The organism is Chryseobacterium sp. MYb264 (assembly GCF_035974275.1).
Classification (GTDB): domain Bacteria; phylum Bacteroidota; class Bacteroidia; order Flavobacteriales; family Weeksellaceae; genus Chryseobacterium.
Genome location: NZ_CP142422.1, coordinates 1,902,562 through 2,017,904 on the forward strand (window position 1 = coordinate 1,902,562; position 115,343 = coordinate 2,017,904).

The 115,343-nt window shown below is 35.9% G+C and carries 86 protein-coding genes (2 of these 86 only partly in view); 31 read left to right on the forward strand and 55 right to left on the reverse strand.

The annotated features are described in order from the left end of the window. From VUJ46_RS08155 to VUJ46_RS08170, 4 genes are all read right to left on the reverse strand, one after another. On the reverse strand, positions 1-2,736 hold the 5' portion of the coding sequence (locus VUJ46_RS08155; RefSeq protein ID WP_326984493.1) for an efflux RND transporter permease subunit. Its footprint begins 405 nt before the window's first position; the window shows 2,736 of its 3,141 coding nt (coding positions 1-2,736); its start codon is at positions 2,734-2,736; its stop codon lies off the left edge, out of view. A gap of 9 nt (positions 2,737-2,745) precedes the next feature. Next, positions 2,746-3,891, reverse strand: a complete 1,146-nt coding sequence (locus VUJ46_RS08160; RefSeq protein WP_326984494.1) for an efflux RND transporter periplasmic adaptor subunit — start codon at positions 3,889-3,891, stop codon at positions 2,746-2,748. An 871-nt stretch (positions 3,892-4,762) separates the two neighbouring features. Continuing rightward, positions 4,763-5,680 carry a helix-turn-helix domain-containing protein gene (locus VUJ46_RS08165; protein WP_326984495.1) on the reverse strand — a complete coding sequence of 306 codons (918 nt, stop codon included), beginning with the start codon at positions 5,678-5,680 and terminating at the stop codon, positions 4,763-4,765. A 47-nt stretch (positions 5,681-5,727) separates the two neighbouring features. Then, the gene (locus VUJ46_RS08170) at positions 5,728-6,783 is read right to left on the reverse strand and encodes a saccharopine dehydrogenase NADP-binding domain-containing protein (RefSeq protein WP_326984496.1); all 1,056 of its coding nucleotides are present in this window, start codon (positions 6,781-6,783) and stop codon (positions 5,728-5,730) included. Between the two features lie 227 nt (positions 6,784-7,010). Here VUJ46_RS08170 and VUJ46_RS08175 point away from each other — a divergent pair, with 227 nt between their 5' ends. Together VUJ46_RS08175 and VUJ46_RS08180 are read left to right on the forward strand one after the other, a co-directional pair. Then, entirely contained in the window at positions 7,011-9,080 is a 2,070-nt protein-coding gene (locus tag VUJ46_RS08175; protein WP_326984497.1) for a phospholipase D-like domain-containing protein, read from the forward strand. A gap of 10 nt (positions 9,081-9,090) precedes the next feature. Beyond that, positions 9,091-10,065, forward strand: coding sequence for a hypothetical protein (locus VUJ46_RS08180; RefSeq protein ID WP_326984498.1), 975 nt, complete (start codon positions 9,091-9,093; stop codon positions 10,063-10,065). Here the strand turns inward: VUJ46_RS08180 and VUJ46_RS08185 are convergent. Both VUJ46_RS08185 and VUJ46_RS08190 read right to left on the reverse strand, forming a co-directional pair. Continuing rightward, a complete protein-coding gene (locus tag VUJ46_RS08185) occupies positions 10,062-10,808 on the reverse strand; it encodes a metallophosphoesterase (RefSeq protein ID WP_326984499.1) in 747 nt (248 codons plus the stop codon). The genes VUJ46_RS08180 and VUJ46_RS08185 overlap by 4 nt on opposite strands. A 140-nt stretch (positions 10,809-10,948) precedes the next feature. Next, on the reverse strand, positions 10,949-12,337 hold the full coding sequence (locus tag VUJ46_RS08190; protein WP_326984500.1) for an MFS transporter: 1,389 nt from the start codon (positions 12,335-12,337) through the stop codon (positions 10,949-10,951). Between the two features lie 143 nt (positions 12,338-12,480). On the opposite strand from VUJ46_RS08190, the gene VUJ46_RS08195 reads away from it, so the two are divergent. Beyond that, positions 12,481-12,951: an Lrp/AsnC family transcriptional regulator gene (locus VUJ46_RS08195; RefSeq protein ID WP_326984501.1), complete on the forward strand. Its 471-nt coding sequence runs from the start codon at positions 12,481-12,483 to the stop codon at positions 12,949-12,951. A 307-nt stretch (positions 12,952-13,258) separates the two neighbouring features. Here the strand turns inward: VUJ46_RS08195 and VUJ46_RS08200 are convergent, their stop codons facing one another. Beyond that, positions 13,259-14,599 (reverse strand): IS5 family transposase, encoded by a 1,341-nt coding sequence (locus tag VUJ46_RS08200; protein ID WP_326981209.1) that lies wholly within the window; start codon positions 14,597-14,599, stop codon positions 13,259-13,261. A 132-nt stretch (positions 14,600-14,731) separates the two neighbouring features. Between VUJ46_RS08200 and VUJ46_RS08205 the strand changes: the two genes are divergently transcribed. Beyond that, positions 14,732-15,499, forward strand: a complete 768-nt coding sequence (locus VUJ46_RS08205; RefSeq protein ID WP_326984502.1) for a methyltransferase domain-containing protein — start codon at positions 14,732-14,734, stop codon at positions 15,497-15,499. Positions 15,500-15,546: 47 nt separating this feature from the next. Here VUJ46_RS08205 and VUJ46_RS08210 read toward each other — a convergent pair whose 3' ends face one another. Further along, positions 15,547-16,269, reverse strand: coding sequence for an FAD-binding oxidoreductase (locus VUJ46_RS08210; RefSeq protein ID WP_326984503.1), 723 nt, complete (start codon positions 16,267-16,269; stop codon positions 15,547-15,549). 325 nt (positions 16,270-16,594) lie between these two features. After that, complete coding sequence (locus VUJ46_RS08215) at positions 16,595-17,455, reverse strand: helix-turn-helix domain-containing protein (RefSeq protein WP_326984504.1); 861 nt, start codon at positions 17,453-17,455, stop codon at positions 16,595-16,597. A gap of 480 nt (positions 17,456-17,935) precedes the next feature. Here VUJ46_RS08215 and VUJ46_RS08220 point away from each other — a divergent pair, with 480 nt between their 5' ends. Both VUJ46_RS08220 and VUJ46_RS08225 read left to right on the forward strand, forming a co-directional pair. Further along, complete coding sequence (locus VUJ46_RS08220; protein ID WP_326984505.1) at positions 17,936-18,145, forward strand: hypothetical protein; 210 nt, start codon at positions 17,936-17,938, stop codon at positions 18,143-18,145. A gap of 144 nt (positions 18,146-18,289) precedes the next feature. Continuing rightward, the gene (locus tag VUJ46_RS08225; protein ID WP_326984506.1) at positions 18,290-18,988 is read left to right on the forward strand and encodes a DUF1826 domain-containing protein; all 699 of its coding nucleotides are present in this window, start codon (positions 18,290-18,292) and stop codon (positions 18,986-18,988) included. A 631-nt stretch (positions 18,989-19,619) separates the two neighbouring features. Here the strand turns inward: VUJ46_RS08225 and VUJ46_RS08230 are convergent. Beyond that, a complete protein-coding gene (locus tag VUJ46_RS08230) occupies positions 19,620-24,053 on the reverse strand; it encodes an AAA domain-containing protein (protein ID WP_326984507.1) in 4,434 nt (1,477 codons plus the stop codon). An 842-nt stretch (positions 24,054-24,895) separates the two neighbouring features. Here VUJ46_RS08230 and VUJ46_RS08235 point away from each other — a divergent pair. Continuing rightward, positions 24,896-25,402 carry a hypothetical protein gene (locus VUJ46_RS08235; RefSeq protein ID WP_326984508.1) on the forward strand — a complete coding sequence of 169 codons (507 nt, stop codon included), beginning with the start codon at positions 24,896-24,898 and terminating at the stop codon, positions 25,400-25,402. A 504-nt stretch (positions 25,403-25,906) separates the two neighbouring features. Here VUJ46_RS08235 and VUJ46_RS08240 read toward each other — a convergent pair. The 12 genes from VUJ46_RS08240 to rpsA form a co-directional block, all read right to left on the reverse strand. Then, a complete protein-coding gene (locus tag VUJ46_RS08240) occupies positions 25,907-27,136 on the reverse strand; it encodes a type II toxin-antitoxin system HipA family toxin (RefSeq protein ID WP_326984509.1) in 1,230 nt (409 codons plus the stop codon). Further along, positions 27,133-27,438 carry a helix-turn-helix domain-containing protein gene (locus tag VUJ46_RS08245; RefSeq protein WP_326984510.1) on the reverse strand — a complete coding sequence of 102 codons (306 nt, stop codon included), beginning with the start codon at positions 27,436-27,438 and terminating at the stop codon, positions 27,133-27,135. Before VUJ46_RS08245 ends, VUJ46_RS08240 begins: the two co-directional genes overlap by 4 nt. A 321-nt stretch (positions 27,439-27,759) precedes the next feature. Next, positions 27,760-27,894 carry an excisionase family DNA-binding protein gene (locus VUJ46_RS22985; protein ID WP_442784951.1) on the reverse strand — a complete coding sequence of 45 codons (135 nt, stop codon included), beginning with the start codon at positions 27,892-27,894 and terminating at the stop codon, positions 27,760-27,762. Between the two features lie 246 nt (positions 27,895-28,140). Continuing rightward, entirely contained in the window at positions 28,141-29,526 is a 1,386-nt protein-coding gene (gene mnmE, locus VUJ46_RS08250) for a tRNA uridine-5-carboxymethylaminomethyl(34) synthesis GTPase MnmE (protein ID WP_326984511.1), read from the reverse strand. Positions 29,527-29,794: 268 nt separating this feature from the next. After that, entirely contained in the window at positions 29,795-30,373 is a 579-nt protein-coding gene (locus VUJ46_RS08255; RefSeq protein WP_326984512.1) for an NAD(P)H-dependent oxidoreductase, read from the reverse strand. Then, on the reverse strand, positions 30,370-31,395 hold the full coding sequence (locus VUJ46_RS08260) for a saccharopine dehydrogenase (protein WP_326984513.1): 1,026 nt from the start codon (positions 31,393-31,395) through the stop codon (positions 30,370-30,372). The genes VUJ46_RS08255 and VUJ46_RS08260 overlap by 4 nt, the downstream gene beginning before the upstream one ends. 53 nt (positions 31,396-31,448) lie before the next feature. Next, on the reverse strand, positions 31,449-32,015 hold the full coding sequence (locus VUJ46_RS08265) for a Crp/Fnr family transcriptional regulator (protein WP_326984514.1): 567 nt from the start codon (positions 32,013-32,015) through the stop codon (positions 31,449-31,451). A 326-nt stretch (positions 32,016-32,341) separates the two neighbouring features. Then, positions 32,342-34,111, reverse strand: coding sequence for an aminopeptidase P family protein (locus VUJ46_RS08270; RefSeq protein WP_326984515.1), 1,770 nt, complete (start codon positions 34,109-34,111; stop codon positions 32,342-32,344). 262 nt (positions 34,112-34,373) lie between these two features. Further along, positions 34,374-35,369: an alpha/beta fold hydrolase gene (locus VUJ46_RS08275; RefSeq protein ID WP_326984516.1), complete on the reverse strand. Its 996-nt coding sequence runs from the start codon at positions 35,367-35,369 to the stop codon at positions 34,374-34,376. A gap of 74 nt (positions 35,370-35,443) precedes the next feature. Then, entirely contained in the window at positions 35,444-36,421 is a 978-nt protein-coding gene (locus VUJ46_RS08280) for an EamA family transporter (protein ID WP_326984517.1), read from the reverse strand. Positions 36,422-36,551: 130 nt separating this feature from the next. Further along, complete coding sequence (locus VUJ46_RS08285) at positions 36,552-39,251, reverse strand: T9SS-dependent M36 family metallopeptidase (RefSeq protein ID WP_326984518.1); 2,700 nt, start codon at positions 39,249-39,251, stop codon at positions 36,552-36,554. A 1,020-nt stretch (positions 39,252-40,271) separates the two neighbouring features. Beyond that, a complete protein-coding gene (gene rpsA, locus VUJ46_RS08290; protein ID WP_326984519.1) occupies positions 40,272-42,062 on the reverse strand; it encodes a 30S ribosomal protein S1 in 1,791 nt (596 codons plus the stop codon). 544 nt (positions 42,063-42,606) lie between these two features. On the opposite strand from rpsA, the gene VUJ46_RS08295 reads away from it, so the two are divergent. Continuing rightward, on the forward strand, positions 42,607-43,914 hold the full coding sequence (locus VUJ46_RS08295) for a DEAD/DEAH box helicase (protein WP_326984520.1): 1,308 nt from the start codon (positions 42,607-42,609) through the stop codon (positions 43,912-43,914). Between the two features lie 174 nt (positions 43,915-44,088). On the opposite strand, the gene VUJ46_RS08300 is transcribed toward VUJ46_RS08295, so the two are convergent. Then, the gene (locus VUJ46_RS08300) at positions 44,089-44,982 is read right to left on the reverse strand and encodes an SMP-30/gluconolactonase/LRE family protein (protein ID WP_326984521.1); all 894 of its coding nucleotides are present in this window, start codon (positions 44,980-44,982) and stop codon (positions 44,089-44,091) included. A 266-nt stretch (positions 44,983-45,248) separates the two neighbouring features. On the opposite strand from VUJ46_RS08300, the gene ccoG reads away from it, so the two are divergent. Then, the gene (gene ccoG, locus VUJ46_RS08305) at positions 45,249-46,691 is read left to right on the forward strand and encodes a cytochrome c oxidase accessory protein CcoG (RefSeq protein WP_326984522.1); all 1,443 of its coding nucleotides are present in this window, start codon (positions 45,249-45,251) and stop codon (positions 46,689-46,691) included. A gap of 155 nt (positions 46,692-46,846) precedes the next feature. Here the strand turns inward: ccoG and VUJ46_RS08310 are convergent, their stop codons facing one another. Both VUJ46_RS08310 and VUJ46_RS08315 read right to left on the reverse strand, forming a co-directional pair. Next, positions 46,847-47,728, reverse strand: coding sequence for an AraC family transcriptional regulator (locus tag VUJ46_RS08310; RefSeq protein ID WP_326984523.1), 882 nt, complete (start codon positions 47,726-47,728; stop codon positions 46,847-46,849). Positions 47,729-48,020: 292 nt separating this feature from the next. Beyond that, positions 48,021-50,684: a reprolysin-like metallopeptidase gene (locus VUJ46_RS08315; RefSeq protein WP_326984524.1), complete on the reverse strand. Its 2,664-nt coding sequence runs from the start codon at positions 50,682-50,684 to the stop codon at positions 48,021-48,023. 284 nt (positions 50,685-50,968) lie between these two features. On the opposite strand from VUJ46_RS08315, the gene VUJ46_RS08320 reads away from it, so the two are divergent. Both VUJ46_RS08320 and VUJ46_RS08325 read left to right on the forward strand, forming a co-directional pair. Next, on the forward strand, positions 50,969-51,307 hold the full coding sequence (locus VUJ46_RS08320; RefSeq protein WP_326984525.1) for a MerR family transcriptional regulator: 339 nt from the start codon (positions 50,969-50,971) through the stop codon (positions 51,305-51,307). 184 nt (positions 51,308-51,491) lie between these two features. Continuing rightward, complete coding sequence (locus VUJ46_RS08325) at positions 51,492-51,962, forward strand: hypothetical protein (RefSeq protein ID WP_326984526.1); 471 nt, start codon at positions 51,492-51,494, stop codon at positions 51,960-51,962. Between the two features lie 124 nt (positions 51,963-52,086). On the opposite strand, the gene VUJ46_RS08330 is transcribed toward VUJ46_RS08325, so the two are convergent. The 7 genes from VUJ46_RS08330 to VUJ46_RS08360 form a co-directional block, all read right to left on the reverse strand. Continuing rightward, positions 52,087-52,524 carry a hypothetical protein gene (locus VUJ46_RS08330; protein ID WP_326984527.1) on the reverse strand — a complete coding sequence of 146 codons (438 nt, stop codon included), beginning with the start codon at positions 52,522-52,524 and terminating at the stop codon, positions 52,087-52,089. Positions 52,525-52,656: 132 nt separating this feature from the next. Continuing rightward, on the reverse strand, positions 52,657-52,947 hold the full coding sequence (locus tag VUJ46_RS08335) for a putative quinol monooxygenase (protein WP_267406104.1): 291 nt from the start codon (positions 52,945-52,947) through the stop codon (positions 52,657-52,659). Between the two features lie 91 nt (positions 52,948-53,038). Beyond that, positions 53,039-53,926 carry a sulfite exporter TauE/SafE family protein gene (locus VUJ46_RS08340; protein ID WP_326984528.1) on the reverse strand — a complete coding sequence of 296 codons (888 nt, stop codon included), beginning with the start codon at positions 53,924-53,926 and terminating at the stop codon, positions 53,039-53,041. Continuing rightward, positions 53,923-55,167 (reverse strand): sulfate adenylyltransferase subunit 1, encoded by a 1,245-nt coding sequence (locus VUJ46_RS08345; protein WP_326984529.1) that lies wholly within the window; start codon positions 55,165-55,167, stop codon positions 53,923-53,925. The genes VUJ46_RS08340 and VUJ46_RS08345 overlap by 4 nt, the downstream gene beginning before the upstream one ends. A gap of 140 nt (positions 55,168-55,307) precedes the next feature. Beyond that, the gene (cysD, locus tag VUJ46_RS08350) at positions 55,308-56,216 is read right to left on the reverse strand and encodes a sulfate adenylyltransferase subunit CysD (RefSeq protein ID WP_326984530.1); all 909 of its coding nucleotides are present in this window, start codon (positions 56,214-56,216) and stop codon (positions 55,308-55,310) included. Positions 56,217-56,238: 22 nt separating this feature from the next. Beyond that, positions 56,239-56,931 carry a phosphoadenylyl-sulfate reductase gene (locus VUJ46_RS08355; RefSeq protein ID WP_326984531.1) on the reverse strand — a complete coding sequence of 231 codons (693 nt, stop codon included), beginning with the start codon at positions 56,929-56,931 and terminating at the stop codon, positions 56,239-56,241. Positions 56,932-57,020: 89 nt separating this feature from the next. Beyond that, positions 57,021-57,428, reverse strand: a complete 408-nt coding sequence (locus tag VUJ46_RS08360; protein WP_267406099.1) for an RrF2 family transcriptional regulator — start codon at positions 57,426-57,428, stop codon at positions 57,021-57,023. Positions 57,429-57,591: 163 nt separating this feature from the next. Here VUJ46_RS08360 and VUJ46_RS08365 point away from each other — a divergent pair, with 163 nt between their 5' ends. The 5 genes from VUJ46_RS08365 (at position 57,592) to VUJ46_RS08385 (ending at position 61,791) form a co-directional block, all read left to right on the forward strand. After that, positions 57,592-58,020 (forward strand): DUF4268 domain-containing protein, encoded by a 429-nt coding sequence (locus VUJ46_RS08365; RefSeq protein ID WP_326984532.1) that lies wholly within the window; start codon positions 57,592-57,594, stop codon positions 58,018-58,020. A gap of 398 nt (positions 58,021-58,418) precedes the next feature. After that, positions 58,419-59,240 (forward strand): DUF2314 domain-containing protein, encoded by an 822-nt coding sequence (locus VUJ46_RS08370; protein WP_326984533.1) that lies wholly within the window; start codon positions 58,419-58,421, stop codon positions 59,238-59,240. A gap of 185 nt (positions 59,241-59,425) precedes the next feature. Beyond that, positions 59,426-60,184: a T9SS type A sorting domain-containing protein gene (locus VUJ46_RS08375; RefSeq protein ID WP_326984534.1), complete on the forward strand. Its 759-nt coding sequence runs from the start codon at positions 59,426-59,428 to the stop codon at positions 60,182-60,184. Positions 60,185-60,307: 123 nt separating this feature from the next. Then, positions 60,308-60,880 (forward strand): Crp/Fnr family transcriptional regulator, encoded by a 573-nt coding sequence (locus VUJ46_RS08380; protein WP_326984535.1) that lies wholly within the window; start codon positions 60,308-60,310, stop codon positions 60,878-60,880. A gap of 173 nt (positions 60,881-61,053) precedes the next feature. Beyond that, the gene (locus tag VUJ46_RS08385; protein ID WP_326984536.1) at positions 61,054-61,791 is read left to right on the forward strand and encodes an SDR family oxidoreductase; all 738 of its coding nucleotides are present in this window, start codon (positions 61,054-61,056) and stop codon (positions 61,789-61,791) included. Positions 61,792-61,970: 179 nt separating this feature from the next. Here the strand turns inward: VUJ46_RS08385 and VUJ46_RS08390 are convergent, their stop codons facing one another. Together VUJ46_RS08390 and VUJ46_RS08395 are read right to left on the reverse strand one after the other, a co-directional pair. Further along, positions 61,971-63,479 carry a RagB/SusD family nutrient uptake outer membrane protein gene (locus VUJ46_RS08390; protein ID WP_326984537.1) on the reverse strand — a complete coding sequence of 503 codons (1,509 nt, stop codon included), beginning with the start codon at positions 63,477-63,479 and terminating at the stop codon, positions 61,971-61,973. A 10-nt stretch (positions 63,480-63,489) separates the two neighbouring features. Beyond that, on the reverse strand, positions 63,490-66,456 hold the full coding sequence (locus tag VUJ46_RS08395; RefSeq protein ID WP_326984538.1) for a SusC/RagA family TonB-linked outer membrane protein: 2,967 nt from the start codon (positions 66,454-66,456) through the stop codon (positions 63,490-63,492). A gap of 325 nt (positions 66,457-66,781) precedes the next feature. Between VUJ46_RS08395 and VUJ46_RS08400 the strand changes: the two genes are divergently transcribed. The 4 genes from VUJ46_RS08400 (at position 66,782) to VUJ46_RS08415 (ending at position 69,333) form a co-directional block, all read left to right on the forward strand. Beyond that, positions 66,782-67,621, forward strand: a complete 840-nt coding sequence (locus tag VUJ46_RS08400; protein ID WP_326984539.1) for an SDR family NAD(P)-dependent oxidoreductase — start codon at positions 66,782-66,784, stop codon at positions 67,619-67,621. Between the two features lie 184 nt (positions 67,622-67,805). Next, complete coding sequence (locus tag VUJ46_RS08405; protein WP_326984540.1) at positions 67,806-68,720, forward strand: helix-turn-helix domain-containing protein; 915 nt, start codon at positions 67,806-67,808, stop codon at positions 68,718-68,720. 49 nt (positions 68,721-68,769) lie between these two features. Next, the gene (locus tag VUJ46_RS08410) at positions 68,770-69,009 is read left to right on the forward strand and encodes a hypothetical protein (RefSeq protein ID WP_326984541.1); all 240 of its coding nucleotides are present in this window, start codon (positions 68,770-68,772) and stop codon (positions 69,007-69,009) included. 3 nt (positions 69,010-69,012) lie between these two features. Beyond that, positions 69,013-69,333 carry a type II toxin-antitoxin system RelE/ParE family toxin gene (locus VUJ46_RS08415; protein ID WP_326984542.1) on the forward strand — a complete coding sequence of 107 codons (321 nt, stop codon included), beginning with the start codon at positions 69,013-69,015 and terminating at the stop codon, positions 69,331-69,333. A gap of 718 nt (positions 69,334-70,051) precedes the next feature. On the opposite strand, the gene VUJ46_RS08420 is transcribed toward VUJ46_RS08415, so the two are convergent. The 6 genes from VUJ46_RS08420 to kbl all read right to left on the reverse strand — a co-directional run bounded on the left by VUJ46_RS08420 (position 70,052) and on the right by kbl (position 76,699). After that, the gene (locus tag VUJ46_RS08420) at positions 70,052-71,392 is read right to left on the reverse strand and encodes an IS5 family transposase (RefSeq protein ID WP_326981209.1); all 1,341 of its coding nucleotides are present in this window, start codon (positions 71,390-71,392) and stop codon (positions 70,052-70,054) included. A 256-nt stretch (positions 71,393-71,648) separates the two neighbouring features. Then, a complete protein-coding gene (gene gldG / locus VUJ46_RS08425) occupies positions 71,649-73,319 on the reverse strand; it encodes a gliding motility-associated ABC transporter substrate-binding protein GldG (RefSeq protein WP_326984543.1) in 1,671 nt (556 codons plus the stop codon). A gap of 4 nt (positions 73,320-73,323) precedes the next feature. Beyond that, a complete protein-coding gene (locus tag VUJ46_RS08430) occupies positions 73,324-74,052 on the reverse strand; it encodes an ABC transporter permease subunit (protein WP_326985084.1) in 729 nt (242 codons plus the stop codon). 90 nt (positions 74,053-74,142) lie between these two features. Beyond that, positions 74,143-74,691 carry a CopD family protein gene (locus VUJ46_RS08435; RefSeq protein WP_326984544.1) on the reverse strand — a complete coding sequence of 183 codons (549 nt, stop codon included), beginning with the start codon at positions 74,689-74,691 and terminating at the stop codon, positions 74,143-74,145. Positions 74,692-74,999: 308 nt separating this feature from the next. After that, positions 75,000-75,377 carry a hypothetical protein gene (locus tag VUJ46_RS08440; protein ID WP_326984545.1) on the reverse strand — a complete coding sequence of 126 codons (378 nt, stop codon included), beginning with the start codon at positions 75,375-75,377 and terminating at the stop codon, positions 75,000-75,002. 125 nt (positions 75,378-75,502) lie between these two features. Next, positions 75,503-76,699 (reverse strand): glycine C-acetyltransferase, encoded by a 1,197-nt coding sequence (gene kbl / locus VUJ46_RS08445; RefSeq protein ID WP_326984546.1) that lies wholly within the window; start codon positions 76,697-76,699, stop codon positions 75,503-75,505. A gap of 420 nt (positions 76,700-77,119) precedes the next feature. Between kbl and VUJ46_RS08450 the strand changes: the two genes are divergently transcribed. After that, positions 77,120-77,998, forward strand: coding sequence for a cupin-like domain-containing protein (locus VUJ46_RS08450; RefSeq protein WP_326984547.1), 879 nt, complete (start codon positions 77,120-77,122; stop codon positions 77,996-77,998). A gap of 143 nt (positions 77,999-78,141) precedes the next feature. Here VUJ46_RS08450 and VUJ46_RS08455 read toward each other — a convergent pair whose 3' ends face one another. From VUJ46_RS08455 to priA, 3 genes are all read right to left on the reverse strand, one after another. Further along, positions 78,142-80,073 (reverse strand): M1 family metallopeptidase, encoded by a 1,932-nt coding sequence (locus tag VUJ46_RS08455; protein ID WP_326984548.1) that lies wholly within the window; start codon positions 80,071-80,073, stop codon positions 78,142-78,144. Between the two features lie 80 nt (positions 80,074-80,153). Continuing rightward, the gene (gene dacB, locus VUJ46_RS08460) at positions 80,154-81,623 is read right to left on the reverse strand and encodes a D-alanyl-D-alanine carboxypeptidase/D-alanyl-D-alanine endopeptidase (protein ID WP_326984549.1); all 1,470 of its coding nucleotides are present in this window, start codon (positions 81,621-81,623) and stop codon (positions 80,154-80,156) included. A gap of 160 nt (positions 81,624-81,783) precedes the next feature. Continuing rightward, positions 81,784-84,231, reverse strand: a complete 2,448-nt coding sequence (gene priA, locus VUJ46_RS08465) for a replication restart helicase PriA (RefSeq protein WP_326984550.1) — start codon at positions 84,229-84,231, stop codon at positions 81,784-81,786. 94 nt (positions 84,232-84,325) lie between these two features. Between priA and VUJ46_RS08470 the strand changes: the two genes are divergently transcribed. Then, positions 84,326-84,799, forward strand: coding sequence for a hypothetical protein (locus VUJ46_RS08470; RefSeq protein WP_326984551.1), 474 nt, complete (start codon positions 84,326-84,328; stop codon positions 84,797-84,799). On the opposite strand, the gene VUJ46_RS08475 is transcribed toward VUJ46_RS08470, so the two are convergent. The 7 genes from VUJ46_RS08475 to VUJ46_RS08505 form a co-directional block, all read right to left on the reverse strand. Beyond that, positions 84,788-85,696: an AEC family transporter gene (locus tag VUJ46_RS08475; RefSeq protein WP_326984552.1), complete on the reverse strand. Its 909-nt coding sequence runs from the start codon at positions 85,694-85,696 to the stop codon at positions 84,788-84,790. The genes VUJ46_RS08470 and VUJ46_RS08475 overlap by 12 nt on opposite strands. Positions 85,697-85,795: 99 nt before the next feature. Further along, positions 85,796-88,279: a beta-mannosidase gene (locus VUJ46_RS08480; protein ID WP_326984553.1), complete on the reverse strand. Its 2,484-nt coding sequence runs from the start codon at positions 88,277-88,279 to the stop codon at positions 85,796-85,798. Next, positions 88,279-88,656 (reverse strand): GxxExxY protein, encoded by a 378-nt coding sequence (locus VUJ46_RS08485; RefSeq protein ID WP_326984554.1) that lies wholly within the window; start codon positions 88,654-88,656, stop codon positions 88,279-88,281. The genes VUJ46_RS08480 and VUJ46_RS08485 overlap by 1 nt, the downstream gene beginning before the upstream one ends. A gap of 384 nt (positions 88,657-89,040) precedes the next feature. Next, the gene (locus VUJ46_RS08490; RefSeq protein ID WP_326984555.1) at positions 89,041-89,703 is read right to left on the reverse strand and encodes a copper homeostasis protein CutC; all 663 of its coding nucleotides are present in this window, start codon (positions 89,701-89,703) and stop codon (positions 89,041-89,043) included. A gap of 85 nt (positions 89,704-89,788) precedes the next feature. Next, positions 89,789-90,310: a hypothetical protein gene (locus VUJ46_RS08495; RefSeq protein ID WP_326984556.1), complete on the reverse strand. Its 522-nt coding sequence runs from the start codon at positions 90,308-90,310 to the stop codon at positions 89,789-89,791. A gap of 29 nt (positions 90,311-90,339) precedes the next feature. After that, positions 90,340-91,335, reverse strand: a complete 996-nt coding sequence (locus VUJ46_RS08500) for an isoaspartyl peptidase/L-asparaginase family protein (RefSeq protein ID WP_326984557.1) — start codon at positions 91,333-91,335, stop codon at positions 90,340-90,342. 81 nt (positions 91,336-91,416) lie between these two features. Then, the gene (locus VUJ46_RS08505; RefSeq protein WP_326984558.1) at positions 91,417-93,672 is read right to left on the reverse strand and encodes a beta-N-acetylhexosaminidase; all 2,256 of its coding nucleotides are present in this window, start codon (positions 93,670-93,672) and stop codon (positions 91,417-91,419) included. A 1,027-nt stretch (positions 93,673-94,699) separates the two neighbouring features. Here VUJ46_RS08505 and VUJ46_RS08510 point away from each other — a divergent pair. From VUJ46_RS08510 to VUJ46_RS08520, 3 genes are all read left to right on the forward strand, one after another. Then, entirely contained in the window at positions 94,700-95,503 is an 804-nt protein-coding gene (locus VUJ46_RS08510) for a DUF4197 domain-containing protein (RefSeq protein ID WP_326984559.1), read from the forward strand. 594 nt (positions 95,504-96,097) lie between these two features. Next, the gene (locus tag VUJ46_RS08515) at positions 96,098-99,211 is read left to right on the forward strand and encodes a SusC/RagA family TonB-linked outer membrane protein (RefSeq protein ID WP_326984560.1); all 3,114 of its coding nucleotides are present in this window, start codon (positions 96,098-96,100) and stop codon (positions 99,209-99,211) included. 11 nt (positions 99,212-99,222) lie between these two features. Further along, positions 99,223-100,869 carry a RagB/SusD family nutrient uptake outer membrane protein gene (locus tag VUJ46_RS08520; protein ID WP_326984561.1) on the forward strand — a complete coding sequence of 549 codons (1,647 nt, stop codon included), beginning with the start codon at positions 99,223-99,225 and terminating at the stop codon, positions 100,867-100,869. Between the two features lie 220 nt (positions 100,870-101,089). Here the strand turns inward: VUJ46_RS08520 and VUJ46_RS08525 are convergent, their stop codons facing one another. Beyond that, a complete protein-coding gene (locus VUJ46_RS08525) occupies positions 101,090-101,743 on the reverse strand; it encodes a CoA transferase subunit B (protein ID WP_326984562.1) in 654 nt (217 codons plus the stop codon). Positions 101,744-101,865: 122 nt separating this feature from the next. On the opposite strand from VUJ46_RS08525, the gene VUJ46_RS08530 reads away from it, so the two are divergent. Then, complete coding sequence (locus tag VUJ46_RS08530; RefSeq protein WP_326984563.1) at positions 101,866-103,668, forward strand: ABC transporter ATP-binding protein; 1,803 nt, start codon at positions 101,866-101,868, stop codon at positions 103,666-103,668. Between the two features lie 106 nt (positions 103,669-103,774). On the opposite strand, the gene VUJ46_RS08535 is transcribed toward VUJ46_RS08530, so the two are convergent. Continuing rightward, positions 103,775-104,476, reverse strand: a complete 702-nt coding sequence (locus VUJ46_RS08535) for a CoA transferase subunit A (RefSeq protein ID WP_312398243.1) — start codon at positions 104,474-104,476, stop codon at positions 103,775-103,777. Between the two features lie 340 nt (positions 104,477-104,816). Between VUJ46_RS08535 and VUJ46_RS08540 the strand changes: the two genes are divergently transcribed. Then, positions 104,817-105,308 carry a DoxX family protein gene (locus VUJ46_RS08540; protein WP_326984564.1) on the forward strand — a complete coding sequence of 164 codons (492 nt, stop codon included), beginning with the start codon at positions 104,817-104,819 and terminating at the stop codon, positions 105,306-105,308. Positions 105,309-105,424: 116 nt separating this feature from the next. Beyond that, positions 105,425-105,802, forward strand: a complete 378-nt coding sequence (locus tag VUJ46_RS08545) for a DoxX family protein (protein ID WP_326984565.1) — start codon at positions 105,425-105,427, stop codon at positions 105,800-105,802. A gap of 64 nt (positions 105,803-105,866) precedes the next feature. Here VUJ46_RS08545 and VUJ46_RS08550 read toward each other — a convergent pair whose 3' ends face one another. Beyond that, positions 105,867-108,608 carry a fibronectin type III domain-containing protein gene (locus VUJ46_RS08550; protein ID WP_326984566.1) on the reverse strand — a complete coding sequence of 914 codons (2,742 nt, stop codon included), beginning with the start codon at positions 108,606-108,608 and terminating at the stop codon, positions 105,867-105,869. Positions 108,609-108,893: 285 nt separating this feature from the next. Here VUJ46_RS08550 and rplS point away from each other — a divergent pair, with 285 nt between their 5' ends. The 3 genes from rplS (at position 108,894) to VUJ46_RS08565 (ending at position 111,850) form a co-directional block, all read left to right on the forward strand. Beyond that, on the forward strand, positions 108,894-109,250 hold the full coding sequence (gene rplS / locus VUJ46_RS08555; RefSeq protein ID WP_034709455.1) for a 50S ribosomal protein L19: 357 nt from the start codon (positions 108,894-108,896) through the stop codon (positions 109,248-109,250). An 853-nt stretch (positions 109,251-110,103) separates the two neighbouring features. Next, positions 110,104-110,541: a DUF6526 family protein gene (locus tag VUJ46_RS08560; RefSeq protein WP_326984567.1), complete on the forward strand. Its 438-nt coding sequence runs from the start codon at positions 110,104-110,106 to the stop codon at positions 110,539-110,541. Positions 110,542-110,746: 205 nt separating this feature from the next. Next, positions 110,747-111,850: a DNA topoisomerase IB gene (locus VUJ46_RS08565; RefSeq protein ID WP_326984568.1), complete on the forward strand. Its 1,104-nt coding sequence runs from the start codon at positions 110,747-110,749 to the stop codon at positions 111,848-111,850. Between the two features lie 85 nt (positions 111,851-111,935). On the opposite strand, the gene VUJ46_RS08570 is transcribed toward VUJ46_RS08565, so the two are convergent. Both VUJ46_RS08570 and VUJ46_RS08575 read right to left on the reverse strand, forming a co-directional pair. Next, positions 111,936-112,823 (reverse strand): helix-turn-helix domain-containing protein, encoded by an 888-nt coding sequence (locus tag VUJ46_RS08570; RefSeq protein ID WP_326984569.1) that lies wholly within the window; start codon positions 112,821-112,823, stop codon positions 111,936-111,938. A gap of 320 nt (positions 112,824-113,143) precedes the next feature. Then, positions 113,144-115,343, reverse strand: the 3' portion of a protein-coding gene (locus VUJ46_RS08575) for a TonB-dependent receptor (protein WP_326984570.1). The gene runs 47 nt beyond the window's last position; 2,200 of the gene's 2,247 nt are visible here — the last part of the coding sequence; the start codon falls outside the window, past its right edge; the stop codon is at positions 113,144-113,146.

The following is a 115,343-nucleotide window of genomic DNA, read 5'->3' on the forward strand; positions in this document are numbered from 1 at the left end:
AAATACACCTGATAAACCAACAGGAATTGCGATTAATACTGCAAAAGGAAGAATATAGCTTTCATACTGCGCCGATAAAAGAAAGAATACGAATACGATACACAATCCGAAGATCATTACTGATTGTGAGCTTGAACCTGCTTCTTCACGGCTCATTCCTTTATAATCATAGGTATATCCCGGAGGAAGAACCTGCTTGCTCACTTCTTCAATCGCTGCCATAGCTTGTCCCGTACTGAATCCAGGAGCCGGCATCACGGTTAAGTTAGATGAGTTAAACAAGTTGAAACGGTCTACCACTTCCGCACCGGTAACCTGTTTTAGGCTTACCAAAGTGTTTACAGGAACCATTTCGCCTGAACTGTTTTTCACGAAAATTCCGTTCAATGATTCTTTATCTTGTCTGGTTTCCGGAGTCGACTGTACTAAAACTCTGTAATATTTCCCGAATCTGTTGAAATCCGAAGACTGAATACTTCCGTAATAGCCCTGCATCACGCCTAAAACATCAGAAACACTTACGCCCAACTGTGCTGCTTTCACTTCATCTACCAATACTTCATATTGAGGATAGGTCACATCAAAAGTGGTAAATGCCACCGCAACTTCAGGTCTCTGCATCAAAGCGCCCATCATGCCGTAAGAGATATTTCCTAAATTCTGAAGCTCACCGTTTGTTCTGTCCTGAAGAACCAGCTCCATTCCACTCGTGTTTCCGAAACCATCAACGGTTGGTGTATTAATAACCAAGAAATTCGCTCTTTTATCCTGAGAAAGCATTCCCTGAACCTGACCGATAATATCGTTGATATTGCTTACCTGACCTCTTTCTTTACCATTTTTCAGTTTAACGAAAATTGAAGCTGCCGAAGAAGACATCGAACCACTGAAAAGATTCAGTCCGTCTACCGAAATGACTTTGTCTACCGCAGGATTTTTCATTAATTTATCTTCCGTATCCGAAACTACTTTCGACGTTCTGTCTTTTGAAGCTCCCGGAGCCAGATTGGCTGTTACAATGATGAAACTCTGATCTTCATCAGGAATAAATCCTTTTGGTGTTGTCATCGACATCCAAGCGAACAATCCGCCGAATACCAAAACAATAGCTAAAGCGATCCATTTTCTTTTCAATAAGAATAAAACAGCTTTTCCGTAACGGAAGGTCAGTTTGTTGAAACTCGCATTAAACCCGGCGAAGAAACGATCTTTGAAATTCATTTTTTCATGAGAATCCGGATGATGCTGTTTTAAGAAAATCGCACACAAAGCCGGACTTAAAGTCAAGGCATTAATCGCAGAAATTACAATGGCAATTGCTAATGTTAAGGCAAACTGCTGATAAAATAATCCTGTAGAGCCACTCATAAACGCCACCGGAACGAATACTGCAGACATAATTAAAGTAATCGAAACAATTGCTCCCGTGATCTCACTCATCGCCGACATGGTTGCGGCCCGCGGGTTCAGTTTTTTATGTTCCATTTTAGCATGAACCGCTTCCACGACGACAATGGCGTCATCCACCACAATACCAATGGCCAGTACGAGGGCAAACAACGTTAATATATTGATAGAGAACCCGAAAACTTTCATAAAGAAGAACGTTCCCACAATAGAAACCGGAACTGCAATCGCCGGAATCAGGGTTGAACGGAAATCCTGAAGGAAGATATACACTACGATGAATACAAGGATAAACGCCTCAATCAACGTATGAATTACCTGCTCGATCGACTGATCTAAGGCATCTTTTGTCGCATACGGAATTTCATACGCCATGCCTTCAGGGAAGGATTTTTCAAGTTCTTTCATTCTTTCTTGAAGGGCAATCTGCACTTCATTCGCATTAGAACCAGCCATCTGGAAGATCGCCATCGTTACGGATGCCTTTTTATTGTATTTCGAAGCAACAGTATAGCTGTACGCGCCGAACTCTACTTTCGCAACATCTTTTAATTTTAAAACAGAACCATCGTTCAATGCTTTAATCGTAATATTTTCATATTGTTCGGGCTCGGTGAATTTTCCTTTGTAACGAAGGACATATTCCATCGCTTCTTTAGTTCTTTCTCCGAATCTTCCCGGCGCTGCTTCTAAGTTTTGAGTTTGAATGGCTCTTGAAACATCTGAAGGTGTTAAGTTATAAGAGGTCAGTTTATTCGGATCCAGCCATATTCTCATTGAATAATCCTTGTTTCCGTACACCATCGCATCTCCTACTCCTTTTACCCTTTTCAGTTCCGGAACAATATTAATTTTCGCATAGTTTTCAAGGAAAAGATCATCCATAGAACCATCTTTACTCGTTAACGAAACCATGGCAATCATACTGTTCTGCCTTTTCACGGTCGTAATTCCCGCCTGAACTACTTCAGAAGGAAGCTGATTAGTCACCTGAGCTACCCTGTTCTGAACGTTGATCGCTGCCTGATCGGGATCTGTTCCCAGTTTAAAAATAACAGTAATGGACAATGAACCATCGTTACTCGCCGTCGAAGTAATATAATCCATATTTTCCACCCCGTTGATGGCATTTTCCAACGGTGGAGCTACCGATCTGGCAATCGTTTCAGCATTGGCTCCGGGATAGGCTGCCGTTACCATCACAGTAGGCGGTGCGATATCCGGAAATTTCGTAATCGGCAGGCTTACCATACCGACAACCCCCAAAATAACAAGCAATACGGAGATAACCGTCGCCAGTACGGGTCTTTTTATAATTTTCTTTAACATGATTTTTTCTTACGATTTTTTCGGTTGAGCAGTTTTCTTTTGTGCTACGACAGGAGTTCCCGGCTGTAGTCTATCGAAACCGGTAGCGATGTACTGATCTCCGCCTTTCAACCCTTTTGAAACGATGAAATTGTCACCTGCTTTTCCGCTCACTTCAATCGGAAGCATTACTGCTTTTCCGTCTTTAATGGTGAATACAAATGTTTTATCCTGAATGGTTCTCGTAGAAGCAATCGGCAATAAAATAACATTGCTGTAAAACTGATCTAATACAATTTTTCCTGTATTTCCGCTTCTTAAAAGATTTTTAGGATTGGTAAATTTTGCTCTTAACGTGATAGAACCTGTCGTTTTGTTGAACTGTCCTTCCACCGCATCAATTTTTCCTTTTTCATCATACTTTTCACCACCGGAAAGCAATAAAGAAACCATCGGCGTATTTTTAATAATCTCGTTGATGCTGCTTCCTTCCGTCTGTCTCTGGAAATTATTAAAATCATTTTCACTCATGCTGAAATACGTATACACCTCATGAATATCCGACAATAACGTGATCGCTTCCTGATTAGAAGGCGTCATTAAACTTCCCAAACGGTAATTGAATCTTCCAATATAACCGCTAACGGGTGCTTTAATGGTTGAAAAATTAAGGTTGATTTTTGCCGATTCAATGGTTGACATCGATTGACTTACCGCTCCTCTCGCCGCATTATAAGCCGCTTCTGCTTCTTTCACCTGAATATCCGAAACCATTTTATTTCTGAATAATTCTTTTTTTCGGTCTAAATCTATTTTAGAAGTTGAAAGATTCGCCTGAGCAGTAATTAAGGCTGCCTGAGCGCTTTTTAACTGTTCCTGAAAAACACGGTCTTCAATTTTGAACAAAGGTTGTCCAGCTCTTACGAAATCACCTTCGTCCACGAAAATTTTGCTTAAATAACCTGTTACCTGAGGACGGATTTCAACATTGGAAACCCCTTCAATAGAAGCAGCATATTCTCTAGAAACGGAAGCATCTCCCTGCTTCACTATTTCTACCGGAAGTTCCGGAGCCTGCTGCTGATAGGCTTGATTTTGATTATCTTTTTTACACCCGGTAAATACCAATAAGGTTACTCCAAGTATAATCGATTTCTGAATAGAAAATCTCTGCATAACACTTTTTCCTTTAAATTTTACGGGGCAAAATTCGGATGAAAAAAGTTGGCTGGAAATACTCTAAAAACACCTAAATTTGTCAAAAAGACTTCTAATTTAGAGAATTTATGAGAAATATCATGTGGTTGTAATTTGGCTGTTTGTGAATTTTATATGAGTGGGATAAGACTGTTTGCCACGAATGCACGAATTTTTTTGTTTCCCGCAGATGAGGGAGATTTTCACAGAGGATGCTGTTTTTGTTGGTTTTTCGCAAAGACGCAAAGATTGGTTTAATCCCGTATGTTTTTAAGACGCAAGGATTTTATCTAAGATAAAATTGTGGAGTGTATTTTTGTCACGAATGCACGATTTTTTTTGTTGGTTTTTCGCAAAGACGCGAAGATTGGTTTAATGCCGTATGTTTTTTAAGGCGCAAGGATTTTATCTAAGATAAAATTGTGGAGTGTATTTTTGTCACGAATGCACGATTTTTTTGTTGGTTTTTCGCAAAGGCGCGAAGATTGGTTTAATGCCGTATGTTTTTTAAGGCGCAAGGATTTTATCTAAAATAAAATTGTGGAGTGTATTTTTGCCAAGAGCGCACGGATTTTTTTGAGATTGCTTCATCTTTGGTTTGCAGTGACAAAGATTTATAAAAAGGGAGGAAACCCTAGCCCTGATAGGAACGACATCCTTTTTGGTGGCGGCTGGAGCAAAGCGGAAGCCGTCACCAAAAGGATATAGTGGATAGCAGGAAAAAGCTTCAAATAAAAATTTTAAACTGACCGATTAGCTTACTCTATCAGCTAACAACTTCCATTGCTTCAAAAAGAAGCATTTTTCCAAAAGACATCATAGAAAATTATCCAGAATCTTTTTACTTTTATCAAAACAAATCATCCTTTTTATATTCCAGAGGAGATTTTCCGGTGTGCTTCTTGAAAAACTTACTGAAAGCAGCCTGATCGGAGAATTTTAACTGAGAAGCGACTTCACTCACGTTGGCATTAGAGTCTTTCAGCAAAATTTTCGCTTCAATCACCAAAATATGATGAATGATCTCGCGGGGTGACTTATAAATGGTTTTGTTGATGACCTTGGTCAAATATTTTCGACTGATAAACAGTTGGTCCGCATAAAACTGAACATTATGCTCCTCTTTGAAATGCTGCCTCACAAGAATGAAAAAACTTGTGGTAATCTCGTCTTCACGATAGCTTACCTTATTGATCTTCTCCGTTTTTTTCATGTAATTATCCATCTCATAGATCACGAGCGAAAAGTGATGCCAGATCATTTCATTGAAATAATAATTCTCCTTTTCGGTATCGTTTAAAGATTTAAGTTCATCCAAATGAAAATGGATTCTCTTATATATTTCCGGCTCGTTGCGGATGATATTGGTGGGATCTTCCGAAAGGCTTTTCAGAACATCATTTGACTTATAATTGAACCCTGCATTAGAAATAAAATCCAGTGAAAAGAAAATATATTTCGCATTATAATCATCGGAAATCTCTTCCACCCAAAATGTTTCCGCAATCGGGCAAAAGATGATATCTCCGGCCTTCACTTCATAGCTTTTTTCGGATAAACGAAAACGGATATTGCCTTTTTCAATCAGAAAAACAGTAAAATAATCGGAGCGGTACGGAATGTTGAGCTTAACCGCGTAACTTGCCTTTTCGATGTTCATGACTACAAATTCTTTGATTCTTAAATCGAATTCAACCTGATTCAGCAGTTCTTCGAAAGTAAAATGCGAGATGAAACTTTCTATTTTCGGATTGGATTTTTTAGACATGAACGGTAAAAATTTGAGCGAAATTAATAAATAAAAACTCTTACAACTTAAATTTTCAATTGATAAGATTTATCATACTTTTTGAGATTATTTAAAAACTCAGGGATATTTTCAGCAATTTGATGACTGTGAAAAACACCATGCGGAATATTGCCATTTAGAACAATCATTGCCATTTCTGTAGCGACAATAGCCGTAATTTTTCCTTCATTATTTCCATTAATGCTTAATTCTTTTATATTTCCGGATGTGTCTTTGGCTACAATTTTAACGGCATAAACATCGGTGCCCATGGTAAAATTATTAAAGCTTTTAATCGCAAGATCCTGAACTTTTTCGTTTTTAAATAGTCTGGTAATTCCCAATTTACGAAGAATGGCAGTGAGCTTCGTAAACCATTTAACATCAAAAGCCATCCTGGTTTCAATTCTTGGAACTGCTAAAGTATCTGATAAAACATGCTGATCTGAAAAATCAAAAAGGTAAAATTGTCTTTTGCCTAAAAGCTCTGTCTGAATAGGTTTTGTAAAACTTTTCATGTTTTTCTTAGTCCCGTTTTCAGAAATCTGATATTCGGAATCGATATTATTGAAAGTCCATTTATAGGCAAATTCGCCATGTTTCTCACCCAAACCAAGGAGAATAAATATATCAATAGATTCTGTATTGGGGAGCAGATGAACAGCATGCTGAGCGAGAAGATTGGTAATTCCCGGCGCCAAACCGACACTTAAAACAACGCTGGATTGATTTTCTGCAGCAAATGAATTGAGGCCTTCAATACTTTTTAACGCCTTGTATTGCGCTGAAATATCGATATAATGAATTCCTTTTGAGATACAATATTCCACAAAATCGGTATTGGTTTGGTCTAAACACATGATGACCAATTGAACATCATCAAAAATTGAAAAATCAGAAATAGAATTGATATCCAATTGATAAGGAATGACTTGCTGATGAAGATTTACTGCTAATTTTTGAGCTTTTGAAAGACTTCGCCCAGCTACCATTACTTTTTCAGGATAAACCTTCGATAAATTTTCAGCGATAATGCTTCCTACCGCTCCATAACCGCCAATAATAAGTATTTTCTCTTTCATAGTCTTAATCTTTATGCAAAGATTATGATAAGCCAGATGAAAGTGTTATAAAATTCAGGGAGGTTGTTGTGCAATTGTGGAAAATATTCTGATACTCTAAATTTTCAAATTACGGAAACCCGTAAAAAACACCTATCTACTATTTCTAATTTTGAATTCGAAATAAATTTCACAATAAAAATCAAAGTAAAGATTTTTTTTCATAATAAAAACTTTATAACCTATTTATGAACAACATGCTACAAGATTCCATTTCTAATACTGATGAAATTCTGGAAAGAATAAAATCGGAATTAAAGAGTGCCAGATCGGAAATATTGATCGCTATGGCTTGGTTTACCAACTATGAACTGTACAACATTATTCAGGAAAAACTTTCTGAAAATATTAAAGTTTCCCTGATCTTATCTGATCAGCCGGATAATGAAAAATTAGATTTTGATGTACTTGTACATCAAGGACTTAACTTCACCCGCATCAAAAATATAGGATACGGTATGATGAATCTGAAATTCTGCATTATTGATCGAAATATAGCTATTTCAGGTTCCTACAACTGGTCTAACAATGCAAAAAACAACCATGAGCAGGTTTTGGTTACTAACTTCCCCAAAACGGTTAATGAACTGACTGACAGCTTTTTTAAAATAAAAGACCGCGTAGAAAAACTTAATAACGGTTACAGCATTGAGGAAATTGAAAGAGAAGAGAGCGCTTTTGTAAGTCCCATTGTTCATGAAAAAAATGAAGGGGAAGCTCAGCCGCTCAATTTTCAGGAGCAATCTCTGAAAGATTTTAAAGATGTTCTCGATAACATCATCGCAACAGAAGTAGGCTCTTTCGATAAAAACTTATTGAAAGAAAATGCTTACCAGAGGGCATTTGAAAATCAAGGAGATCATCAGGTGCTTCCTCAGGCAATGGACAGCCTTTATTCAAACTTCATCAACGAAATTGAAGTTATTGCCGAGAAAAAGACACGACTGAAAAACAGGATCGAAGAGCAGCTGAAGGTGAGCATCGGAAACGTAGAGATGAAAACTCAAAATGAGATTGATACTCTGAACTATAATCTGACAGCAGATCTTCAAAACATTGAAAACAATATTCAGCATAATGAAAAAAATATTGAGGACAAAAAACAAAACATAGAGTCGGTAAGCTCTATTAAAATTCCTTTTATAAAGGACAAAATAGATGTTTTACTTAAAAAGATCAATGAACTGAAGATAGATTTTGTGAAACCGCCTGTAAACTGGCCTTTGACATCCGCATTAATTTTCTTAGGATTTATATTGTTATCCTATATTTTTGTATTCTATTCGTCTGTTGCTTATATATTCATATTTTCAAAAAATGAAACAATAGCTGCTATTGATGCCGGAAGAATCCCTGAAACCGCTGAGGTTTTTGATCCTGAAGCTATATCAAAAATATGGAGCAAGGGAATCGGAGGAATTCTGTTCCTTTTTCTTTTCGTCGGAATCCCACTGGCATTAGGTTTAATGAAACTGATTCTTTCTGTTAAAGATCACACCAATGATCATCTAAACACAAATAACACCAACAATATGTTCTATAGATTTTTCAAAAATTATGGTGGGATTTTATTGATTTTGGTAGTCGATGGATTTATAGCCTACAGGGTAGCTAAAAATATTAATTTTATTGATTATGAATCTAACCGTACCAATACCATATTGAGTTTTATGGAAATCATCATCACTGAAAACTTTTGGTTAGTCTTTATTTTAGGAACGTTAGGAGTATATTTATTTGGACTGACTATTGAAAAACTTTATTATTCTCATCAAAAAAGAACGCAAACCCATCATCAGGAAAAGACAAAATTTATTGTCAGCAAACATGAAGAGGAAATGCTTGCCCATCAGATACAGATCAATGAACTGAAAGAGGAAAACAACAGGTTAAATGGTGAAATCGTGATTTTACAAAAACACAATGCCGTCCTCACCAAACAATTGCAGGAACTTCCGATACAGATTAATACAAAAATCAATCATCTTAAGCAGCTTCTCTTGTCATTTATAGAAAAAGTAGACAATCTTGCCCATATTTATCAGAGTCAGGTGGATAATGATAAACTTCCTGTATCCAGGACCGAAATGGAAAACCGAGTTAATATTTTTATGGAAGGCTGGAGTAAATATTTGTACAAAATTTATTCTGTGGAAAAAGCAGAAGCTAAAACGACAGAAGCCATAAGAGAGTGTGAAAACTGGCTGAATATTGTCACGGTTCAAAAAAATTTCAATTCAGAATTTGCTCAAAACTAATGCATAAGCTATGAAAAATTTATTCTACTTTTTATCATCCTTCATCATTTTTATTCTTTGCACAGGCTGTTCTAAAACCAATGACCGTAATGGATCAGTGACTACAAAAGTTTACGATTTCAATGTTCTACTTGTTCCCGACCTATCCAACAGAATCAATCCTGAAATTCATCCAAAGCCCGTTCTTGACACTTTTTTACTCAATACGGCTATTGATAGTATCGGGGATCTTCTTACGGTAAATAACAGGCGAATGAATCAGCTTGATGTTTATAAATTTGATTTTATCAACCGTGGAATCCTTAATAATCCACAGATAGCAGATGCGAAATGGCTTCAGATTAATTTCAGACAGTTTAAAGGAAAAACCAAAGATGCATCCAACTTTAAAAGGTATGAAATGAAATCTGCTATTTCTGCATTCAAAAAAAATATCTCAAAAGTTTATCAGTATTCCTTTGAAAATCCTGCCGGATCTGATGTCTGGAATTATTTTAACCAAACCATCACTTCATCATTGATCAATGATCCTGATGTAAGTCTTCCCAATGGTAAAAATACTCTTATTAAAAGTACAAAAAATGTTGTAGTTCTCTTTACAGACGGTTATATAGAAAGTACTAATAGCAGCGCAGGGTATAATTTTGATCAGCAGTCTATCAAAAAAATAAGACAGGACTTCATCAGCAGTAAATCGGTAGATCTTCAAAAATTTATTCAGTCAAAACCGGAATACCTGATTAAAAAAACGACCAATAATTTGAAAAACGTAAATATTCTGGTTTTGGAAATGGTTGACCGGTCGCTTGATGATAATGGCTCAACCACCGTACAACCTACCGATTTTGAAATTATGAAAATAATCTGGACACAGTGGCTGAAAAGTTCCGGCGCAGCTCATGTAGAAATATATCCTGCTTTCTCCAAAAGAATTGATGCTTATGATGCCATCAAAAAATTCATGGAAGAAATCAGCAAAAACTAGACCTCAATAATCAATTCTTTGTTGTAACCATTGTACTTTTCATCGATATAGCCGTGGGGATTGCAGATGATTTCGGTATTGCCGATTTTGTATTGCGAGGGCGTATGAATATGTCCGTGAATCCAAAATAATGGTTGATGTTCATTGATGAAATCTTCTAAATTTGAAGCATAGGCTGAAGTGATAGGATCTTCTTTATATTCTTCCGGAACTGACTGAATACTTGGTGCATGATGGGTAACCACAATATTTTTTAAATCTTTTGAATTTTCCAGACTTTCCTGTAACCAAATTTTTGAAAACTGATGAATTTTAAACGTATCAACGGTCCTCATCTTTGAATAAGACGGATCCCGCGTAATCTTTTTATAATCATTCATTTTCGATTGACATATCATTCCGTAATATCTTGGGTCTCCGAAAATGGAAAAATCAGTCCATAAAGTTGCGCCATGAAAACGAATATCTTCAATATCTACAAAAGAATTTTCCAGCACATGAATATTTGAATCCTGTGCGGAGGCTTTTATTTTATTCAGCGTTTTTGGATAAGAACCTTTATAATATTCATGATTGCCGAGAATATAAATCACAGGTTTGTTGGGAATATTAGTTTTTACCCATTCAATTCCTTTGATTCCTAAATTGGTATCTCCCGCCAAAACAACTACATCTGCTTTATCGAAAGATAAATCTGTGATACCGAATTCCTGATGGAGATCGCTGATGATTTGAATTTTCATGTTTATAATATGAACAAATTAAAGGAAAAATATTTTTAAAGCAAAAGAATGCTAAATAAACCTGAAAAATTAAGACCATAAATTAATCCGGAGATATCATTTCAATATCTCCGGATAATTATTAACAATATATCGATGAATTATGAAACAGCCATAGCGGCTTTTTTTATTTTAGTTTCTTTTACAATCAGATAGGCTAAAATTCCCAATGCGATAACGGCATATCCGATCAGGATTTCCAGACTTAGGCTTCCTACAGCAAATTCTGAAGGGAAGATCTGACTCATTAATGTCATAAAAGACAATCCAATTCCTGCTCCTAAAAAGTAGCTTGTGGTACTTAAACTTGATGCGACTCCGTAATGGGAAGGCTGAATGTCCTGAATTCCTAAAATTGATAAACCCGTGAAACAGAACGTCATTCCGATTCCTGAAATACAGGCAGCTCCCAATAAAACAATTGCTAATGGATGCCCTGTGTACACAGAAATGAACAGTAATGATGAGCCCAACAACATGAATGACCAGCCCAAAATACCAAGCTTTGTAGGATTTAGTCTTTTGGAAATATGCGGCAATACAAACTTTGAAACCAACGCCGATAAAATACTAAATGGAACCAAGAGTAAGCCCGCCGATGCCGAACTGTGATGCATATCTTTCTGCAACATCAGGGAAATCAGGAATAAAAATCCGATAAAAAATGCTCCCAACGTGAAGAAAACAATATTGGCAACCATCAACGATCTTTGTTTTACCAATTGAAGATCAATCAAGGGTTGGGAAATTGTTTTTAATCGATAGAAAACCAATCCTAACAAAAGAACAGATAATGCTAAAGATCCGATAATCAAGAACGGATGTTCTTTGATCTGAATCAATTCGTGTGTTCCGTAAGTTAAACTCAATAATCCCAATACTAATAAGATTCCTGAGACGAAATCGGTATTCTGAGGTTTTTCATTTCTTTCGTCTTTCGGTAAAAACTGATAAGACAAAATCAGGGTAAAGAAAAGAATGGGAACATTGATGAGAAATACCCAGTGCCAGCTTAAATACGTGGTAATAATTCCGCCAATTGACAATCCGCTTCCCGAACCGATCGCCGCAAAAGAACTGAAAATCCCCACTGCTTTATTCCTCTCCTGCTCTTCTCTGAAAGTATTGGTGACAATCGACATCGCAGACGGCATGATGAAAGCTGCGCCCAATCCCTGTAACGCTCTGAAAATAGCTAAAGTTTCAAAACTGGTAGATAATCCGGCTCCCAGTGAGGTCAGCATAAAGATCAATCCGCCAATCAGGAAAATCTTTTTTCGTCCGATTTGATCAGACAGTTTACCGCCAATAATCAAAAAACCTCCAAAAAACAATACATACAAGGTCTGTAACCATTGTACGGTAGAAGCATTGATGTTGAACTGTTCCTGAATGGAAGGAATCGTTAAATTAATAATGGCAATATCCAAAGCCTCCACAAATGTCCCAATTGATGCCAGTATTAAAATGATATTTTTCCTTGAGTTCATACAGTTCAAATTTTCTGCAAAATTAAAATTAACAGAACATTTATAAAAATTATATGGTAAATTTGGAACATATTTATTTCAATCATCCAACGAAAAGAACATTTATCCTATTTAATATTGTTTAACCATTAAAAACAGAACAAATGGCTACAGAAAATTATACGCTTGACGAAAAAGATCTTTCAATCCTGAGGCTTTTACAGAAAGATGCCAAACTGAGTGTACGGGATATTTCAGCAAGAATCAATCTTAGTCCGACACCTACACACGAACGTATTAAACGAATGGAAAAAGCCGGAATTATTAAAGAATATACGACTGTTCTCGACCGTAAAAAGGTAAATAAAGGCATGATGGTAATCTGTATGATTGCATTAAATGTTCACAATAAAAAAATGGCGGGACAGTTCATTGAAGAAGTCAGCAAACTGAAGGAAGTGGTTGAATTTTATAATATCAGTGGGGATTTTGATTTTATGCTAAAAATTCTGGCTCCGAATATGGATGAATTTCATGAGTTTTTCGTGAATAAACTTTCTGAAATTGAAGGAATCGGACAAACGAAGAGTATTTTTGTGATGAACAGCATTAAGGAAAGCGTGCAAATTTTGTAGAATGTTTTTCATTAAACTTTTTTACCACAAAAGAAACAAAAGATTTTAGCACTTTAGTTATTTTAAGTTTAATACCTAAATAAAAAAAGATCACATAAGTTAAAAAAATCTTTGATTTTTTCTTTTTGCAGACTTTTGAAATACTTTAAATAAATCCAATAAGATCTTTTGCTTATTTTGCGGCTAAATTTAAAATTAGTTTAAACAAACTTATTATTAAATTACGCATTTAAGGGATTTTTAAGCATATTTGTTTTAATTTCAATTCGAAATTTTGTAAATTGAAGCATCATTAAATAGTCGCTCCTTAAAAAGCTGTTTTTTGACTTTGAAAATTATATTTGCCTAAAAAGATTCGGAGAACAAGTTCGAGCCAAAGAAGAATTTGTTGTTTGATTTGATTCAATCTCATCTTCAAATTGTATCCAATCCCTGCTAATAATGCATTATTAATATCTCCAGCCACTCCTTTCAGGAAGTTTAATCCTAAGGAGTGGTTTCTTTTTAAATGAGAGATACAAGGTTCTATGGCTGCTCTTGCCCGGAATCTTAATCTGGCTACTTGTTGCCCATATTTTGTTTTTTCTTTTTTTGCGGGAAGCAAAATTGCTGTTCCTTCCACTTCTTTGATTCCTTTAAATCCTCTGTCTGTAGTGGCTTTCGTAGGTCTTGTTCCGCCAACGGATTTTCTTACCCTCTCACTCTGTGCCAATGATTCTTCAAGAGTTTTACTATCGTGAGGATTGCCAGAAAATCTCTTTACCGAGCTGATGATCCCTGTTTTCCGACCTCTTACTACTGCTACTTTTGTCCCAAACTCGTATGCTTTTCCCGATTTTCCTTTCGCAATACACGCAACTTGTGGCTCGTGAAGACTGTAAATTTTATCTTTCGTGGTACGTTCTTGGGTGAGTGCTTTAAGGTAAATTTTAAAAACGTCTTCGTAGCCTTTCAAAACATCTTTAGGAAGTTTTCTTTCCAATTCCCGAAGAACTCTTTTACCAATCGTCCTGAGCTTTTTCCTCGCCATTTTTGCCTTCTTCTGTCTTCTGGGATGATGTCCAAAAAAAGCGTCCCGCAATAATTGTTTGCTCACTCTTCTGTAGCTTTGTCTTTGTACAACGCTCTCTTTTTCTGCTATTTTTCTACAATTGTCGATTACTTTTTTTGCTAATTTGGCATCGGTAGGAAAGGTAATGTTCTTCTCCTGAACCGTCGTATCTACCTGAACTTCATCTTCTGTTTTGGCTTTGGGATGGAGAGAAACGCTTTGTCCCAAAAGAAATTCCAAACCCTTATCTCCAATTCTTTTTCTGAAGTGTACAAAATTGCTCGGATCGAAAGGCTGCTCTGTCTGGAAAAAGGTTTCTCCGGTAAAATATTGCCAATACGCATTCTCAATCCATCTCTCTATTACACTTTCATCACTTTCTTTAAACATTTCCTTGAGCAAAAGCATTCCTGCTATTTTACGGATAGCAATAGAAGGTCTTCCGTTTTCTGAAAATAATTTCTCAAACTCTGACTCCATTTTATCCCAGGAAATCTCCCCAGCTAATTTTACCACCGGATGCTCCATATTAATAAGCTCCGTAAGCCTGGTCTTGAATAAATTCTGCTGTAAATCCTCTCTTATTTTGCCTAACATTTTGCCACTTTTTATATCCTAAAAATACAATTTATTGCAATTTTTTACAACGATTTTTTACGAAATATAAGTGCATAAAACTGATAATCAAAATATTACTTGGTTTTTAAGGAATGACTAAATATACAAATTATGCCTTGGAATCCTGATGTTTACAATCAATTTAAAAATATTCGTTTTAAACCTTTTTTTGACCTTTCAGATCTGATTCAGAATAAAGGCAATATGAAAGCCATTGATTTGGGTTGCGGAACAGGCGAACAAACCGCCATTCTTGCAGAACGATTTGAGCAGGCTCATTTTATAGGAATTGATTCTTCTGCAGAAATGCTGGAAAAATCAAAAACGCTGGAAGCCGAAAATCTACATTTCAGACAGGCAACAACGGAAGAAATTCTCGACAGTAACGAAAACTGGGATTTAATATTCAGTAACGCAGCATTACAATGGTCGGACGATCATGAAACATTGTTTCCAAAGTTGATTTCCAAACTGAATAAAAGCGGACAATTAGCAATACAAATGCCTTATCAGCCTGGAAATATTCTGAATAAAATTTTACTTGAAATGGGCAATGAAGAGCCTTTCAAAACCCAACTGAACCATTGGAACCGCGCTTCGACTGTGCTTACTCTGGATGAATATGCGCAGATTTTATTTGATAATGACATTGAAGATATAAATATTTCACAAAAAGTCTATCCAGTTATCGCAGAAGATCATGAAACATTGTTTAATTTCATTTCCGGATCGGCTCTTATTCCTTATCTGGAAAGGCTGAGTGAAGAAAATCAGCAGACATTTATTGCTGAATTTAAGAAAAGAATTGCTATTAATTTCCCAAAACTTCCTGCAATCTATTCTTTTAAAAGAATTTTGATGTACGGAAGAAAAAAATAAATTAAAAAACGCGGCTTAAACATAATAAGCCGCTTTTTAATTAAATTTTACAGTCCTTTTTTCCCTTCTATCCAGTATGCTTGGGATTTTATACATTTTGGTGAAACACCTTTCAATTTTAAAAATTTCCTTACGATATTCATGGTTTGTCCGTTTCCTGTAAGGTAAAATACCACCTCATCGTTTTGAACGGCTTGCTTTTCTTCCTGTAAAAATTCAGTTAAAGCTTCAATAATTTTCATTGAATCATTTTTATCCGCGTGATACCCATATAAACCGAGGGTTTCCAATGATTCAGGATTTTCCAGTTCATGGAGACAGACAAAAACCGATTCGCTCTCTTCCGCTGCTTCTTTAATGGAAAGAGAAGTTCCCAACGATGTTTCATCCCCAATTGAAAAATGAATTTTAGCTTCATGATTGAAAAACTTTTTTCCTCTGGGAATCAAAATTTTCAATGTATTATTTTCTGATAACTGACTGATGAAAGAACTTCCCGCCGCCGTTTCGTTATGCACATGAAAAACAACTTCAAAGCAACCGTCTTTTTCGTTAAAATTAAATGGCGAGTAATTACGGAAATCCCTTTCATTAATTCGGATCCCGATGGCATAAGCCGGCTCAAAATAAATACCTTCCAAATCTGTTTTAAACTGAATTTTCCTTAAATTTTCTGATATATTTTCAACCTTTGTAATGATGCATTCTCTGAACTTGGATGACAAAACATTTTCCACCGCATCATTAATCCATTTTGGTAAACTAGCCATATTTTTTATTGCAAAGGAAGCCGTAAAACCCATATGCGAAAATAGATTTTTCAGGGTAAAAGTTGGACTATTCGTGGTTTATGTCAAATCCTATAAAATTGTTATGATTGATTTTTACCGCAAAAGGAATTTAAAAGCTTTACGCTAAAGGCTGACAAAAGCAAACAAAACAAATCGTTTTAAACATCCACAGAAAATCAAAGATTTTCAAGAAACTTAGGTGCTCTTTTATACAGAAAGAAAGTAAACTTAAACTTCTAAAGTGTCAAAAATTTTTGTGGCTTTTGTGGTTAAAAATTTCAAAGTTTCCCTTAGTAATGTTAAATTACTTTTTATTCTTATCCCGAAATTCTGACGGTGACAGGTTTTCCAGTTTAGAAAATAAACGGCTGAAATACGTATGATCGCTGTAACCAATTTCGTATGCTATTTCCTTTATAGTAAGACTGGTAAAGACCAGCAATCTTTTAGCTTCCATTAAAATTTCCTGATGAATCCAGTGCTGTGTGGACTTCCCGGTTATTTCATGTACCGCTTCCGTTAAATAACCCCGGGAAATATTTAAAAATTCAGCGTAGGCTGATGGACTTTTCACTGATTTAAAATTTTTGCGCACCAGTATTCTGAAATCTCTGGTAAGTTCCCACATTCTGCCTTTAGAAGATACTTCTGCGGAATTTTCATGAGAATACCATTGCGCAAATGTTCCCATAAAAGAATTGAGTAACGACTGGGCGGTAAAAAAGCCTTCCTTAGATTCAAGCATCTCATCCGTATACACATCACGAAGTAGCTCCGCGATGACGGCTACTTTTTTAACCTGATCCTTATGTAAAGACAATGGTTTTATTTCCATTAATGATTCTTCAAAAACCTGGCGAATAAGATCAGGAACCAGATCTGTCTTTACGGCAACAAACCATCCCGAAACTTCCTTCATAAAAAGCCCTTGATGCACCTGTCCCGGCAAAACACAGAACACCACAGCATCCTGTGCTTCAATGATATTAAAATCAACCATCATTTTCACATGGCCACTTTCCATGATCGTGAAAATATAATGACTGTCACGATGAATTCCCTTATCAATTAAATGATCTTCGGTACTGTTAAGGGTTATTTTTTCCACCACAAACTGGTGTCGTGAAATATCACTTAGATCATAAGTCGGGATACTTTTTCTCATTAAACAAGTTGAAAATAATATAACGAAGATAGCAATACGTATTTATACCCAGCCCATGATTTACCGATTTATATGGCAAAATAGCCGGCCGCTTCTTCGTTACTTTGAAATACCATTGAATTTTAAATATTTTAAAACCTGAGTTCGATTAAAACAAATAATTTAAAATGTTGATTTTGAAATAGTTACTATACACCAATAGCATAACTTCAGCCCAATGATAAAATCACAAATCAAATAGGGGGCTTTAGTACAAATTGATTATAAATTTCGGCTAAAGCCTCCAGGAGTCTCATCTTTTTTAGACGGGCTGAAGCCCGTCCCTATTAATCTGATAGAATATTTTATGGATTGAGCTCAGGTTTAAACTAAAAATCATGAATAAAAACACTTCCTTAAATGCCGGAATGAGTTCCGGTTAAAAAACAAAAGTTATCATTATCGGAGCCGGAACTTGCGGACTATATACCGCCTTATCGTTTGGTAAAGGATAAAAAATTCAGTGCCGGCGATATGCTGATCTTTGATATGAATACTACCCTTGGCGGACGGTTAGAATCTGTCATCATGCCCCGAATGGACTTCTGGGAAGAATTAAGAGGCATGCGTTATCTGACTTCACAGGAAATTGTTACCACTCTGACCGAAGATTACCCTTCCCTTGAAAATCCAAAAAACGAATTCCTGTGAAGTCAGATAAAAAGTACTATTCAGAATGGTAGATCAATAAAAACGAAACCGATCTGACATTTCAAGATTGGTTTCATTGTTTTATTGTTTATTTCTTCGTTACTTTTGCATTGGGTTTACCCTATTCGGTGCGCCTTCAATTTTATGGATCATCAATTTTCTGATAACAGCCAAATCGGTATCGTTTCCTCTTTTTCTGACCTTGTGATTTCTCATTTTAAAGGTGAAATGAATGCGCTTTGCTGGAATAGAAATCTTGAAGGAGATTTTAAAGAAATTGTTTCTCAACTTCAACTGAAAGACAATATTACCGAAGTTTCTGCTGAAGATCTTTTAGCATTAACACTATCTGAAAAAGGCGATATCGCGAGACAAACTATTTTAAATGATCTGCAGTTATTGAGTGACTTTGGAGCTTCACCATCCCTTAATTTGCTTAAAAATTATGAAAGAGATGATGAATTTGATTTCATTTCCACCGATGTCTACTCATTTCATGTTGACCGCTCACCCATCGGAACCGATACTTTTTTATGTACTTATTACGGTGCAGCAAGTGACATTATTCCAAATCATCAGGTAACACAAAAAATTCTCATTCCTGAAATCCGCGAAAAGCTTAAAGAGCTGCATCAGGATTCTGAAGGAGATTTTGAGACTTTTCTGACAGAGTATTTTTTCGATCTTCATTATGAACCTCACCATGGTGCCAAACCTCTCAATTTAGGATTGGGGCATCTTTGGAGACTGGCTGTAGATCATCCTGAACAAAAAGTTTTGCCGTGCGTACACAGAGCGCCCGCAGAAAACGACGGAGAATACAGGCTGCTTCTTATTTGTTAAAAACGGAGACTAGACTGTTGATTATATTTTTGTCTCTCGCTGATTTTGCAGATGACGCAGATTTTAAAATTTCAAAAATGAAAACTGTCAAAGATTTAAAAAACAGCATCCTTCGTGCATCCTTGCCAAAAAGCAGCTGCATATGCGTTCCGTAATTTTATCTTTGATAAAATCTCTGCGTCTTAAAAACATAAAGTATTAAAATAATCTTTGCGACTTTGCGATAAACCAACAAAAAAAAATTCGTGCATTCGGGGCAAAAAGACAATCCACAATTTTATCTTTGATAAAATCTTTGCGTCTTAAAAACATAAAGTATTAAAATAATCTTTGCGACTTTGCGATAAACCAACAAAAAAAAAGATTCGTGCATTCGTGACAAAAAGACACTCCACAATTTTATCTTTGATAAAATCCTTGCGACTTAAAAACATAAAGTATTAAAATAATCTTTGCGACTTTGCGATAAACCAACAAAAAAAAATTCGTGCATTCGGGGCAAAAAGACACTCCACAATTTTATCTTTGATAAAATCCTTGCGACTTAAAAACATAAAGTATTAAAATAATCTTTGGGACTTTGCGATAAACCAACAAAAAAAATTCGTGCATTCGGGGCTACAAAAACAAATCAGTTAGAAACCACTTCGTACATCAGATGTTCATTTTTAGCATATCCGTCCAGATCATTGTCTTTGTAGTAGATTCCTGCCTTTCCGGAAAATACACTCCTGTTCAGCAGTTTGATCTTAGCCAGCAGTTTTCTCATTTGCTGATCCCTGTTTACCGGATTTTGAAATACTAACATATATTTATTGAATGAATACTCTATCATAAACCTGGTTATCTGTTCAGCCAAAGAAGCTATTGCTTTGCTATCAAGTCCTGAAAGCACATAAGAACAGTTGAAAACAACTACTGAAGGAGAAGAAAAACGGTTTTCAAGACGCTTTTTATTGATCTGGCTAAAATCTTTAACAAAATCAAAAGTATCATGCAGCCTGAAACATTCGGAGCGGGAGAATGTCATTGCCTTTTCCAGCATCGCAGTTGAAGAATCCACACCAATGTAATGAATACTATCCTGAACCTCATCTTTAAAAAGTGTACTAAAGGCGAGTGCAGCCGTCAATGGACCACATCCAAAATCAATAAACACAACTTTATTCCCCAATTTTTTTATTTCAGCTGAAAAATAATCAAAATGAGTCCTGAAAACGTATTGAGAAGACGCATAATGTTTCCGCATATTCCAGTAACAGTATAACTGCACTTTATCCTGCGGCGTATACTCGAGAAACAGCTGATCCAGAGAACCACCATACTTAAAATTCTGATGAACATCCAGATTTAAGGTTTCGTCAAAATCAGCCAAACCATAGCAAATAATATTGTTACGCGTAAAATCTTTCCCGGCACCCAGAATTTTTTCCGGCCACTCCGTTCTTCGGTCAGCCATTATTTTATCGAGAACCAAGGCTTTAAAAGCAGAATCAAAAGAATGATCCCACTGTATTTCCACATCTTCTTCAAGAGGTTTCCCGTTGGTTGGAAGACCAAGAAGATCTTCCGCTAAAATTTCCTTCACCGGAATATCAATATATCCCTCTTTTGATTTACAATATTCTATTAAACGCAGATAAATAATATTAGCAGAGAGAATACTGTCATTCCCAATCAGGATCAATTGCTCTTTAGATCGCGTTAAGGCCACATTCAGCTTTCGGTCGACATCTCCTTCATCGTTTAAACTTACCATTCCATTAAGCTGGAAAGGATTATTAATTGAAAAAGAATAAATAATAATATCCCGCTGGCTTCCCTGAAAACGTTCAACAGAATCTACCGTGATCTCTTCATAGCCCGGAATCTCTGCCTCTTCCAATTTTTGTTTGATAATCGCAATCTGATTACGGAAAGGCGCAATAATCCCCAATGACTCTTTAGGGCTGAACACCTTCTGATTTGACTGATACAAAGCCTGAACCTCTTTTACGATCTTCACAACGAGGTCAGCTTCATATTCATTAAATTTAGCATAAAGATCATCCGACTGTTTATTATTAAAGAATATCAGTCTTTTATTCGCGAGTAGATTTCTCAGCGAAGCGCCTGAATTTTCAGTAAAATTCATGGTGTTTACCTGACGGAAAAGTGCGTTTTTAACATTTGGATCAAGATTCGGTGTGTGATACGCTTCCACCAGCTTCCCCCCGTAAAAGGCAAAATTGGGAAATAAAGCAATCTCCTGATGCATCCTTCCCTGATAGGATAAAGAATCAATCGCATGCAGAAGCTTGTGATTCTCACAAAACCTGAATAAACGTTCGAACAAAGAATTCTTACGGTTCTGCAACCCCATATTTTCAAGATCAGAATCATTCGTCAGAGAACGGTCTGAGTTCTGGAGTGAAATGGCTGGAAGCTGTTTATGATCGCCGATTAAAATAAACTTGGGAACTTTAGAAAGTGTACCAATGATTTGGGGCTCCAAGATCTGGGAAGCTTCATCTACAATAATATAATCAAAATCCTTTATTTTAAAGATCTGATCTCGTGAACTGATCGAAGCCACCGTGGAAATGTAAATCATATTTTCGGCGAGCAGCTTTTCAATTTCAAGGCGGGATAATCTCTTTCCATCTGATTTTAGCTTCTCTTCCCGGCGATTAATTACCTCTGACAACAGATTTTTATGATGTTCCGGTGAGGAAGAAAGTCTTGATCCGAAACGGATGAAATTGATACGCTCCGGGCTTCCTGCAGCCGCATTCACAGCTTCACAAAGCTCATCCACTGCACGGTTGGTATAAGCCAGTACCAGCACATTTTTTTCTGTCTCCATCAATTCTTTCACCAGATTTTTGATGACGATAGACGTTTTACCCGTTCCCGGCGGGCCATTCAGCAGGAAATAATGGTCTGCCGACAGAGCTTTGTTGATCACACGCTCCTGCTCGAAAGAAATACCTTTATTTTTATAGCCATAATCCCTTGACGCCGCGGGAAACTTCTGCAATAAAAGTAAATCGGCAAATATTTTTTTAGCGTTTAAAAATTCATACAGATTTTTATACATGGAATTGAAAGAAGATTCCATAAAATCTCTTTCAACAGCCCATTTCCCTTCTTCCCCGAAGGATTCAAAATAGCTTTTATTCCTCTGTCGGTATCGAAAATAGACAGTGACATATTCTTTAGTGATCGACTGAATAGTACATTTAAACAACCGGTTTTTAGAGACAATATCGGTTTCCTTATTTCTCGGATACAAAACACAGATATCGCCTGTACGGAAATTAGCGTGTTTATTACCTGGATTCGTTCTTTTAAACCTGATGATCTGCTCCTCCTCATCAATTTTATTTTCCTCAATGGTCAGGTCATAAAGAATTTCAAACTTCTTATCTTTTTCCTCAAAACTATTGAGCCAAAGGCCTGCAAGTCCGTTATTACTGTTTTCTTTTTCCCTTTCGTTACTTCCCACTTTACTCAGATAGTGCTCATACGCCACATAATTAACAAACGACCTGAAATATTTCTGAGCCAATGCCGAAGACTGCAAGTATGGATTTAAAAAAGCATGAATCTGAGGCTCTATCCTGATTCTGAAATTTTTATGAATTTCCTTATTAATGATATTCACAGGATTTACCATGCTGAGAATCTGACCTGTTTTTTCCAGATTATCTTCTGCCAGCAAATGTTCCAGAATAATGATCCTGTTGCGAACCTCAAGAATCTGCTGAAAACCTCTTTCATAAGGTGCCTGACCACGAAGGTTCCCCTGATCCGCTTTTGAATAAAGAATATATCCCTGAAGGAAATTATTCAGCTTGCTAATATCAATATTTTCAGCCTGAGAAATTAAAAGATAATATAAAAAGAGCTGGGACTGATGGTTATTTTTAATGCTTTTGCCATCATCCGGAAAAACAGTTCCTCCCGATTTCAGTTCAATGATCTTAGAAATGGCTTCCGTTTTATTTCTTCGGTCCAATATATCCAATCGCCCCTGAATACCATATTTCTCGGAGATAAAAGAGGGTTCGAGAGAGGCATTTTCAATATCAATGTTCAACTCAGGAAAATCATTGTGAATGACTTGTTTTATTGTATTGAAATGTCTCTGACAATCCTGCTGAAACAGCGTAAAATCAGAAGCTGAGGCAATATCTTCACAGGTGGTATATTCAAATGGATTCGACTTAAAATGCTTGATAAATGTTGTTTTAAAACTCACATTTTCTTCAGCACCGGAAAAAAGTTCATCCACAACGAGATTGGCAAAATTTCCCAAAAGGATGTGTTTTGAATTAGCAACCTTTTCAAATTTAGACTTTAAATACAGTAATTCTGAATGACCATAATCCTGCAGACATTCTGAAATGGCAGAAACATCCACCAGATAATCAGGCTCGAGAATGAGGTATTTAGGATGAAATATTTGGTCAGCATCAATCATAATATTCAGCAGATACAATGTTGCACCCACCCAGAAATTCGCTACGGAGGCAAATTCATCATTAAAGCCCAAAGCATTGATCTGAACAACAATCAGTTGATCTTCCGGAATTTTCATATCCAGAGCGATGCTGTTTTGATCAAGTTGGCAAATCAAAATATTTTCCTTTATTTCAACAACAGAAACACGGGCTTCAGGAAACAGCAGCTCAGAGGGTGAACGGTAAGTTTCGGCAGGCCTCTCCGCTTCAAGCAGGTCAGCAGGTACCGCAATTCCATATGTATCTTGTAAAAATTTTGCAAACACCGCCACGTGATACCGATACGTTTCTTCCGATGGAATGATCTGGTGATGCAGCAACTGATTGGCGGCTGTTCTTAAACCATGAATATTTCTAGAAGTCTTAAATCCGGTACAGATGTATGATAAACGTGAAAATAAATCGGCAAAATTGATCGTTTCATGACTTGTCAAATCCTTAGACACCTTTTCCAAAAGCTGCCTAAGCAATGGATATTTTGTTTTTACGCTAAGGCTGGAATCGGTATGAATAGAAATCAACTCATCCAAATAATCTAATGCTGCAATTTTCTCTGACACGGCTGACAATGCTAAAAAGTAATCTTATATGATCAATAAAAAAGGATTGGGAATTTGTGGTAAAACCAAAAATCCAATCCCTTGTACAATGTACGGTGTAAAGATACAACAGAATCGGGAATTATTTGTTTTAAGCTGTTTTTTCTTTCTTTTGTTAGATATTTATCCATTTTTTCAGAGTAATCGAAAACTCTGCTTTTCGGTAAAATTCTCTAATAAAATGGTAGCGAAAATTATTTTATCCTCTCCCAAACACGCTTAGGGATTTTCTTGACGTCTTTATTTTGGGATTTCATCAGGATTCTGACGATTAATCAGCAGTTATTTTCTGTCGATTTTTACAATCAGTCTTTTAGGCTCCGTGTTAGTCTGTACGTGATGAATATACGTGAAATCAAATGACAAACGTTTCTCGGAAAAACATGTTTTTCTACAATACTGGTAATCCTATTCCCGTTGTAGTATCTGAAAAGCCGGAAGATGTAAAAAAGGAGGAATTATTTTTTTCATCGAATGTCGTTTTTTGTATACTGTCAAATATATAAAAAACACAAACTCACAATAAACACATTTTCAGTTAATTAATAATCATTTAAGCTAAAAAAAAGAATTTATTTAAATTTATTACATAAGATTTTTTAAAATGATCTTTTTTTTAATATAATTATTCTTTTTATCAAAATTTCAATAGGTGCCCACAGGGCAAAAAAACATCTCATTCCTCTTCCTAAGACTGATAGGGGTAATCTGTTGATTAAAAAAAAGATTTTCACTTTTGATTATACAGAGCAAAGCTAATTCCTATTAACCTGTTATATTTGCATGAACTAAAATTAATATAAATGACCAAATTAAAGCTTTTAATCCCGGTACTCTTTTTTATAACGATACTTTCCTGTAAAAAAGAACAAAATACTACGAAGCTGATCGAAAAAACACCCACACAAAAAATTCTCACAGTCGATTCTTTTCCGGATTCTCTTGTTCTGAATAAATTTGATGTCGGTTGTTTAGTTTCTTATGCTAAAAAAGGAACTTCTCATAATGAGAATATTTTGATGCAAGGTGCCGGAATTCCAGCTGAAATAGGTAGATCTCTTTTTGTTATGAAAATTGACGGAACATTACAACTGTTTCATTCCAATGATGAAAGAGATGTGAAGACTGTTAATGAAAATCTAATTGAGGCAAAAGTAAGCAACAAAGATTATGAAGTGGAAGTAATTACCCATATCGGAAAATCCGTTGAAGAATCTGATTCAACAGAACATTTCGGAACCATAAAAATCACTAGAAAAAAGGATAATTCTGTAGTCTCTATTGATTTTGTAGGAGGCGTGGCGTGCTAAAAAGTGATTTTAATTAAATTTTCCAAGAAAATGAATTTATAGATTTCCAAGCACTAGCAAATATACGAAAACACCTTTAAATTACATGTTTAAAGGGTTTTTTGTATTATTGTAATTGTAATCTATAGACAATATAAAACACCATCTATTTCCCCTACACAGTATCTATAGAAGTTTTTATTAATGGTGATTTACATAGATTGAGGTGTACAAAAGTGGAACACGATTAAGATGCTGCAACATCTTTTTTTCTACTTTTTCGCACGAATCACATTAAATTAAACACTTGTAAACCAACACTTTAAAACATTTTAAAATAAATTTAAAAATACATTTGTACTGCTTTCGCATACCTCAAACCTCATAAATCATTGTAAATTAAACAATTAACACTTCCCGAATGTGACAGTGATAATTGATACATTTCGCCTGTACACCTTAATTTTCATCTATTTTTAGAACGAAAATAATTTAAAATTTAACAAGTATAGCTCAAATTTTCTATTAAAATGTTTTAATTAATCTACTTATCAATTCTCTGTTGGATTTACTAACTCCAAAATCTTCTGATAAATTTGACCATTTACGAAGTGCAGAAGTTGTTTGCTGGATAACTTTCTCAATGAATTCTTTCGAGAGCTTCGCTTCGCTTCCTAATTTAGTAAGATGTTTGACGGTAATATTTCGTCCTTCTCCCATTACCATAGTGCTTTGTTCTCCACCTGGTCCAGATGAGAAAGTAAGGTCGTAAGCGGGTGATAATTTCCATTCTCCAAATTCATTCATCAGAAACGAAAAATTCTTAGCATGGTCGTCTCTATTGTGCGCCATAACATTGAAAACTGCTAATCGAAACATTTTTTCTACTTCTCGAATGTCTTTGGTTAAAACACCCGTCAATGATAATAAATCTTCATAATCAAGAGACGGAAACCTAAAATTACTATGAACGAGTCCACTCACCGTATGCATATGGAGACGCTTATTTCCTTCTCTATCAAAACGCTTTACAGCAAAATAGCCATTCCCTTTCTGTGACGGAAACAAATGGACTTCAGGCATTTCAATTCCAGCATCTACAGCCATTAAAGCGTAAATGTATTCTATTGCGCCCGCATCTTTTCCATCTAATGAGTTTGGAAATTTCACCATCCAAGGTTCAAAATTATCGCTTAACAAATTCGCTCCGTAGGATATATTTTTTCTCTCTGCATCAACGCCGATCAATGCTTTTGGCCGTGCTCCGGCAGAGGATCCGTTCAAAGCTAAAAGTTCTGCGATCACTTCTTCTGAATCACCTCGCAAAACGTCTTCTGTTTGAGTAGCCAACACGTCCAAATCAATCATCTCATTACTACTATCTGGACTTTGATCCGGCTCATAAACCAACGCACCCATACCGTGCAATCCAACATATCCTAGACGATCTAGTGGTGAAATATCCGATGAAGAAATCCCTTCCGAGCGAAGCATACGATCAAAGAGCAATCTTCCCCAACCGTCGGGCAAACTATCATTGAAAACACCAGCCAAACCTTCGAAAGGATCTCTTGGAAGCTCTATCACGTCTCGTTGTAAAGGAAGTTTTATAGGTGAAATTTCTAAATTGCTCTGCAGAAATTCTTCATCATATTGAAAATAGATGATAAAATCACGAATTGCCAAACGTCCAACGGGTTGAATTCCAGAACCAAAATCCAATCCTACTTTTATTTCTTTGATAGCTATTTTCATCTCCTGCGTCCTCTTTTTTTAATGGGCTTTTCCTCTGATTTCAGAACATCATCGATAGATTTAAAACTCTGTTCCTTCGGTTTTAAAGCATCAACCATTTCTTCTAATCCACCAACAACTGAAAGCAATTTTAAAAATGAATCCAGGGAAATCAAGCCTTTTTGCTCAAATTTCCTCAGAGTTGGTAAAGGAACACCTGATCTTTCAGCCAGACCTTCCTGTGTTAGATTCATTTGCAATCGTCTTTCCCGGATATTATCAATCAGTTTTTTTTGAACTTTTGAAAAAGAAATAAATAACATAATAGTAGTATTTAATGTTATAATTTAGCAATAAATAATATTATTGTATTACAAATATACGTAATTTCCAGACATTTATATTGTAAATAAAAATAGAGATTTAATTAGTAAGTAGATTAGATATTAATCAAATTCACCTAGGTGATAATATATTTGAATGGAGTAGCAACAACATTTATCTAAAACAGCATTTTTTTTATTAGATATAAACGACTTACACTGAATTTGGATATTTAGGATTTCATACTTTTATTTGGCACATTCAAATACATAGTTGCCTAAAATTATTGTAACTGAAAACAAACGGTATTCTACAAAGATTTAAAGGAATTCTTCCAGCAGAGATTTTGGAATGATATCTTTCTTACCAAACCGTAGAGTTTTGATTTTGTCCTGTTTAATCAATTTCCTAAAAGTAGAATCGCACAAATTCAAAAGGACACATACCTCTGAAATACTGAGGTAAGATTTTGTTTAGTAGTTCAAAATCAGAAGTAGTATTTTTTAGTTTACTGATTTTCTTGAATCAATATTAAATTCTTTTCTCCGAGTGTCATAAAATTCAAAAAAAGTAATACGATTTTACAAAGTAGTGTGACGATTAGTAACAAAAATAATGTCAATTAATGGTATTAAATATCACTCATCATTTTTACAAAACATTGATTAAACGAAGTATTCATGGGGTTTTATAGAGATAGGCTACTTTCCGATACAAAACTTAGAAAAAATATTCCCCAACACTTCATCATTAGTCACCTCACCCGAAATTTCGCCAAGATGTTCCAAAGCATTTCTAAGCTCATAAGCTAACAATTCTGTAGAAATTTGAAAAGAAATAGCCTCCTTTACTTTATTTACGGCATCCAATGATTTCCCTAATGCTTCAAAATGACGTTGATTGGTGATCACCACATTATTTTCAGCGGACTTCAACTGCTCCACGTAAGAAGACAGTTCGTTTTTAAGATCCTGAATATTTTGGTTTTCAACAGCAGAAATTTTAATAAAATCAAATTCATGAGCAATTTTATTTCGGAAAATATCTTCAACTTTCTCATACGCTGCAGGAGAAACTTCGTCAATTTTAGTTGCACAGATAATTAACTTTAGATCATCTCGCAACAAAGATTGGATCATCTCAATATCTTCAGAAAAATCTGCCGTGGCAGCATCCGCCAAATACACAAGGATATTAGCGTTTTCTACTTTCTCTTTGGCTTTTTTCACGCCGATGGCCTCAATTTCGTCCACTGTTTCACGCAAGCCAGCCGTGTCGATCAAACGGAAAGCATGACCTTTAATATGAAGCACCTCTTCAATAGTATCTCTCGTGGTTCCGGCAATATTACTCACAATGGCTCTTTCTTCTTTTAATAAAGCATTCAGCAAAGTCGATTTTCCGGCATTCGGCTTTCCGATAATGGCCACCGCAGTTCCGTTTTTAATCGCATTTCCATATTGGAAACTCTCAATTAAAGAATTAAGTTTAAGCTCTATTTTATTAAGAAGCTGTACCAATGCAGAGCGGTCCGCAAACTCCACATCTTCCTCCGCAAAATCAAGTTCAAGCTCGATTAACGAAACAAAATTCAGTAAATCTGTTCTCAAAAAAGAAATTTCATTGGTAATTCCTCCTTTTAGCTGATTGATAGCTACTTTCCTCGAAGCTTCATTTTCAGAAGCAATCACATCAGCAATCGCTTCCGCCTGAGAAAGGTCAATTCTTCCGTTGATGAAGGCACGAAGGGTAAACTCTCCTGCCTTTGCCATTCTTGCTCCGTTTTTAATTAAAGTTTCAAGAATACGTTTTCCAATATGTGGCGAACCGTGAAAAGCAATTTCCACAGAGTTTTCAGTTGTAAAACTTTTCGGAGCCAGGAAAATAGAAAGCATCACCTCATCAATCGCCTCTTCGCCATCCACAAAATAACCGTAATGAATGGTATGAGATTTCTGCTTTGCAAGATTTTTTGCCGGAAAAGATTTCTGAACCACGCCTAAAGCATCGTCCCCCGAAACTCTGATAATGCCTAAAGCACCTACTCCATTGGCCGTAGCCAGCGCACAAATGGTATCGTTATTCATGGCGCAAATTTACGGATTTTAATCTCAAAGCACCATACCGTTTATCTATTGTCCCGATTTTGAGTATACATTACAGAAAAACCAGTAACAACCTCTTTTATTTTTTGAAGCTGATTCCCGCTTTCCGCTCATACTCCTCACCCCAAAGCTTGCCAACACCTAAACCCTACAACACTCCAACCCAGTTCCGGGGTAACCGCTGCAATCGGGGCTAAGGGATTTGTCAGTAATTCACTTTTAGTGCTTACTTTACACGGTAAAACATTCATTAGTATGCTCTTTTTCCCAATATCCCAATCTTTTCCAGCCATTTCTTTCGCATCATTTCATCAGAAGTTTTTACAATCCCTATAAAAGTCACTTTCACAGGCTTAATTCCACAAAACTCTAAAACAGATTTTTTAAGCTGATTCACACTGGGTCGCCCATACAATAGTCTGTAATACCAACCCGGCTGATCCAGTGTTGTGATAATATGAGCAGACTTTCCTTTCAGCAGTTTGTCCCACCAAACTGAGTTTTCACGGTATCTAAAAGCCATTCCCGGAAGAAAAAGCCGATCGATGAAGCCTTTTGTGATCGCTGGAAGTCCGCCCCACCAAACAGGATGAATCCAAACCAGGTGATTCGCCCATTGTATTTTCTCCCATGCTTCAACCAAATCAGGTTCCAGCTCCATTCGTTTTTGATAACCAAATTGCAAATTAGGATTAAAATTCAAATCTGCGATGATAATTTCCTTCACTTCTGCTCCTGATTCCAAAGCTCCTTTTTTATAAGCTTCTGCAATCCCAAAATTAAATGATTCTTTGTTGGGATGACCATTAATAATTGCGATTTTCTTCATGATTCAATCTGAATGAAAATGGATGGATAATCCATTAATGATTCTAATAAAGATGTTGATTCATGAAGCTGGTGACTGAAATACACTTTATTTTCAACATCAGTTTTCAACAGTTTTTCGGCATGTAAAATGGCAGATAAAGCTGTCAGTTCTGCTTGTCCTTCTCTACTTTGAAGACTGATTTTCTTCGTTTCCTCTTGATTTTTAATGATAATTTCAAAGACAGTCTGATCACCATTTCCACTGGCTGCAAAGATCATTTTTCTTTCTTTAAAAGACAGGATATTATACAGTTTTATTTTCTGAAAAGCACCTAAAATCCAGGTTACCCATTTTGAACTGTAGGTCATTTTTACATTGACCGTCGGAATTTTTTCAACCTGATTTAAAATATACAGATCAGGAACATCAAAATTATAAACCTGTCGTTTTCCAATTCCAAAAGAGAAGTTATAATATTCTGCATTCAGAAAATGTTTGATAGAAATGGGTTGATTATTCCTGTAATTCACAAAAGGTTTAGCCACATTTTCTGCCATAAAATGAGCCGAACTTTCGCCCGCTTTATCTTTAATAGAATAATAAACGAAAAGCTGTACTTCATCAATAATTTTCATTTTCAACGCAGCAGTATTCACCAAACCTGCGACAATTCCGCCCATCCAGCCTGAACTGAAAACAATTCTGCTGGTTATTGATTGATTCTTCGCTAATTGATACGATTTCATCAAATCAGGAGTCGGTTTTGTGATATCCAAATAATCAATTGTATGGTCGATAGCAAAACGAAGCACATGATCTTCTTTATCATTCACAGAAAGAATAATCAGGTGAATATTTTTCTCCAATATGGTTTTAAAGGTCGAAACTTTGGTTACATCGATAAATAAATTATTTTCACTGTTTCCACCCTTTCTGCCACCGATAAAAATAGTTAGTTCCGGATTTCTTGAATGTAAAATTCGGGCGATGGTTTTTCCCACCAATCCGGTTCCCCCGATAATTAAAATATTTGACTGCATTTTATTTTTTCACAAAACTATTCAGTCAACATCTCAATCTGCAGGACAAATGTCTAAAAAGAAATCTCTTTTCGGATTCGGCTTAAATGTCTTTGTGTAATTCCCAAATACGAAGCCAGATATTGCAACGGAATATCCTGAATATAATTAGGTTGATTTTCAAGCAAAGCTTCATAACGCTTTGCTGCATTATCTCTTTGAAGTTGGAAAAATCGTTTTTCCAGTTCTAAATATTCCTGTTCGGCAATTGTTTTTAAAAATAAAATCCAATTCGGATTTTCATTAGCAAAAGCTTCAATTTTATCTTTTTTGATGATTAAGATCTCGGCATCTGAAATAGCCTGCATATTTTCCATGCTTGGTTTTTCAGAAATAAAGGAAGAATAAGAAGCAATCAGATCATTTGGAAACCTGAAACAGTACGTTATATCTTTTCCGTCTTCCGCAATATAATAAGATCTGAAAATACCGGATTTTATAAAAGCTATCTCTCTACATTTTTCACCTTCCCGAACAAAAAAGTCATTTTTATTCAGTTTTCGCTCTTCAAATAATTGTAAAAAATTTTCAATTTCATTCTCTGAAAATATCTGGAAGCTCTGAAAAAACTGCTGAATCATTTTTTTTAATTAAGTGAAAAAAGTAGTGATTTTCAGCAAAAATACATAAAAAATAAAATCATCCCAGAACGGGATGATCTTACTGCATTTGAATTTACCTTAGTATATATGAAAGTGATTAGTGTGCTTTTTTGTTGATACAAAGATAGCTTCATTCTTACGTTTAGCTTTCAGGATAATTACTAAAAGTGTTTCCGTAAAAATACGGTTGTATAAAACAAAAACGCCCTGTAATACACCTACAAGACGTTTTTGTTTATATTAATGAATCAATTGGCGTTTAATAACAGATGAAAAATTCACTATTTACCATTGACTATTTACTTTTATAACGGGCTTACCAATTCTAAGAACCATTCTTTCACTTCTCCTTCCAGGAATGGTGCTATTTTCTCTTCACATGTTTTGTGATAAGCATTTAGCCAAGAAATTTCTTCTGTAGAAAGGATTTCTTTCACGATAGTATCTTTAAAGAACGGACAGAACGTCAACGTTTCAAACTCATAGAAAGTTCCGTGAATAGTTGTCTCAGATTCTTTTACAGCGATAAGATTTTCATGACGAATTCCGTAATCGCCTTCTAAATAGTAACCCGGCTCGTTGGAACAAACCATTCCCAATAAAAGCTCCTGCGGATTCATATCTTTTCTGATATTTTGAGGCCCTTCATGAACGTTCATAAAACTTCCCACACCGTGACCGGTTCCGTGGTTATAATCTTTACCTTCCATCCAAAGCGGTAATCTTGCAATTGCATCGAGCTGTACCCCTCTTGTTCCTTTAGGGAATTTCACCATCGATAAACGGATTAATCCCTGTAAAACCAATGTTGAATTTCTTTTAAAATCATCAGAAACAGCGCCTAAAGCCAACGTTCTTGTAATATCTGTTGTTCCTTCAAGATACTGACCTCCCGAATCCACCAGGATACTCGCATCATTCGTCACCTCCTTGCTGCCTTCCCTTTTCGCGGAATAGTGCATGATCGCACCATTATCTTTGTATCCGACAATGCTTCCGAAGCTTTCTCCCACAAAATTTTCACCTTCTGCACGGAAACCTCTCAGTTTTTCACCGATGGAATATTCATTCATGGTTTCTTTTCCGGCATTGTGAGTCAGCCAATACAGGAATTTAACCATTGCAACGCCATCTCTCACCATTACTTTTCTGAAACCTTCCAGCTCCGTTTCATTTTTCTGAGCTTTCATTAGATTTCCGGGAACCGCTGCTTTAATGAATTGATTATCAACTTTCAATGCTTCAAAAACAGACTGGTTCACATTCGGAGAAACCAAAACCGTCTGATTTCTGTATTCTCTTAAATGATTGTAGAATTCTTCATAAGGCATCATTTTCACAAAAGACTCATCCATTTGTTTTCTAGCCTCAACTTCCAGTTTTTCAAGATCTGTAAACAGAATCGCATCATTTTTAGTAATGATGATATATCCTAAAAATACAGGGTTGCTTTCAACATCGCTTCCTCTTAAATTCAGTGTCCATGCCACATCGTCCAGACTTGAAATGACATGAAACGTAGCTTCCTGCTCTTCCATTTTCTGACGGATCGCTGCAATTTTATCAACCACCGATTTTCCTGCTCTTTCCAAAGGATGTACGAAAATAGGATTTTTAGATGGCGTTCCCCTATCTGTCCAGATTTGCTTCAAAAGAGGATTATCTACCAGCGTAATATTTTTAGCGTTTAACTTCTGAGTTAACAGTTCCCAGTTAGCATGAGACGTTGCCAACGCATTCACTGCTACTTTTCCGTTAGCGGGAATTTCAGAAATAATCCAGTCGATATAGTTGGGTGTGCCTTCCATTCCGTCTTTGAAAAGATCGATTCCGGAACCAGCCAATTCAATCGGAGCCTGAGTAAAATATCTTCCGTCCGTCCAAAGTCCTGCCTTATCCTGGGTAACTACCACAAAACCTGCTGAACCCAGAAAACCCGACAACCATGCTCTTTCCTGCCATTCCTGCGGCAAATATTCACTCATGTGCGGATCTGCAGAATATACTATAAATGCATCAACATTATTTTTCTGCATTTCTTCACGAAGCGCAGCTACTTTTTCCTTTGAAGTCATTTTTCAATAATTTTTAAAGAGGTGAAGTTACGAATTTTTTGAGGCTCGAAAGAGAATTTCAGGAGTTTTTTAAACTCATAGTTAATAGGTTTTTAAGGCGACCCCCATTCTTTCTTTTTTAAGGAGAAGTTTTTTTGTTTTCAGTGTGAAACAAAGAAATTTTCTTTTTCAACGGTTTATTCTGAAACCCATTTTCATTCATCCAAAAAAAACTAAAAAATACGATCCTTAGCTTAAGCCTCCTCCACTCAGTTTTCAGATTTTATTTTATAAACTCATACAAAGCACTCCAGAATTTATCATACACCTCAATATGTGGAAGATGTCCTACATTTTCAATTTCAATAAGTGTTGAACCCGCTATTTGCTGTTGGGTTTTCTTTCCCAGCTCCTGGTACTGTCCCATTTTTGACTGTAATTCTTTTGGAGCTCTGTCTTTTCCTATGGCTGTTCGGTCTCTGGTTCCGATAATTAACAAAGTCGGAGTTTTAATATTTTTAAACTCATAACAAACCGGCTGATTGTAGATCATATCCGATGTTAATGCAGCATCCCAGGCTACTTTTGGGTAATCATTATGTAAAGTCCAGCCTGCAATTAAATCCAGCCACGGTTGATATTCTGCTTTCCATTGATTATCGTAGTAAAATTTTAACTGATAATTTTTATAGGTTTCCGCCGTATTTTTAAGTTCAGATTGATAGGCCTGATCAATAGTTTGATAGGCTGCAAACGTTTTGTAATCTTCTAAACCGATTGGATTTTCCAAAATTAATTTTTCAACCATATTCGGATAAAGCAGAGTAAATCTTGTAGCAACCATCCCTCCCATTGAATGACCTAATACAATCGTTTTATCAATTTTAAGTTCATCTAAAATCGTTTTTGTATTATCTGCCAATTGCGAAAATGAAAACTGATAACTCTGAGGTTTTGAAGATTTTCCAAATCCGATCTGATCCGGAATAATCACTCTGAATCCTTTATCTGAAAGATCTTTTGCCGTTCTTTCCCAATAGGCTCCATTAAAATTTTTCCCGTGAAGGAGTATAATCGTTTTTCCGTTTGACTTTTTTGGCTGAACATCCATATAAGCCATTTTTAAGTCATTATTTTGAGATTTTAGATTTAAAAAATGAACTTCATAGGGGTATTTATAGTTTGATAATTCAGCATCTAAAGGCTTTACCTGAGAAAGCATAAAGTTTGACGTAATCGATAGCATTAAAATTGCAACAGCATTCTTAAAATTTTTCATGAAAATTTAATTTACTATAAAAATAAAAAAACCGCTTCAAAAGAAACGGTTTGTATATATTAATTATCATTTATTTAAGATAACTCGACGACTTTTTCTTCTTTTTTCGGAAGATTCATTAAAACAATAGCAAAAAGAATTAAAGCAATTCCCAACCATTGAATCATGATTACTTTTTCACCTAATAAAACAAAAGCCATCGTCACAGAAACCGGAAGTTCTAATGAAGAAACGATACTTCCTAATCCCAAACCGGCATTTGGGAAACCGACATTAAATAAAATCGGAGGAATAATCGTTCCGAAAAGCGATAAAATCAAACCATATTTCCAAAGAATCGAATAATTAAAACTGTGAATATGTTCTGTATTTTCAGTAAAATTTAAGTAAAATGATCTTAACCCATCAAAATGTAGCGGTCCGATTTGCGCGAAAAATAAAAAGGCAAAAATAACAACAGAACCTCCGCAAAGCATGATCATACTTTTTCTGAAAACGGGTAAATGCGTTGCCAGTGTGTTGGAGGTAAACATCGTTAAGGTATACGAAGCCGCCGCTAACAATCCCCAAAAAAGACCTTTAAGATCTAGTTCGATTTCTGTATTAATCAGGTTTGTGGCTAAAATTGTTCCGAGTAAAACAATTACCACAGAAACTACTTTTCTTGCATTGGGTAATTTTTTAGTTAAAAAACTTTCAACCACTACGCTAAACCATACCGACTGCATCAACAACACGATAGCAATCGAAACGTTAATATATTGAACGGCGATATAATAAAACAAACTGGTACAACCCAACGATGTTCCCGCGAGCATTAAGTTTCTTACTTCTTTCCCGGTAGGTGATGCTAATTTTTGTTTTGAGGTAATGGTTTGAATGAAATTCAGAATTAAAAGTCCGACCAACCCTAATATGAACTGTGATGTGGTAACTTCTGATGTAGTGTAACCATCTTCATAAGCCAACTTTACAAAAGTAGCTAACATCCCATATATACTGGCTCCAATTCCTACAAATAAAACTCCTTTTAGTATATTTTTCTTCTTCATAATTTTTTTTGAACAGCCGGCAAAGGTACAATTTAAAAATCAAAAGAATAGAGAAGATGAATATGACAGATCAACGAAATCGGCGCAAACTCCGTTTGCGCCGATCCCGATTGCAGTATTTTAAAACTGATTATTTTTTAATGATCAATTTAGATGTCGCATCAAAGCCTAAGCCTTTTACTTTTACCATATACACTCCATTGTTTAATCTCTCCGTAGAAATAGCCGTTTTAGCATCCGGAGAAACTTTGTCTTCAGAAGCTACTAATTTCCCTGACATATCGTACACCTCAACATTCATCTTTCCGTTGGCTTTGCTTGGGAAATTGATGTAAAACTCGTTTTTGGCCGGGTTTGGATAAATTGAAACCGTATTTTTAACAGCGCTTACTTCGTTGGTAGCTAATGCAGCACAATCTGCAGGCAGATCGAAATTTTCTACCTGATCGTTAAGAGCAGCATTCACAGCAGCAGTGTTATTCACATTGGTCGGAGCTTTACTTCCAGCCGATGCATTGATTCCCAATCCTCTATTGGCGAAAACATTCCATATCATACAACGGTTTTGACCTCCGGTTTTTGCCTGGTCTGCGGCTATAATTGCATCTCTACCGTTTATGAAAGTAGGATTACATCCCTGAAGTTTTAATGCATCTACAACCAATTGTAAAACCTGAGCACTTCCACTATTTGCATTAGCGGTTACATCAGATGCATACCCATATTTTTCAACATATTTCCAGTTTAGATCCCAAAGCATTGTTGCCCAGATAAAGCCAATAGAATGCACATCCGGAACTTGTCTATTTACCTGAGGTCTACTATCAAAAAATGCCATACCATTTGTATCTCCGTAGGTAAAATCATTGATTGCAAAATTCGGAGAGTATTTGGCGGGACGGATACCGCCACCAGTAATAGGCTGATTAGCCGCATAGGTACCAGTACCCCTTGCAACAGAAGCGTTATCTCCTGGTTTATTCGTTAACATCAAAGCAAAGAAATCAGACCAACCTTCTCCCATCTGCTCGTTAGAAACGTTATAATTTAAACAGTTATATCCTGTACCCGTCATTCTGTTAGAAATACCATGCCCATATTCGTGCGTTACGATTCCGTTATCAAAACTTCCGTCTGGTGTAACACTTGTTGCCGGATCATTCTTCAGCGTAACATTTACGGTAGTGTTTGCTGTTAATTGACTTTTTATATATTCACCCTCTGAATTACCAATTAAAACAGCAGGAATAGTAACTGTTGAATCTGTTCCTGACATATTAATTACTGTATCCCCATTTACACTATTATTGTAAATGATAGTAGCAACAGCACCAGCATCCTGTAAGTTTTTAGTTTTAATTACAAAATCACAAGAACCTCTCTCTACTAAACCAATTTTACCTGTAAGAGACCCTGCAGGCAATGCGGTACAACCATTTAAAACAGAAGAAAGCTGGATATCACCGGTTACACCTGTTGCGGTAAGCGCAGATCCAAACACTGCTGTCCCTGCCGACGGAGTACGTGTAGTTGCAGCAGTGGGTGCATTATAGAAAAATACTCTATTTGCCGAAGACCATAAGTACATTTGCATTTTTGGATTATAGTTATCTTCAGGAGAAGCAAAGTTGGCATTATTCGTTCCGCCACCATCCTGAGCTTCAGCCAATACATAATCATCATCTAATCCACCTTTTCCAAAATTATTCTGTTGGAAGTTCTTTGCGGATTCTGTAAATCCGAATTGGTAGAATACATCATGAACTTTATTATTAAGGTAAAATAAATTCGTGATAGAAGCATTTAAGTTAGCTGCCGGACTACCCGTTATGGAAAATGGGAAATCAAAATTTCGTGAAGCACCACCATCAGCCGGAGTTCCCGCTATATAATCAGGATACGTCATAGAGATACCTGATAAATCTTCATAAGCAAAAACATTATTACCTCTGGTTATGGTATAATGTGTAGTTCCGTCAGAATGCCACCCTTCCGGTGACGCGGTTAGGTCCCAAGGATTTGAAATTATAGACCTTGAACCAAATGTAGCAGCTTCTAGCGGAAGTGGAAAAACATTATATGAAGCATTATCTGGTAATAATAAAGCCACATTCTGATTAGTAGATTGATTTACATTATTTTCTACACTAGCAAATTTATGTTCAGTTCCATCTGCATGAATATGAGATTGTGAATAATCGTGTGAATATACACCTCCTTGTTCAAACTCACAAAAAGTCGTTAGATTAGCTTTACTTATAATATCACCAGTATTGGCATCAACTACAATATTCCAATAGTTGGCAGATTTTGGCTCACTAAAAGAATATTCATAAGCTAATCTTAAATCACCATTTCCATTGTTTGCATATACAAGTCTTTGTTTTGCAGCATGGTTCTTATTTGCCGATTTTTCTAAAAACTTAATGATCGGTAAACTGGAAATTTCAGACTTTCCTAAATCCTCTGCAATCTTATCTAACGCAGAATTTTTAGAAATCGTAACATGGGTTGATGTAGCCTCATGATAATCTTTAACAAAATTATCCGTAAAATACACCACCTTATTGTCTTTAATAAGCGCTGTTGCTACAGAATTATAAACAGGGAGTCCATTATAAGTCTGCTGAATTTTTACCACATTACCATTTAATGATTTTGAAGGATCCACATTATCAACAATAAAATTATTGAGATCTGATCTCTTATATTCTCTTATTTTATTTTGAGAAATATAATCTTTTATTAATCTTTCATTATCTTGTCCAAAAAGAACAGTGGGAAACACTGCGAAAGCAGCAAAAAGAAGGGGTAGAGTTATCTTTTTCATTTTTATTATTAAAGACGCAAATTTACAAATCATTATCAATCAAAAATCATTTATGTTAATTTTTTATTAACCTACATCTATCTTTCTAGTTAAAAAAGACCAGCCCCAGTTTAAGAAATTAATTTTCCATGTCAATTTTCCCATGATCCTTCAGTAAATGATAATAAAAAAGGTATTTTAAGACAGGAGTTCTTTCTTATTTGTAAAAAAATACATTTTTAATGCAAATATTTTATGATTTTCCAATGATTTTCATAAAGCCATAGGTAAATGAATTTACTTCACAAAGCCTGAAAAAATGCTTTGTAAAATTATTTTTTTTTATTTTTTATGACACACGGGACTCTTTTATATATTTAAATTAAAACTTTACAAAGTACAGCATCTGAAAGAAGAATTTAAATATGCCTTTTTACTGTCACGAATACGGAAATCATAGTGTACAACCTGAGGATCGCACCAATGATAAGGATCAAGAGATTTGTTAAAACTTTTTTGTGGAATTATCGGATCAGTTTCAAAACTTGGGGAGAAATTGCTTACATGTATTTTTTGCCACGAATGCACTAATATTTTTTATTTGCCGTAGAAGATGCTTTTTTGTTGGTTTTTCGCAAAGTCGCAAAGATATTTTTAATGCCTGATGTTTTTAAGACGCAAGGATTTTATCTTTGATAAAATTGAGGGCTGCATATTGTGGCCACGAATGCCCGAATTTTTTTATTTCCCATAGATCGCACAAGTTTTACAGATGATACTGTCTTTGTTGGTTTTTCGCAAAGACGCAAAGATATTTTTTAATACTCTATGTTTTTAAGGCGCAAGGATTTTATCGAAGATAAAATTGATGGCTGCATACTATGGCCACGAATGCAAAAAATTTCAACTTACATTATATAAACTTTTTTGCCTGGTCCTCAACTTTTGTACTTGATCCCTTACAACTTCGAATTCTAAGGCATTTTAAATAAAAAAGCCACTCAAAAATGAGTGGCTCATATTTTAAAATGAAATGAAGGATTATTTACCTTCTTCCATTTTTCTTTTTAATTCAGCTAATGCATCGATATCTCCAAGAGTTGATCTCTCTTCATTGTTTGAAGAAGAAGACACATTTCTGGAAGAAGAGTCTTTCACATTTTTCTTCTCTTCGTCTCTGAAGATCCCTGTGTGAGAAACTACTACTCTCTTGAATTCTTTGTTGAATTCAATTACTTTAAATTGAGCTTCTTCACCTTTTTTGATTTTAGATCCGTCTTCCTTCTCTAATAATCTTGATGGGCAGAAAGCTTCAACTTCAGCATCTTCGAACTGTACAGAAGCACCTTTATCGTGTACTTCTACTGCTTTACCAGCGTGGATAGTTCCTTCAGCATATTTAGTTTCGAAAGCATCCCAAGGGTTGTCAGTCAATTGTTTGTGACCTAGAGATAATCTTCTAGCCTGGATGTCTAATTCAAGAACTACAACATCTAATTTATCACCTACTGCACAGAACTCAGACGGGTGCTTGATTTTCTTAGTCCAAGAAAGATCAGAGATGTAGATTAAACCGTCGATACCTTCTTCTAACTCAACGAATACACCGAAGTTAGTGAAGTTTCTTACCGTTCCTACATGCTTAGATCCTACAGGATACTTAGCCTCGATGTTCTCCCATGGATCTTTGCTTAATTGCTTGATACCAAGAGAAATTTTTCTTTCTTCTCTATCTAAAGTTAATACTTCAGCTTCTACTTCATCACCTACTTTCACAAAGTCACCAGCAGATCTCAAGTGAGTAGACCAAGACATTTCAGAAACGTGGATCAATCCTTCTACACCTGGAGCGATTTCTACGAATGCACCATAGTCAGCAAGAACTACTACTTTTCCTTTTACTTTATCTCCAACTTTCATGTCAGCAGAAAGAGCATCCCAAGGGTGAGCTTCTAATTGCTTCATACCCAACTGGATTCTTGTTTTCTCATCATCAAAGTCAAGGATAACCACTTTTACAGTCTGTCCGTCCTCAAGGATTTCAGATGGGTGGTTCACTCTAGACCAAGAAAGGTCTGTAATGTGGATCAATCCATCAACACCTCCAAGGTCGATGAATACACCGTAAGAAGTAATATTCTTAACAGTACCTTCAAGAACTTGTCCTTTTTCTAACTGAGCGATGATCTCTTTTTTCTGACCTTCGATATCTGCTTCGATCAATGCTTTGTGAGATACAACTACGTTTTTGAACTCAGGGTTGATTTTCACAACTTTGAACTCCATAGTTTTACCTACGAACTGATCGTAATCTTTAATTGGCTTAACATCAATTTGAGAACCAGGTAAGAATGCTTCGATTCCGTGTACGTCTACGATCATACCCCCTTTAGTTCTAGATTTAACAAAACCGTTAACGATTTCTCCAGTTTCGTGAAGTTCGTTTACTTTATCCCAAGCTTTAAGCGTTCTAGCTTTTCTGTGAGATAATTGTAACTGTCCTGTTTTGTCTTCTCTTCTGTCAACCATTACTTCAACCTCGTCACCTACGCTTAGGCCTTGGTTGTAACGGAATTCGTTAAGAGAAATTACACCTTCAGATTTGAAGTTGATGTCTACGATAGCTTCTTTGTCAGTTAATCTTACGACTCTACCAACCAAAACGTCGTTATCGTTTAGGCTGTTAAGAGATCCGTTATAGATTTCTTCTAAGTCGCTTTTTTCTTTTCTCGCATCTGCATCAAGACCTGATTCGAAAGAATCCCAATCAAATTGTTCTGGTGCTACGTTTTGGTTTAAAATAACCTCTGCTGAATTTGTCTCTTTTGACATTTTCTAATAAAATTTGTATTCCTTCTTTTTTAACGGTTTGAATAAATGTGGATTTAAAAAATACGGAAGTAATTAATTATAAGTAATTTACCCATCAAACCTTTTCGCCACAAAAGTGGGTGCAAAGATAGGGATTTTATTTGAGATAAACAATAATTATCACCATCTTCAAAACAAACACAAATTACTGAAAATCAAATATTAATCAGATCCAGTCCGTATTAATGATGTCGCACTGAGCCTTCGTAAGCACAAAATCCAGGTAACTACAGATGGTGTTGCAAACCAATGCCGTTTTACCCCTCGCCCCCCTAGCCCGGATTGCAGCGGCATCCTTTTTTGTTGCGGACGCAGCGAAGCGGAGACCGTAACAAAAAAGATACAGCGGAAAGCCGGAAATAGCTTCTAATATAGCTGTTGGTTGAGGGTTTTTTAGTTGATAGATTTTTTGCTTCATTTTAATTAAACTTTGAACATCTAACATTAAATTTAAAACCATCAACAAGCAACTAACAACCATCAACTAAATCCTTATCTTTGCAGCATGGAATTACAATCGATCTTCAATAAACTGCAGATTCAGGATATGAATCAGATGCAGAAATCTATATATAAAGCTTCTGAAAACAATACGGATATTGTGTTGCTCTCTCCTACCGGATCTGGGAAAACACTGGGTTTCCTGTTTCCTGTTCTTCGAAATCTGAAAAAAGAGGCTTCAGGAATTCAGGCATTGATTTTGGTTCCTGCAAGAGAACTGGCTTTGCAGATCGAGCAGGTTTTCAAATCGATGGGAACCGATTTTAAGGTTTCGGTATGTTATGGAGGTCACGATAAGAAGATTGAGGTCAATAATTTAATTGAAGCACCTGCGATTTTGATTGGAACGCCCGGAAGAGTGGTTTATCATTTAAGAAATAATAATTTCGACCCGAAAACGATTCAGACTTTAGTATTGGATGAGTTTGACAAAGCGTTGGAACTAGGCTTTCACGATGACATGGAATTTATTTCTAATTCAATGAAAGGTCTTTTTCAAAGAATTTTGACTTCGGCAACGGCAATGGAAGAAATTCCGGCTTTTACAGGGTTAAAAAATGAGAAAATGATTGACTTTCTGAAATTAGGTGAATCAAAACCTGATATTCAGTTGAGAAAAGTAATGACCATTTCTGAAGAAAAACTGGATACTTTGTTTCATTTGATCTGTAAAATCGGGAATAAAAGAACCTTGATTTTCTGTAATCACCGTGAAGCGGTAGACCGTATTTCTGAGCTTTTGCGTGAAAAAGGAATCGACCGTGAGACTTTCCACGGCGGAATGGAACAGGACGAAAGAGAACGCGCTTTACTGAAATTCAGAAATGATTCTGCGAGAATTTTAATCACGACTGATTTAGCATCAAGAGGTCTTGATGTTCCGGAAGTTGAATCTATTGTACATTATCAGTTGCCTTACAAAGAAGATGCTTTCATCCATAGAAACGGCCGTACGGCGAGGATGAATGCTAAAGGTTTCGCTTATTTAATTATGACTGCGGAAGAAAACTTTCCGTTTATAAAAAACGATACTACGGAGGAGAGTGTGGAAGGATTCAACAAAGTTCCGGGAAAAACACCTTTCCAGACCATTTATATCAGTGCCGGTAAAAAAGATAAGGTGAATAAAGTGGATATTGTAGGATATCTGCTTAAAAAAGGAGATCTTCAAAAAGAAGAACTTGGCCTGATAGAAGTAAAAGATACCACCTCTTATGTTGCGGTTGCCAGAAACCGGGTGAATGATGTCCTGAAAAGGCTCGCTCATGAAAAACTGAAAGGCAAGAAAGTAAAAATGGAGGTAGCTTATTAGTTTAACCACGAGTTGCACTAATTTTTTCACGGATAACAATGTAAAAATATCAATAGAAACGGGCTTTAGCCCGTTTTTTAATATCAAAAATTAATTGGCTTTAGCCAAAACTTAAATCAAGATAAATATTTGTGTTATTAGTGAAAAAATTAGTACAATTTGTGTTAAAAAAAATTATTTCACACCCTTCACTTTTGTCGGTAAAGTATACACCGATTTTGAAGCTGTGATGAATAAAGTTTCATTATTTTTTCCTCCGAAGGTTACATTGGAAGTCCATTCTTCTTCAATAGGAATGTGATAAATTTTCTTTCCGTCGCGGTTAAAAACATGAACGCCTTTTCCTGTTAAATATAAATTTCCGTGCTTATCCAATGTCATTCCATCTGAACCCATTTCACAGAAAAGTTTCTTCTCAGACAATTTTCCTTCGCCAAGAATCTCGTACACGTAAGTTTTTCCTGCATCAATATCAGAAACGTATAATTTTTTAAACTTTTCACTTCCTACGATTCCATTAGGCTGGGTAAAAGTTTCCAGTTTTGAAATTTGCCCTTCCTTACTTCTGTAATATAAACTTTTATTGGGAATTTCCTGCTTGAAATTAATCCAGTAATCTCTTTCGTATAAAGGATCTGTGAAATACATTCCTCCGAATTCGTCATTCCACACATCATTTGGGCCATTCAGTCTTTTGCCTTCAAAATCCTTCAATAAAACCTGAACTTTTTTATCTTTTGAGATCTTCCAGATTTCTCCGTTATCGTCTGAACAGGTAATTAAATTATCATCTTTATCGAAATGTGTTCCGTTGGCGCGACCCGTTTTATCTAAAAACTGAACAATTTTATTTGTTTTCCAGTCCCAATAATAAATTTTATCATTCGGCTGATCGGTGAAATACACATTCCCTTCTTTATCCGAAGACGGTCCTTCCGTAAAACTAAACTGATCCGAAACTTTTTCCGGTTTTACATCCTCATAAAACATAGTACTGCTATTTACTGATTTACAGTTGAGTAATACTAAAACCAAACCAACATAGCCTGTTTTCAAGATATTTTTCATTACGTACAATTTTAAGGAGCACAATTTACGATATGTAGCAACAGATTCAAAGATTATTTTCTCATTTTGAAACATTAAACTTAAATTTAAAAATGTCCGAATAATACCATTTAAGAAGTAGATAATATTAGTAATAAAATGATTTAATTAAGAGCTTTGCATAGAAAGAAAGCCCAATATCTTTCTTTAATGCAATTTAAAAAATGAGTATTTATTTCAATATAGAAAGTACTCATATTTCTATTTTATTATAAAATTCTAAGACGATGAGTATACCATCCGACAATTTTCCTGCCGCTGACATAGATTATGATGATTTCAGAAATTCGGTAGGAACAATGGATCAAACCGGAAAGAGAAAATGGGTTTTTCCCAGAAAACCAAAAGGAAAATACACCAATTACAGAGATTACACCAGTTATTTCCTATTGCTTTTATTTTTCGGGTTGCCTTTTGTGAAAATCAATCACAATCCTATTTTCCTTTTCAATGTGATTGATCGTCGATTTTTCATTTTCGGGCAGCCGTTTTATCTGCAGGATTTTTTCATTTTGGCCCTTGGTGCCGTGACTTCCGTGATCTTTGTGATGCTTTTTACGGTAGTTTTTGGAAGAATTTTTTGCGGTTGGCTTTGTCCGCAAACTATTTTCATGGAAAATGTATTCAGAAAAATTGAATATTGGATCGAAGGCGACCGAAATAAACAGATGAAGCTGGAGAGACAGGAGTGGAATTCAGAAAAAATCAGAAAGAGAGTCACAAAATGGATGGTTTTTGCTTTCATATCAGTCATCATTACCAATTTCATGTTCATGTATATCGTAGGATATGAAGATGTGTTGAAAATTATTACCGAAGGCCCCCTTGACCATTCTTTAAAATTCCTTGGAATGGTAGGGTTCGCAGTTACTTTCTACTTTGTATTTGCATGGCTCCGTGAGCAGGTGTGTACCTTGATTTGTCCTTACGGAAGACTTCAGGGCGTACTGATTGATAAGCAGACCATTAATGTATATTACGATTTCAAAAGAGGGGAAAACCGTTCAAAATGGAGAAATAACGAAGACCGAAAAGCTGCAGGAAAAGGCGACTGCATCGATTGTCATCAATGTGTAGTAGTTTGCCCAACGGGAATTGACATCAGAAACGGACAACAGCTGGAATGTGTAAACTGTACCGCCTGCATTGATGCCTGTGACGATGTAATGGAAAAAGTAGGCCTTCCAAAAGGATTGATTCGATACGCCACAGAAGCGGAAATTGAAAATCAGGAGAAGTTCAAATTCACTTCGAGAATGAAAGTGACTGCTGTTTTTCTTACTTTCCTGATTGGGTTTTTAGGATTTCTGATGTACGACCGCGGTTCTATGGAGGCAAAATTCATTAAACCTGCCGGATCAACATTTTTTGTAAAAGATGGCAAGATCACCAATACTTTTATCTATACTTTCCTTAATAAAACCAGTGAGAAAAAAATCTTAACCATTAAAATTCTGAGTCCTAAAAATGGGGAAATTAATTTCTTCGGCTCCAGTAAAATTGTTTTAAAGGAAGATCAGATCCTGAAAGGAAACATCAATATTACCTTCCCCGAAGAAGAAATAAAATTATCCAAACAAAATCTGCTGATCGGTGTATTTGACGAAAAAGGAAAAATGGTAACTTCTTTTGAAACGACGTTTGAAGGACCTTTTAAGTTGCTACTGTGATGGGTTGGAGTGTTTGAGAGTTTGAGAGTTTGAGAGTTGGAGGGTTGGAGGGTTTTAGAGTTTAAGAAGATTGAACTAAAAACCATCAACCATCAACCATCAACCATCAACCATCAACCAAAAACTAATAACTAATAACTAATAACTACAAACCATTAAGCCTTGTATTTCTTAATAAATTGCGTGGGAGTCATTCCGGAAGTCTTTCGGAATACTCTCACAAAATAAGAATATTCTTCATATCCCAGCCGGAACGCGATTTCTACCAGACTTTCATCAAGATACATCAACATTCTTTTGGCCTCCAGCACTACCCTTTCTGTGATGACGTCTGTGGCGGTCTTTTGAACAACGGTTTGGGTAATCCTGTTCAAATGTTTTGATGAGATATTCATTAATGAAGCATAAAATGTAATGCTTTTCTCTTTGGTAAAATGCTGCTCTACCAACGTTTCAAAATCCTGATAATGTTTAAAATAAGAAAGACTCGCGGACGAAGCCAGATTATCAAAATCTCTTGAAAACTGTCGGGTAGATTTAATAAAAATCTGAGACATCAATGAGAGCATCAGTCCGTTTTTCATCACGTCCTGACCGTGATATTCTTTTTCAAGTTCTAAAAATAAATTTAGATTTTCGCTTAATTCAGTTTCATTTAGCTGAAGTTTTCTGGGGAAATTGACTGATCCGAAAAAAGGAAAATTTCTGAGCTTCTGATTCACATAATGCAGTTCATAAAAATCCTGAAGACAGAAGAAAAGATAGCCTTCAATATCATGAGATAGATCCCAACTGTGAATTTGCCCCGGTGACATATAAAACAGACTTCCGGGTTCTACCGTATATTTTTGGAAATCGATTTCATGAACTCCGCTTCCTTTTGTAAATAAAATAGTAGCGTAAAAGTCGTGTCGATGGGCTTTTTCGAGATGGCGATGACCAACGATCAAATGATTCTGAACCGTACTGAAATAAAAATCAGAAGTATTTTTTCCCTTCTGAAACAAGTCTATATGAAGTACCGAAATAGAATCCAACGCAGTTATTATTTTATATCAAATGTAATGAAAGAAATTCAGACATAAAAATAGGGATTAGCATTCACTAACCCCTAAATTTTATATTAAGAGCCTGTTTAAAATTTTACCGTTTTATTTATTATCATTAATGAAGTTGATCTTTGCTCAATTTTGATGCTCTTTTGAGCGTATTTTTCACTTCCTATTTTTGATTTAGCCCGCTAAATCTGCAAACACGAAGCAAAAAATCCATCTCAAAATAGCTATAAAAATTTTTGGCAATAAAATTTAAACAGCCTCTAAAAGAAGATTACTTAATGATTAATTTTTGACTGTAATTTCCTTTTGCTGAATTGACATTGATGATGTAAACTCCTTTCGGAACATTTAAATTAAATTCCTGCGTGGTATCACTTTCACTTTGGTATGATGAAGAATGAATCAATCTGCCGCTTGCATCGAATAATGTCACCTTATGTTCACCCGGTAAATTTCTGGATTTGATAAAGAAGTTCCCGTTACTTGGGTTTGGATAAATTTTAATATCATCCCCTAGATTTGACGCCAGATCCTTCACTCCCAACACCTGAGTATTTCTTGTACAAACCTCCAATGACCATGAATTGATGGTTCCTGTATCATTAGGGTAATTATCAGAGGCAAAAAGCTTCCATGTACCCTGCGCAGGATGTCCTTTGAACAGCTCTAAAGGTTCGTAAGATTTTGTTTCTCCCTGAACCGGAGATGTACACGCCACCGCATTTCCTGTATCACTAAAGGCTGCTGTAATCCCGGAAAATGCACTGGTACCACAGCTTCTGTTCCAGATTAAGGCAGAAGAACCATTCGGGCTTTCGATACCGACTGCCAAATCGCTCACATAAGTATGGGCAATATTCGGAGTTACTTTAATTTTGGTTACAATTCCAGAATTATTGACAAGAAGCGGAGCCTCCACTCTCGGAGAAGAAATTCCTGAACCACCAGGTCCATCGGTAATCGCTACAGGAGTTCCTGTGTAGTTATAAGTATTACAAGTTTCTCCGGATGATGTATATCCAATGACAAAACTCGGACTTACTGCATAGTAAATATTACCAACGGCTTCTACCAAAATATAAGCGTTTGCCGAATTGGAATTCGCAGGAATAGTCACTGTTTCTGTTCCGTCGTTAGCGGTATTGGCTGCTAAAGTGGTAAAGGTATTTCCACCATCCGTAGAAAGCTTAATATTAACATTGGCCGTACTGACGGGTGCCTGTGTCGTGTTTGCCACATTCCAGGTAACTGTCAAAGAAGAACCGGAAGCTGACGACTGCCCAAAAGCAGGTGCTGTTACCTGAAAAGGTCCGTTTGCTGCATCAACGGTAACAATGGTTGAAGCCTGCCCCACCTGTGGAGCCACAGGATCATTATTTCTAACCGACATATTGAAATTAAGATTTCTTGCCACGCTTGAAACAGATTCCCATCTTGTCGTTAAAACACCTGCCAGTACTTTTCTGAAATCAGGAAAATATCTTGCAGGAGTAGTTACAGGCGGCATAGATCTGAAATTCGGACCCGATGCCTTCGTTAAAAACGCGTATGAATTGGCTCCTATCTGGGCAGAATTTGCCAAGTCTGTTTCCTCAACTGCATACGTGTAAGCAGAAGAGTTGGCGTCTGTGGTAGTTCCTCTGATCACGAATGCCGTAGAATGAGGAATCGTATAACTCGCCCCCACAGAAATACTCGGCGCCGGATTGGCAAATGGCGTATTGACACCACATGTGATGCTGTTAATTTTATTTTTAATCTGATTGATACTGTTGATATGGTAATAATCATTAGAATTAAACTGAACATCTAAATTACCACCAACAATACCCGTATATGCCATAATCGTACTTCCACTACCCGGCTCCACCGTTTGATCCGCCTGAGTTGTACTATATGTATACGTATGCCCTGCTCCAAGCTGATGTCCCATTTCGTGAGCCACATAATCGATGTCAAACTTACTTCCTTCAGGGAAATTATGTGCCGTCCAGCCTCTTGCTTTTTGATTCGTGGTACAAATAACCCCTACTCCCGCTGCGCCATTTGCATTTTCTTTATCCAGTAAATGCCCCATATCATAGTCTTCATTCGCAACAAGTGATGCAATACCATTTTGTGCGGCTGTCGGACTTCCGGAAGCATATGGATCATTTGAAGCATCATAGAAAATGATTGATTCAATATTGGTAATTAAATTGAAATGGAGAGACAGGTCTTTTTCAAACACACCATTCAGGCGGGTTAAACTCGTATTTAGTGCTGCTAAAACAGCCGCTTTTTTCTGTGCATCTGTTGCTGTTGAAGGGATATTCGCCGCTTCCAGCTGATAAGTACCATATTCACCAGTACATGACAATGCTAATCTGAAAACATTATAACCTGCCGCTTTTTTGCTCGTATTTTTTTCTACATTTTTAACTGCTTCGTCGATTGTAGAACATACAAAAGGCTCATCGCTATGACCATTTTTAGCTTTAGAATCAAAAACAGCATACACGCTTCTATCCTGAGTATAAGGTTCAATATACTCCGAAATTCCGGAACGGGTAATCATCGAAGAAAACCCAATGGGAGATATACTGAATCTTAAATATGCCTCAGGATGATCAATTCCAGAGCCTACATACGATCTGATGTCGGGATATTTGGCCTGAAGTTCAGGTGACATATTGGAAAATTCCCAAACCTGAAATTTTTCGATATTCCCTTCAGCATTGGGCAATGAAATAGTGATTCCTTTTCCATTAGCCAAACGGGAAGACGCATTTTTCAGCTGCTGCGCCAACTGATGAGTATCCAAAGAATACAATCCTGAAAATTCCAGTTTTTCCTGAGATGGTTTTACTTTCTGAGATCTAAGCTCTGTCCGCGACCACTGAGAATGTCCTAAAAAAGGACATGCCAATGCAAGAATAAATAAGTAATGCTTCATATTATATAGTTTTGATATGTGATTTCCTGTGAATACACGTCTTCATTTTCCCGCTGCTAAGCTTTACCAAAATAATAAAGATTTATGATATTTTAATAATTTATTCAAATTAAATCTATCTAAAATTGAATAAAATCAAATCTACTTTATTGAATTTCGCCTCACAAATAGAAGAATAATAAGCACTGAACCTTTATATTCAGGGAATAAATCATTATAATCGCAGATGTATAGTTGCCTTAAAACTTAAAAAAGTTTTATCTTTGAACTTTAGGATTTTAAAAATGAAGATAAATTTACCTGATAAATTATATTATTCTATAGGAGAAGTTGCCAAAGCATTCAATGTAAACACTTCATTAATAAGATATTGGGAACAAGAATTCCCGATCATTAAGCCTAAAAAAAATAAAAAAGGCAACCGGTATTTTACTCCCGAAGACATTAAGAATCTTCAAATAATTTATCATTTGGTAAAAGAAAAGGGCTATACACTGGATGGAGCCCGTATCGCATTGACTACCAACAGTAAAATATCTGAAACCATCACATTAATTGATCGCCTGGAATTTGTAAAAGCGGAATTGCTAAAGCTTAAAGATTCCTTGACAGATACGGAGTAAGCAATGCCATATGCAGACAAGCGCTGTTTAAACAGTTGTATATTTTACAGTTCTACACTCAAAACTATGGAAATTAATACAACTCTTTTCTAAAGCCCTTCTGTATTTCCTTACAAGCTCAACAGAACTATACCAACTCAGATAGCAGAACAAATTTTACAACATATTGCAAATATAAAAAATAATGAGAAAAACTAAATTTATTTTATTTTTAGTTACTTGTCTTATTGTGAATGCTCAGGAAACCAAGGACTCTATTGTACATATAAGCAGCAGTTTTTTAGATGATAAAGGAGTTATAATCAAAGAAAAAATAGCAGACCGAATTTTAAATAAAGAGCAAGCTGCTTTAATTAAAGAAGACAAAGTAAAATATATAAATAGACATTTTTATATTAATGAGATTCTCGAAAAAAGTTTAATTGAAGATAATAGTAAAGGAATATTTATAATTATTCCTTCGGCTAGTCATTCCTCATACTATTTATTATTATTGGATAATAAAGTTAAAGTCCTTAATTTTAAAGATATTACTAAAATAATATCTGCAGTTTTATCTTACTTCAATAGAACAAATTTTTCAGAAGAATTAAAATACAAATATCTTATAGAAATTTTAAAATTTTATAACATTAGCAACAAAGCCACTCAATAAGCCCCTTTTCTATTACACTATCCTCAGCTAGCGCGAGCGTCTCGCTCGTGGCTTCAAATAAAAAATCAGGCTGCCTTTTTAAAGACAGCCTGATTTATATAAATATGTCTCAAAATGAAACAACTTACTTCTTCATAAAATACTCAAAATAAATACAGCTACCCATCAGCCCTTTTGCTGTTTCGGTATCCGAATACTGATTCTTTAAAATAGCAAAATACGTTTTGTATTTTTCATGTTTGGTGGTAGTCATTTGCGGATCGTGAGCGGCATTTTTCTCAGACCATTTAGGATCAGAATAATCGATATTAGCCGGATTTTTTGCTTCATACTGATAATATTTTCCTTGCTCGGCGCTGGCCATCTGGAATAATATTCTAGCTTTTTCTTCTTTATTGTTTGACGTGTTAAGAGTTTTTTGATAATAATTAATCGACAGGTCAAAATTATCCGGCTCAATATACGTAGTGTCCAAAAAGTTTTTATAGTAATATTGGTACGGATTTTTACGATCGGTTGTCCAGAAATCATACTTTCCACCATTGCTGTTGTCGACATCCATCACGAAAACCTGTTGGTAGTACCACCGCTATTAATCCAGATACGTAGTGTAATACTATCTTAAATTAAAAAAACAATAAACTGTAAAAGGTTTATTGTTTTTTTTCACTACCCAAAGAAGTCTCTTAAGAATCTAATAAATCTTAAACCCTTTATACACTTCTATCGATTTTTCCATGATTTTCGAAGCATCTTTTCGGAAATCCAGTAAATGATCCTGCCCGTTGTGACGATTATGATGTTCTACGCTTTCCCATAATTCGATCAGAAAGAAAGTTCCTTTGTTATCCTTATCTTCAACCAAATCATATTGAAGACAACCTTCTTCTTTTCTTGTTTCTTTCACCAAATTCTGAAACAATTCTACCGCTTCCATCAAGTAATTTTCATTAAACTTAAAAAGCGCAACGATATGTAAATTCATGTACTGTTAAATTAGACTGTAAAAGTAAATTATTTTCGAAATCAAATTATTTTTTCTTCGTTTTATTTTTCCACTTTAACAGATTTTATGCTTAAAAAACAGATTTGTAAATCGTAATCGAACTCATAACGATCACCAAAGTTCCAATTACGACAAACATACTTTTCACAGGGAGTTTCGCGGTCAACATCGCAGAAAAAGGAGCGGTAAAAATTCCGCCGATTAAAAGTCCGAGAATAATATTCCAATGCTGAACACCCAAGGTAAAGATAAACGTGACGGCAGCCGTTACCGTCAGAATAAATTTTGCAACCGTAGAACTTCCCACCGCAAATCTTGGGGTAAAAGAATTTTTAATTAAAGTTCCCGTCACCAAAGGTCCCCAACCACCGCCGGCAAAGGCATCGATGAAACCACCGATCACGCCTAATCTTGTCAGATTCGTTTTTTTCTTTAGTTTTTTATCCTGTTTGGTCTGAAAAGCATTCGATAATATCTGAATTCCAAGATATAAAGTATAAAAAGAAATGATGGTTTTCGTAATTTTAGAATAATATTCACCCAAATAGGTTAAAGCTACAGCTCCGATAATGGCACCGATGACACCCGGAATGGCCAGTTTTTTAACCAGACTTTTACTTACATTTTTCAGTTTAATATGGCTCGCGCTTCCCGCTGCTGTGGTAAAGCTTTCCGCGGAGTGGATGCTTGCACTTACAGCATGCGGCGGAATATTCAGGAATAAAAGTGTCGTGGTACAGATCACTCCATAGCCCATTCCCATTGATCCCGCAACAATTTCGGCCAGTACGCCGACGAGCATCATCCAGTAAAAAATATAATCGTCTTTGGCTAATATCACAAAAAGCTCATCCAGGTAGCCCATTTCATACATTGAAAAAGCCACAATGAATAAAACGGCAACCGTTACAAAAAGAACGTTGAGCCTGACCTGGATTTTTCTTGAGATCACCATCATGATAAAATCATTACAGCTCCTACCGTAGAATTGCTGGTTTCGTCAATCAAAATAGCACTTCCGGTATCATTATTTTCACTAAAAGGATCAAAAACAAGCGGTGAAGCCGTTTTTAATCTTACTTTTACCACCTCATTCAGTTTAATTCCTGAATAATTGGGAGTATTTTCAAGTGTGTTGACATCAATTTTATATTCAATTTCTTTGATGATGGTTTTTACTACTTTGCTTTTATGCTGAATGAAATATTTATTGCCTTCGTTCAATTCTTTTTTATCCAACCAACAGACAATGGCTTCCACTTCATTTTCCACTTTTGGCTGATTTTCGGTTTTTACAAAAAAATCGCCGCGGCTTACATCAATATCATCTTCCAAATGCAATACAGCTGGCTGATTGGCAAAAACAAGGTCAACTTCTTTTCCTCCCGTTTCAATTTTTGAAATCGTTGTTTCAATATTCTGCGGAAGAATGGTGATCTGATCGCCTTTCTGATAAATTCCTGAAATAATCTCTCCTGAATATCCTCTGTAATCATGCAGTTCATCCGTTTGTGGACGAATTACATACTGCACCTGAAATCTCGCATTATCAAGATTGGCCTGGTTATTTACCTCAACATTTTCAAGAAAATCAAGCAAAGTCGGACCTTCATACCAAGCCGTTCTTTCAGATTGATCTACAATATTATCGCCGTAAAAAGCAGAAATCGGGAAATAGTTTACATTCTCCAATCCTAACTTCTCAGCAACCAACTGATATTGTGCTTTAATATCGTTAAAAATCTCTTCAGAATAATCAACCAAATCCATTTTGTTGATTGCCACCACAACATTTTTCATCTTTAATAATGAAGCTATGATAGAGTGTCTTCTCGTTTGCTCGATAACGCCTTGTCTGGCATCAATTAAAATAATAATCAACTGAGAATTAGAAGCTCCGGTGATCATATTTCGGGTATACTGAATATGTCCCGGTGCATCGGCTATAATGAATTTTCTTTTCGGCGTGGAAAAATACCGGTAGGCCACATCAATCGTAATCCCCTGCTCTCTTTCGGCTCTCAATCCGTCTGTAAGAATGGCTAGATCTACTCCGTTTTCGTTTTTATTTTTTGATTGTTTTTCTAAAGCTTCAAGCTGATCAATCAATATATTTTTACTGTCGTACAAAAGTCTTCCGATCAGGGTGCTTTTCCCATCGTCTACACTTCCGGCAGTTATAAATCTTAGTATGTCCATGAGTTTATTTTATTAGTAATGAGTAATTGGTAATGAGTAATTTTTTCAAACCGCTCATCTTTTTATAATTTAATAGTAAGCTATGAGTAAAATATGCAGAATATTTTGCATTACTTATATTACTCATTGCCCATTACTTATTAAAAGTATCCTCCTTTTTTCCGGTCTTCCATCGCGGCTTCCGTTACTTTATCATCAATTCGGGTTTCGCCACGCTCAGAAATTTTGGAAGCAATAATTTCGTTGATGACACTGTCTAACGTTTCGGCATTGCTTTCCACAGCCGCCGTACAAGTCATATCGCCAACCGTTCTGTAGCGAACTCTTTTCGTAACCACCTCATCATTTTCATCAATCTGAATAAAATCTGAAGCGGCAATCAACTGACCGTCATATTTAATCACTTCTCTGTCGTGAGCAAAATAAATCGAAGGAAGCTGAATATTTTCTTTTCGGATATAACTCCATACATCCAGTTCCGTCCAGTTGGAAATAGGGAAAACTCGTACATTTTCACCTTTATTGATTCTTCCGTTATAGATATTCCATAATTCCGGACGCTGTAATTTCGGATCCCATTGCCCAAACTCATCACGAACCGAGAAAAAACGTTCTTTGGCTCTTGCCTTTTCTTCATCTCTCCTCGCGCCGCCAATGCAGGCATCAAACTGAAATTCTTCGATCGTATCTAATAAAGTATGCGTTTGCAGCCAGTTTCTGGAAGCAAACTTTCCTTTAGGCTCGGTTAAGTTTTTAGCTTTAATGGTATCTTCCACTTTTCTTACAATCAGTTCAGCACCCAAATGTTCAGCCAGATAATCTCTGAACTGAAGGGCTTCAGGGAAATTATGTCCCGTATCTATATGTACCAGAGGAAACGGAATCTTCATCGGGGCGAATGCTTTTTTCGCCAGATGAACCAGGGTGATAGAATCTTTTCCGCCACTGAAAAGCAAAGCCGGTTTTTCAAACTGTGCAGCCACCTCACGCATAATGTAAATGCTCTCTGCCTCCAGCTGCTCCAGATAATCTAATGTATAATTACTCATTATTATTTGAAAGATTTTTTAATTAATTTGAATGCAGACCGCATTCTTTATGTGAACTTTCCCACCACCAACGTCCGGCACGAGGGTTTTCCCCAGGTTCAATCGCTCTTGTACAAGGCTGACAACCCACACTGATGAATCCTTTTTTATGCAAAGGCAAATCCTGTACTTTATTTTCTTCAAGATAATCCAGAACATCCTGATACGTCCAGTGGATCAACGGGTTATATTTGTAAAGATTTCTCTGTTCATCCCACTCTAAAACCTGCATATTTTCGCGGTTTTCAGACTGTTCAGAACGTAAGCCTGTGATCCACACTTTTGCATTTTCCAGCGCGCGGTTCAATGGTTTTACTTTTCTGATAAAGCAACATTCTTTTCTGTTTTCTACGGAATAATAAAAGGCATTCATTCCTTTTTCATTCACATACTCCTCAACATCTGAAGCTTCCGGAAAATACACTTCCGTTTTTATTTTATATCTCGAATTGTTTTTAGAAAGTAAGTCGTAATGTTCGTAAAAAAGCCTTCCTGTATCTAAAGTGAACACTTTTATGGGTAGTTTCTGACTAAATATTAAGTCTGTGATCACCTGATCTTCCTGACCAAGCGATGTCGAAAACACCACTCCATCTGAGAATTTTGTGGAGATCAATTTCAATCCTTCCTCTGCTGAAAGCTGTTTCAGTATATCTGCATCTTCCTTTGAAATCATATTTTGTTCATTTGAAGTAATGCAAATATCTGATAAAATAATTATCCTACCAAACAAGTAGACTAATTATTCAAAAAAAAGGATTTAGATCAATCGATCAAATCCAGTAAAGTTTTTTCTTCTAATATTTTAAGGGAAGCATCCCGAACCTCAATCAAAACATCATGTAAACTGCAGTGATCTTCATTACAGTCGGCACATTTTTCATAGAAATTCAAGCTCACACAAGGCAACATGGCGATAGGGCCATTTACCAGTCTGATGATTTTAGCAAGCTTTACATTTTCAGGATTTTCTTTGAAAAAATATCCCCCACCTTTTCCCTTTTTACTATCGAGAATATCTGCTTTTTTTAATTCAAGCAAAATATTTTCCAGAAACTTTAACGGAATTTTTTTGTGTTCCGCGATTTCAGAAATCAGAATTGGCCCATCATTCCTCTTTTCTACAAGGTATGACAGTGCCTTAAAAGCATATTGAGATTTTTTTGACAGCATTACAGCAAAATTAAGAAAAAAGAATTAAGTTAAAAGTAAAAAGGCAAAAGTTAAAAGTAAGGGTGAAAAGAATTATCATTTGAGCGTAAATTTTTCAAAGTTTTCATATACTTGGCTCTTTTACCTTTTTACTTGGCTCTTACTTTTTTCCTACATTTGTACCATGTTCAGTAAAGAGGAAGCACAAAAATTAAAAAAGGAGTTTTGGACGGCATTCGGAAAATCTTTTCCGAGAAAATGGATTTTGTATGATACCAAGGTCAAAGATTTTTCGTTTAAATTTTATGCCGATAAGAAAAAAGCAGAGGTTTCTTTGGATATCGAAATGAAAGATGAAGTTTTCAGAGATGCTTATTACAACAAGATATGGTCTCTGGAAGATATTCTGAAAGATTTTATCGGCGATTTCCATAAAGAAGAATTTTATATGCTGGAAAACGGAAAAGTAATCAGCAGAATTTGGGTGGAAAAGGAAGGAATTTCAGTTTTCAATAAAAATACGTGGCAGGAAGCTTTTGAATTCTTCGTTGACAAAATGGATGGATTTGAAAGGTTTTATTATGAATATGAAGATTTTATAAAAGATGTTTAATCAGTATGATTCTTGAAATTTTAGCAGAAATTTTATTTGAATTAATCTTTTTTAAACTTCCTGTTTTTTTGTACAGGAAAGCAAAACTATTTTTCACCAAGCAAAATAAAATCAGGCAAAATAAAATAAATATTTCATGAAAATCAGGTATTGCTGGCGATGCAAAATGGATGTTCCAATGCTGGATAAAGAAGAAAGTAAAATTGCTTCAAAATTTATTGTCCTAAATGTGGTAATAAAAGACAGCTGTAAAAATTCATATAAAACTTAAACTTCCGTTTAAATAATTTTTGTATTTTAGTCAAACTAAAAATATCAATTGGTAATTATTCATAATGCTTTTCAGCAGAATTCACATTGATATTTCTAATTATTAAATCACAAAAAATATTAATTTCATGGAAGAAAACACGTTCATCTTCACGGACGGCGCCGATCCTAAAATGATTGAAGCTTACCAAAAAGCGCAGGATACTTTTAAATATTTCTGGAGAGAACTGTCCTGGGAATACAGAAGAATAATTCCGGCGATGAGCCTTGCCTGTGTAAAAACTTCTTTTTCTGAAAAACATCCCGAAACCGGAGAAGAAACCGTTGAACATATGTGGATCAATGATATTGATTTTAATGGAGATACCGTGAAAGGCTACCTCATTAATGAACCCAATAATCTTAGCAGTATTCAGGCAGGTGATTATTTTGAAATTCCTTTGAATGAGATCAGCGACTGGCTTTTCGCAATGACGCCACCTGCTAAAAAACCCAAAGGTCTTTCCAAATTATTTTCGTCTTCAGAAGAGCGGATTCCAAAAGCATACGGAGGATTTACAATTCATAAAATGCGCGCCGATATGAAGTCTGACCAAGAAATCCAAGAGCACGATGCCATGTGGGGGCTTGATTTTGGAGATTTTAATCATATTGAAGTGGTTTACGAGCAAACGGAACATCCTGAAAACCTGACTGAACATCCGATGAGCAAGAATATGAAGGAAAGTTTTATTACTTTTTTAAAAGATTATCCGAATGAACTGACAAATGTAGATGATGAAGGATTATCAATGCTCCATAGAGAAACCATTGCCGGAAATCTAAGCTCTGTAGAAGTTCTTCTGGAATCCGGTGCTGATAAAGATTTAAAAACAAACAACGGAAAAACAGCTTTAGATTACGCTAAACAGCTGAATTGGGAACATCTGATCCCTATTTTGCAGAATTAACAATATGTGGAGAAGCTTTCAGGTTTCTCTTTTTTGTTTATTGAAAAATTAACATCAACCATTCATAATTACAATACATTTTTCTTTATTTTAGCAGTCTTAAAAAAACACTATCTTAAAATGATAAAATTCTACAACCAGCATTCTTCAATTTTCTAAATTTAAATAATCATATATCAATAATCATGAGAAAACTTTTATTTTCTGCTGCTCTATTCACAGCGAGCCTATCTTTTGGACAAATCACCTTGGAACACACCTTTCCTCAGGATGAAATTTTTGCAAATTACAGCAATGATACCGAGCTATATTACTGCTCTCAGAATGAAAATACACCATCTATCAAAATTTACAATTCTGATTTCGCTCTTTTAAAAACATTAAATCTAACGATACCTACAGGCTATACCTATACTTCTTTCCCTGAAGATTATCAATATCCTATTTCCAAGTATTTATTCAATACAAATGACAAACTGGAGTTTATCGTATTCTACCAAAATCTCAATGGCCCGGCAAGTAAAATGCAGATCATTGATGAAGATGGAATCATTATTAAAGATTTTCCCGGAGAATACAGAATGGAATATCTTAAAATCTACCATGACCCTATTGACAATGTGAATAAATTACAGGCTCGTAACGAAATTACAGCGCAAACAGAAGTTTATACTCTACCTACTTCTGTGCTTGCCAATAAGGAAATTATGAATGCCAAAAATAAGTTAGTAGCATTTCCAAATCCTGCAAAAACTACTTTAAAAGTTACAAATCCTAAGAACAACTTTAATAAAGTAGAAGTTTTTGATGTTACGGGAAAACTGGTTTTAGCTCAATCTTTTTCCAACAGTGAAGAAACAATTTCTTTACATGTCGAAAACCTTACTACAGGAAATTATATCTATAAAATTGGTAATTTAAGTTCAAAATTTATTAAAGAATAAGATTCTGATATTAAGTTTAAACAGGTTTATTAATAACAATCAAAAGAGAAGCTTTAGAGTTTCTCTTTTTGTTTTTTACCAAATGGCAAATGTTGATAAATAATCTTTGCTTAAATTGCGTATATGAAAGAATTGTTTGATTTTATCCTGAGATTCGGGAACCTGAACCCACAACAGAAGGATTTCATTGCCAGTAAAGCAACAGAATTAACACTTTCCAAGGAAGAATATTTTTCTGAAGCCGGAAAAGTGGCCAAACAGGTAGGATTTGTGATTGAAGGAATTCTTAGAGTCTGTTACTATAACAATAAAAGTGAAGAAATCACCAAATATTTTATTGAAGAGAACAATCTGGTGGTAGATCTTGAAAGTTTTGATAATCAAATTTGTTCAAGTGCCTATGTCCAGGCCGTAACAGATTGCAAGATGGTTGTTTTTCAAAGAAAAGACTGGCTGGAATTATTACAAACCATTGTAGGGTTTGATGCCATTGTTCATAAAATTATTTCACGAGCTTTGATTCAGAAAGTGGAAAGAAGAAGTCCATTGGTTTCGGAAGATGCGACAACGCGGTATTTGAAATTTTTAGAGATCTATCCTACAGCGGTCAACAGAATTCCGCTTTCATATGTTGCCTCTTATCTGGGCGTGACGCAATCTTCCTTAAGCAGAATCAGGAAGAATATTACATTGTAGGAAGCTGAGAGATGGAAGCTGGAAGTTCATTAACAGCGCAAAAATACACCGTCTTTATTAAACCTCCCTCTTCCATCTCCCAACTTACAGCCAAAAAACTCTCTTTTTGTCAAATGGCAAATGCCACCTTGTTTTATTGACGGAATTTTACATCATCAATTTAAAATAAGAAAATGAAAACAGTACTTATTACCGGAGCCAACAGAAGTATTGGTCTGGAAACCGCAAAGCAACTTTCAGAAAAGGGATTATTCATTTATTTAGGAAGCCGAGATCTTGCAAAAGGTGAAGAAGTCGTAAAAGATTTAGTTGAAAAAGGATATCAAAATATTAAAGCAATTGAAATCGACGTTACCAACCCAGAATCAATTTCAAAAGCAAAAAATAGTATTGAAAACGAGAAAGAAAAATTAGATATTCTGATCAATAATGCAGGAGTGTTAGGTGCTATTCCTCAAACCGCGACCGAAGGTTCCGTAGAAAATATCAGAGAGGTTTTTGAGACCAATTTCTTTGGAGTTATCAATGTTACTCAGGCATTTTTAGATTTGCTTAAAAAATCGGACAGTCCGAGAATCAGTAATATTACTTCAGGATTGGGTTCCTTAACACTACACAGCGATCCGAAATGGAAGTATTATCATGTGAAAAATGCTGCTTACGGACCCTCAAAATCCGCATTGAATGCTTATACCATCGTTCTTGCGTATGAATTAAGAGATTTGCCTTTCAAAGTAAATGTCATCGACCCCGGTTATACGGCCACCGATTTCAACGGCCATAACGGACCAGGCTCTGTAGAAAGTGCAGCCTCTTTTATCATCAAACATACATTAACCGGTGAAAATGCCCCCACCGGACAGTATTTCAGTAATGATATTGAGGATGAAATTGGAATTAGCCCTTGGTAGTTTTTCAAGGCTATTTTATAAAAGAGAGACTTTCGGGTTTCTCTTTTTTTATTGAAATTTCACTCAATGCCACACTACATTTTTTCGAGAAGCTTTTATAAATACAGAAAGTTGCCAGAGTAGCTCCGACAACTTTCATTAATATATTAGAATTGTTAAATCTTTATTTAATTGTAAAACTACAATTCATTTTGTACAACAAGGCCTTGAGAAGCATTAATTTCTGCTTGTGGAATTAGCCATGTCCATCTCTTATCTCCAGCAGGTACTGTACTTAAATTATTCGTAACCGAAGACACATGATTTGCACCAGTCCTGTCCAAAGGTAGGTCTAGTCTTTTTAAATCCAGAAATCTAAAACCTTCACCCCAAAGTTCTAATCTTCTACTCGTAAGAACTTCAGTTATGTAGTTGGCTCCAGTTGTTGTAGCTCCGGTATAGGAAGGATTTCTATTTTTTGTAAATTCGTTAAATACTACTTTAGATTCGGCCTCTCTACCATCTTTAGCTAATGCTTCTGCTTCTATCAGATACATTTCCGCAGATCTCATAAACGGAATATCTCCTAAACTTGTATCACTGTCTATATTTCCGGTATTATCTACAGAAAGAAACTTTTTGGAAGTATAAGGAAATAAATTAAAGGTAGCGGGCAGATTTAATTCTGGATGCTCACCTGTAGGATCTATAAGCTGAGTTCTAACGTCCGTTGTAGGAAATTTTGAGTACAACAAATTATTTACGACCTTAGGTGCCTGTCTTATCTGTGTTGAATTATAATTTCTAGACATATACGCCATAAAATTACCAAAGAAATCAGTAGTAGCTTCAGTCGGTTTATATCCCCAAATCCATTCTGAAATATCATAAGAATTAAAACCTGACATATATTCCGCATTACTCATCAGATTAAAACCTTGTCTCGCTTGTTTTGCATAAGTTGCTGCATTAGAATATTTGCCTTGTACTAAAGCAACTCTCGCCATTAATCCTCTTACTACATTCTCATTAAAATGAGACTTATTAGTTCTTGATTTCCCAGATAAAAGAGTATAAGCATTTTCTAAATCTGAATTAATAGATGTATAAACCTCTTCGACAGAAGATCTAGGTATTGGATTCCAAGAATTATCAAGTCTCAAAGGTACACCTAGCTGTGAATTTGTAGTCCCCGCCACATATCTCTTCGCATAAATCTGAGTAAGCATAAAATACGAAAATGCTCTGAAAGCATATGCCTCACCCATCACCTTATCTTTATCACTCTGTGCAGCAACAACATTCGGTGTAGCCTTTAAAATAATATTCGCAATTCTTATCTGTCCATAATAAAAATCATAAGGATAAAATAAATTACTCGAAGTTGCATTATTACTATCCAGCCATCTCAGAGTAGATACAAACCAGTTATTTCCTGTAGAAGGAAAAACCATATCTTCTCCCATTACATCCATATAGATCATAACTCCCGTATTTCCATTTTGCCCTTGGCTGGAGTTCTGTCTGTAATACATATTTCTGTGCATTCCATTTAATGCAACCGTAAGATTTTCAATATTTGAAGTTACGAGTTCTTCACTAGCGGACTCTGTAGGGTCCTTTTCTAAATCTTCCCTTTCACATGAAGAAAGAATACTTAACACAGAAAGTCCTGAAATTAAAAGTGTTTTATTATTGATAAATTTCATTTTGATTAAATTAAAAAGTTGTACTTAAACCGAAAGTGATAATTCTTGCCGGTGAATATCTATTGGTAACAGTACCATTGAAAGTAGAATATGGCTCCAGTCCTTTTCTTTTACTTGTTACCCAAAGGTTTTCTCCGCTTACAAATAGTTTTAAGTTGTTAATTCCTACAGATTTTACAATCTCTGGATTAAAATTATATCCTATAGAAGCATTTCTTAACATCAAATAACTAGCATCCACCAACCATCTTGACGAGGCAGCTCCTGAAGCTGTTGCCGTCACAGAATTTAAAACAGGTACATCAGTAATTTGCCCTGGAGTAGTCCATCTATTTTTAACATCAACATGAGAGGCACCACCTTGTGGATAGGCATCCATTAAGCTTGCATAATTAGAATCATAAATCTTACCTCCAATCTGATAATTAAATGAGGCAGCGAACTCCCAATTTCTAAAGTTCAAAGTAGTAGAAAAATTACCAAAAAAATCAGGGATTGCAGAGCCATGATACTCATACTTCGCTTTATTCTGATTAGTCGTTACCAATACTCCATTTACCGTTCGTACATCCGAGGCTGCAGTATTAGGATAAAGATCCTGATCTAAAACAAACAATGGTGATCCATCAGCAGAGTCTACTCCATACCACGATCTCAACCAAAACGCATACATATCCTTACCTACCATTAATTTTTTGGTCCCATTAATAAACTCTTCCTGAGAAAGACGGGTAATTTTATTTTTATATGATGTACCATACACGGAGACCGTCCATTTCAGATTTTGTTTTTTTATAATATCTGCACTTAGGGTAATTTCATAGCCTTTATTCACTAAGTTCCCCACATTTTGATCGATACTATTTCCTGGTATTCCCCCGTTTATAGGTGTTTGAAATGGAAAAAGTAAATCTTTTGTTTCCGAATTGTAATATTCAACAGTACCGCGTACTCTTCTGTTAAGTAATTCAAATTCAACAGCCACATCCGATTGTGCTTTAGTTTCCCAAGTAACAAGTGGATCTCCTACTTTAGTTAATAATACTCCTGGTTCACTGCCATTATTATAATTGAAAGAGAATTGAGTTTGATATGCATAATTGGAATCCAGAGCATCATTACCCACTTCACCATAAGATCCTCTTAACTTTAAAAAATTCAAAAACTTGCTGTCCTTTAAGAAATTTTCTTTTGAAATTACCCACCCTGCTCCTGCAGACCAAAACGACTGCCATCTGACATCCGTCGCAAAACGAGAAGAAGCATCCCATCTTATTGACCCTTCAACAAGATATTTTTCTTCATAATTATAATTGACTCTCGAAAACCAGCTTTCTTTTGTCCTTTCTCTAAGGTAAGAGTTACTCGTTGTATTCTCTATAAAGTTGCCCAGTTCATAAAAATTATCTAGTACCTGATTTCTCTTATAGCCATAAAGATAATCTCTTTTATAACTAAAATTTTCATGACCTCCTAAAACAGTTACTGCATGACTTCCAAAATGCTTATCGTAGGTTAGAATCTGGTTCCATGTAAAATCTCTTGTCAAGTACATTGTTCTGGAAGCAGAACCAATTCCCAATGCATCACCAATTAAATTATTTCCATAGGTCTTATTTAAAGTACCATTAAAATTATAAGCTCCATTAGTCCTGAATTTTAACTCTGGCAACAGTTTAAATTCTGCATACACATTAGATTGAAGGTTGTATCCGTTTGTTCTATCACTATTTAATAAAGTTTCCCAAACAACATTTCTTCCAACAGCAGCATCGGGTCCTCTTAAAGCACCATTATCATATAAAACATTTCCATCAAGATCATATAGTCTTTCTCCTGTTACAGGGTCATGCTGATAAGGACTATAAATAGGTCCCATCCCACGGGTCCATGCATAAGGATTCGCATAAGAAGAATTATTATCAGCACCATTCACCGCAAGCCCCTGATTGGTAATGCTTCCGTTTAAGCTTGTTCCTATTTTAAGCCACTCTCTTACTTGAGAATCTGCATTGATTCTTAAATTTATACGCTCAAAATCTGACTTAGCCACATATCCATCTTCTTTTGTGTACCCTAATGAACTAAATAAAGTACTCTTGTCAGTTCCCCCTGAAAAACTTATGCTGTGATCTTGCCTAAGTCCTACATTTATCAATGGGCTTGCCCAATCAAAATCATTGTACTTTAATCTAGCATCGGGATTGAGCACACCATCAATAACCAATTGATTATTTGCAACATTATACACATTCGTTTTCAAATTTCCTGAAATCAAATTATTTGTTGCCCAAAGATTCGAAGTTGCTAATGATTCAGTAGGAAAACTCGTTCGTCTTCCATTACGCATAGCCTCCCAAGCAAGCACATAATAATCCGCAGGGCCAACTCTATCATATTCCTGCACAAATCTGCTCACAATACCCGTACTTGAACTAAGTGTAAATCGAGAAGAATTCTTTTTTCCTCTTTTAGTGGTTACCATAATAACACCATTTGCAGCACTCGACCCGTAAAGAGCCGTTGAAGAAGCATCTTTCAAAACCGACAAACTTTCAATATCATTAGGATTTAACGAGTTAAGATCTCCGGGAAAAGGAACCCCATCTACAATAATCAAAGGCTCGTTGGAAACAAGATAAGAACCTGTTCCTCTAATTCTGATGGAAGACCCTTCACCAGGCTGACCAGAACCTGCCGCGATCTGAATACCCGCACCTGCACCGTCAAGCGCTTGCAAAACATTGGAAATAGGGCGATTTTCAATCTGTTTAGAATCTACCTGAACATTAGATCCAGTTACAGTACCTTTTTTCTGCGTACCGTATGCAACAATGATCACTTCATCAATATCCTTCGTCTTTGTCCTTGTTGAATCGATCTGTGCCATTACAGATTGGCCTGTAAAAAAAACAACAGCGGTTGATAACACTTTTAATTTCACATTCATATTAACATAATTTAATAAATATTTCATGCAAATATGTTAAATATTCTACAATTACTCAAACTATATTTTAATATTTATTAAAATATGCTAATTAACTAACAAGAAAACAAGTAATTAGAATTTATTATATCTTTTATTAGTAAATTACGAGTCAATTACAAAAGAAATATTAAAAAAGCCCCCTATTTAACACTTAATCAATTAAAATAAAGAGTATTCGTTATTTATTTCGAATAAAAAAAAATAATAATTTCATCCACGATTCGAACACATCCTTCATTGATTGAGCTACTTTTTCCATCTCCTACCTCCTCATCTTTGTACCATCATTTAAAACAAAAAATATTTAAAAATGGAAACAAAAAAAGTATGGTTCGTGACAGGAGCTTCAAAAGGGTTAGGATTTGAATTGGTGAAGAAATTACTATCAGAAGGATTTTATGTGGCAGCAACAAGCCGTAATGTTGATTCTTTAATCTCTGCAATCAGCGAAACTTCAGCGTATTTTTTACCGCTAAACGTAAATATCACCGATAACAATGACGTAAAATCGGCCATTGAAAAGACAGTACAACACTTCGGAAAAATAGATGTGATTGTCAACAACGCAGGTTATGGGCAATTGGGAACTCTGGAAGAACTTACTGATGAGGAAGCAAGAGCCAATTATGAGGTAAATGTTTTCGGAAGCTTAAACGTCATTAGAAACGCGATGCCTTATCTTCGCGAGCAAAAATCAGGTAACATCTTCAATATATCATCAATTGGAGGATATTCAGGGAACTTTCCGGGTTGGGGAATCTACTGTTCTACAAAATTCGCGGTTGCCGGATTTACAGAAGCTTTGGCGGAAGAAGCAAGATTATTCGGAGTTCATGCAACGGTTGTTTATCCCGGATATTTCCGTACAGATTTCTTGAATAAGGATTCTGTGAGAACACCCGCCAATTCCATCAAAGCTTATGAATCTGCAAGACATTCTGAAAGTGCTCACCTTAACGAGATCAACGGAAATCAACCTAACGATCCTGAAAAAGCAGCAGAAGCACTGATTGCAATGAGTAAAGAGCAGAATCCTCCGGTTCATTTTTTATTAGGAATTGAAACTCAAGAATTTTTAAGTAACAAAATCGATGCGATTACTAAAGATGCAAAGGCTTGGGAAAGCCTGACGGTTTCTACAGGGATTTAATTCTATTGAAACTTATTCAAAATTAGAGAGCCTTCGACTGCTTAGAGTTCAGTATGCCCCCCTTGAAAAACTATTCGTCTCTATTACGGCGATTGGGAGTAGCATCTGTCATCCTGAGCCTGTCGAAGGATCTTCTATTCGTATTTCTCTTCAACATTCAAATTAATTAAATAACTTAGCTATTATGAAAGAGACATTTCGTTTTAATTCCATCTCAGATTTTCATGCTTTCTGTAGCCTTCCGAATCCTGAACATCCGTTGATCAGCCTGATAGATTACAGTAAGGTGCATTATCCTGTGAATGATGTTGAACTGAAATGGATACAAAATTTTTATTCGATTGGTTTGAAACGGAATGTTAATGCAAAGTTTAATTATGGTCAGCAGCAATATGATTTTGATTCCGGCGTGCTGTGTTTCGTTTCTCCGCTTCAGTTTTTAAGTCTGGAAATGAAACCTGATGTTGAAGTGGAACCAACAGGATATTTATTGCTGATTCATCCTGATTTTCTTTGGGGAACCTCTCTGATTAAGAAAATAAAGTCTTATGAATTTTTCAGTTATCAGATTAATGAAGCACTTTTTTTATCTGATAAAGAGGAGAAAATTATTGTTGATTTATTTAAAAATATTGAAAAGGAATACCAGACGAATATTGATAAATTTACCCAGGAATTGATCGTTGCCCAACTTGAATTATTTCTGATTTATGCTGATCGTTTTTATGAGCGACAGTTTTTTACGCGAAAAAAATCAAGTCATGAACTGTTGGAAAAATTTGAGGAAATTCTTTCGCAATATTTTGACAGCGGAAATCTTCTCGACAACGGGATTCCTTCTGTAAAATCCATCGCCGAACAGATGAATATTTCACCCAATTATCTGGGAACTTTGTTGAGAATTCATACCCAACAAAATACACAGCAGCATATTCAGAACAAAATCATTGATATGGCAAAAGAACGTCTGAGCACAACAAGTCTTTCTGTAAGTGAAATTGCTTATGAACTGGGATTTGAACATCCGCAGTCGTTTAGTAAGTTGTTTAAACAGAAGACTAATCAGTCGCCGGGGGAGTTTAGGAGGTTGTTTAATTGATTATTTTCATTAAAAATTAATTTGTAATTTTGACTTAAATATATCAGTCATGGATATTCAAACAAGGAAATTAAATCTCATCACCTATCTTGCTCAACTTCAGGACGAAAGTTTCTTTGAGAAAATCGAGGAATATATTTTATCTAAATTAGAGAAAGAAGATCATTCTGAATTCACTCCATTTACCATGGAAACTTTAATGAGTCGCATTGAAAAATCAGAAGAGGACTTAAAAAACGGTCGATTTAAAAGTCAGGAAGACTTAGAAAATCAATCTGCAAATTGGTAATCAATGAACATTATCTGGACTGACTTTGCCATTGAAAATTTGAAATGCATTTTTGATTATTACGCTAATAAAGTCAATAGAAAAGTAGCTCATAAAATTCGAAAACAAATCCTTGATTCCACAAAACAATTAATTCAAAATCCTAAATCTGGTCAAATTGAATTATGTCTTGAGAAACTAAATCAACAACATCGATATATTCTCAGCAGCAATTATAAAATTATCTATAAGATAGATTCTGATTGCATTGTCATCAATGATATATTTGATACAAGACAAAATCCTATTGGTATGACCGATGAAAAACGGAATACAAAACAATAAAAAAGTAAATTTTAAAGTTTAGATTTAATTTTTTGCTTTATGAATATTTTGCAGCTATTTATTTATATTTGAGAAACTAAACTTAAATCATGAAAAAACTAATTCTGGTAATATTTGTTTTTACATTTGGAATCGCTTTCGCTCAAAATAAAAATGAAGAAAAGGCAATAGACAAATTTGAGTCTCGCTAGCCACAGGATCAATCGGTTCCCGCTCCTCCGACAATTGCTTTTCCGGCACAATATCCTAAAGGAAATAAAGTTTTTCTTGAAAATGTAAAGAAAAATCTGGATAAATCAGCGATTCAATCTATTGGAAAAAATCTGAAAACAAAGATTATTTTAAAAATCAATTCAGAAGGAAATGTTCTTAATATTTCCACTTACGGAAGCAATGAAATATTTAATAATGAAGTAAAAAAAGCTGCGGGAAAAGCTACTGATAACATCATTTGGGAAGCAGGAAAAAATAATACAGGCGAAAAAGTGATTGATATTATTAATTTGCCTTTTATATATTCAAATAACTAGTTTAAAATTAAATAGGTAATTTTGATTTAAATATATCACTCATGGATATTCAAACAAGGAAATTAAAATTTATTGAGGAATTTCTGAAAATTCAAAGTGAGGAATTGATTTCTCGTCTTGAAAAGATTTTGATTTATAATGAGAATGATTTAACTCCATTTTCTCTTGAAGAATTAAATAGTCGCTCCTTAAAAAGCTGTTTTTTGACTTTGAAAATTATATTTGCCTAAAAAGATTCGGAGAACAAGTTCGAGCCAAAGAAGAATTTGTTGTTTGATTTGATTCAATCTCATCTTCAAATTGTATCCAATCCCTGCTAATAATGCATTATTAATATCTCCAGCCACTCCTTTCAGGAAGTTTAATCCTAAGGAGTGGTTTCTTTTTAAATGAGAGATACAAGGTTCTATGGCTGCTCTTGCCCGGAATCTTAATCTGGCTACTTGTTGCCCATATTTTGTTTTTTCTTTTTTTGCGGGAAGCAAAATTGCTGTTCCTTCCACTTCTTTGATTCCTTTAAATCCTCTGTCTGTAGTGGCTTTCGTAGGTCTTGTTCCGCCAACGGATTTTCTTACCCTCTCACTCTGTGCCAATGATTCTTCAAGAGTTTTACTATCGTGAGGATTGCCAGAAAATCTCTTTACCGAGCTGATGATCCCTGTTTTCCGACCTCTTACTACTGCTACTTTTGTCCCAAACTCGTATGCTTTTCCCGATTTTCCTTTCGCAATACACGCAACTTGTGGCTCGTGAAGACTGTAAATTTTATCTTTCGTGGTACGTTCTTGGGTGAGTGCTTTAAGGTAAATTTTAAAAACGTCTTCGTAGCCTTTCAAAACATCTTTAGGAAGTTTTCTTTCCAATTCCCGAAGAACTCTTTTACCAATCGTCCTGAGCTTTTTCCTCGCCATTTTTGCCTTCTTCTGTCTTCTGGGATGATGTCCAAAAAAAGCGTCCCGCAATAATTGTTTGCTCACTCTTCTGTAGCTTTGTCTTTGTACAACGCTCTCTTTTTCTGCTATTTTTCTACAATTGTCGATTACTTTTTTTGCTAATTTGGCATCGGTAGGAAAGGTAATGTTCTTCTCCTGAACCGTCGTATCTACCTGAACTTCATCTTCTGTTTTGGCTTTGGGATGGAGAGAAACGCTTTGTCCCAAAAGAAATTCCAAACCCTTATCTCCAATTCTTTTTCTGAAGTGTACAAAATTGCTCGGATCGAAAGGCTGCTCTGTCTGGAAAAAGGTTTCTCCGGTAAAATATTGCCAATACGCATTCTCAATCCATCTCTCTATTACACTTTCATCACTTTCTTTAAACATTTCCTTGAGCAAAAGCATTCCTGCTATTTTACGGATAGCAATAGAAGGTCTTCCGTTTTCTGAAAATAATTTCTCAAACTCTGACTCCATTTTATCCCAGGAAATCTCCCCAGCTAATTTTACCACCGGATGCTCCATATTAATAAGCTCCGTAAGCCTGGTCTTGAATAAATTCTGCTGTAAATCCTCTCTTATTTTGCCTAACATTTTGCCACTTTTTATATCCTAAAAATACAATTTATTGCAATTTTTTACAACGATTTTTTACGAAATATAAGTGCATAAAACTGATAATCAAAATATTACTTGGTTTTTAAGGAATGACTAAATAATAGAATTGATGAGTCCTTAGAAGATTCTAAAAACGATAGAATTACTGACTCTAATGATTTACTTTCGGAATTTAAATAATTAAATATCACATAACAAAAAAGAGAAGCCTAAAACTTCTCTTTTTCTATTTTTATCCAAACTTCTTCTTTCTCAACCAGAAGAACAAACCTCCTAAAATCCCGATGATGACGAGCGGAAGCAGCAAATTAAACCACTGCCAGTTGCTTTTCTCATCGTTGATCCGGTGTCTGTCGAGAAGTCTTTCTTCGATATTTCTGTTTCTGAGATCAATCAAATTGCTGTCGTCCAACAGATAATCTAATGCGTTTCTCAGGAATTGTTCGTTTCCGAACTGCTCGTTGGTCATTAGATCGACGCCCAAAGGTAGCGCTTCACCTTTTACAATTTTATTTCGCCCCACATCACCATCTGCGATGACGATCATTTTATTTTCAGGACTTGAATCTTTAAAATTCGGGTATCCTTTTCTTTCAATTCTCGAAGCATACGCAGAGTTGAATTTACCTTCCAAAGCCACCGCATAGATCTTCGGAGTACTTGGCTTTTCCATTTGTCCAAGGCTGTCTACGCTTGCGACCTCTTTCAATTCCACATAATTCGGAACCTGCTTCAATAAAGTTCTTTCACTCGATTCGAAAAGAACCTTTGTTTTGATATTTTTTCTTCCACCCAATGTATCAATGGAAGTCGGAAATTCAAATTTTACCGGATTGATATTTTTTGTGATCGGATGGTCATTTTCAGCAATTCCCAACGGATAATACGGCCATGGAAGAGTCGTAAACTGAGGATTTCCGCTTACTTCGCCCGTTACCAGCTTCAGCAAAGCAAATTTCTTTACATCTTTTACCAGCGCCGGGTTGATTCTTAATCCGTAGTTAAAGAAAAAGTCGGTCATATTAATATCTACCGGGAACGGCATCACTTTTTGTGACCTCATCAGGGTATCCATTTCAGCGTTGACGGCATCAATCATCCAAAGCGTTTTCCCGCCGTTCATGATATATTGATCCAAAATCACTTTTTCATTGTCTGTAAATGCTTTTCTCGGCTTTGCAATCACCAAAGCGCTCATCTGCTTCAATAAAGGAACATCCGCCAATGTAAGCTCCGTTTGATTTTTAGGAATAACAGGTCCGGCATCATAATTTTCTAAAGCCAGATGCATAAAACCTTGAAATTCCTCAGGACTTAATTCATCCTGATTCACCAAGATTCCGACCTTTTTTCTCTTATCAACTGCGATGTTTTTAATATTTGAAACAAAATTATACTCCAGATTTTCAATTGACTTTCTCAACTGTTCATCAGCATCAATTCCTGTCTGCTGTACCACCAACGGAATAGAAACGCCATTGCTTCCGTATTTTACCACCGCATAAGGAAACAGAACGATTTGCGAAACTTTCCCGTCTTTAATGTCCGGAAGAACGGAAGGCTGCATTCCCATGGCCATCAGGCTGTCTTTCGACATTTTGGTTTTAATGGGATCAATAAATTTAAAATCTATTTTGGGATTTATCTTTCTGAAATTTTCCAACATAAATTTCGTTTCACTCTGCAACTGTTTAAAGCTCGCAGGGAAATCTCCTTCAAGATAAACTTCCACCGTTACTGGTTTTTTCACAGATTCCAGTACTTTCACGGTATTATCGGAAAGGGTGTATCTTTTCTCTTTTGTTAAATCCAATCGAATTCCGGTAACGGCTAAAATAATAGCTAAGGGAAGGATCACAAACAGTAAAATTCCTAATGGAGATTTGAATGATATCTTCTTCATAATTCTACTTCTTTTTATTGATAAAATGATTGGACAATGCTAAGGTAAGACCGATAACAAAAACGAAATACGCAATATCTTTAAAATCGATCAAACCTCTTGTAAAACCTAAGAAATGCTGGTAAAATCCGATATTCTGAAGAATAAAGTCTGCACTTCCCAATAGTTTATAACTTGCCAGCTGTTCGATTCCGAAATACATGATGAAACACATGAAAACGCCCAACAAATAAGCCATAATCTGATTCTGAGACAGCGAAGAGGCTAAAATCCCGACTCCTGAGAATGTTGCGATCAGAATAATCAGTCCGAAATAGCTTCCGAAGGTCATCCCCAAGTCAATATTTCCTTCCGGAACACCTAAAACGTACACGGTGTAAAGGTAAATTAATGAAGGAATAAGACATAAAATCCCGACTACCCAAACGGAAAGGAATTTTCCAAATACCAGATCTGAAACTTTCAGAGGTTGAGAAAAAAGCCAGTTTAAGGTTCCCGTTTGTTGCTCCTCCGCAAAAGTTTTCATGGAAAGTGCCGGAATGATGAACATCAGCAACCAGGGAACTAATACAAAATAGCTTTGTAGAGAAGCGAGTCCGATTTCGAAAATATTGGAATCGTTATCGAAAAAAAACAAAAAAAGAGTACTTATTAAACTGAATGCGGCAATGATGATCCACGCGCTCCAGTTTCCAAAGTAACTCCAAAGTTCTTTTTTAAAAATTGCAATCATAGTTTTATTATCAAATGTTGATTGTTGTTGGTTGATCTTTGTTAGATTTCTCATCCAACAACTATAAACGGTTAACCAGCAACCAAATCATTACTTTTTCTTATTCTTGTTAACCAATTTCACCGTCATCATGATTAAAAATACCAAAACGAAAAATCCGGTGATTAATTGCCACCAATATTCAATGACCTGAGATTTTAAGATCACCGTGAAGACCACCAGAAACAAAATGAAGGTTGCGATTTCGTTCGCTTGTCTTAGTTTTATATTGGCTGTTTCGAGTGTATTTCCGTTGAGTTCTTTTAGTTTTAAAACCTTCTTCCAGCACCAGTAATGGTAAATCGCCAGACCGATCAGGAAGGTTAGTTTTAAATGAAACCAGGGCATCTTCATCAGTCCGGGGTTTAAAAAGATCATCACCAAGCCACAAACCGCCATGATTACGCCGGCCGGAACGGTAATGATATTCCATAGCCTTCTCGCCATGAATGTATATTGTTCCCTCAAAATGTTCTTCTTTTCCTCGGGAAATTCATCGGTATCTTTATAATAAACAAAAATTCTCACGAGATAGAAAATCCCCGCAAAATAGCTTACCATAAAGATAATATGAAGCGCTTTTATTATAGTGTAAAGCATTTGAAAAAAATAATGGCAAATATAATGTTAATGATAAAAATATTTGATAGAAAATAGAATAAATATTGTCTTTGTTGTTTTATGTTTAGAATTCATTATTCTTTTGAATCTAAACCTAAAATAATGGTCTACTTATAAAAAGATTATTCACTTATCTTAAAAACGACAAATATTGAATTGAAACAACCATTTCCTAGCCCGGATTGAGCGGCATGTTTGAGCTCTTTTTAAGATTCTGGCGAGCCTTTAGGCTCGCCAGAATCTTAAAAAAGCGAGTAGCGAAAGCCGGAAAAAGCTACTGATAAAAACTATTTCGCATAAGAAACACTGTCTGCTTTTTGGTTTCGATAAAAAGTTTTAATGTATAAAAGTTTGCCTTCTTTACTGAAATATTTCCAGTCACCGAAATAATACCAATGGCGCTCGTTTACTGAAATGTCCAGCTTCGTTTGTCCGCGTTCCATAAGCGTTCCATCGGGAAAATATCTTTTGATCTTCGTGATATCTTTTCGGACTTTATTTTTTTCGTAAAGCTGGTTTCCGAGATAGATCTTCCACTTTCCTACTTTTTCGCCTTTATTGTATTTTCCGATGGCGGTAAGTTTTCCATCGTCGGCGGAATATTCTTCCTTCCATTTGCCATGTCTTTTCTTGTGTTGATCATCGGTTAGAATATATTGATTCATTTTAGTTTTACATGAAATCACTAAAATTAGAAACAAAAAGAGAATTATTTTATTCATAAAAAAACAGGATTTCTGTAAATATAAGAAATCCTGCTATGTTCTACAATTGTAGAGCTATTTTATTTTTAAGAAATCACATTCAGTTCTTTTCCTACTTTTTCAAAAGCAGCAATCGCTTTATCCAAGTGCGCTCTGGTATGAGCTGCAGAAAGCTGAACTCTGATTCTTGCTTTTCCTTTTGGTACCACAGGATAAAAGAATCCGATGACGTAAATTCCTTCATCCATTAGTTTTTCTGCCATTTTTTGAGCCAAAGGTGCATCGTACAACATTACCGGAACAATGGCCGCGTCTCCGTCAGGAATATCAAAACCTTTTGCTTTCATTTCCGTTCTGAAGTATTCTGCATTTTCCATTACCTGATCACGAAGCGAAGTATCATCAGAGATCATATCCAACACTTTCAACGCTGCCCCCACAATTCCCGGAGCTAATGAATTGGAGAATAAATAAGGTCTTGAACGCTGTCTCAGCATATCGATGATTTCTTTTTTACCGGAAGTAAATCCTCCCAAAGCACCACCTAAAGCCTTTCCTAATGTAGATGTAATGATGTCTACTCTACCCATTACTTCATTGGCTTCATGCGTTCCACGACCTGTTTTTCCAATGAAACCTGTCGCGTGAGAATCGTCAACCATCACCAAAGCATCGTATTTATCTGCCAAGTCGCAAACGCCTTTTAAATCAGCAACAATTCCGTCCATTGAGAAAACTCCGTCTGTAACGATGATCTTAAAACGGTGATTTTTTTCAGAAGCCGCTATTAACTGAGCTTCCAAATCTTCCATATTGTTATTTTTATAACGGTATCTTGCTGCTTTACAAAGACGTACCCCATCGATGATTGAAGCATGATTCAGTTCATCTGAAATAATGGCATCTTCGTCAGTAAATAAAGGTTCGAACACCCCTCCATTTGCATCAAAACAAGCAGCATACAGAATGGTGTCTTCCAAACCTAAAAAGTCGGCTATTTTTTGTTCAAGTTGCTTATGAATATCCTGAGTTCCGCAAATAAAACGAACAGAAGACATTCCGTAACCGTGAGATTCAATCATATCCTGAGAAGCTTTCATGACTTCCGGATGGTTTGATAATCCCAGATAATTGTTAGCACAAAAGTTCAACAGCTTCTTTCCATTGGCTTCTATTTCTGCGCTTTGCTGAGAAGTGATGATTCTTTCTCTTTTGTAAAGTCCGTCGTTCTCAATATTTTGAAGTTCGTTCTGTAAGTTTTCAAGATACTTTTTAGAGATCATTGTAAGTAATTTTTTAGATATGCTAATTTAATAAAATCGAACAAAACTGAGCACGATTATGATTTTTATTGTGATAACCGGTTGAATTGATTTGAACTTTCAGAATTAAAGGATCTATTTTTAATGCTGATGATCGCTGAGGTTTAAGCATTTGATGTCTCTTTTTTCTGGTACAAAAGTCTTTCAGGCAATATATAATGCTGCTTTTTTGCTCTCGCAGATTTTGCAGATAACGCAGATTATTTGATTAAAGAGAAAATTCCAAAAACCAAAAACTTTAAACCAAAAACTTTAAACCTTAAACCAAAAACTTTAAACTAGAAACTAGAAACTAGAAACCATCAAATACATCAGAAAAACACAATTAGTCTATAGTTTTAGTAGACTAATTATTATATTTGTTCTTTTAAATTCAGGAAAATGAGATTATCACCAGTACAAAAACTTAAAAATATTTCGACTAAAGACTTCCTCAGCACTTACATGAAACCTGCAAAACCGGTTATTATGAAAGATTTTGTGGCACCGGCAAGTCCGGCCTTTACAAAATGGAATTATGATTACTTTAAAGAAATTGCGGGCGACAATAAAGTTAATATTTACGGTAGTGAAATTGAATCACTGGATCGTGTGGCAAGCAAACCTGTCGGACAGAGCACTTTCGCCAAATATTTAGATATGATTACCACTGCTCCTACTGAGCATCGTCTTTTTTTATTCAATTTATTGAGTATAAAACCGGAATTAAAGAACGACTTACATTATAACGATGTTACCAATGGTAAAATTATAAAATGGCTGCCATTTATGTTTTTCGGAGGCGAAGGTTCTATCACCAGAAATCATGTGGATATTGATATGTCGCATGTTTTTATCACACAGTTTCAGGGAATCAAAAGAATCTGGCTTTTTCCTTGGGAACAATCGGATTTACTGTATAAACTTCCTTATAATTTTCACAGCATTACCAATATTAAAGAACCGGACTATGACGAATTTCCCGGTTTACAATATCTGGACGGTTACGAGGCCATCATAAAACCTGGCGAAACCCTTTATATTCCATCCGGCTGGTGGCATTATATTCAATATGAGACGGAAGGGTATTCCGTTTCCATCAGAGCTTTACCTTCAAGTTTTATTGAAAAATGGAGAGGTTTCAGAAATTTAGTTTTGATCAGACATTTTGACAATGTTATGAGAACTGTTTTTAAGAACAAATGGTTCAATTTTAAAGTAAGAAAAGCCACACGAAAGGCGAACCGAGCGATCAAAAGGCAGAAAAGTTTTCAAATATAAATCAGAAATATTAATCCTAAAAACAATTTACTATGGAATTATTATACGCCATGCTTTCATCAGAAAGATCTCTATTATCGTTTTATCCTATCTACAATTTTTAACAAAATCGGTCAAATCCTTGGATTTGACCGATTTACTTTTTATTTTTTCAGGAATTTAATATTTTTATCATTGATCTTAAAAACATAGGTTCCGGGAATTAATTTCTGAATGTCAATTGATTTCCCGGGTTGATATGTTCCCTTTTCAACCAGTTTTCCATCCACAAAATAAATCGTATATTCTGTTGATCTATTGATCCCTTTTACAAACAATTCATTCTTAGCAGGATTTGGATATAGTGCAAAATTCTCAAGACTTACATCGGCTGTTCCTAACGTTGTATCTTTTGTTACCGTAGAATTCCTTTCCAGCATCTGATATTCATAGTTAAACTGAACGCTTGCGACAGGAAATGAGACGGCTTCGGTAAAATATTGATTGTTACTGGTATTATTTAATGTAAGATAAGCCACCTGGCCGCCAGTTCCGTTTACTTTTACCGGCAAAGGCATTTCAAAGAAACTTACTGTTGGGCTACTTTGTGTCTGTGAAACTTTAAAGGTCAATGCCTGATTTGCCCCGGATTGCGCCCATCGGATATCATACGTCGGATATCCCTCACCATACACCCAGTCATTAAAAAATTCGGTAAAATCTTTACCTGTAGACTGCATCATTGAAGCCTGCAGGTCTGAAGTTTTCACATAATTATATGCTAAATCCGGTCTCGAATGATATTCTTTTACAGCCTGATAAAACGCATTATCACCTAAGATCCATTTCATCATTCTCAAAATATAGCCTCCTTTTGCATATGACAGCCTTCCATTGAAAATATAGGATTGATTTCCTGCGTTGGCGTCCGAAACGTACGTACTTCCTGTTGGAACTTGTGTAATATAATCTTTCTGCCCTGCAAGATAAGTCATAAATTCAGCATGGGTAAGCAGCAGCTTTTCCCTGGCTACATGCTCACCGAAAGTGGCAAACCCTTCATTCAGCCAAATATCATTCCAGGCACCACAGGTTACTTTATCACCAAACCACTGATGAGCGAGCTCGTGTGCAATTACCGGCCTGTTCCATCCTGACATTGAAGACATCGTCTGATGCTCCATACAAACTCCGTTGTAATGAAACTCCATGTGGCCATATTTTTCATTTCTGAAAGGATAAGGTCCAAAGTAAGTTTCAAATACGTCCATGATGTCTTTTGTCCAGTTGATATCAGCCATAACAGAGGAATTACCCGCTGTGGTCGGATAAAGATAATTCACAAAAGGGAAAGGTGGATTTCCCATTGTGTCATTCAGCTTAACAAAATTGGTAATGGATAAAGCTACCAGATAAGCCGCCATGGGATACTGCGTTCTCCAGAAAGTCAGTTTTTTATTATCAGGAAGCGAAGTTTCAGACATCAGCTTCCCGTTCGCCGCCACGCTGTATTGATTGGGCGTGGTAATTTTAAAATCAAACCGGTCGATCTTATCATTCATGCTTTGTTTTGTCGGAAACCAGTCCTGTGCTCCGAAAGGTTCATTTAAAGTGGCTAAAATGAGATTTCCATTTTGAGAACCTGTAGAAAAAGCATTGTTATTGGTTGCCGGCGCTCCTGAATAATGAATGGTTAAAGAATCCACTACATTCGCCGGAACTGATGTCTGAAAATCTATTTTAAGCTCTTTCGTTGCCAACTGCTGAAAAGCCAGATTTGTACCGTGATACTGAACCTGAGTAACGGTTAATACATTGGTCAAATCAAAATAGATACTGCTCATATTTTGATTTGGTTTAAAATGAGAAGTCACGGTACCCGAAATTTGATATTGTGCAGGATCCAGAGCCACATCCATTCTCTGGTATTGTAAATCGTAATTTAATGTATTGGGATTGATGTTGTATGTTATCATTTTTTGGGTGAATGACTTCATTTCCTTTTCAATCAAAGCTTTTCTTTCGATATTTTCATCCTGAGAATACAATTGATGAAATGAAAGCACACTTAAAAACAGAAAGTAGAATTTTCTCATATTCAGAATATTATACTCAAAGATAAAAAAAACCTTCTAATCAATGATTAAAAGGTTTTTATATTGTTAAATAAATATTTTTAAAGATCCAAAGCCGGCTCAAGAATTTTTTCCATTCTTTTCTTTACCATGTCTACAGAACCTGCATAATTGTTTACCATTAGAGAGAAAACCAGTGTTCTTCCAGAATTGGTCTTCAGATAACCTGCCAAAGTTTTCACTTTATTTAAAGTACCTGTTTTAGCAAAAACCTGTCCGTTCCCTGTTCCCAGGAACATTCTTTTTAACGTTCCGGACTGTCCGCCAATCGGCAATGACGTTAAATAGGTCTGATAATATTTTTCATCCATTAAAGAAGTCAGGAACTTCACCTGAGAAATCGGCGTTACGTTATTCGCTCTTGAAAGTCCGCTTCCGTCCATGTAATTTAGCCCTAACATATCAAAACCTTCATCTTTTAAGTGTCCGGTCACTACTTTTCTGCCCGATTCAGTGGTTTGATCCCCCAAACTCTGGAAACCAACTGTTTTTAACAAGGCTTCTGCCAAACCATTATCACTGTGCTGATTGGTATAAAAAATAATATCACCCAAAGTCGGAGATTTGTATGCCGAAACGAGTTTTCTGCTTTCAGGCGTAGCATCTGTCATTTTAGGCGTAACTTTTCCGGTCACTGCTACACCGCTTTTCACCAAAGTAGTTCTTAAAGTATTCGCCAGATAAGCTGGTGCATCCGGTAATTTTGTCGTCAAAATCCCATCACCTTCATATTTATCAGCATATACCATCTGATTATTATACGGCGAAACATAGAAAAATTTCTTATCCGCAGAGAATCCATTTTTCTTTACGATCAGTTTTTCATTCGCTGGGTTTATTTCTCTTGTAGTACCAGCCGGTAAATAGTAATTATTATTTTCCAACCACACAACATTTTCCGGAAGCTTCGAAATGTTACCTTTGAAAAGCGCTGTCTGAATGATAATATCACCGTTTACCTTTTTGATTCCTTCACGGGAAATTCCGCTCACGAAGTCAGAAACAATATCTCTGTAAGATGCGGCACCTGCTTTATTGGTTCCCATTGAAGGGTCTCCGCTGCCTACGATATAAAGATTTCCGTCCAAAACTCCATTTTCGTCCACTGTTCCTGAATATTCCAGCTGCGTCATCCAACGGTAGTTCTCACCTAACATATTCATTGCTGTTTCTGTGGTCAAAAGTTTCGTGGTAGAAGCCGGAACCAAGGGAGTGGTTTCGTTGTACGAAGAAATTACCTTCTTCGTTTTCGGGTCGTAGACTACAAATCCCCAGGTAGCATTTTTCAGCACGGGATCTGCCATCATTGTGTTTACATTAATGTCTACAAGTTCTTTAGGCGACAAAATAGTTTTTTCTACCATCGAAGTGATGGGAGAAGGTAAGTTTAAACTGCTCTTCTGATTGTCATAAGCCTGAGAATATAGAACCGTAGATACGGTAGACTGAGCCAGGAAAAATCCTGAAGCCAGTACCGCGGCGCTTGAAATATATTTTCTGAAGTTTACCATCTATTTTTTCATTTTGCTATATTTTGGATAAATTAAAAATCAATGGGTTAAATTGAAAGTTAAAAATCCAAACATATAATCAACGATCAAAAGTAGAAAATATTGTTATATAGTAGTTTAGTAGACTATTATAAAACACTATAAAGTTTGTTAAAAAGTGTTAAAAATCCACTAAAACCTGTTTTTTAATACTTTGATAAGCAGTAATTTCTTCAAACTCGGTGATACTTTGTAAAACCAGCTTCTTATATTCTTCATACTTTTTACCGCGCGGAAGCTTCAGCATAATCTGAAACTGATACAGATTATTAAGCCTTGCAATAGGTGCTTTTTCAGGACCTAAAACACAATCTTCTGGAAGATATTTTCTTAAAATAGAGCCTAAAAACTGAGAAGCACGGTTTACCTTGTCTTCTTTAATGTGTTTCAGCTCGATCATGATGAGTTTTGTGAACGGCGGATAGTGGAATTTCTGTCTTTCCGTTAAAATGTATTTATAGACCTTGGCCGGATTATTCATTTTAATCAATTGAAAAACGGGATGATCAGGATTGAAGGTCTGAATTAAAATCTTCCCTTTTCCAGAGGTTCTCCCCGCTCTCCCGGAAACCTGTGTAATCAGTTGATAGGCCCTTTCCTCGGCTCTGAAATCCTGAACATATAACATCGAATCTGCCTTAGGAATGGCCACCAATTCAATATGATCAAAGTCTAAACCTTTAGAGATCATCTGAGTTCCCACCACAATATCTGTCTCTCCTTCTTCAATTTTTTCGTATAACTTTTCGTAGGCAAATTTCTTTCTCATAGAATCCACGTCCATTCGGTCTACTTCATTTTCAGGGAATAATTTGACCACTTCTTCATGAATCTGCTCGACTCCTACTCCTCTTTCATTCAGGTTTTCAGACTGACACTTCGGGCAGGTCTTCGGTTTTGAAGCTCTCTGACCGCAATAATGGCATTTCATTTCATTTGCAGCCTTATGATAGGTCATCACAACATCACAATTGGAACAATAATTCACGTAGCCACAGGATTCACATTCCACCACATTGGCATAACCACGGCGGTTGTGAAGAACAATCGCCTGATTTTTTTCATCGACCACTTTTTTAATTTCATCAATTAAGTGCAGTGAGAAATTTCCTGACACCTTTTTAGAGTCCTGGGCTTCTTTAAAGTTAATGAGTTCATATTCGGGAAGATTCACATTTCCGAAACGCTCTTCCAGGAAAACATATTTCATTTTATCCTTTCGTGCATTGTAATAACTTTCCACAGAAGGTGTTGCCGAACCTAAAATAACCCTGGCTCCATAAAAATTTCCGAAAACCAAAGCGGCATCCTTTGCATTAAAATTGGGAGAAACTTCCCTCGGCTTATATGCAGAATCATGCTCTTCATCTACAATTACCAATCCAAGATTCTGAAAAGGTAAAAACAATGCATTTCGTGTTCCGATGAGGATTTTAATATCATTCTGACGGATTCTTCGCCAGACTTCCACCCGTTCAAAATCGGTGAGTTTCTGATGATAAAAACCAAGCTGCCTACCGTATTTTTTTTCTAATCTTTGGGTAATCTGTTTAGTTAAAGCAATTTCCGGAAGCAGGAAAAGTACGTTTTTACCTTCCTGAATGCATTCTTCAATTTTCTCTAAATAGATATGCGTTTTTCCTGATGACGTTACGCCGTGAAGCAAGACATTCTGGCCTTCTTCAAACGCTTCATCCACTTCAGCTTTCGCTGATTTCTGAGCTTCCGAAAGTTCTTCAATCTCTTCGATTTCGCCTTCGTAGCTTTCAATCCGGTCTTTCTGCATATAATATTCTTCAACCAAACCTTTGTCAGCTAACGCTTTGAAATGAGAACTCCCAAAATAACCATCCTCAAATAATTCTGATTTCTTGATCGGAACATCCGGATTTTCAGTCTGCGTTTCTAAAATATGAAGGAAGAGATCTTTCTGTTTCTGTGCTCTTTTCAATAATAAAAGGATCTCCGTAAGATTTTGTCTCTCCAGCACCTCATTATTGATTTTCACATACGCTACTTCTTTGGCTTTATACTTTTCAGCGATTTTTTCGTCGATTTCAATATACTGCAAATCGATCAGTGAATTGATCGTTTTAATGATATCTTTCTTTGGAATAAAGGCTTCAATATCTGATAAATTGATCAGCTGACGGACTTCCAATGCCTGAATCAGATACATTTCGTTGACATCAAGGTTCTCGAATTCAACTTTTACATTGGGTTTTAATTTTAAATAAGTTTCACTTTCCAGCTTTAAAGAAGAAGGAAACGCAAAACGGTAAATCTCACCCAACCCGCATAGGTAATATTCTGAAAGCCAGTTCCAGAATTTAATCTGCTCTTGTGGAACAATCGGTTTGTCATCTAAAATACTGATCACCTCTTTTGCCACAAACTCGATCGGCTCATTGTCATGAAATTCAAAAACAATTCCCGTATAAATCTTCTTACCACCAAACGGAACCAAAACCCTCATTCCGATTTGAATTTCAGATACTAATTCTTCAGGAACTTTATACGTGAAAGATCCTTTTAAGTTTAACGGTAAAACAATTTGAGCGTAATTCAAGACAAATATTTAAAGTGTAAAATTAATTTTTTCTTTTGTGAACTGCAATTTTTTATATTTTTATCGTTCTTGCTATAAACTTAATAAACTATCCATGAAAAAAATTCTTTCAATTATCACTTTATTCCTAATCGTCTTAAGTAAGGCTCAAGGAAAAAATTATTTAAACAAAGGAGAAATTACCATTCCTATTGGTCAAAAAGTTATATTAAAACCTGAAATAAAAAATAATAAAATCACCAATTTTGAAATTGTAAAAGAAGTTACTATTAACGAAAAAATTGATTTGTTTAATACATTAGAAAATTTCAAAAAAGATGAAGTTAAAGATAACAGTATTGAACTTACTTTTACAGAAGCTCAAATGATTACCTCAACAATTTATGCTTTAATTGTTATTCAAAAAACAGGAAAAAAAATGATTTTTAAAGCAAAGATGAAACTCCAAGGGAATTCGACCTATCAGTCAACTTCCATTATGCCTGCAGTAAGTAACACAATCCATGTTGAACAATGGAAAGATCATATAGATTCAATTATATTATATGATTTTGAATTAAAATATTGATTCAGTAATATAATACCAAATCGCCGAGGTAAAAAGTCCTACAATGATGCTAAAACCGATTGTGAGATTGGTAAGCTTGGTATTCAAGCGAAATTGTTCAGCGATAATACTCGAAGTAAGAACGGCTGGCATGGCAGATTCAAAAATAGTTATTTTTGCGATGTTCCCCTTTATTCCGAACAGAAATGCTAAGCCAAGCGTAATGGCAGGAGCCAGAATGAGCTTATAGAGCATGGACATAGACATTTGAGGAATAAGTTTTTTCCAACCGTTGAATTTCAGTTGCAGTCCCACCGAGAATAAAGCCAATGGGCTTACCGTTGCCGCCAGTTTATCGAAAAACGGCTCTGCCAAAGTAAAATCGAAAAACTGAGACAATACTAATGCGGCGATACACCCAACTAATGGCGGGAAAGTGATCAATCTTTTTAAAATGAACTTTGCGCTTACGTTTCCCGATTGGCTTCCTCCTTTTAATGCCGCAATAATTCCTAACGTAGAAAGTGAAAAAAACATGGTCTGATCACAGATGATGGCAATACTTAAAAGGCTTTCGCCATAAAAAGCAGAAACCAACGGAAAGCCTAAAAATGAGGTATTGCTGTAGCCGCTTACCAATTCCAACGTGCTTCTCGACCGCCTTGAATATCCTTTTCTTTTGCTGTAAAACATCATGAAGAAAAAGCAGAAAACCGAGGTAAGAAAGGTTGCAATGATGGGGAAAAGCATTTCTGTCGTCCAGTGAACTTTAGGCAGATATTTGAATGATACTGCGGGAAGTGCCAGATACAGAATCCAGGTATTGATGCCTTTGTGTGCATCGGGATGGATGGATTTTGTTGCTTTGAAGATCATTCCTGCCAAAATACATACCGCGATCAGAACAAAATTTACCATAATTCAAAAATGTAGAGCAAATTTACAACTGAATTTTGAAAACAACTTACTTAAAAAAAGAAAGCTTCAAAATTTTAAAAATCCTGAAGCTTTAGTTATTTAATTCATCGTATCAAAAAGGCTCATCACCTCCACTTTTTCCAAAGGTTTTGAAAGTGTAATTTTTCTGGCGGTCTTCGGTAAAAGATCAAAGAAATTATCACTGAAGTGAGTGTCTCCCATCAGATAAACATCTTTAGCCAAGACGTCCGTGGAAACTTCAATTTCTGTCGAAGATATTTTCCGGATCCTAATATTTGGTTGGGATAGTTTTAAATCTTTTGGCTTCGCAAAGAAGTGATTATTCTGAGTTATTATCTTCTTGTTTCCGTCTTTTAAGATCAATTTTAAAAAGACTTCATTTGGATTCGCATATTTGATGATATTCTTAATTTCGAGATCATTAAATTTCACCATTCGATCTAATGTTTTTCCCTGGAGAACAGTTGTTAAATCATTCAATATCTTCCCATTAAAATCCGTAACCTGAATTTCTACGTTTACGTCTTCAAACTTTTTCAAATCATCATTAATGGCATAAAAATTCAGAATCCCTTCTTTTTCTTCCGTTACAATCACCTGATTTTCAAAACTCCTTTTTACCTGATAATGCAGCGCTTTCCAGTTTCCCAAATAATCAATGGATGACCATGAAACTACCGGCCAGCAGTCATTCAACTGCCAGTATAAAGTTCCCATATTGTAAGGTTGTGAGCGGCGATGCGCTTCAATAGCAATCTGCATTCCGCGAGCCTGAAGCAATTGGGAAACGTAATTATATTTCACAAAATCAGTTGGAATTTTATAATCCCTTTTCATGTACAAATCGATGATTTCCCAACCTCTGGAATGTTTTTCGTGCGCTTTTATCGTTTCGTTCTGTAAGCTTAAATCCGGTTTCCCTGAAAACATAGATTTTGTGGTTTCCAGCGTCGGCATTCCCTGAAAACCATATTCAGAAGCAAATCTCGGAACTTTTTCATTGAAAATTTCAAATGGCTGCTCGCCCCACCAAACGCCCCAATAATGAGAATCTCCTTCTGTTAAGCTTTCTTTGTGCCCCCAACCGATTGATGGTGAACTTTCCCAATAAATCGATTTATCTTTTGCAGCAACTTCATGAATTGCATTCGGAATCACTTCATGAAAAACCTTTTTATAATCCTTCCAAACCTGAATTGAATCTTCCTTCGAATAATTGAGCTGTTTCTGATAGCCCCAGTTAACAATCGCTTCATCAATTTCATTATTTCCGCACCATAAAGCCAGTGAAGCATGGTTCTGAAGTCGATTGACCTGATATTTTACTTCTTCTTTTACATTATCCAGAAAATTTTTATCTGCAGGGTAAAAAGTTCCTGCAAACATAAAATCCTGCCAAACCAAAATTCCGTTTTCATCGCAAGCTTTGTAAAATTCGTCATCTTCGTAAATTCCGCCTCCCCAAACACGAATCATATTCATATTCGCTTCTTTAGAATCTTTGATAAGTTTTTGATATTTTTCTTTGCTAATTCTCGGTGTAAAACTGTCTGAAGGAATCCAGTTGGTACCTTTTGCATACATCGGATTTCCATTCACCTTGAAGTAAAATGATTTTCCCTTTTCATCTTTTTCCTGAATTAATTCAATCGTTCTCAAACCAATTCTTTCAGTTGCTTCAGCTAAAATTTTCGAGTCTTTTTGTAAAGAAATCTTGATATCATACAAATTCGGATCACCCCAACCGTTCGGTTGCCAAAGTTTTGGATTATCAATAATAAAAGGAGTCTGAATTGTATTTTTTCCCTTTTTTAATTGAATTTGATTGATTTTATTATTAATTAAAACAGAATATTTCCCTTCTTTATCCGTAAGAATTTCAGTGTAAATATTTAATTCTGCTTTTTCTTTGGTTAAAACTTTTTGTTCAATTTTTACATTTTCAAGTTGAGCAGAATTCCAGAATTCCAACTTTACATCTTTCCAGATTCCTGTCGTCACTAATCTTGGACCCCAATCCCAGCCAAACTGATACTGCGCTTTTCTCACAAAGCTTCTCGGAGATTCCGGGATCGTAAAAGGAACTTTTTTAGCCAATTCTTTTCCAATATTTACTGCAGATTTAAATTTGATTTGTAATACATTATCTCCGCTTTTCAAATATGTTTTCACAGGAATCCCCCATTTTCTGAACATATTATCAGTTTTCTTCAACAATTTCCCATTCAGATAAATTTCAGAAAACGTATCCAATCCGTTAAAAACCAAATTGATATTTTGATTCTTTAATTCGTTTGAAGAAATCTTAAAACTCGTCTGATAATCCCAATCTTCATTTTCAATCCACTGTACTTTTTTTTCATTTTCATCTTTGAAAGGATCTGGAATAATTTGGTTATTCATCAAATCCAAATGAACCGTTCCCGGGACCGTGGCGGGCAACCATATATTTTCCCTGACGTTTTTGAACTGCCATTTTTCGGAAGATAAATTGCGCTCAGAATTTTGAGCGTTGATGAAAGTTTGTATAAGAATAAAAGAAAAAAGTAAAATTTTGTTCATTATAATTTATTTACAATTCGATGAATTCCGTCTTTGAGTAGGGGTGTGTTAAAATTAATAAGAAGTCCGAGCTTAATATTGGTCAATTTTAAATAAGTTAATACTTGAGAATAAAAAACAGGATGGATTTCTAATGTTGATTTTATTTCAACGATTACTTTATTTTCTATAATTAAATCGAGTTTATAGGCATTACCAATCAATTCATCTTTGTATCTAAGAGGTAATGAAACTTGTGATTCAACTTTTAAACCTAATTCTTTTAATTCATAAGCTAAAGCTAATTCATATGCATTTTCCAATAAACCCACTCCTAATGTTCGATGTACTTCTAAAGCTGCTCCTATTATTTTATAGGATAATTCATTTTCTGTCATTTGTGTGTGTAATTTTTTTCAACGCAAAGTTTTATTTGTTATCATGCATATTTAAAGGAGCAAAGGATGAATCAACAAGTTGATTTAATCAAGCGTACGCATTAACCATAAAGCTTCTTCAGCGACTTCGTCGCAATTCTTTGCTCCTTAAAATCAATATTTCTAATAATAAATCTTTGCGTTGAAAGAATTATATTTATTTTTCCTAATAAAAAACATTATTTGTTATCATTTATATTTAAAAGAGCAAAGAAAAATCAACAAGTTGATTTAATCAAACGAGCGCACTAGCCATAAAGCTTCATCAGCGACCCCGTCGCAATTCTTTGCTCCTTAAAGTCAAAAGATTTAAATAATTAAACTTTGCGTTTAAAAACATTAGCATTATTTACTCTTCAAAGCAACCACTTCTTCTGCAACCGCAAAAACTCCTCCATCCGTAATCGCTGAAGAATGGAAATATCCAGCTTTTGTAAAGTCTCTCAATTCCTGAATATTAGTTGAACGAAGTCCCCCACCAACAAGAATTTCTATTCTTCCGTTGGATAACTCCACCAGCTTTTTCAGATTATCTTTGCCTTCAGAAACGTTCGGTCTTTGCCCGGAGGTAAGGATTGTTTTAAAACCACAGTCGATTACTTCCTCTAAAGAATTCTCTAAATCTTTTGCCCTGTCGAAAGCGCGGTGAAAAGTGCATGGATAAGGTTTTGCAAGCTTTACCAATTCTTTGTTCCGTTCCACATTCACCTCATCATTTTCATCTAAAATTCCGAAAACAAAGCCGTCGACATTTAATGATTTTAACTGAGTCAATTCCGATTTCATCTGTTCAAACTCTGCATCAGAATACGTAAAGTCTCCGCCGCGAGGACGAATCATCACAAAAATAGGAATGTTTATTTTTTCTCTTAAATGTTTTGCAGTTTCGAAGCCCGGTGTGGTCCCGCCTTCGCTTAGTCCGTCACACAATTCAATTCTGTCTGCTCCGTTCTCGAAGGCAATGATCGCTGATTCGGGGTTGAAGCAGGCTATTTCTATTTTTGACATATTCGTAGATTTTGGCTAATGCCAATTGATTGTTTTATATTTTAAAAACGGGTTAAAGCCCATTCCTATTGATATTTAAATTTAACTAATTTGATTCTATAACTCCGTCTATCAAAAATTTACCTTCTTCTTTTATCACTTTTATATCTCTAAAATACTTTGCTTCAAAACCATCATCAGCCAAAATCACCTTAAATGTATAAACATTGTTCAATACAGTTGTGACCTCACACTTTCTTATCTCTATATTAATCCAGTCTTGTGCAGAAATAAGAAATCCTGTATTTATTCCTGCAAAATTTATATCATATTTATCTCCCCATTTTTGATCAAACTCCTTACGAGTTAAACTTCCGTCAACATCCATATCGACATTTGTTGCATCTGTTTTAAACTCATAATAATCTTTAGTTGTGATTGCTTTCATTATTTTTTCCTGTTCAGAAATATCAGCTTTGAAGTAATCAACAATACTTTTTTCTAGCCATTTTTTAGCTTCATCAGCTCCTTTACTATTTTCAATAACAATATCTTCGATTGTCGGCTCAGAAATATTTGGCTTATTTTTAACATTATCTTTACATCCAATCATTGATAATAAAGACATAATAATCACCCTTTTCATAATTAAAATCTTTATTTCAAAGCAAATCCAGGTTTTTCCAAACGGTTGCCTTTTTGATCATAAACGGCAAAATTAAATCCGTCCTGAATACAATACGAACCATATTCCCCTTTTTTATTGATCGCAATAAAACCAACCTGAATATCTTTCAAGTTTTTATCTCTTCTCTGTGTAATTTTCACGATTCTTTCCACTGCTTCTTTACAGGCCTGTTGCGGATTTCTTCCCTGTCTCATCAGTTCAACCACCAAATGAGTTCCCACCGTTCTGATGACCTCTTCACCATGTCCCGTTGCGGTAGCTGCCCCTACTTCATTATCAACAAACAAACCTGCGCCAATAATTGGAGAATCTCCTACCCTTCCGTGCATTTTGAACGCCATTCCGCTGGTTGTGCATGCTCCGGAAAGGTTTCCGTTAGTATCCAAAGCAATCATTCCAATCGTATCGTGGTTTTCAATATTGACAATAGGTTGATATTTACTGTCTTTCAGCCATTCTTTCCATTCTTTTTCAGATTCGGCTGTTAAAATATTTTCTTTTTTAAACCCCTGTGAAACGGCAAACTGTAAAGCTCCATCACCCACCAGCATCACGTGAGGTGTTTTCTCCATCACGGCTCTTGCCACGGAGATCGGATTTTTAATATTTTCTAAAGCCGCCACTGAACCGATATTGTAGTTCTCATCCATGATGCATGCATCCAGCGTCACCTTTCCATCTCTGTCCGGACGTCCACCATAGCCCACACTTCTTTCAGTAGGATCATTTTCCACCAGTCGGACGCCCTTTTCTACTGCATCAAGCGCTCTTCCACCTTTTCCTAAGATCGTCCATGCTTCTTCATTGGCCTTTAAGCCAAAGTTCCATGTGGAAAGAACAATTGGTTTATTGACTGGTTTATAATCATTTTCAGGCAGATCTTTTGCAAATACATCCAATGGATTCAATAATAATGCGGATGATAATATTCCTGTATTTTTGAGAAATTTTCTTCGTGAAGACATTTTTATTTTATGTTTAAAGTTTTTAGTTCAATGTTTAATGCTCCAAACAAATTCGAATATCAAACATTCAACCTTAAATTATTAGTTGGCTCCGATTTCGTCTACGAAAAGCCACGCTTTGGAATCTGCACCGGGATTTCCTGCCGGAATAATTCCTGCGTTTTTTATTTTAATTTTAAGATATTTCGAGTTTTGATTTCCTACATTTAATTTGATTTTTCCTTTTGCATCCAGTATTTCCTGCTTTCCTATTTCTTTAATCATTTTAAAATTCGTTCCGTCATCAGAAATAAAAACTTGAGCCAATTTTGCAAAGTGAATCCAGCTTCCTTTATTATCCAACGTATTGAAATAAACTTCTGAAAATGGAATTTTCTGTCCAAAATCAATGGTTGCTATAACATCTTTTCCCTGAAAACCTAACCAAGTTTTTCCCAACTGTTTTTGGTTTCCAATAATTCCATCAACCAGAGTGAAAGCACCACCGAAGGAATAATTTTCACTGGGTTGTTGTTCAAGCGTAATTTTTTTTCCTGTTGTTTTTGAAACTTTAAAAGATTGTGAAGAGATTGCACTTTTTAATTGCCCGTTTTCAAAATAAGCAGATTTTACAGTTAAATCTTTTGAAACAGGAATTATATTTTGATAAGCTGCAGAATTAATAGTGGGCTCCGTTCCATCCAATGTATAACGAATTCCACTGGCACTTTGTGATGTTGAAAGCTCGTAGGAAACTCCGTTATTTGCTGCTGAGACTTTCCCGGAAATATTGTAAATACTTCTGGCATAATTAATTCCCATTTTGTCCAACACCTTAAATTCATTAATCACTCTTCCCTCGAATTCTTTATAATTTTTAGAATCAGCTGTTCCCCAACCTACTTCTGAAAGTGCGAACAGTCTTGGGAAAATCATATATTGAACTTGCTTAAAATCAAGAATATACTCCGTCCATAAATTTGCCTGAACTCCTTTGATATATTTTGCCTGTTCAGCATTCAATTCGGTCGGAACCGGGTTATAAGAATATACTTTATCCAATGGCGTAAAACCTCCGAAAGCATTAGGTTCCGTTGCAGGATCTCCCTGATAATGATCGAAATAGCAATAAGAACCCGGCGTCATTACAGCAACGTGTCCTGATTTTGCCGCTTCAATTCCACCGTTTACACCAGTCCAGCTCATTACAGTTGCGTTTGGAGCTAATCCGCCTTCTAAAATCTCGTCCCAGCCGATGATTTTTCTACCTTTAGAATTAACATATTTTTCAATTCTGTGAATGAAATAACTTTGCAATCCGTGTTCATCTTTCAAATTATTTTTCTTGATTAATTCCTGACAATGAGGACATTCCTTCCATCTTGTTTTCGGACATTCGTCACCACCAATGTGAATATATTGTGAAGGGAAAAGTGCAATCACTTCATCCAAAACATTTTCTAAAAACTTAAAAGTTTCATCTTTCGGACAAAAAACATCATCAAAAACACCCCATTTTGTAGCTGGTTCGAAAGGTCCTTTTGTACAAGCTAATTCTGGGTAAGCCGTTAAAGCCGCCAAAGCATGACCTGGCATTTCGATTTCCGGAACTACTGTGATATGTCTTTCTGTCGCATATTTCACCACATCTTTAATCTGATCCTGAGTATAAAAATACGGTCCGTAAGGTTTTCCGTCAAACGTATTATCAACGTAAGCTCCGATCATAGATTCTTTACGTTTTGCACCAACCGTTGTTAATTTAGGATATTTTTTAATTTCAATTCTCCAACCCTGATCGTCCGTTAAATGCCAGTGAAAAGTATTCAGTTTATACATCGCCAAATAGTCGATATACTGTTTCACTTCTTCCACCGTGAAAAAATGGCGGCAAACATCGAGGTGCATTCCGCGCCATGAGAATTTTGGCTGATCCTCTATTTTTACAGAAGGAATCTGTTTATTCTTCTGATTGCTTTGAATGATCTGAATCAACGTTTGAAGTCCTAAGAAATAGCCTTGTTTTGTATACGACTTAATCTGAATCTGCTTCGGAGTAATTTCCAAAGTATAAAATTCATCATTCTTACCTGAATTACCTGATTTTGGAAGTTGGAAATAGACCAAATTCGCATCTGATTTATTTGAATACTTAAATTTCAGGTCTGAGCTTAGCCTGTTTTTAAAATATTCTGTTTCACTTTTAGGTAATTCACTGCTAAGTGCAAATGTTTCCGGAAGTGTAAAATTTCCATTATTTACACTCACTTCTGTTGGATAAGGAATTAAATTCAACTTATTCTGCGAAAAAATTGCGTTTGAAAGCAGTACAAAAAATATAAAAATAACGCGTATCATTGGATTGGATTAGGTTTTGGCTAATATAATTATTTTAAACTGAGTTCAAAATAAGAATTTTTAATAATTGTGATGCGACATTTTTATGGGCATTTTTTTACTGCAAAAGCGACCGAGATGTTGGGATTTATTTGCCACGAATTCACGATTTTTTTTATTTCCCACTGATAGCACAGATTATTTCAGATTATTCTGCTGATCTATCTTTGTTTAAACTTTGCGGTCTTTTATAAGTAGAACGGCTTTGTGAGCCTTAAAACAGTTAGTAGTAAAGCCCCTCAGAGAACTTTGTGTTCAAATAATAAAAGTATACGACAAGGCTATCATTTGCTGAGTGGAACGCCCTTGCGACCGAAAAAATAATAACCATTACAATAATAAAACCTTTGCGACCGATAGCGTTGAAAATAAAAATTGAATGTATAGGCTAAGAATTCACGAATCTCCTTTATCTGCCGTAAAAGATGCTTTTTTTGTTGGTTTTTCGATAAGCCGCAAAGATATATTTTTCAATACTTTATGTTTTTAAGGCGCAAGGATTTTATCAAAGATAAAATTGAGGGCTGCATATTATGGTTGCGGATGTACAATTTTTTTATTTCCTGCAGATTACTCAGATTGAGAACCCATCAGTAAAAAATCTTAGATTTTCAAAAACTTAAGTGTACTTCTATGCAGTTTAATTTTAAGCTTTACTAGCTAAAGTGTTAAAAAACTTTTGTGGTTAAATTTTTGCCACGAATTCACGATTTTTTTTATTTACCACTGATAGCACAGGTTTTCACAGATGCTGCTGTTGATTTTAGTTATACTTTATACTCTTTTGTAAGTAAAATGGCTTTGTCCCGATTGTAAAATTGATTTAATCTGAATCGGCGAAACTTCGTTTTGTGAAACGTTAAAACAATTAGCCGAAAAAAAGCTTTGAGTCCTCTGTTTTCAGAGATTTGATATTCTTCTAAAAGAAAAAATTCTTTGCTTTTAACTTATTCCCCATAAAAACATCTAATTTTGCAAAAAATAAAGGATGAGAAAAACGATTCTATTAGCAAGTGCGCTATTATTGTCAGTGAGTGCACAGGCACAGCTTTTTGATGTTATAAAATCTACTGTAAAAGACAAAACAGGCATTGACCTCAACACTCCTGTAAAAGGAACCACAACTTCTACGACTCCCACAAAAACTTCTACAGCTACCTCTGCCGTTAACTTAGGGAATTTATCTTCCACTCAGATTTCATCGGGGTTAAAAGAAGCATTAAGCCTGGGCGTAACGGAAGGCGTTAAAAAATTAGGCGTAACAGACGGGTTTCTGAAAAATGAAGCCGTTAAGATTTTAATGCCTGAAAAATTAAGAAAAGTGGATGCTACGCTTCGTTCCGTAGGATTAGGAAGTTTAGCCGATCAGGGAGTAAAATTATTAAACAGAGCCGCTGAAGATGCAGTAACCGAAGCTGCTCCCATCTTTACGAATGCCATCACTTCCATGACGATCACCGATGCTAAAAATATACTTCTAGGAAGTAATAATGCGGCGACAAGCTATTTACAGGGAAAAACTCAAAGTCAGTTATTTACAGCTTTTGAACCCAAAGTAAAAGCTTCTTTGGGAAAAGTAGGTGCCGATTCTGTCTGGAAAGGATTGATCTCAAAATACAATATGCTGACAGGGCAGGCAGTGACTACCGATCTGAATGAATATGTGACCACAGAAACCATCAACGGTGTTTTCAAAATGGTTGCTGATAAAGAAAGCGGTATCAGAAATACACCTGCCATGAGAACGACCAGTATTTTACAGAAGGTTTTCGGAGCTCAGGACGGCAAATAATTTTACAACATTAATATGAGCTCAACTAACTTCCGGCTTCATTCTTCCAACTTGACGCTGATTCTTAGTTAATATCAATATTTTCAAAAAAATCAACATCCATCTTATCATTTTGTGAGATGGATTTTTTTCGTTCAACCTCTTTTGAATTTTTATTACAGTCAATTTCATTTTTACAGTAACCCCTGCTTTCCAGACTCCTATTTTGCATGAATTATTCAAATCGTTTAATGAATTAATTTGCAATTATTTTTTATCACAAAAAGTGGATAAAATTAAATTCAACATCAATTTTGGGGAATAATTCGATGGTCACAACATATGAAATATGATAAAAATCATATATAAATCATAAATTAAATAAAATTTAAAACATTGTTTTACAATTAAATAACTTAAATAATTAACATTCCGTTAAAAAAAATGAAAATTTTATTAAAAAAAGATTAATATAGAAAATTGAAAAAAATCAATCGAAATGCGCAATCGATTACATTTAAATTTTAATTAATTTTTCCAACAAATTTTATGAGAAGTAGCTAAGCTCAGAGTTCTTGTTGAAAAGTAAAAATTTAACTCAAAAAAACTAAAATTATGTCATTTGAAAAAATAGCGGAATCCGGCTTTCGGGTTCGTAACAAGCTTGCTGTTTTGTTTCTGTTTTCCTCTGCAGTAGTTTTTGCGCAGCAGGGTAAAGAGGTTAGCGGAAAGATCACAAACGACAAACAGGCTCCTATTCCTAATGTAACGGTAAAGGAAGAAGGTACAGAAAACACCGTTACAACCGATGCTGAAGGAAAATTTATCATTACACTATTAAAAGATCAGTCTTCACTTTCTGTAGAAAATGAAGGTTTTCAGTCGCGAACAATTGCAGTAGATAATCGCTCTTTTATTGCGATTCCGTTAAAGGAAGAAAGAACAAAAACCATTGAACAGGTGGTCTTAGTAGGTTATGGAAGTGTAAAAAAATCTGACCTTACAGGTTCTGTGAATACTTTGAGCTCTGATAAAATCGTGGAAAGAAATACGACCAGTCCGCTTGAAGCCATTCAGGGAAGTATGCCCGGAGTTCAGATTACGTCTAATTCCGGAAGGGTTGGTGATAGTTTCAAAATGACGATCCGTGGGAATAATTCTTTGATCTCTTCAGGAAATCCTTTGTATGTTGTGGATGGCGTTCCAACTGATAATATCGATTTTCTGAACCCTCAGGATATTGCCCGAATGGATGTATTGAAGGATGCGTCTTCCGCTGCTATTTACGGTTCCCGAGGAGCCAGCGGTGTAGTTTTGGTGACTACGAAAAACGGGGCAACAGCCAAGGGAGGAATCAATGTTTCATTGGAAACTTCTTATGGGGTAAGAACGGCAGCCCGTTTGCCTAAGATGATGACCGGAGCAGAATGGTGGAATTTTCATCAGGCTGCTTATCTGAGCGCATCACCTAATACCCAAACTCCCGCACAATTGGCAACTTTGGCAGGAAATCAGAGTCCGCTTCTGGTACAAAGAGCCAATAACGGCTATAATTTTGACTGGTATGATGCGGTATTGCAACCGGGTACCATGCAGAATCATTATGTGAATATTTCCGGAAGATCCGATGGGGGATTGGGATACAATTTATCCTTTGGTATTCAGGGAAATGAAGGTTTGATCGCCAACGATTCTAATGATAAATATACTTTTAAGCTGGGAATCAACCATAAAATTAATTCTAAATTTACCACAGGGGCCAATATTACCGTAGCAAGAACCATTACCGAATACGGAAGTGATACAGCCATGCGTTCTGCTTTCAGTTTCAGTCCGCTTATTTCTCCTTATGCAATCGATGCCAACGGAAATGATATTCCGGGACAATTATTCTTACTTCCTGGAAAACTGACCTATCCTAACGGAGCTTGGGCCATCAATAAAACCAGTACGATTAATCCTTTGCTGGAAATTGCCAACTCGAGACAAACGGAAAGAACCTGGCAGACGTTAGGAAATTTATTTTTCCAGTATCAGCCGATGAAATGGTTATCATTTAAAACTACTTTTGCCGCAGGATTTTCCACTACCAGCTTAGGAATATCAAATACGGCTGACACCAATATTGGAATTGCTCTGAATAAACAAAACTCTGCTTCTCTAAGCAATTCCGAAAACTTTAATTATACCTGGGATAACCAGATTGACCTAAAGCATACTTTTAAAGATGTACATGATGTAAGTTTATTATTACTGCAAAGTATTTACTCTAACGAAGATCAGTATTCATTTGGATATTCACACGGGTTACCATTTAGTACGGGATACTATAATTTAGGTTCCGGGCTTCAGTCGAGCTATCAGCTTCAGGCTCGACCCTATATGAAAAGAACCCTGAATTCTTTTGCGGCAAGATTAAACTACGGTTTTAAAGACAAATATTTATTAACAGCCTCCACAAGATGGGACGGTTCATCAGTACTTGCAGAAGGAAATAAATGGACAGCGTTCCCTTCTCTGGCATTAGGATGGAAAATCAATAAAGAATCTTTTCTTGAAAATGTAAAATCCATTTCTGATTTAAAGTTAAGAGCCAGCATTGGATACACAGGAAATGACAATGTAGCTCCCTACCAATCACTAGCATTATTAGATCAACAAACTTTTTATGCGAATGGAAGTCAGATTGTTTCAGGATTTCAGTCTGAAGTATTTGCCAACCCATTATTAACCTGGGAAAAGACACGTGAGCTCAACTTCGGATTGGATTTCGGATTTTTAAGAAACCGAATTACCGGTACGGTGGATGTTTACGATCGTCTTTCCGAAAACCTTATTTACAAGCAGCAATTACCTGCTGAAATGGGGGTAAAATATACGTATGCCAATGTAGGATCGGTAAGTAACAAAGGGGTTGAAGTCCTTTTAACTACCAAAAATATAAAAAGTGAACTCATCAATTGGGAAACCACTTTTACCTTTACTAAAAATGTCAACAAACTTGAATCCATCTACAATCAGGATCAGGTGAGTGATAGAGGGAATAATCTTATTTTGGGATCTAGTTTAAATCCTAATTTCAACTATGTGTACGATGGTGTTTGGCAGGAAAGTGAAGCAGCACAGGCAGCGGCCTACGGAATGGCTCCGGGACAGGCAAGACCTAAGGATATCAATGGGGACGGGAAATTTGATGCTAATGACAGAACCACCATCGGAAGCTCGGTTCCTAAATGGCAGGGAAGTTTCTATTCGAGATTTACGATAGGAAAATTTGATTTTAATTTTTCAATCATTACCAGTCAGGGACAAACGGTTTTAAGTACTTTCCACCAGAATTTTGCTGATGTTTCAGATCGAGGGCGCCAAAAGATGGCCATGGACTATTTTGTCCCGACCAACAGTGCCGGATTGGCTTCCAACGCGAATACTACCAACCCTAGACCTGGACCTGTAGCGACAGGAGCAGGGGCATTTTGGTCAACAGGATTTGGATATTACCGAGAAGTCTCTTTTACAAAAGTTAAAAATATCTCTTTGGGATATACTTTTGATTCCGACTTTCTGAAAAAGGTAAAAATGAGCAGCTTAAGAGTTTATGTAAACGTTCTCGATCCTTTTGTATTCACCAACTTTGATGGATACGATCCGGAATGGGCAGCTGCCAACATGGGCGTTAACAGACCTGCAGCCATAACGACACAATTGGGATTAAGCGCAAAATTTTAATTAAAAAGATTATGAAAAAAATAATAGTAACACTTCTTGTAGCCAGCTCGATCTTCAATTCATGCAGTGACTACCTGGAAGAAGAAAGTTTATCTTATGTTCCTGCAGATGGAACTTATCAGACTGCTGCAGGATTTCAGATGTTGGTAAATGCCAATTATGCATGGTTGAAAGGCATATATGGCGGAGATCCATGGCTTTTTGTAGCCGGAACCGATATGTATGCCGAAGGAAGAACCCCCGAACCGGCAGGTCTTAGCCAGTATACCCAGTTGATTCCCGCTTCAGAAGGAGTAGATCAACTGTATACATCGTGTTACCAGCTCATTCAGTCGGTCAACAAAACCGTATATTATTCCAGTATAACCGAGCAGGCTTCCAATGTTCCCACTTTGGTGGCAGAGGCGAGATTTTTGAGAGCCAACGCCTATTTTCTATTGGTTCAAACCTATGGCGGAGTTCCTATCGTTGAGGAGAATTTCACATTACCTACTTTACAGTTTAACAGAAATTCTGCAGAAGAAGTCTATACCTATATAATTAAAGAATTGGAAGCATCACTAGCTGCGGTTGGATCTACTGCCTATGCCACCAGCGGAAAAGTAAACAAGAAAGCGGTGAACGACCTTTTAGCAAAAGTATATTTGACAAGAGGATACGAAAGTTTCGGAGCCAGCACAGACTTTGCGACTGCGGCGACTTATGCGGATGCTGCCATTTCAGGACAAGGTCTTACGGTTGAACCTTCAAAGCTTTTTTATCCCGGAAATGAATTGAATGCAGAAACGATTTTCTCGGTGCAATATGATTTTAATTCAACCACTACCTCTCCTACTACACTCGGAAATAAGCAGTTTTACTATTTCAGTTCGTATTTAGGAGGTGCTGAAACCAACGGAAGTGCACCGTTGAGAAGTTATAACCTTTGTCCGACGGCTTACGCTTTAAACCTATTCAAGCAAGGTGATCTAAGATGGGAAGCCACTTTTATGGATGTTGTCTATGAAAAATATTACGACTATTTCAGGGTTGCTGATAAATCAGATCTGAAAATCAAGCATTTTTATGAGCCGATGTGGTACACTGCCGCTGACAAAACAGCATGGATGACAGCTAATACATCTAAACTCGCCACAGGATTTATTTACCATGATAAAGGAACCTATGATGCGGCTTATACTTTGGTTAAGAACTTAGATTACCAAACGATTCCTGTGAAGAAATTTGATGATCCGGCTACCACAACTCCGGCAAGTACAGGTCCTGTAAGTACGAGAGATATTATTATTTCCAGATTGGCAGATACTTATCTTATTGCAGCAGAAGCTTATTTAAAGTCTGGAAACTCGGCGACTGGATTAGCAAGATTAAATGCTGTAAGAGCAAGAGCTGGCGTTGCAGATGCGACTCCTGCAGAATTTAACATCAACTATATTCTGGATGAACGTGGCAGAGAAATGCTTGGAGAATACAACCGTTGGTTTGATTTGAAACGCACCGGAACTTTGGTTTCAAGAGCCGTTCAGTATAATTATAAAATTACCAGTGCATCAAATTTTAGCGGAAATAATGGTGCTCAGAAAATTTTGAGACCTATTCCTCAAACGGTATTAGATCTCAATCAAAATAAAGATTTCCCACAGAATCCTGCTTATTAAAACAGGAATAATATGACAAAAAATCCGTCTTCACATTTATGAGACGGATTTTTTATGAATTAAAGGCAAAAGTAAAAGGTAAAAAGAGCCAGGTTGATGAAATCATTACTTTAAAATAATTCCTTTTAACAAAATAGTAAACAAGAACTATTGATATTAAAGTCATCAATTTAAACTTCCCGCTTCAAGTCTCTTTCTTCTAACCTAGTATTTATTTTATTTAAAACTGCATTTCAGGAATTTCTCCTTCGATGATCAGATCTGCTTCTGTAGATTGAATGATATGTTCCACCGAAACTCCCGGCGCTCTTTCAACAAGCTTAAATCCGGCAGGCGTAACATCTAAAACCGCTAATTCCGTCACTACTCTTTTCACACAATTCACACCCGTTAAAGGTAGAGTACATTTTTTAAGAATCTTGCTTTCTCCCGCTTTGTTCACGTGCATCATCGCAACGATAATATTTTCTGCGGAAGCCACCAAATCCATTGCGCCACCCATTCCCTTTACCATTTTACCTGGAATTTTCCAGTTGGCAATATCTCCGTTTTCTGAAACTTCCATCGCTCCAAGTATTGTTAAATCTACTTTTTGAGCTCTGATCATCCCAAAACTGAAGGCAGAATCGAAGAATGAACCTCCATCCAGGATCGTGATCGTCTGTTTTCCGGCATTGATGATATCTGCATCTTCTTCCCCTTCGAAAGGAAAAGGTCCCATTCCCAACACTCCGTTTTCACTCTGAAATTCTACGGAAAGATTGTCCGGAACGTAGTTGGCCACCAATGTAGGGATCCCGATTCCTAAATTTACATAATACCCGTCTTTTACTTCTCTGGAAATTCTTTGTGCAATTTGTTCTTTAGTTAACATAGCTTTATCTTATCCCGCCAAATTAGCCATTTTTTCAGAATTACAAAAAAATTTCTTTTCTTATCCTATGATAAATTTCCCTTTTCAAATTGTTGTAAATTTGTGCACTTTTAATTATACCAATGAAAATTTTACTAAATTATTTAAAACCATATAAATGGCTGATACTGGCATCTCTTCTATTAGCCTCAATCAATCAGGTATTTTCGCTGTTTGCGCCTGCCATTACTGGAAATATATTAGACAAACTGGTTACCCATCCTAATTTTTTCGATAAAGAGAAAACCCTTCCGAGAACTATGACGGAATATCTGAACGGAACTGATCTTTATCACGGTGTATTTTATTTTTTAGGATTATTGATTGGAACTGCAATGATCAGCCGGATTGCCAAAGCCTTTCAGGATTATGTAGTGAATGTGATCATCCAGAAATTTGGAGCAAAGATCTTTACGGATGGTTTAAAACATTCCATGAGACTGCCTTTCCAGGAATTTGAAGACCAGAGAAGTGGCGAAACGCTTTCAATTTTAACAAAAGTTCGTGAAGATTCGGTGAAATTTATTAATAATTTCATCAATGTATTTTTCGGAATTTTGGTGAGTATTATTTTCGTTTCGGTGTATGCCATCCGTCTGCATTGGACGATCATGCCTGTGTATGTGGTCGGGATTATCTTTATCGCCGTGGTCACCAATTTATTAAGCAAAAGAATTAAAAATATCCAGAAAAGTATTGTTACAGAAACAACAAACTTAGCCGGAAGCACTACAGAAAGCCTTAGAAATATTGAAATTGTAAAGAGTTTAGGACTGACCAATCAGGAAGTTGAACGTCTGAATAACAATACGTATAAAATCTTGAATTTAGAATTAAGGAAAGTAAAAAGCATCCGTTCTTTAAGCTTTGTACAGGGAACCTTGGTTAATTTTTTACAGCAAACCATAACGTTTACTTTATTATTATTAATCTTTAAAAACATTGTAACGCCGGGACAGTATTTATCATTAATGTTTTACGGGTTCTTCATCTTCGGACCTATGCAGGAAATTGGAAATATTATCATTTCTTATCGTGAAGCACAGGCTTCGTTGAATAATTTCGATCGCGTGATGAAAAAAGAAGTGGAACCCAAACCTTTAACTCCAAAAAAAATTGGTGCTATTGAAGATCTGAAATTCCAAAGTGTTTCTTTTCAGCATCAAAGCGCTCATTATAAAGCCATCAACTCGATTTCATTTGATGTAAAAAATGGAGAAACCATTGCTTTTGTTGGCCCCAGTGGTTCAGGAAAAAGTACTTTGGTGAAATTGCTTGTCGGTTTATACAGACCTCAAGATGGAGCCATTCTTTATAATAATATTGATGGAAAAGAATTTGATTTTGATGAATTAAGAAACCAAATCGGATTTGTAACCCAAGATACTCAGTTGTTTGCAGGAACGATCCGAGAAAACCTTTTATTTGTCAATCCATCAGCCACGGAGGAAGATTTACAATTAGCCTTAAAAAAATCAAGCTGTACGGCACTTTTAGAACGTGCCGAAAACGGAATTGAAACCGTAATCGGAGAAGGCGGACTAAAATTAAGCGGTGGTGAAAAACAAAGAATTGCCATTGCCCGAGCTTTATTAAGAAAACCGCATTTATTGATCTTTGATGAAGCAACCTCTGCCTTAGACAGTATTACTGAGGAAGAAATTACTATGACGATTAAGGAAGTTTCTAAAGAAAAAGAACAAATTACAGTGCTTATTGCGCACCGATTAAGTACAATTATGCATGCCGACAGAATTTATGTTCTGGAACGCGGACAAATTGTGGAAACGGGATCACATTTAAAGTTAATTGAAGAAAAAGGATTGTATTATGCCATGTGGAGACAGCAAATTGGAGAAAGGAAAATTGCTGAAACACTTATTTAAAAGGATGGAAGTTAGATGATGGAAGCTGGAGGCTTTTATGATTGATAATAAAATTACCCCGAAAGTTGATTTCGGGGTATTATTTTTTAAGAAACTTATGAAAAAATTAATCTTTTTTTCTAACCGTTCTCTGTTCAATTCTTTTTTCAAATTTTTCTCCCTGAAAAATTCTTTGGATCATAATTCCCGGAATGTGAATTTGGTTAGGATCTAATTCTCCCGGTTCTACCAATTCCTCAACTTCCGCAACGGTAATTTTTCCTGCTCCAGCCATCGGATGATTGAAATTTCTTGCCGACCCTTTGAAGATCAGATTTCCGGCATGATCGCCCTTCCAAGCTTTTACGATTGCATAATCTGCTTCGTAAGCGTGTTCTAAAATATGAGGTTTTCCTTTAAAATCTTTTACTTCTTTCCCTTCCGCCACTTCAGTTCCGAAACCTGCAGGTGTATAAAACGCAGGAATTCCCGCCTGTGCCGCTCTGCATTTTTCTGCTAAAGTTCCCTGTGGAGTCAGTTCAACTTCCAATTCTCCCGAAAGCATCTGTCTTTCAAACTCAGCATTTTCTCCCACATAAGAAGAAATCATCTTCTTGATCTGTCTTTTGTGAAGCAATAAACCCAACCCGAAATCATCCACTCCTGCATTGTTTGAGATACACGTAAGATCTTTCACATCGCTCTCTACCAAAGCATTGATTGAATTTTCGGGAATACCGCAAAGTCCAAATCCGCCCAACATCAACGTCATTCCATCCTGAATTCCTTCGATGGCTTCCTTTGCATTTTTTACTCTTTTATCTATCATGAAATATTAGATTTTCTGTTGGCTTAAATTTAATAATTTTTCTCATATATCTGATATTTCACAAGTCGACCCGTAAAAACAGCAACGTAAATTTCTTAGTGGTTAGATTTTTATGGCAATAGAATAAAGGCATGATGGAGCTATACAACTCAGGCCGTAAGTCGTTTGCTCATTAAAAATGCCAGATCAGTAAATCACGAATGTATAAGTTTGTGCCAGATCTCTGTATTTTTTGGTGATTATCATCTAACTTTTTATACATTTGGTAATCATAGATCATGCTCCCTCCTCCCTTGGGCATAGAGAGCATAAAAATTAACCCTCATTAATTAATAAACAAATGAAACAGGAAAATTTCAACAAAATCGGAGATGCATTTTATGTACTCTGCAGACTATCCATTGGTCTCTTCTTCTTTCTTACCGGATTTAACAAACTCTTTCACCCGGTATTTCAGGGATACATGTTAAAGACAATAACCAGTTTGGGATTCAGCAATCCACAGTTCATGGCTCATTTTGTTGCCGCCAACGAAATGGTCTGGGGACTTTTATTACTGATTGGTCTCTTCACGCGATTCAGCTCCTTAGCTCTTATTGTGATTATACTGGTAGCCTTGGTAACCAAAGATATACATACCATCCCTACCGAGCTCATTCCCATAGATCCCAAGATCGGAACACATCCTATTGAAGGCTATACATGGCTGACTTATTTCTTTTATTTGCCGCAGGTTCTCTACCTTATGCTGCTTGGACTGTTTGCACTATATGGATATAAAGCTTTAGGAATAGATCATCTTTTAAAAAAGAAAAAGAATTTATACAAATAAATCAAAAGCGGGAAAAAATTCTCGCTTTTCTTATTTTTAATTGAATTAAATGAAAATATTTTTCGTGGTCTGATTTTGGTTGATTTTGAAAGAATACCATCACAAATATTTACATTATGGAAACGAAAGACATTTCAAGAATTGCTCTTGGAGCATTTTTAATTAGCGCAGGAATCGGTCATTTAACATTCGCAAGAAAAGAATTTCAGGCTCAGGTTCCGGATTGGGTTCCTCTGAAAAAAGACGATACCGTTGTCTATTCCGGATTTGCTGAAATTGCATTGGGAGCAGCGGTAATTCTTACTCCTGAAAAATATAGAAAAACAATGGGACAGGTAGTTGCCGGATTTTTTGCCGCCGTTCTTCCCGGAAATATTGCTCAGTATAAAAACAGAAGAGATTCTTTTGGATTAAATACCGATAACGCAAGATTTGCAAGGCTTTTTATGCAGGCTCCTTTGATTGCCTGGGCGCTGAAATCGACTGATAAATAATATAAAATCGGGAAAATTAACAACTTTCCCGATTTTTATTTTGAAAATATTTAAAGTGAAAATTTTACTGAATAATCAATTTTAAAGTAAATAATTTTCTTGAATGAACTTTCACGAAATAAACACCTTTCGGAAGGTTTTCATTTACCAAAGAAAATCGTTGATTCTGCACATTTTCAGACTTATATAGAAGAGCTCCGTTAGCAGAAAGTAGTTCTATCTTTTCAATTGGATAATCACTTTTTATAAATGTTGGCTGTCCCGGTTTTGTCGGATTTGGATATAAAACAACCGCTTTTTCATTAGGATTTTTTGTTTCATCCGTTCCTAAAGTTGCTTCCTGTACCTGAAACTGAACTCGATTTGAAACCTCAGTATAAGAATCATTGGTGAACATTACCATATAATAATTTCCGGGAGTTGTAGGCAATGCTGTTCCGTTGATATTTTTCGTTCCCTGAGCAATTCCGTCAAAATAAGTGTAAGACACAAAATTATCATCCGGCGTTTGAATATTTTGAGGATAAATTCCTAACCAATCTTTGATAATTCCTGGAGAATCCGTCCAAGAAGCGGTAATATTTTCACCTAATGTATACACCGGTTTGTTTGTCCAAAGTTCCGTAACAATGTCACCAACTTTAAAGAAAACCTTCTCTCCTACTGTCGTGTAGCCATCTTCAAGAAAATACTGAGCATAATAATAGCCTTTCGGAAGCCCTGTAAAATTCAATGTTCCTGAAGCTGTTGTTACATAACTCCACTTTATAGAAGGTGTCGGGCCGGGAACCTGTCCCATTTTGTAAATTCCGATCCAGTCTTTGGTTAAATTCGGACCGTTGTTAAAATTCACAATTACGTTTCCGCCGACAGGATAAGTATCTGCAGAAGTATTCAGCACCACTTTTGGTCCTACATAAAAGTTCTTTCTGGCTGTAATTTCGGTGTAACCGTTGTTCGCAAAAAATCCTGCAAAATACTGACCTTTAGCTGAAATTCCATTTGGGAAAGTAGTTGTTCCGGCAGTTTGTCCGTTGGTATAAAGATAAGTTTGTGATGTTACCGAAGCTGGATTCTGACCTTTTTTATAAATTCCGATCCAATCCTGCTGATTTCCGGGACCGTCTGTAAATGTGGCAACAATCGGTTCATTTTGAGTATATTCTGTTTTGCTTAAATTGAAAGTAGGATTGGAAACCACACTTCCCGTTACTTCAAATTGTTTTGCATCACTCCAATCGCTCCATTCTAAATTTCTGTCTCTGTAACGAACTTTCACATAATAAACTCCGTTTGTGATTGAGTTGGAAGCAATCGTAGCTTTGGTAATATCAATTCCGGCATTTAGATTTTTAGTAATATCGGGCGTACCATTACCATCTTTTCCGAACCAGTTTTCGTAATCTCTGTAAAATTCTTTTTCAACAACTGAAAAATCAGCAGCTTTACTGATTAAAAACTGTGTAGTATTTAATAATTCTGAATTTGTTGTGGTAAAAGTGCTTCCATTTAAGGTTAAAGGTAATGTAATCGGAGCTGAAAAAGTATTTGTAATGGAAGGTTTCGCTGGTTTTGGCTGATTTTTATATCGATGAAAAGTATCAACCAATTCATTATATTTTTTATGATAAACACCACCAATAGAATAGCTTTCAATATCAACTTTTCCCGTGTTTACATCTACTTCAACGATTTGGTACGTCCAATCCGTCAGTGTTTTCTGAACATCATCAAAATCCTGCTCATTAGACATTCCCCAATATTGATCCCACGCAACTCCACCGGAAATAATCTGGTAATTCGGAGAATCTTTCAACTGACCTCTGTGATATAAATGGTGATGCGCCCCAACGTGCATTAAATATTTATTAGAAGTCGTTAACAGAGGAACCGCCGTATTCCTTACCCACGTTGAGATATCCCCTACATATTGTTCCGCCTGATAAGGTCTGTGGCTTAAAGAAATGATCCAGTCTACCGTAGGATCGTTGTTTGCTTCATTCAAAATTTGCTGAAGCCAGGTTTGTTGAGCCGAACCTGTATGTTCTGAACTTAAACTTACAAATAAAACATTTCCAGCCTGTTGAGCATAATAATTCTCATTTCCTGAAGAAATATTTTTGTATTTAATTTCATCAATATAAAAATGAGCATAGTAAGAGTTCATTCCTAAAGTACCATACGTTTCATGATTCCCCACCGTTGTCTGGATCGGAAGATAAGGTGAAAGTTTAATATTCTTTTTAAAGTGAACATTTTCATAATGATCCAATGTTCCCACATCTACCTGATCTCCAACCATAAACGTTAGTGCAATATTATCAGAAGGATCAGAATCTACCCCGAATTTTTCCTTTAATTTTTTATAAGCATTCAATGTTAAAGTATCATATCTTGGCTCCGCCTTGATTTGATTATCTCCCATGATCAGAAAACGGATTTTTCCATCAGCCGTCACTGGCTGTCCGGGCAAAGGAAGCGTTCTGAAATTATAAACTGCAGATTCACTGGTTCCTGTTTTTATTTTATAGTAATATTTTGTGTTGGGCTGAAGATTGGTAACTTTTGCCGTGTGGTAATAATAATTGTTATTGTACCCTGTATCTGAAAAAATGTTGGTAGTTCCCGTTACCGTAACGTTCAGATTATTAGCAGAAGTTCCGTAGGTAACCGTAGTTTCATTATTTGAAGAAGTCTTCCAGTTCACGATCATGGAATTCGGTGTGGGATTTTGTAAATAAGGATACAAAACCTGCCCAAATGCCATCTGGACGGCAAAAAAGAAAAAGAAGAAATAGTGTTTCATAAAAATTTCAGTTTAAATGTGTGTAAAGTTTTTAAATCATTTATTTTTAAATGATTAGAGCTGATTTTATTTTCGGGCAAAAGTAGAACTCTCATGTAAACTTTATCTGATGGGAACTTCAAGGAAGTGTTAATTTTTCCACTGAAAATCAGTATGAAATTTTATAAGATTTAATAATAATTTGTTTGGAATATTCAAAAAATGTTGTGTATATTTGCAACCTGTTATTCAACCTCTGACGAAGTCCGTGTAAGTTGCTTAGCTTAAACATTTTATTTATTAATAATGGATTTATTAAAGTACGTACAAGACAAGTACATTACAAAAAAAGAATTCCCTGAATTCAAAGCTGGTGATACCATCACTGTGTATTACGAGATTAAAGAAGGTCAAAAAACAAGAACTCAGTTCTTCAAAGGTACTGTTATCCAATTGAGAGGTACTGGATCTACAAAAACTTTCACCATCAGAAAAATGTCTGGTGATGTAGGTGTAGAAAGAGTATTCCCAATCAACATGCCGGCTCTTCAGAAAATTGAAGTTGACAGAAGAGGTAGAGTTAGAAGATCTAGAATTTACTACTTCAGAGACCTTAGAGGTAAAAAAGCGAGAATTAAAGACGCTGCTTACAAGAAGAAATAATTCAGACAACAATACATACAAAAAGAGACTGCTAATTTTTAGTGGTCTCTTTTTATTTTAATTATTCATAGAATTGAATGGTGAATTCTACGGGATCAAATGGATCAAGCGCAAAAATTGGGGACTAAGCAAAAAGTTTAACTCATCAGAACGTTTTTTGTTACTCTCGCAGATTTTGCAAATGATGCAGATTTTTTCCTTACACTTTACATATTGAACACTAAGTTCTCCAAGGTTTTTGACAACTACTAATCGTTGACAGGCTTACCAGGCCATTCTACTTATCAGAGATCACTAAGATTAAACAAAAAAATATCAGCAGCATCATCTGTGAGAATCCGTATATCTGTGGGAAATAAAAATATAGGTGTATTCGTGGCAAAAAAGACACTTCAACAATTTCTCCCCAAGTTTTGAAACTGATCCGATCAAATACAAAAGTTGGGGACTAAGTAAAAAGGTTAAAGAATCAGAGTTGAAATTTTATATTAATTTTTCACTCTCGCAGATTTTACAGATGACGCAGATTGATTTTTCTTACACTGGAAATATTGAACACTAAGTCCACTAAGTTTTTTGACACTTTAGTTATTTAAGCTTAAAATGAAACTCCATAGAAGTACAATTAAGTTTTTGAAAATCTTTTATTTTCTATTGATGAGTTCTAAATATGGGAAATCTGAGCGATCTGCTGGAAATAAGAAGGAAAATAACTAAATAAATATAATTCCGGCACAGAAATAAGATTAAAAATTTTAATTATTTAGAATTAAAAACAACAATTACATACCACAAATTGGAATTATTATTAAATATTTAACATTTTGGAAAGGTTCTTGCTTATATACTCATTATGGAAAGTCAGAATTACAAAAATCACAGGAAATTTTACCCTCCGCATCATTTCATTTATCTTCCATTATTAATTCTGCTGGAAGTTTTTGGGGTCTATAAGATTTTTAATGATTTAGCTCATCAGCTGGTATGGATTCTTTTTTCTGTTATTATTTTTCTGATTTTCTATCTGGCAATTATGCTGAGGCAGCATTATGCATTGGGACTTCAAAACCGAATGGTAAGACTTGAATTTAAGCAAAGATATTTTGAAATTTTCGGTCTGAGGTCTGATGAAGTGGAAGAAAAACTGACATTTGGACAAATTGCCGCGTTGAGGTTCGCCTATGACGATGAGTTTAAGGAACTTCTGTATAAGGCTCTGCATGAAAATATCTCCGGCGACCAGATCAAAAGATCCATTCAAAAATGGCGCCCGGATAACCACAGAATTTAAAATAATAAACACCAAAAAATAAAGTATTATGAAAAAATGGAGCTTATACAGTATGACAATATTATGTTTGTTAACATTAACAAGTTGTGAAGCAGTAGAGACAATCTTCAAGGCCGGAATGTGGTGGGGAATCATATTAGTAGTTGGCGTAATAGGCATCATTGCATGGCTATTTTCAAGGGGTAGGAACTCTTAACCAAATCTTATGGAAAATTCAGACTTAGAACTCATCACCCATCTGAAACCTTCTAAGATTGTCAAAATTATGAAAGATCCGGTAGCATCTGCAAAGGCGGTACATCTTATTTATACCACCGATGCAGAGACAGCCGGTATCACCCGGAAAAAAGCCGGAAAAAAGTACTCTTACTACAGAGACGGCGAAAAAATCAAAGACAAAGAAGAAATTACACGCATCAACAAACTGGTAATACCACCAGCTTGGGAAAATGTATGGATCTGCGCTTTGGATAACGGGCATCTTCAGGCAACAGGTTTTGATGTAAAACACAGAAAACAATACCGCTATCACCCGCTTTGGAGTGCCTTGCGAAATCACACCAAGTTTTACCGAATGCTTCAGTTTGGCTATGCTTTACCTGAGATCCGACTTCAGGTGGAGAAAGATTTAGCCATCAGAAATTTTGAGAAAAGAAAAATTCTTGCATTGATCGTAAGTTTGATGCAGCGAACCAATATCCGAATCGGAAATAATGCGTACGAAAAACTGTATGGCTCTTTTGGTTTAACAACTTTAAAGGATAAACACGTTCAAATAAAAGGACAAAAAATTACTTTTCATTTTAAAGGAAAAAAAGGTGTTATGCACGATATTGATCTTAAAAGTAAACGACTTTCGAGATTGATTCAAAAATGCAAGGATATTCCGGGGAAAGAACTTTTTCAGTTTATTGATGAAGATGGAAACCGACATTCGGTAGATTCTGGAATGGTGAATGATTATATTAAAGAAATCAGCGGTGAAGATTTTACAGCAAAGGATTTCAGAACATGGTCTGGAACTGTGAGTGCGCTAATTGCTTTTAAAGAAATTGGTTATGCTGAAACGCATACCGAATACAAGAAAAAGGTAAAAGAAGCGTTGGAAATGGTCGCCGGACATTTGGGAAATACGAGCACGGTTTGCCGAAAATATTATGTACATCCTTTAGTCATCAATCTTTACGAAAATAATTCCATCAAAAAATATCTTGATGAATTGGAACAGATTGAGGAAAATGACGGAAAAGCAGATTTGACACAAGAGGAAAAACTTGTGCTGAAGATCTTGGAAAACGAGAAGATGTAGGATTTTATGTTTGAGAATTATAGTGTTTTAGAGTTATTTGAGTTTTTACATTTTCAAATTGACTCATTCTCAAATTTTCAAATTACTACACCTGAATTCTCTTTTTCAAAAACTGAGTTCGATATTCTTTAGGCGTAATTCCTGCAATCTTTTTAAACAGTTGGGTAAAATGTGACGCGGTATGAAAATTCAGTTCATACGCTATTTCGGCAATGTCTTTACTTGAATGAAGCAGCGCTTTGCTGTAATTGATATCAATTTCGTTAATCCATTGTTTTGGAGATTTTTGCGTTACATTTTTCACACATTTATTCAGATAACTTTCGGTTACGGATAGTTTATCGGCATAAAAAGCGACACGTTTTTCGCAGACATGATATTTAAATAGTAAATCCCTGAACTGCAAGGATAATTCCATCGGACGAGTCGCTGATTTATGGTGAGAATCTGAATCGGTATTGAGCATTTTAACCAAAATTAAATGCAACATGGTAATCACCACATCATTGATGTTTAGGCTATTTAACCATAATTCCTGTTCTAAAATCGGTAACAGTTGAGTGATTGTTCCGTACGTTAAACTATCCAGTTTCAGAAATGGAGTCATGAAGAAAATACTCGTCTTATGTTTCGGAAGTTCCTGTTCAGACAAAATATTATTTTCATAGGCTAAAAAGAAACCTTCAATATCATCTGAAAGTTCAATCGTTGCGGTAATTGTTCCTTGTTTAATGAAAATAACTCCACCTTTTTCCGCATGATATTCTTCATTTTCAAGATATTGCTTGACATGACCATTCGTCACGAAAATAATGAAATTAAACGTCGTACGATACGGAATCACAGGCATCAGAATACCTTTGAGATAATTTTCCAACCGATAAAGCTGGATATCCGCATTATTGGCTAAGATCTTTTCCGTGATATTGGGAAGGAAAAGTTTTTTGTACTGAAAATTGGATAATACTTCCATATCCGATGTTATAATGATTAAAGTTAGACATTTTTTTTGAGCAGAGTTTTTGGAGTTGGAGAGTTTTTTGAGTTGGAGAGTTTTAGGGTCTTAGGGTTATAGGGTTATAGAGTCTTAGGGTTATAGAGTCTTAGGGTTATAGAGTTGGTGAGTTGGTGAGTTGGTTAATCGCTAAGGCCCTAAGATTTTTTATATTTCTTTGATTTTTAAGACGCAAGGATTTTATCTGTGATAAAATTTTATACTCCTAAATCACTCTAACTCTAAAACCCTCAAACGCTCAAATTCTACTACTCAAAAAACTCTCCGACACTCAAATCCTAAAACTTATAATACACTCCGAATCTCACTCCAAAAGGGCTTCCCGGTGTATATGTAAGATCGGTGATTGGTGATGCTTCGCCTTTCAGTTGAGTTTCTGTGGCGAATTGTGCTTCATTCCAATTTACATTGAAAAGGTTGTTGACCTGAATGTTTGCGCCCCATGTTTTACGGTTGTAAGAAAGCATTAAATCATTTACAAAATAGGATTTTGTTTTGATACTGTTATCTTCAACAGCCGGTCTTGAACCCAAATAACGGTATTGCAAACCAAGGGAAAAACCATGAAGAAAATCCCAGTTTACAGAGCCTGTACTTGTCACAACCGGAGCCAACGGAACATAATCTTCACCTTTTTGCTCTTCTCTAAATCTTGCATGAGAATAATTAATATCAGCATTCAGATAGAAATTTTCCAGCGGCTGAAAACGGATTCCTAAATCTGCTCCGAAACGTCTCGATTTTCCTGAAGGCTCTACCACAGCATCGTCTCCAACGTAAACAAATTCCTGCTGAAGATCCATATACCATAAAGTTGGTGTGATGATCAACGATTTCAATGGGTGCAATCTTACCCCAAAATCGGCACCAATGGAATATGGAAGCGTGTTTTCATTTTTATTCGGAACTACAACTCTTAAATCGTTTGAGTGAAAGCCCATTCCGGTTTTTAAGAACCACATCACGTTATCATTCTGCGCATACGAGAAGTTCAGTTTTGGGCTCAATCTCGTGGCTTCTTTGGATTGTCCGGAAGGCAATTGTTCAGGATCAAGCAAATTATGCATATTAAAAATAAAATGATCGACTCTCAACGCCGGATTAATCGTCCATTTTCCAACTTTCCAAATCAATCCTGAGAAGGCATGAAGATTGGTTTCCGTTCCGTTGACATCCGCCATTTGATCCAATAATAAATCTCTATGATAAACGTGATTTAATTGTAAGGTTCCGATGTCATCATTTCTGAATCCTACGCCTGAAATCCAGTTTAAAGAGCTATTAGCCAACGAAAAATTTTTCGTGTATTTCACCTCAGCACCGTAAATATTTCTTCCGTCCGTTTGCTGGATTTCATCCCCGTGATCTTTATCTTTTAAATAAAAAGTAAAATCCGAATACAGATTAAAATTATACTTAGAATAAAACGCCATTGCATCGATTTGTTCTGAAGATGAAATAATATGCTTAAAATTCATCTGAACATTGCTTCTTGAGGTTTTTCCGCCTTCCGTTGGATCTATACTTCCCCATCTTCCGATAATTCCTTCATCCACGGCACGTTCCGGAATCTGTCCTGAAGCATTCCATGAAGAATTAAAGGTTGAAAACTGAATATTAAAATAGTCGTTATCTGTAATCCATTGATTATATTTTCCGAAAATATTAATTCGGTTAAAATTTTGTTTTACATCAAACGGACCGTCCGTATAATTGTATTCTGCGGCTAAATAAGCATTTTTTCTACCTGTTTCATCGTGCAGAATATTGAACATTCCTAAAATTCTTTTTGAATTGAATGAACCTCCTTCCAGCTTTATTATACTGTTATTCAATCGGTCATAGGTCTTGAAATCAACATAACCCGCCGTATTGAAATCTCCCCGATCCATATAATACGCTCCCTTTCCGAAATCAATATTATTGACCGTTTCTGGAATCACAAAGTGCAGATCAGAATATCCCTGCCCGTGTGCGTGAGACACGATGTTTACAGGCATTCCGTCAACATTTACGCTTACATCTGTTCCGTGGTCGGCATCAAAACCTCTTAAAAAAAGCTGTTCCGCTTTTCCTCCACCTGCATGTTGTGCGATGAATAATCCGGGAACTTTTCTTAAAAGATCCTGAGCAGAATTTACCGGAAATTTATTTAAATCAACCTTTGTAATCGCCGTTAAAAACGAATTGTGATTAATAGAAACTTCAAAAATCTGGAAAGGTTTGTGCTGTAAAAACACCACTTTATTTTTATCCTCTTCATTCGTGATCGGAAGTTTTACCTCATCATATCCTTTATGGCTGATCACCAAAGTATCTGGAAGAGATTTTACCGAAAACGTAAGCGAACCGTCCGTTCCGGAATGAGTATGGCTGTTTCCGTTGTCGTATTTGATCAACGCATCGGAAATTGGAAATTTGTCATCTGCATCTTTTATCAGCAGCTGTTTTTCTGTTTCCTGCGCGAAAATTTTTCCG

Coding starts and splice junctions, on each gene's coding strand:
- VUJ46_RS08160 (WP_326984494.1), bottom strand. CDS start 3,891: ATGCAGAGATTTTCTATTCAGAAATCGATTATACTTGGAGTAACCTTA.
- VUJ46_RS08165 (WP_326984495.1), bottom strand. CDS start 5,680: ATGTCTAAAAAATCCAATCCGAAAATAGAAAGTTTCATCTCGCATTTT.
- VUJ46_RS08170 (WP_326984496.1), bottom strand. CDS start 6,783: ATGAAAGAGAAAATACTTATTATTGGCGGTTATGGAGCGGTAGGAAGC.
- VUJ46_RS08175 (WP_326984497.1), top strand. CDS start 7,011: ATGAACAACATGCTACAAGATTCCATTTCTAATACTGATGAAATTCTG.
- VUJ46_RS08180 (WP_326984498.1), top strand. CDS start 9,091: ATGAAAAATTTATTCTACTTTTTATCATCCTTCATCATTTTTATTCTT.
- VUJ46_RS08185 (WP_326984499.1), bottom strand. CDS start 10,808: ATGAAAATTCAAATCATCAGCGATCTCCATCAGGAATTCGGTATCACA.
- VUJ46_RS08190 (WP_326984500.1), bottom strand. CDS start 12,337: ATGAACTCAAGGAAAAATATCATTTTAATACTGGCATCAATTGGGACA.
- VUJ46_RS08195 (WP_326984501.1), top strand. CDS start 12,481: ATGGCTACAGAAAATTATACGCTTGACGAAAAAGATCTTTCAATCCTG.
- VUJ46_RS08200 (WP_326981209.1), bottom strand. CDS start 14,599: ATGTTAGGCAAAATAAGAGAGGATTTACAGCAGAATTTATTCAAGACC.
- VUJ46_RS08205 (WP_326984502.1), top strand. CDS start 14,732: ATGCCTTGGAATCCTGATGTTTACAATCAATTTAAAAATATTCGTTTT.
- VUJ46_RS08210 (WP_326984503.1), bottom strand. CDS start 16,269: ATGGCTAGTTTACCAAAATGGATTAATGATGCGGTGGAAAATGTTTTG.
- VUJ46_RS08215 (WP_326984504.1), bottom strand. CDS start 17,455: ATGAGAAAAAGTATCCCGACTTATGATCTAAGTGATATTTCACGACAC.
- VUJ46_RS08225 (WP_326984506.1), top strand. CDS start 18,290: ATGGATCATCAATTTTCTGATAACAGCCAAATCGGTATCGTTTCCTCT.
- VUJ46_RS08235 (WP_326984508.1), top strand. CDS start 24,896: ATGACCAAATTAAAGCTTTTAATCCCGGTACTCTTTTTTATAACGATA.
- VUJ46_RS08240 (WP_326984509.1), bottom strand. CDS start 27,136: ATGAAAATAGCTATCAAAGAAATAAAAGTAGGATTGGATTTTGGTTCT.
- VUJ46_RS08245 (WP_326984510.1), bottom strand. CDS start 27,438: ATGTTATTTATTTCTTTTTCAAAAGTTCAAAAAAAACTGATTGATAAT.
- mnmE (WP_326984511.1), bottom strand. CDS start 29,526: ATGAATAACGATACCATTTGTGCGCTGGCTACGGCCAATGGAGTAGGT.
- VUJ46_RS08255 (WP_326984512.1), bottom strand. CDS start 30,373: ATGAAGAAAATCGCAATTATTAATGGTCATCCCAACAAAGAATCATTT.
- VUJ46_RS08260 (WP_326984513.1), bottom strand. CDS start 31,395: ATGCAGTCAAATATTTTAATTATCGGGGGAACCGGATTGGTGGGAAAA.
- VUJ46_RS08265 (WP_326984514.1), bottom strand. CDS start 32,015: ATGATTCAGCAGTTTTTTCAGAGCTTCCAGATATTTTCAGAGAATGAA.
- VUJ46_RS08270 (WP_326984515.1), bottom strand. CDS start 34,111: ATGACTTCAAAGGAAAAAGTAGCTGCGCTTCGTGAAGAAATGCAGAAA.
- VUJ46_RS08275 (WP_326984516.1), bottom strand. CDS start 35,369: ATGAAAAATTTTAAGAATGCTGTTGCAATTTTAATGCTATCGATTACG.
- VUJ46_RS08280 (WP_326984517.1), bottom strand. CDS start 36,421: ATGAAGAAGAAAAATATACTAAAAGGAGTTTTATTTGTAGGAATTGGA.
- VUJ46_RS08285 (WP_326984518.1), bottom strand. CDS start 39,251: ATGAAAAAGATAACTCTACCCCTTCTTTTTGCTGCTTTCGCAGTGTTT.
- rpsA (WP_326984519.1), bottom strand. CDS start 42,062: ATGTCAAAAGAGACAAATTCAGCAGAGGTTATTTTAAACCAAAACGTA.
- VUJ46_RS08295 (WP_326984520.1), top strand. CDS start 42,607: ATGGAATTACAATCGATCTTCAATAAACTGCAGATTCAGGATATGAAT.
- VUJ46_RS08300 (WP_326984521.1), bottom strand. CDS start 44,982: ATGAAAAATATCTTGAAAACAGGCTATGTTGGTTTGGTTTTAGTATTA.
- ccoG (WP_326984522.1), top strand. CDS start 45,249: ATGAGTATACCATCCGACAATTTTCCTGCCGCTGACATAGATTATGAT.
- VUJ46_RS08315 (WP_326984524.1), bottom strand. CDS start 50,684: ATGAAGCATTACTTATTTATTCTTGCATTGGCATGTCCTTTTTTAGGA.
- VUJ46_RS08320 (WP_326984525.1), top strand. CDS start 50,969: ATGAAGATAAATTTACCTGATAAATTATATTATTCTATAGGAGAAGTT.
- VUJ46_RS08325 (WP_326984526.1), top strand. CDS start 51,492: ATGAGAAAAACTAAATTTATTTTATTTTTAGTTACTTGTCTTATTGTG.
- VUJ46_RS08330 (WP_326984527.1), bottom strand. CDS start 52,524: ATGGATGTCGACAACAGCAATGGTGGAAAGTATGATTTCTGGACAACC.
- VUJ46_RS08335 (WP_267406104.1), bottom strand. CDS start 52,947: ATGAATTTACATATCGTTGCGCTTTTTAAGTTTAATGAAAATTACTTG.
- VUJ46_RS08340 (WP_326984528.1), bottom strand. CDS start 53,926: ATGATGGTGATCTCAAGAAAAATCCAGGTCAGGCTCAACGTTCTTTTT.
- VUJ46_RS08345 (WP_326984529.1), bottom strand. CDS start 55,167: ATGGACATACTAAGATTTATAACTGCCGGAAGTGTAGACGATGGGAAA.
- cysD (WP_326984530.1), bottom strand. CDS start 56,216: ATGAGTAATTATACATTAGATTATCTGGAGCAGCTGGAGGCAGAGAGC.
- VUJ46_RS08355 (WP_326984531.1), bottom strand. CDS start 56,931: ATGATTTCAAAGGAAGATGCAGATATACTGAAACAGCTTTCAGCAGAG.
- VUJ46_RS08360 (WP_267406099.1), bottom strand. CDS start 57,428: ATGCTGTCAAAAAAATCTCAATATGCTTTTAAGGCACTGTCATACCTT.
- VUJ46_RS08365 (WP_326984532.1), top strand. CDS start 57,592: ATGTTCAGTAAAGAGGAAGCACAAAAATTAAAAAAGGAGTTTTGGACG.
- VUJ46_RS08370 (WP_326984533.1), top strand. CDS start 58,419: ATGGAAGAAAACACGTTCATCTTCACGGACGGCGCCGATCCTAAAATG.
- VUJ46_RS08375 (WP_326984534.1), top strand. CDS start 59,426: ATGAGAAAACTTTTATTTTCTGCTGCTCTATTCACAGCGAGCCTATCT.
- VUJ46_RS08380 (WP_326984535.1), top strand. CDS start 60,308: ATGAAAGAATTGTTTGATTTTATCCTGAGATTCGGGAACCTGAACCCA.
- VUJ46_RS08385 (WP_326984536.1), top strand. CDS start 61,054: ATGAAAACAGTACTTATTACCGGAGCCAACAGAAGTATTGGTCTGGAA.
- VUJ46_RS08390 (WP_326984537.1), bottom strand. CDS start 63,479: ATGAAATTTATCAATAATAAAACACTTTTAATTTCAGGACTTTCTGTG.
- VUJ46_RS08395 (WP_326984538.1), bottom strand. CDS start 66,456: ATGAAATATTTATTAAATTATGTTAATATGAATGTGAAATTAAAAGTG.
- VUJ46_RS08400 (WP_326984539.1), top strand. CDS start 66,782: ATGGAAACAAAAAAAGTATGGTTCGTGACAGGAGCTTCAAAAGGGTTA.
- VUJ46_RS08405 (WP_326984540.1), top strand. CDS start 67,806: ATGAAAGAGACATTTCGTTTTAATTCCATCTCAGATTTTCATGCTTTC.
- VUJ46_RS08410 (WP_326984541.1), top strand. CDS start 68,770: ATGGATATTCAAACAAGGAAATTAAATCTCATCACCTATCTTGCTCAA.
- VUJ46_RS08415 (WP_326984542.1), top strand. CDS start 69,013: ATGAACATTATCTGGACTGACTTTGCCATTGAAAATTTGAAATGCATT.
- VUJ46_RS08420 (WP_326981209.1), bottom strand. CDS start 71,392: ATGTTAGGCAAAATAAGAGAGGATTTACAGCAGAATTTATTCAAGACC.
- gldG (WP_326984543.1), bottom strand. CDS start 73,319: ATGAAGAAGATATCATTCAAATCTCCATTAGGAATTTTACTGTTTGTG.
- VUJ46_RS08430 (WP_326985084.1), bottom strand. CDS start 74,052: ATGATTGCAATTTTTAAAAAAGAACTTTGGAGTTACTTTGGAAACTGG.
- VUJ46_RS08435 (WP_326984544.1), bottom strand. CDS start 74,691: ATGCTTTACACTATAATAAAAGCGCTTCATATTATCTTTATGGTAAGC.
- VUJ46_RS08440 (WP_326984545.1), bottom strand. CDS start 75,377: ATGAATCAATATATTCTAACCGATGATCAACACAAGAAAAGACATGGC.
- kbl (WP_326984546.1), bottom strand. CDS start 76,699: ATGATCTCTAAAAAGTATCTTGAAAACTTACAGAACGAACTTCAAAAT.
- VUJ46_RS08450 (WP_326984547.1), top strand. CDS start 77,120: ATGAGATTATCACCAGTACAAAAACTTAAAAATATTTCGACTAAAGAC.
- VUJ46_RS08455 (WP_326984548.1), bottom strand. CDS start 80,073: ATGAGAAAATTCTACTTTCTGTTTTTAAGTGTGCTTTCATTTCATCAA.
- dacB (WP_326984549.1), bottom strand. CDS start 81,623: ATGGTAAACTTCAGAAAATATATTTCAAGCGCCGCGGTACTGGCTTCA.
- VUJ46_RS08470 (WP_326984551.1), top strand. CDS start 84,326: ATGAAAAAAATTCTTTCAATTATCACTTTATTCCTAATCGTCTTAAGT.
- VUJ46_RS08475 (WP_326984552.1), bottom strand. CDS start 85,696: ATGGTAAATTTTGTTCTGATCGCGGTATGTATTTTGGCAGGAATGATC.
- VUJ46_RS08480 (WP_326984553.1), bottom strand. CDS start 88,279: ATGAACAAAATTTTACTTTTTTCTTTTATTCTTATACAAACTTTCATC.
- VUJ46_RS08485 (WP_326984554.1), bottom strand. CDS start 88,656: ATGACAGAAAATGAATTATCCTATAAAATAATAGGAGCAGCTTTAGAA.
- VUJ46_RS08490 (WP_326984555.1), bottom strand. CDS start 89,703: ATGTCAAAAATAGAAATAGCCTGCTTCAACCCCGAATCAGCGATCATT.
- VUJ46_RS08495 (WP_326984556.1), bottom strand. CDS start 90,310: ATGTCTTTATTATCAATGATTGGATGTAAAGATAATGTTAAAAATAAG.
- VUJ46_RS08500 (WP_326984557.1), bottom strand. CDS start 91,335: ATGTCTTCACGAAGAAAATTTCTCAAAAATACAGGAATATTATCATCC.
- VUJ46_RS08505 (WP_326984558.1), bottom strand. CDS start 93,672: ATGATACGCGTTATTTTTATATTTTTTGTACTGCTTTCAAACGCAATT.
- VUJ46_RS08510 (WP_326984559.1), top strand. CDS start 94,700: ATGAGAAAAACGATTCTATTAGCAAGTGCGCTATTATTGTCAGTGAGT.
- VUJ46_RS08515 (WP_326984560.1), top strand. CDS start 96,098: ATGTCATTTGAAAAAATAGCGGAATCCGGCTTTCGGGTTCGTAACAAG.
- VUJ46_RS08520 (WP_326984561.1), top strand. CDS start 99,223: ATGAAAAAAATAATAGTAACACTTCTTGTAGCCAGCTCGATCTTCAAT.
- VUJ46_RS08525 (WP_326984562.1), bottom strand. CDS start 101,743: ATGTTAACTAAAGAACAAATTGCACAAAGAATTTCCAGAGAAGTAAAA.
- VUJ46_RS08530 (WP_326984563.1), top strand. CDS start 101,866: ATGAAAATTTTACTAAATTATTTAAAACCATATAAATGGCTGATACTG.
- VUJ46_RS08535 (WP_312398243.1), bottom strand. CDS start 104,476: ATGATAGATAAAAGAGTAAAAAATGCAAAGGAAGCCATCGAAGGAATT.
- VUJ46_RS08540 (WP_326984564.1), top strand. CDS start 104,817: ATGAAACAGGAAAATTTCAACAAAATCGGAGATGCATTTTATGTACTC.
- VUJ46_RS08545 (WP_326984565.1), top strand. CDS start 105,425: ATGGAAACGAAAGACATTTCAAGAATTGCTCTTGGAGCATTTTTAATT.
- VUJ46_RS08550 (WP_326984566.1), bottom strand. CDS start 108,608: ATGAAACACTATTTCTTCTTTTTCTTTTTTGCCGTCCAGATGGCATTT.
- rplS (WP_034709455.1), top strand. CDS start 108,894: ATGGATTTATTAAAGTACGTACAAGACAAGTACATTACAAAAAAAGAA.
- VUJ46_RS08560 (WP_326984567.1), top strand. CDS start 110,104: ATGGAAAGTCAGAATTACAAAAATCACAGGAAATTTTACCCTCCGCAT.
- VUJ46_RS08565 (WP_326984568.1), top strand. CDS start 110,747: ATGGAAAATTCAGACTTAGAACTCATCACCCATCTGAAACCTTCTAAG.
- VUJ46_RS08570 (WP_326984569.1), bottom strand. CDS start 112,823: ATGGAAGTATTATCCAATTTTCAGTACAAAAAACTTTTCCTTCCCAAT.